This window comes from Bradyrhizobium cedriense, assembly GCF_054602315.1.
In genome coordinates this window covers 111,873-224,024 of sequence record NZ_JBTSWB010000004.1, presented here as the reverse complement: position 1 = coordinate 224,024, position 112,152 = coordinate 111,873, and the positions used below count along the sequence as shown (strand labels likewise).

Below are 112,152 nucleotides of genomic sequence, written 5' to 3'. Positions count from 1 at the left end.
GGGACGGACACGGCAAGGGCAGTGTCGAACAACCGGGTTAATGAGGCCTCAACGACCAGCCTTTGGGGACAGAGGCGGCCTGCGACGCCCCATGAGAGCAGGACATGTCGGTGAAGAAAAAGCCCCTCGTCGTGGTGACGCGCAAGCTGCCGGATTCGATCGAGACGCGAATGCGCGAGCTGTTCGATGCGCGGATCAATCTCGAGGACACGCCGATGTCGGCCGAGCAGATCGCGGAAGCCGCGCGCACCGCCGATGTGCTGGTTCCCACCGTGACCGATCACATCAGCGCCGACGTGGTGAACCAGCCCGACTGCAAGCTCCGCCTGATCGCCAATTTCGGTAACGGCGTCGACAATATCGACGTTGCGGCCGCCCATGCCCGCGGCATCACGGTCACCAATACGCCGAAGGTTCTGACCGAAGACACCGCGGACATGACCATGGCGCTGATCCTCGCTGTGCCCAGGCGGATGATCGAAGGCGCCTCGATCCTGACCGAAGGAAAGCCCTGGGCGGGCTGGTCGCCGACCTGGATGCTCGGCCACCGCATCGGCGGCAAGCGCCTCGGCATCATCGGCATGGGCCGCATCGGCCAGGCGGTGGCGCGCCGCGCCCGCGCCTTCGGCCTGCAGATCCACTATCACAACCGCCGCCCCGTCGCGCCTGTCATCGCCGAAGAGCTGGGCGCGACCTATTGGGAAAGCCTCGACCAGATGCTGGCGCGGATGGACATCATCTCGGTGAATTGTCCGCACACGCCGGCGACCTATCACCTGCTCTCGGCGCGGCGGCTGAAGCTGATCCGCAAGGACGCCTACATCGTCAACACCGCGCGCGGCGGGGTGACCGACGAGGACACGTTGATCAAGCTGATCGAAGGCGGCGAGATTGCCGGCGCCGGCCTCGACGTCTACGAGCACGAGCCCGCCGTCAACCCGAAACTCGTGCGGCTCGCCAAGGCCGGCAAGGTAACGCTGCTGCCGCATATGGGCTCGGCCACGATCGAGGGCCGCGTCGAGATGGGCGAGAAGGTAATCATCAACATCCGCACCTTCCTCGACGCCCACAAGCCGCCGGATCGCGTGCTGCCGAGCATGCTCTGAGGCTTACGTCCCGCGTCCTTCCCGCTTGCGCCAATCCGCGACGAAATCGATGAACGCACGAAGCGCAGGCGGGGTCTGGCGGCGGCTTGGATAGTACAGGAACGGTCCGGGAAACGGCTCGCACCAATCCTCCATGAGGCTGACCAGCGCGCCGGACTTCACGGCGTCATGCACGTAGCCATCGAGCGTTGCCCACACGCCGACGCCGTCGAGCGCAGCGCGCATGGCAAGGCTCATATTGGTCGAGATCAGCTTGGCCGGCGGGTCGACCTTCATGATCTGCCCGTTCTTCTCGAACTCCCAATCGTGCATGACGCCGCTCGAATAGCGGGCGCGGATGCAGTCATGGTCGAGAAGATCCTTCGGATGCTTCGGCTTGCCGCGGCGCGTGAGGTACGCAGGCGAGGCCACGATGCCGTAATGCTGCGGACCACTCAGGGGGACCGCAACCATGTCCTGCGCGAGGTGCTCGCCGTAACGGACGCCGGCATCAAAACCGGCGCTGATGATGTCGACGAACCCGCTCTCGGAAACGACGTCGAGATCGACCTGCGGATGTGCCGCCAGAAACGGCCCGACCATCGGCGCCAGCACCAGATCGACCGCCGGCGGGGGTGCGTTGATGCGGAGGCGGCCCGAGGCGACCTCGCGCAGCCCGCGCACCTGATCCAGGGCATCGCCGACATCGCGCAAGGCCGGGGCGACGCGCGACAGCAGCAATTCGCCCGCTTCGGTCAGCGCGACGCTGCGCGTGGTGCGGTTCATCAGGCGGACGCCGAGGCGCTCCTCCAGGTCCCGGAGCCGCTGGCTAAGACTTGATACCGACACCCGAATTTCGACCGCCGCACGCCGGAAATTGCGGGTGCGGGCGACCGCCATGAAGACGTCGAGATCGCGCAGGTCAGGCTCGGCCATTGTTCGCTAGTGTGAACAAGCCATTCCGGATTGTCCAGCTTATCGGCGCAATCGCTCGGGCGCATATCTGCCCTCGTCACGCGGCGCAATCAGCCGCCGCCTTTTCGAGGAGAGCCATCATGGAACAGCGAAAACTCGGTTCAACCGGCCCCACCGTCTCGAGCATCGGTCTCGGCTGCATGGCCATGTCGGACGCCTATGGTCCTTCCGATCGCGGCGAGAGCATCGCCACCATCCAAGCGGCGCTCGATGCGGGCATCACGCTGCTCGACACCGGCGACTTCTACGCCATGGGCCACAATGAGATGCTGATCCGTGAGGCGCTGAAGAACGTTTCACGCGAGAAGGTGCGGATCAGCGTCAAGTTCGGCGCGCTGCGCGGCCCCACCGGCGACTTCATCGACATGGACTGCCGGCCGGCCGCAACCAAGAACTTCCTCGCCTATTCGCTGCAGCGGCTCGGCACCGACCATGTCGACATCTATCGTCCGGCGCGGCTCGATCCAAACGTTCCCATCGAAGAGACCGTCGGCGGCCTCGCCGATCTCGTGAAGGCCGGCTACGTCAGGAATATCGGTCTGTCCGAGGTCGGCTCCGACACCATCCGCCGCGCGCATGCCGTGCATCCGATCGCCGATCTCCAGATCGAATATTCGCTGATCGAACGCGGCATCGAGCGCGACATCCTCAAGACCTGCCGCGAGCTCGGCATCGGTATCACCGCCTACGGCGTCTTGGCGCGCGGCCTGATCAGCGGTCACTGGTCGAAGGATTCGGGCAAGGCCGGCAAGGACTATCGGCTGATGACGCCGCGCTTCCAGGGCGCGAACCTCGATGCCAATCTCGCGCTGGTCGAATCGCTGCGCACGATAGCGAACGACGTCGGCGCGACGCCGGCGCAAGTCGCGATCGCCTGGACTGCGGCGCAGGGCCCGGACATCGTGCCGTTGGTCGGCGCCCGCACCCGCGACCGTCTGGTCGAAGCGATCGGCGCGACCGAGGTAACGCTGACGCAAGCTCACCTCGCCGCGTTGGAGAAAGCCTTCCCGCCGGATGTCGCCGCCGGCACGCGTTACACGGCGGAGCAGATGGCCCATCTCGACAGCGAGAAGCCGGCCACCAAGTAAGGGCGGCAATCAGGTGCGATGGGCGCTGAGATCGCGGATCACGGGCCCGTCGCCGTTGAGCGGATTGGCGGGATCGCGCCCGTAGCGCAGCGTCTCGAAACGCATCGCGCGCGCATCGATCATCAGGAGGCGGCCGACGAGGCCCTCGCCGAAGCCGACGATCTCGCGGATCGCCTCCAGCGCCATCATCGAGCCCAGCACACCCGCCAGAGCCCCCATGACGCCGGCCTCCGCGCAGGCTGGAACGGTGCCGGGCGGCGGTGCCTCGGGAAACAGGCAGCGATAGGTCGGGTTGAACTCGCCCTGCTCGTTCGTCTCATGCGCGCGGATGGTGGTGAGCGAGCCGTCGAAGGTGCCGAGCGCAGCCGTGATCAGCGGCCGCTTCGCGAAGAAGCAGGCGTCGGAGACGAGATAGCGCGTTGAGAAATTGTCGGAGCCGTCCAGCACGAGATCGTAATCACCGATCAGGCCGAGCGCATTGTCGGCGTTGAGCCAGGCGGCATGACCGACGAAGCGGACATGCGGATTGAGCGCGGCAATCCGCTCGGCCGCGCTCTCGATCTTGTGCCGGCCGATGTCGGGCGTGGTGTGGATGACTTGGCGCTGCAGGTTGGACAGCGACACCACGTCGTCGTCGACCACGCCGAGCGTGCCGATGCCGGCGGCGGCCAGATACATCAGGGCCGGGGCGCCGAGCCCGCCGGCGCCGATCACCAGCACGGAGGACCGCTTCAGCGCCGCCTGGCCGGGTCCGCCGACATCGCGGAGCACGATATGACGGGCATAGCGTTCGAGTTCGTCCGGGCTCAGCACCTTCTCTTACTCCTGAACCACCCCAACATTGTTCGCGACCAACGAGATGTGCTTCAATGGCATGCGTTCAATGGGCTGGCTGGATTTGTCATGAGATCGATGCTTGCGGCAACAGTGATGTTTGCGGCCGCCACGGGCGCTCACGCCCAGATGACGACGTCGCAAGTGGCCGGCGCGAAGCCAAAAACGGTCCAGACCGTACCGATCCAGCCTCCCGCGATGCAGACGCCGTCGGCGACGGCCGATGCCATGGCAAAAGCAGAGCGGCTGTCGCTGCAGTCCGACCTCGCCTGGGTCGGCCAATATAACGGCGCGATCACCGGCGACGTCAGCGAACGCATGGTCAACGCCATCAAGGAGTACCAGAAGGCCAAGGGCGGCAAGCCGACCGGCGTGCTCAATCCGCAAGAGCGCGCCGCGCTCGCCGAGGCGGCGCGAAAGAAACAGGAGAGCGTCGGCTGGAAGATCGTGACGGAGCCGACCAGCGGCGCACGGCTCGGCATCCCCGGCAAGCTGGTGCCGCAGCAGGCAAGCGACGCCAACGGCTCGAAATGGACCTCGCCGACCGGAACCGTCCAGGTGCTGCTCAGCCGCCGCAAGGAGGCGACCCCGACCTCGGCAAAGCTCGCCGATCTGGAAAAGGAGCCGTCCGGGCGTAAGGTCGACTATACCGTGGTGAAGCCCGACTTCTTCGTGCTGTCGGGATTGCAGGGCCTGAAGAAATTCTATGTCCGCGGCACCTTCAAGGGCGACGAGGTCCGCACCATGACGATCCTCTACGACCAGGCGACAGAGAACACGGTCGAGCCGGTGGTGATCGCGATGTCGAGCGCGTTCAATGCGTTTCCATCCGGACCGCAAGCGGGACCGCCGCCACGCAAGACCGTCGAATACGGCACCGGAATCGTCGTCAGCGACGACGGCGCGATCGTCACCGATCGCCTCGTCACCGACGGCTGCCTTGCAATCACGATCGGCGGTTACGGCAGCGCCGACCGCATCGCCGAGGACAAGGAGCGCGATCTCGCGCTGCTGCGCATCTACGGCGCCCGCGGCCTGAAGCCCCTCAGCCTCGCGGCCGGTGCCCGCAAAACGAATGTCGATGTCGTCGGTATCGCCGATCCGCAGAGCCAGGGCGGCGCGGCCGGGGTGTCGAGCCTCAAGGTTGCGCTGGCGCCGCTCACCCGCAGCGATTTCGCTCTGTCGCCGCCGCCGGTGGTCGGATTCTCCGGTAGCCCGGCCATCGATGCCGACGGCAAGTTCGCCGGGATCGCGCTGCTAAAGCCGGCAATGCTTGCTGGACCTACGACATCGATGCCGGCCTCGCAGGCCGTGATGGTCTCGGCGGAAACGGTGCGCGATTTCCTGAAGACGAACGGCGTCTCCGCAAACGGCACGTCGGCGGATGCGAAGGCCGCCGTCGTCCGCGTGATCTGCGTGAGGAAGTAAGCCGCGCGGCAATCCCAATTCGCTCGTGTCCCGGACGCGGTGCGGCACGAAGTGACGCGCTGCGTTGAGTACAGAGCACAGCCGTGAGCGTCATTATACGTACGACTACGGGGCCGGTAATGCTACGGATTCGCTGGCATTCCCTGTTCCGACATCATCATTACCTGATTCGGACCTCCGCGATCCCCTTTGGATCGGGCCGGCACGTCCTGAGCGAGAAGAGCTCAGCATCGAGATCGATGCACGTTCGCGTGGCGTATTCCTGACCGAAGCACCCCAAAGGATTGATCTTCAATGCACACGATCGTACTTGCCACCCAAAAGGGCGGCAGCGGCAAGAGCACGCTCGCCATCGGCCTCGCGCTGGCCGCCAAGCAGGCCGGCTTTACCGTCCGCCTGATCGAGACCGACCCGCAAGGCACCCTGTCCAACTGGCAGCGCCGACGCGCCACGGACGACCTCGTCGTCGAACCGATCTATCACGCCGCCAACATCGAGCCGCGCCTGAAGATGCTCGCCGACGGCGGACTCCAGCTCGCGATCGTCGACACCGCGGCCGGTCTCAGCGCCGCGACCACCGCCGCGATCCGCCATTCCGATCTCTGCCTGATCCCGGCCCGTCCGAGCGTCGCCGACATCGAAGCCACCGTCTCGACGCTGAGCGTCGCGCGCGCCTGGAAGCGTCCGTACAGCTTCGTGCTCAACCAGACGCCGATCCGTGGCCAGCGCATCGACCACGCCGCCAGCACCCTCTCCGAGGAAGCCGCGCTCGACCTCGCTGACGTGCTCGCACGTCCGCTGATCGCAATGCGCAACGACCATCAGGACGCGCTGGCGAATGGTCTTGCCGTGAGCGAATTCGCGCCGAACGGCAAGTCGGCGGCCGAGATCCGCGGCCTCTGGCGCTGGATCGAGACCCGGCTCGAGATCGAGGCCACGACCCATCTGCTGATCGATCAGGTCATGTCGGCTGCCGACAGCATGCTGCATGCGGCCACCGAGCTTTCAGGAGACGAAACCACGATCCTGGCGTCCTGAGCGGGGCCATCGCTCAGACGCCAGGCGGGCTCTCCGCTATCCGGAAGAGTCCGAGCGACGAGGCAATCCGGCCACCAGCCCGGCCGGATTGCCTCGCTTCGCGCTTTTCAAGTCCTCGATCCAATCGTCACTGCGAGCGCAGCGAAGCAAATCCAGAGTCCCTCCTTGGAGACAGTCTGGATTGCCTCGTCGCAAGAGCTCCTCGCAAAGACGATTGTGGCTTCACTTCTGACATCTCGGACACCAGAAGGTCGAGCGACCATTCTGGGTGAAACGCTTGATCGTGCCGCCGCAGCCCGGCGTCATGCATTTCTCGCCTTCGCGGTCGTAGACCTTGAACGAGTGCTGGAAGTAGCCGAGTTCGCCTGACGTCTGACGATGGTCGCGCAAGCTGGAGCCGCCGGCCTTGATCGCATCGTTCAATACGGTGTGAATCGCGCCGACCAATCGCTTGGCATGTTCCGTTGGCTCGCCCTTCTTCGTCGACAGTGTCGCAGCAATGCGCCGCGGCGACAGATGCGCGCGGTGCAGCGCTTCACAGACATAGATGTTGCCGAGGCCCGCGACCACGCGCTGGTCGAGCAGCGCCGCCTTCAGGCTGGTGGTCTTGCCGGCGCAGGAGCGCGCCAGCATCGCAGCGTCGAACTCGTTGCCGAGCGGCTCGGGTCCGAGTCCGCGCAGCAGCGGCTCGTCGTCGAGCGCATTGCGCGCGATCACTTTCATGTAACCGAAGCGGCGCGGGTCGTTGAAGACGATGTCGGCGCCCGAGGACATCCGGAACAGCACGTGGTCATGCGCGGAATCCTTGGCCCGTGGATAGTGAAACTCGCCGGGCGCGGCCTCGCTGTCCGGCTTGATGACACGGAACGAGCCCGACATGCCCAGATGCATCAGCAGCACGTCGCCGGAGGCGAGGTCGGCCATGAGATATTTTGCGCGGCGGCCGAGCCCGGTGACGACCTGCCCCTTCAGCCGCGCCACGAAGTCCGGCTGGAACGGAAAGCGCAAATCCGGCCGGCGGGCTTCCGCGGCAAGGATCTTCGCACCCTCCATGACGGGTTGAAGGCCGCGGCGGACGGTCTCGACTTCGGGCAATTCAGGCATGGTCAGGCATTCACCTTATGAGGGCGGTGTGATAGCGCCATTGCGGCGGGCACGCTATGGTCCGCCCAGTGGAGTAGAGTAATGGATCGGCCGGGCGAAACCACGCATTTTGGCTTCAGGGACGTTCCCCTGGGGGACAAGCAGACGCTGGTGAACGACGTGTTTCACAGCGTGGCGTCGCGCTATGATCTGATGAACGATCTGATGTCCGGCGGCCTGCACCGGGTCTGGAAGGACATCATGATCAACGCGCTCGACCCACCGAGGGGCGACCGGCCGTTCGCGCTGCTCGACGTTGCCGGCGGCACCGGCGACATCTCGTTCCGCGCCGCCAAGGCCGCCGGTGCGGGCTTCCATGCCACCGTCTGCGACATCAATTCCGACATGCTGGCGGTGGGCCGCGAGCGCGCCGCCAAGCGCCATCTCGACACCCAGGTCGATTTCGTCGAAGGCAATGCCGAAGCGCTTGCCTTTGCCGATCGCAGCTTCGACGCCTATACGATCGCCTTCGGCATTCGCAACGTGCCGCGCATCGACCTTGCGCTCCGCGAGGCCTATCGCGTGCTGAAGCCCGGCAGCCGCTTCCTCTGTCTGGAGTTCTCCACCGTGGAGATGCCCGGGCTCGACAAGCTCTACGATCTGTTCTCGTTCAAGGTGATCCCGCCGCTCGGCCGCATGGTCACGGGGGACGCCGAATCCTACCAATATCTCGTCGAATCGATCCGCAAGTTTCCGAAGCCCGCCGCCTTCGCCGACATGATCCGCGAGGCCGGCTTTTCCCGCGTCAGCTGGCAGGCACTCTCCGGCGGCATCGTCGCACTGCATTCGGGCTGGCGTTTGTGATCTCTGCCTTTACCCATACTGCGCGCCTGATCCGCGCCGCGCTCGTGTTCGCGCGCGAGGGCGTGTTCGGCTCGGTCGATCCGAGCCTCGTGCCGCCCCCGGGACAGCTCGCGTTGAAGCTGGCGCGCCTCGTCGAACGCCGCGGCACCAAGGACGGCCCCCGGATCTCGCGCGCGCTGACGCGGATGGGCCCGGCCTATCTCAAGCTCGGTCAATTCCTGGCCACGCGCCCCGACGTGGTCGGCGTCATCATGGCGCGCGACCTCGAAAGCCTGCAGGACCGCCTGCCGCCCTTCCCGCAAGCCGAAGCGGAAGCGGCGATCCAGACGTCACTGGAGCGGCAGCTGAAGGACGTGTTCGCGAGCTTCGGCCCGCCGGTTGCCGCGGCTTCGATCGCGCAGGTGCATCGTGCCGAAGTGTTGCGCGACGGCATCCGCAAGGCGGTCGCGGTGAAGGTGCTGCGGCCCAACGTCGCCGCGCGCTTCCGCCGGGACCTCTCCGATTTCTTCTTCGTCGCACACAAGGCCGAGGCGTATTCGGCCGAGGCCCGGCGCCTGCGCCTCGTCGAGGTCATCAACACCATGTCGCGCTCAGTCGCGATGGAGATGGATCTGCGACTGGAAGCCGCCGCGCTGTCCGAGATGGCGGAAAATACGCGCGACGATCCGGATTTTCGCGTTCCCGCCGTCGACTGGGACCGCACCACGCACAACGTGCTGACGATGGAGTGGATCGACGGCATCGCGCTGAACGACCACAAGCGCCTTGCCGAGTCGCAGGTCGACCTGCCCGATCTCGGCCGCAAGATCATCCAGAGCTTCCTGCGGCACGCGCTGCGCGACGGCTTCTTCCACGCCGACATGCATCCGGGCAATCTGTTCCTGGACGATGCCGGCCGGCTCGTCGCCGTCGATTTCGGCATCATGGGCCGGCTCGGCATGAAGGAGCGGCGCTTCCTCGCCGAGATCCTGCTCGGCTTCATCACCCGCGACTATCGCCGCGTCGCCGAGGTGCATTTCGAGGCGGGCTATGTGCCCGCGCACCATTCGGTCGAAAATTTCGCCCAGGCCATCCGGGCCATCGGCGAGCCGATCCACAACCGCACCGCCGAGGAGATCTCGATGGCGCGGCTGCTGACGCTGCTGCTCGAGGTCACCGGCCTGTTCGACATGACCACGCGGCCCGAGCTGATCCTGCTGCAGAAGACCATGGTGGTGGTCGAGGGCGTGGCGCGCGGCTTCGATCCCAAGCTCGACATCTGGAGGATCGCCGACCCCGTGGTGCGCGAATGGATCGAACGCAATCTCGGGCCGATCGGCCGGGTGCAGGGCGCGCTGGCCGGGACCGGCGACATCGCACGCGTGCTGATGCGCCTGCCCGAAATCGCCGAGCGCTCGGTAAAGGTCCTCGAGCAGCTCGAGACCATGACGCGGGACGGGATAAGGCTGTCGCCGGAAAGCATCGCGGCCATGGGGCGCAGCGAGGGCCGCAAGAACCGCGGGCGCACCGTGGCGCTCTGGATCATCGCCGCGACATTCATCGGCATCCTGATCGCCGTCCGGAATCTGTGATTGCATTGCAATCACATGATTGATATCATCGATATCATTTTGTGCCGGAGGGCGTCATGGCAAGCCTGACCATCCGCAAGCTCGACGATGGCGTCAAAACCTATCTGCGGCTGCGCTCGGCCAAGAACCGCAGATCGGTCGAGGAAGAGGTCCGGGTCATCCTGCGGGAGCTGATCGAGGGCCGCGAGGAACCGCTGACGCCGTTTGCGGTCCCGCCTGCATCATCATCAGCTCCGGCAGCTCAACGCACCGGAGCAGTTCCCGAGGCCAGCATCACCCTGATCATCGGCGGCGGGATTGCGGCCTACAAATCGCTCGACCTGATCCGAAGGCTCAAGGAGCGCCGCATCGAGGTCCGCTGCGTGCTGACCAAGGCGGCGCAGCAATTCGTCACGCCGCTGGCTGCGAGCGCGCTCTCGCATGAGCGCGTCTATACCGATCTGTTCGACCCGCAGAGCGAGTTCGACGCCGGCCATATTCGCCTCGCGCGCGACTGCGACCTGATCGTGGTGGCGCCGGCGACGGCCGACCTGTTGGCGAAGATGGCGAATGGCCATGCCGACGATCTCGCCAGCGCCATCCTGCTCGCCACCAACCGCAAGGTATTGCTCGCGCCGGCGATGAACCCGCTGATGTGGAACAATGCAGCGACGCGGCGCAACGTCGCGCAGCTCCAGCGCGACGGCGCGGTGCTGATCGGACCGAATTCCGGCGAAATGGCCGAAGCCGGCGAAGCCGGAACCGGGCGCATGTCGGAAGCGATCGAGATCGCCAATGCCGCCGAGCGGCTGCTGCGGCCACCGGTGCCGCGCCCGCTGGCCGGCAAGCGCGTGCTGATCACCGCAGGCCCCACCCACGAGCCGATCGACCCGGTGCGCTACATCGCCAACCGCTCCTCGGGCAAGCAGGGCTTTGCCATTGCCGCAGCCGCGCAGGCCGCCGGCGCCGAGGTGATCCTGGTCAGCGGCCCCGTCGACCTCGACGATCCCCCGGGCGTGACGGTGAAGCATGTGGAATCGGCACGGCAGATGCTGGAGCAGGTGCAGGCGGCGCTTCCCGCCGACATCGCGATCTTCGCCGCTGCCGTCGCCGACTGGCGCGTCGCCAATGAAGGCGAGCAGAAGCTGAAGAAGACCGCGGCCGGCATGCCGCCGCTTCAGCTCGTCGAAAACCCCGACATTCTCGCCACGATCTCGAAGCTCACCGAGAAGCGCCCGTCGCTGGTGATCGGCTTTGCCGCCGAGACCGAGCATCTCATCGAGAACGCCAAGGCAAAGCTCGCGCGCAAGGGCTGCGACTGGATCGTCGCCAACGACGTGTCGCCGGCGACCGGCGTAATGGGCGGCGATCGCAACACGGTCCACCTCCTCAGCCGCGAGGACGGCGAGATTACAGTTGATTCCTGGCCGGTGATGAACAAGGAACAGGTCGCCATCGAGCTGGTCGCGCATGTCGCAAAGAGCGTGGCCGACAAATCCCGGGAGCCGGCATCTTGAGCGTCACAATCACGGTCGAATTGCAACGCCTCGCCCATGCCGAAGGTCTGGCGCTGCCGGCCTATCAGACCAGCGAGGCCGCCGGTCTCGACCTGATGGCAGCCGTTCCGGAGCGCGAACCGCTGACGCTCGCCCCGGGCCAATATGCGCTGGTGCCGACGGGTCTTGCGATCGCATTGCCGCCCGGGCACGAGGCGCAGGTGCGGCCGCGCTCGGGGCTCGCCGCCAAGCACGGCGTCACCGTGCTGAACTCGCCGGGCACGATCGACGCGGACTATCGCGGCGAGATCAAGGTGATCCTGATCAACCACGGCGCGGCGCAATTCGTGATCAAGCGCGGCGAGCGCATCGCTCAGATGGTGATCGCGCCCGTGGTGCAGGCCGCGCTGGTTCCGGTGGTGACATTGTCCGCAACCGATCGCGGCGCCGGCGGCTTCGGCTCGACCGGCCGCTAACGCGCGACAGCTCCACGCGAATCACCCGAAGAACAGCGTGAGCTGGAACACCGCGCCCGGCATTTTTGCGGGCTCGCCTTCGCGTTCACGATCTGGACTCTTACCGCGGGAGTCGCGGTGAGGGTATTGTCTTTTGATTCGCGCGCGACGGGGGTCGCCGCGCGCAAATCCGTGCGATCTTGGGGCAACTATGTCAGGCGTGATCGTGTCGATGCGTCGGACGCTGCTGTCGTGCACATCCTTGGTGCGCAACGGCTTGGTGGGGAGCGCTCTCGCAGCGCTGCTGCCGGCTGCGCCGGCCGAGGCCTCCGATGTCATCGACACCCTCTCCGTCATGCTGGATTTCAACCGGCAGGAACTCGCGGTGCTCGCCACCGCGCTGGCCCTGCTCGGCTTTTCGGTGGTGGCCGCAATTCTCCTGATGCGCACGCGCGTGCGCACCGCAAAGAACGAGACGCGGCTGCGCGCCCGGATCGGGGAACTGCAACTCCAGGCCGACCGCTTCGGCGCGCTGCTGTTCGCCGAGCCGCAGATCCTGATCTCCTGGCCGGCCGGCGACAGCCGTGCGCAGATTGCCGGCGACATCTCGATGGTGCTGCCGCGCGATTCCTCGCCGCAGCGCGTGCTCGCATTCGGAACCTGGCTGCCGCCGGAACCCGCGCTCCAGATGGACCACGCCATCGATGCCTTGCGCGACCGCGGCGACGGGTTTCAGCTGACGCTGACCACCGCGCACGGCCATACGCTGGAAGCGATCGGCCGCGCCATCGGCGGCCAGGCCATTGTCCGCATTCGCGAACTCTCCGGACTGCGCCGCGATCTGGCCGAGACCAATCTGCGCTACAAGGCGCTCTCCGACGAGACCGAGATGCTGCGCGGCTTCGCCGCCGCCGCACCCTGGCCGATCTGGGCCAAGGGCGAGAACGGCGCCCTGACCTACGCCAATCCGGCCTATGTGCGCGCCACCGAGGCAAACAGCGCCACCGACGCGCAGGAGCGCAAGCTGGAACTGCTCGACAGTGCCGACCGCACCGCGATGGAGCGGGGGCTGAAGGATGCAGCCAGCTTCACTTCACGGTTGCCGATCGTGATCGGCGGCGAGCGGCGCATCTACGACGTGCGCGCGGTCAATGTCGGCAGCGGTAGCGTCGGCGTCGCCATCGATGCCAGCGAGGCGGTTGCGCTGAGCTCGGCGCTCCTGCGAATGGCGGAGGCGCATCGACGCACGCTCGACCAGCTCTCCTCCGGCGTTGCCGTCTTCGACGGCCAGCGCCGGCTCGCCTTCTACAACGATTCCTATCGGCGGCTGTGGGACCTCGACCGCGCCTTCCTCGACGCCAATCCCGATGATTCCAGCGTGCTCGACCAGCTCCGCGCTGCGCGCAAATTGCCGGAGCAGCCGGATTTCCGTGCCTGGAAAGCAAAACTGCACGAGGCCTATCGCGCGGTGGAGACCGCCAAGGACACCTGGTTCCTGCCCGACGGAAGGGCGCTTTCGGTCGTCACCACGCCGAATCCCGAGGGCGGCGTCACCTATCTGTTCGACGACGTCACCGAAAGCCTCGACCTCGCCCGCCGCTTCGACGGGCTGATCCGCGTTCAGCGCGAGACGCTGGACAGCCTCGCCGAGGGCGTCGCGGTGTTCGGCAGCAACGGCAAGGCGCAGCTGTTCAATCCGGCCTTCGTCCGGATGTGGAAGCTCTCGAGCGACGCCATGCGCGACGAGCCGCATATCCAGACGGTGGAAGGCTGGTGCCATCAGCTGTTCGACGATCCCGCGGTCTGGCGCCAGATCCGCGAGGCCATCACCTCGATCGAAAACCGCGCCGACGTGCCGCTGAAGCTGGAGCGCAAGGACGGCAGCGTGCTCGACGGCATGATCCGGCCGCTGCCCGACGGCGCCACCATGCTGACGTTCCAGGACATCACCGACACCGAGAATGTCGAGCGCGCGCTGCGCGAGCGCAACGAGGCGCTGGAGGCCGCCGACCAGATGAAGGTGGATTTCGTCCACCACGTCTCCTACGAGCTGCGCTCGCCGCTCACCACCATCATCGGCTTTGCGCATTTCCTCAGCGATCCCTCGACCGGGCCGCTGACGCCGAAGCAGGCCGAATATCTCGACTACGTCACCAAATCGACCAACGCGCTGCTCGCGCTCACCAACAACATCCTGGATCTTGCCACCATCGACGCCGGTGCGATGAAGCTGGAACTCGGACAGGTCGACGTCAGCAAGGCCATCGAGCTCGCCGCCGAGGGCATTCAGGACCGGCTCGCCACCGACCGAATCCGCCTCAAGGTCGAGATCGCGCCTGATATCGGCAGCTTCACCGGCGACGAGAAGCGCGTGGTGCAGGTGCTCTATAACCTCCTGGCCAACGCCGTCGGGTTTTCTCCACAGGATTCCACCGTCGGGATCAGCGCGCGGCGCACCGAGCGCAGCGTGGTCTTCACCGTGACAGATTCGGGACCTGGAATACCTGCCGACATGAAGGACAAGGTGTTCAACTGGTTCGAAAGCCGCTCGCAGGGCTCGCGTCACCGCGGTGCCGGGCTCGGCCTGTCGCTGGTGCGCTCCTTCGTCGAGCTGCATGGCGGCAAGGTGCGGGTGGATTCGATCGTCGGCCGGGGCACGGTCGTGATCTGCGATTTCCCGACCGACCAGGCGGCGCATCGCGACGCCGCCGAATGACTGAACCAACCACATTCTCGGTCGCGCTCCACAACGAGACGGCCACTGCGCAACTGATGGCCGATCTCGCGCTGCTGGTCGGTCCCGGTGATGTCATCACCCTCACCGGCGATCTCGGTGCCGGCAAGACCGCGGCGGCCCGCAGCCTGATCCGCTACCTCGCCGGCGACGACGCGCTGGAAGTGCCGAGCCCGACCTTCACGCTGGTGCAGGGCTACGAGCTGCCGCCCTTCCCGGTGATGCATGCCGATCTCTACCGCGTCGAGGACGAGGGCGAGCTCGAGGAGATCGGGCTGGCGCCGCTCCCGGATGCCACGCTCGTCCTGATCGAATGGCCCGAGCGCGCACCGTCGGCAATGCCTGAAGATCGCATCGACATCGCGCTGACGCACCGGCCGGCGCTGGGCTCGAGTGCGCGCGCCGCCGACATCACCGGCTACGGCAGAGCCGCCGCCATCGTTGCGCGGCTGCAGGCGCTGCGCGAATTCCTCGATGTATCCGGCTACATGGATGCGACGCGCAAGCGCATGGCCGGCGACGCCTCCACGCGCTCCTATGCACGCCTCCTGCGCGAGGACGAAATCGTCATCCTCATGAACTTCCCGCAGCGGCCCGACGGCGCGGCCCTCTACAACGGAAAGTCCTACAGCGCCGCGGTACATCTGGCCGAGAACGTCAAACCCTTCGTCGCCATCGCCGAAGGCCTGCGCGCGCAGGGCATCTCCGCGCCCGCGATCCATCATTCCAACCTCGGTCATGGCTTCCTGATCACCGAGGATTTTGGCAGCGACAGCGTGATCGAAGGCGATCCGCCGTGCCCGATCGCCGAGCGATACGAGGCCGCCGCCGATGTGCTGGCCGTGCTGCATGGCAAGACGCTGCCGGAAACACTGCCGCTGGCGGATCAGACCTACGCCATTCCTGTCTTCGACGCCGAAGCGCTGCTGATCGAAATCGGGTTGATGCCGGAATGGTATCTGCCTGATCGAAACTGGCCGCTGAGCGAGGCGGCGCGCGCGGAATTCTTCGCGATGTGGCGCGAGCTGCTCAAGAAGCCGCTGGCGGCACCGAAGACATGGGTCATCCGCGACTATCACTCGCCCAACCTGATCTGGCTCGGGAATCGCACCGGCATCGAGCGCGTCGGCGTGATCGATTTCCAGGATGCCGTGCTCGGACCGCAATCCTACGACGTGGTGTCGCTGCTCCAGGACGCGCGCATCGACGTGCCGGAGACGCTCGAGCTGACGCTGCTGTCGCGCTACATCAAGGCCCGGCGCGCTGCCGACGCCGGCTTCGATGCGGCCGGTTTTGCCGAGCTCTACGCCGTCATGTCGGCGCAGCGGAACACGCGCCTGCTCGGCACCTTCGCCCGCCTCAACCGCCGCGACGGCAAGCCGCATTATCTGCGCCACCAGCCGCGGATCTGGACCTATCTCCAGCGCTCGCTGGCGCATCCCGCGCTCGGCGCCTTGCGCGACTGGTATCTCGCCAACGTGCCGCCCCCTCGAGGCTGATTCAGGGCCCGATTTACCAGCCGTTAGCCAAGACGTCGCTATTCTGGCGATGAAGCTGCCGGATGATGACGGGGCTGGAGCAAGGGCAGATGGCGGCGAAGGCGGATCAGCGCGGCAACAACCGGGTTGTTTTCGAACGCGGGATTCCGGCCCAGATGATGGGCATCGACGGCACCTGGCGGCGCGATTGCACCATGGAGGACGTTTCCGAAACGGGCGCCAAGCTGACCATCGACGGCTCCGTCGAGGGCCTGCACCTGAAGGAGTTCTTTCTCCTGCTGTCGTCCACGGGGCTTGCGTACCGGCGTTGCGAGCTGGCCTGGGTCAACGGCGACCAGATCGGCGTCAATTTCCTCAAGGTCGGCGAGAAGAAGAAAAAGGCGCGCTCCACAGCCATTGGAGCGTGATGGCAACACCCGTCGTACAACCGTCACGGCGGCTGGCTAAGGCGGTCGAGATGCAGTGCGGCCGATCGAGGCCCGTGCTAGGATTGCGGCGAACGCGTAAGGTCCGAGAAAGCGAAGGATGCCCGTCAAACCGACCAAAGCCATGGTGCTCGCCGCAGGGTTCGGCCTGCGCATGCGTCCGTTGACGGACAAGATGCCTAAACCGATGGTGCCCGTGGCCGGCCAGCCGCTGCTCGACCATGTGCTCGACAAGCTCGGTCAGGCCGGCGTGACCGATGCGGTGGTCAACGTGCACTACCTGCCGGACCAGATCGTCAATCACACCGCGTCGCGCCGGCATCCGCACGTGACCATCTCCGACGAGCGCGACCAGGTGCTCGGCACCGGCGGTGGCGTCGTCAAGGCGCTGCCGTTGCTCGGCGACGCCCCGTTCTTCCACGTCAATTCCGACACGCTGTGGATCGACGGCGTGCGCTCCAACCTGACACGGCTTGCGGAAAACTTCGATCCCACGCGCATGGACATCCTGCTTCTGATGGCGCCGACGGCGACCAGCATCGGCTATAGCGGCCGTGGTGATTACGCCATGTTGCCCGACGGCGCCTTGCGCAAGCGCAAGGAGAAGGAGATCGTCCCCTTCGTCTATGCCGGCGCTGCGATCCTGTCGCCGACGATCTTCGCCGATGCGCCCAAGGGCGAGTTTTCCTTGACGAGGATGTTCGACCGCGCCGAGGAGGAGGAGCGCCTGTTCGGCCTGCGGCTCGACGGCGTCTGGATGCATGTCGGCACGCCTGATGCGGTGCGTGCGGCGGAAGAGGCGTTTCTGGAGAGCGTGGCATAGGCCATGCTGTCATGCCCCCGCGAAGGCGGGGCATCCGGTACGCCGCGGCCTCTCTCGCTCCAACCACGCTGCTTGTTGAGTACTGGATCATCCGCCTTCGCGGATGATGACACCTGTCAGCCTGGCGAACAGCGGGGAAGACCTCGCCCCAACGCATGACCATTTGAGTCCGCCTCCCTATATTGCCCAGATCTCGAATCAGGCAGCCCATGCGCGTTTTCAGCGTTCCAATCTCAGTTCCGTTCCTGCGCACGGTCGTCTCGAGCCTGCTCGACGGCCGGCTGGTGGACGGCTTCGAGGCGCGCAAGGATCCGGCGCGGCTTGCCGATGCCACGCTCTATCTGCCGACGAGGCGCGCGATGCGCGTCGTCCGCGAGATTTTCCTCGACGAGATGAAGGCGGATGCGGTCGTGCTGCCGCGCATCGTCGCGCTCGGCGATATCGACGAGGACGAGCTCGCTTTCGCCCACGAGAGCGAACAGTTCTCCGCGGCGCCGCTCGACATTCCGCCACGGCTGGGCGAGCTGGAACGGCGGCTCACGCTGGCGCAGCTCGTCGCCGCCTGGGCCAAGGGTCCGGTGCTCTCGCCGCTGGTGGTCGGCGGCCCGGCCTCGACACTTGCGCTAGCGGGCGACCTCGCGCGCCTGATCGACGACATGGTCACGCGCGGCGTCGACTGGAGCGCACTCGATGGTCTCGTGCCCGACCAGCTCGATCGCTATTGGCAGCACTCCCTCGAATTCCTGCGCATCGCACGCATTGCCTGGCCAGGTCATCTCGCCGAGATTAACCGGATCGAGCCGGCCGCACGGCGCGACCTTCTGATCGCGGCGGAAGCGAGGCGCCTGACCGCGCACCCGACCGGGCCCGTGATCGCAGCGGGCTCGACCGGTTCGATGCCGGCGACGGCAAAATTCCTGCATGCAGTCGCATCGCTGCCGCATGGCGCCGTGGTGCTGCCAGGCCTCGACATCGATCTCGACGATGACGCCTGGCGTAGCATCGGCGGCGTCCGCGATGCGCTCGGCAAGTTCGCGGAGCATCCGGCTTCGAACCATCCGCAATATGCGATGCATGCACTGCTGCAACGCTTCGGCATCAAGCGGAGCGATGTCGAGCTGCTGGCACCGTCGGCAGAAGGCGGCCGCGATCTCCTGGCGTCCGAGTCGATGCGGCCATCCGCCAAGACGGAAGTCTGGCATGACCGGCTGAAGCACCCTGACGTGGCCGCCAAGATCACTGCGGGCATGAAACACTTCGCGGTCGTCGAGGCCCCCAATCCTGAAATGGAAGCGCTCGCGATCGCCGTCGCGATGCGCGAGGCGCGGCATCTCGACAAATCGGCGGCGCTGGTGACACCCGATCGCGCGCTGGCGCGGCGGGTGATGGCGGCTCTGACCCGATGGAATCTCGCTTTCGACGATTCCGGCGGAGACGTCCTGATGGAAACATCCGCCGGCACTTTCACGCGTCTTGCGGCAGAGGCGGCGACAAAGGGGCTGGAGCCGCCGACATTGCTGGCGATGCTGAAGCATCCGTTATGCCGACTGGGCCGCGCGCCCGGCGCGTGGAGGATGGCAATCGAAGGTCTCGAGCTGGCGGTGCTGCGCGGCACGCGCCCACCGGCGGGCACCGCAGGCCTCCTGCGCGAATTCAACCGTTTCCGCGAGGAGCTCGCAAAACTGTGGCGCAGCGAGGTCTCTGCGCTGCACCGCGCCGAGCCACGAGCGCGTCTCAAGGCGGAGGATCTCGATCGCATCCAGGCACTGATCGACGCCCTGCAAAGGGCATTGGCGCCGATCGAGAGCCTGGCCTCTTCAAAACCGTATGACTTCGCCGAACTCGCGCGCCGTCACCGCGAGATCATGATCGAACTGTCGCGCGACGAGCACGGCACTCCGCTCGCCTTCGAGGATCGCGACGGTCTCGCGCTGGCCAGTGCCTTCGACGATCTCCTGCGCGGCGGCACGACCAGCGGACTGATGGTGTCGTTGCCTGACTATCCCGATGTCTTCCAGACCGCATTCAGCGATCGCGCGGTGCGGCGACGGGACAGGCCGGGCGCGCGCTTGCAGATCTACGGCCCGCTGGAATCGCGCCTGATGCAGGCCGACCGCATCATCATCGGCGGCCTGATCGAAGGCATCTGGCCGCCGGCGCCGCGCATCGATCCCTGGCTCAGCCGGCCGATGCGGCACGAGCTGGGTCTCGACCTGCCGGAGCGCCGCATCGGCCTCTCCGCCCATGACTTCGCGCAGCTGCTCGGTGGCGATGAAGTGATCCTCACTCATTCCGCCAAGGCCGGCGGCGCGCCGGCGGTCGCATCGCGCTTCCTGCATCGGCTGGAGGCGGTCGCGGGCGACGAACACTGGAAAGGGGCGGTCCGTGCCGGCGAGAAATATGTGCAGTTCGCGGCCGCGCTGGACCAGCCCGACGAGGTCAGACCGATCAAGCAGCCGGAGCCGCGGCCGCCGCGCGCAACGCGGCCGCTCAGGATGTCCGTCACCGAGATTGAAGACTGGCTGCGCGATCCCTACACGATCTACGCCAAACGCATCCTGCGGCTCGATGCGCTCGATCCGGTCGACATGCCGCTCTCGGCCGCCGACCGCGGCTCGGCGATTCATAATGCGCTCGGCGAGTTCACGGAAACCTATGCCGCGCGTCTGCCCGACGATCCGGCGCGGGTGCTTCGCGCGATCGGCGAGAAGCATTTTGCGCCGCTGATGGAGCGCCCCGAGGCGCGCGCGCTGTGGTGGCCGCGGTTCCAGCGCATCGCGCGCTGGTTCGGCGAATGGGAGACGGTGCGGCGCGACGCAATCGAGGCCATCACCGCCGAGACCCGGGGCGAGATCTCGATCACGCTCGACAACGCGCGCAGCTTCCGCCTCTCCGCACGCGCCGACCGCATCGAACGCCACCAGGGCGGCGGCTATGCCATTCTCGACTACAAGACCGGGCAGCCGCCGACCGGCAAGCAGGTCCGCATGGGCCTGTCACCGCAGCTCACGCTGGAGGCGGCGATCCTGCGCGAGGGCGGCTTCCCCGATATAGATGCCGGCTCCTCCGTGAGCCAGCTCGTCTATGTCCGCCTCAGCGGCAACAACCCGCCGGGCGAGGAGCGCATCCTCGAGCTCAAGTACAAGCAAGGCGACGAGCCGCAGCCGCCGGACACGGCGGCAGCCGAGGCGCGGGCCAAGCTGGAAGCGCTGATCCGCGCCTTCGAGGACGAGAATCAGCCCTACACCTCGCTGAATCTCCCGATGTGGACCAATCGCTACGGCACCTATGACGACCTCGCCCGGATCAAGGAATGGTCCGCCGCCGGAGGATTGGGGATCGAGGAATGGTGAAGGCGCCCCGCCCCATCCCGGATGAGGTGCGCGCGCGGCAGGCGCGTGCGTCCGATCCGACCGCCTCGGCCTTCGTGTCGGCCAATGCCGGCTCGGGCAAGACGCATGTGCTGGTGCAGCGCGTGATCCGCCTGCTGCTGTCGGGCGTGCCGCCGGAAAAGATCCTCTGCATCACCTTCACCAAGGCCGCCGCGGCCAACATGGCCGAGCGTGTGTTCACCACGCTCGGGCATTGGGTGACGCTGGACGATGATGCGCTCACGAAGGCTATTGTTGCGGTCGGCATCCCCCATCCCAACGCAAAGCTGCGCCGCGATGCGCGAAAGCTGTTTGCCTGCGCACTGGAAACCCCGGGCGGGCTGAAGGTACAGACCATCCACGCGCTGTGCACGCGCCTGCTCCAGCAGTTTCCATTCGAGGCCAACGTGCCGGCGCGCTTTGCCGTGATCGACGAGCGCGACCAGACCGACATGATGGAGCGCGCCAATCTGAAGGTGCTGCTGGAGGCAGCGCGCGCCCCCGAGAGCGTGACCGGACGCGCGCTCCTGACTGCGATGGCGAGCGCCGCCGACGTCACCTTCAAGGAGGTGGTGCGCGAAGCGTGCCTCAGCCGCGATCACTTCATGGCCTGGACCGACGAGGCCGGCAACGCGGAAGCCGCAGCGGCGCAGATGGCTGCGGTGCTGGGCGTCGACGTGAGCGACCGCATCGAGGACGTCGAGACGGAGATTCTCGACGGCCCGTTCCTGCCGCGCTCACGCTGGAACGACATCGCCTTCGCGCTGGCAGACGGCAGCAAATCGGACAATGACCAGGCGGGGCGCCTGCGCGCGGCAAAGGTGTTCTCCGGCGGCGATCAGGTCGATGCTTATCTGTCCGTCTTCCTCACCGACGAGAAGCTGCCGCGCAAGGCGGTGCTGACCAAGAAGTTCTGCGACCACAATCCGTCCGTTGCGCGCCTGTTCGAAGCCGAGGCGCAGCGCCTTGCAGGGCTGATCGAGAAGCGCCGCGCGGTCACGGTTCGCGACCGCACCGCCGCCCTGCTGCACATCGCGACCGCTGCCGCCGCGAATTACCGCCGCGAGAAGCAGGAGCGCGGGCTGCTCGACTACGACGACCTCATCGACAAGACGCTGGCGATGCTGGACCGCGTCGCATCGGGCTGGGTGCATTACAAGCTCGACCGCGGTGTCGATCACGTCCTGATCGACGAGGCCCAGGATACGAGCCCGCGGCAATGGGACATCGTTGCACACATCATCTCCGAGTTCACGGCCGGCGAAGGCGCGCGCGAGGGGCTGAACCGCACGGTGTTCGCCGTCGGCGACGAGAAGCAGTCGATCTTCTCCTTCCAGGGGGCGGCGCCCCACGAGTTCGATGCGCGCCGGCGCGAGCTGCACCGCAAGTTCACCGCGGCCGGGCTGAAGTTCGATCCGGTCGCCTTCACCTATTCGTTCCGCTCGGGCGCGACGATCCTGCACTCGGTCGACCACGTCTTCCGCGATCCCCAGATCTACAAAAGCATCCATTCGGTCGAGACCGGTCATCCCCTGCACAACGCGCTCGCCGACGCAGGCCCGAGCGTGATCGAGCTGTGGGACCTCGCCGAGGCTGACGACAGGCAGGACATCGAAGGCTGGCGCGCGCCGTTCGACGGCGTCGCCGTCACCAGCCCCGAGGTCAAGCTCGCCCGCCGCATCCAGGCCGAGATCAAGCGGCTGGTCGAGAGCGGCACGCTGACGGGGCACGAGGGCGAGCGGCGTCCGCTGCGTTACGGCGACATGCTGATCCTGGTGCGCCGGCGCGGCAACGCCTTCGACGCCGTGATCCAGGCGTTGAAGCACGCCAACATCCCCGTTGCCGGCGCCGACCGGCTCAAGCTGACCGAGCACATCGCGATCATCGACCTGATGAATCTTGCCGACGCGCTGCTGCTGCCGCAGGACGATCTCGCGCTCGCGGTGGCGCTGAAGAGCCCGCTGTTCGGGCTCGATGACGATGCCCTGTTTCAGCTGGCCCATGATCGCACGGGATCGCTTCGCCGCGCGCTCGGCGAACAGGCGGTTGGATGCGAAAAGTTCGCCACGGCGTTGCGACGCCTGGAGGCCTGCGAGATTCGTGCGCGCGAGGAGACGCCGTTCGCCTTCTATGCCTGGCTGCTCGGCGGCGACGGCGGACGCGCGCGCATCCTGCGCCGTCTCGGCCACGAGGCCAATGATGCGCTCGACGAATTCCTGGAGCTGGCGTTGAACTACGAGCGCAAGGCGCCGGCGTCGCTGCAGGGTCTCATGGCCTGGCTGCGTTCAGCCGACACCGAGGTGAAGCGCGACATGGAGATCTCGCGCGACGAGGTGCGGGTGATGACCGTGCATGGCGCCAAGGGCCTGGAGGCCTCGGTCGTGTTCATGGTCGACACGACATCGTCGCCTGCGGACTCGCAGCGGGTTCGGCTGATCCACGTGCCCCGCGGAAATGGCGGCGAGGTGGTGGTCTGGGCCGGCCGCAAGGCGGACGATCCCAAGCCGGTCGCCGAGGCGCGCAAGGCGATGTTGGAGGAGACGGAAGACGAGTACCGCCGCCTGCTCTACGTCGCGATGACGCGCGCGGCCGACCGGCTGATCGTCGGCGGCTGCATGCCCGGCAACATGAAGACCGTCCGCAAGCTGAGCTGGTACGACCTGGTCGACACCGGGCTCGCCGGCTCGAGCCTCGACAAGCAGGTGATCGAGACGCCGCTCGGCAAGGTGACCCGGTTCGCCCGGCCGGAGGATGTCGTGGCGCTCGGCACGCCGGCGGCGGCCCTGGATCAGGAGATCGTCCTGCCGGACTGGCTGCGGGTGCCGGCGCCGCACGAGGCCGCCGAGGAGGATCCCGTGCGACCGTCCGGCCAGTCTGCCGAGGAAGGCCGTAGCGTGCGATCAGGCGAATCGGTGCAATCCCGTGCTCTGGCGCTGCAGCGCGGCACGCTGGTGCACCGCCTCCTGCAATCCCTGCCCGACATCGCCCCCGACCGCCGGCGCGAGGCCGCGCTCGGCTTCATGACGCGAAATGCCTCGGACTGGGCGGAAGCCGACCGCACCGCACTCGCCGAAAAGGTGCTCGCCTTGATCGCCGAGCCGCGCTTTGCGCCGGTCTTCGCCGCCGGCAGCCGGGCGGAGGTCGCCATAGCCGGCAGGCTGGAACGGCCGGGCGGGCCGCCGGCGCTGGTGTCGGGACAGATCGACCGGCTGGTCGTTCGACCCGAGGAGGTCCTGATCGTCGATTTCAAGACCAACCAGGCGGCGCCCAAGAGCGCGGCCGCGGCGCCCGCCAGCTATATTCGGCAACTCGCGCTGTACCGGGCGGTGCTATCGCGGCTTTATCCCCAAAGACCTGTCAGGGCCGTCCTGCTCTGGACCGAGGCCCTTGAATATATGGAGATTTCAGCCCCCGCGCTGGACGCGGCGCTGGCATCCCTTCATCTCAGCGTGAGCGTCCTTGACCCGGCAAGGGGCCGTTCATAGGTTGACGCCATGATCCCGGGCGCGATTCCCGTCCGCGCCGATTCTTTCAACCGAGTGAGGTACTCCCATGGCCGTTGGCAAGGTTTCCGACACCGATTTCGAAGCCGAAGTGCTCAAGGCGAACGGCCCCGTCGTCGTCGATTTCTGGGCCGAGTGGTGCGGCCCCTGCCGCATGATCGCGCCCGCCCTCGACGAGATCGCCGGCGCGATGGGCGACAAGGTCAAGATCGTGAAGCTCAACGTCGATGAGAGCCCGAAGACCGCGTCCAAATATGGCGTGATGTCGATCCCGACCCTGATGATCTTCAAGGGCGGCGAGATGGCCTCGCGCCAGGTCGGCGCCGCGCCGAAGGCGAAGCTTCAGCAGTGGATCACGTCCGCGGTCTGAGCCGCCTCGCATCCGATTTATTTCGACAACGGCCGGCGAAATGCCGGCCGTTTGCGTTGATGGGACGTGTTCAGCGTAAGACGAGTCCCAGCCTTGCCTCCTCCCCGAAAGCGCGATCGCAAACCCACGTCTCTCGTCGCGATGGAGGCGCGATCAGTCGACGAGATCCCGCGCGGCAAGGAGTGGCAGTACGAGCCCAAATGGGATGGCTTCCGCTGCCTGTTGTCGCGCGACGGCAGCAGCGTTGATCTCCGTTCCAAGTCGGGCGAGGATCTCGCACGCTATTTCCCCGAGATCGTCGCCGCCGCGTTGACGCTGAAGGCGGATCGCTTCTCGCTCGATGGCGAGCTCGTCGTGCCGCAAGGCAAGGGCTTCTCCTTCGATGCACTCCTGCAACGCATTCACCCCGCGGCAAGCCGCGTGAAGAAACTCTCGCAGGAGACGCCGGCGCTTTACCTCGTCTTCGATCTGCTCGCGACGGCCAGGGAGAAGCAGCTCGCCGACAAGCCGCTCAGCGAGCGACGGCCGGCGCTGGAGGCTTTTGCGAAGGCCAATCTCAAAGGAGGCATTTTCCGCCTGTCACCGGCAACGCCGAGCGACGCCACGGCAAGGAAATGGCTGGCGCAGTCGGGCGGCGGCTCGGACGGCGTCATCGCCAAGCGCATCGACCTGCCCTACCAGGCGGGAAATCGCGACGGCATGCAGAAGATCAAGAAATTCCGCAGCGCCGATTGCGTGGTCGGCGGCTTCCGCTATGCCACCAACAAGATCGCAGGCCGGAATGTCGTCGGCTCGCTGCTGCTCGGGCTCTACGACGATGATGGCCTGCTGCACCATGTCGGCTTCACCTCGGCCATCAAGGCGGAGGAGAAGCCTGATATGACCGACCGGCTCGAAGCATTGATCGGCGAACCCGGCTTCACCGGCAACGCGCCGGGCGGGCCGAGCCGCTGGTCGACCGAACGCTCGGCGAAATGGTGTCCGCTCAAGCCGAAGCTGGTGATCGAGATCTGCTACGACCATTTCAGCGGCGAGCGTTTCCGCCATGGCACCTCGATCCTGCGCTGGCGGCCCGACAAGGCGCCGCGGCAATGCCGCTTCGAGCAGCTGAAGCAGAAGGTCGCCGATCCGATGAAGCTGTTGAGGTGAGCGCCCGGATAGCTATCCGATCCACCCCGTCGCCAGCGCATTCGCCAGTTCGGGCTGATCGTTGCGGCGTGCAAGCTCGGCCATGGCGTCGTGATCATATGCGACGTGACGGAACGTCACCTGCCAGCCGCCATCGGCGAGCTCGAGAACGGAATAACGCGCGTGCGGCGTTCCGGCTTCGACGACGTGCGGATAGGGATGCTTGTCGCGATAGCCCGGGCTACCGACACTGCCGGGATTGACGATGAGCCGGCCGTCGCGCAGGCGCACGGCGCGGGCGAGATGGGTGTGGGCGCAGAGGATCAGCGACTGCGTGATTCCAGTCGCAAACTGCTCGATGCGATCGAGCGGCGACAGCGCAACCGTGCCGTCCGGATGCACTGTGTCGAGCCAGTACACCTCGTCGTTGCCGGGTGTCGCGTGACAGAGAAAGACCTGGTCACGAAACACACGCGTCATCGGCTGCGCGCGCAGCCAGTCGAGTTGCACGGCATCGAGCTGTGCATGAGCGGGACGATCCCACGAACCCATCTTCTCCGGCGGACGGTCGAGCAGATAGCGATCGTGATTGCCGAGCACGTGCACGGCGTCGAGCGACATCAGGATCTCGATCGTCCGGCGCGCATCGAGCGGACCGCTCAGCATGTCGCCGAGATTGACGATGTCGGCGATACCCTGGGCGCGGATGTCGGCGAGCACCGCCTCAAGTGCGAGGTGATTTCCATGGACATCGGCAACCGCGGCAAATCGCATGATCATCCTCGCTGTCGTGCCCGGACGCGGCGCAGCGTGTCTTCCGCGGTGCGCTGCAGGGCCGGGGCCCATGTGGCCTCTGGGTCCCGGACCAGTGCGCCGCTTCGCTTATCCGGGACACGAAGATTATGCAGGAGGCGTGCCGTTGATGGCCAGCACATGGCCGGCCAGATACAGCGAGCCCGTGATCAGGATGCGCGGCGGCACCTCGTAGGCGAGCTTCGCCAATGCGCGGAGCGCGGCTTCGACGCCCGGCGCGGGCTCGACGCGCATGCCGAGGCTGCGCGCGGCGTCCGCGAGCCGGTCGATCGGCATCGCGTTCTCGACATCGGGGATCGGCACCGCGATGATGTGACGGGTCAGACCGGCAAAATTGGCGAGAAAGCCTGGTGCGTCCTTGTTGGCCATCATGCCCGCTATCACCACCAGCGGCCGCGACACCCGCTCTTCGAGGTCGCCGAGCGCGGCGGCCGCAACGCGGCCGCCTTCGGCATTGTGGCCGCCGTCGAGCCAGATCTCGGAGCCCTGCGGACCCCAGGACAGCAGCTCGCCCGAGGCGATGCGCTGCATCCGAGCCGGCCATTCGGCGCCGACGATGCCGGCCTCGAACGCGGCGTGATTGACCTTGAGGCTCGGAAGCGCGCGCAGCGTTGCGATCGCGAGCCCGGCGTTGGCGAATTGGTGGCGGCCGAACAGACGCGGCGCCGGCAGATCCATCAAGCCGCGTTCGTCGGAATAGACCAGGCGCCCGCGCTCGGCATTGACGTGCCAGCTCTCGTTTGCGGCAAACAGCGGCGCACGCATGCGTTTCGCCTGCGCTTCGATCACGGCCATCGCCTCCGGCATCTGCTCGGCGCAAATCACGGGCACGCCGCGCTTGATGATCGCGGCCTTCTCGCCGGCAATCGATGCCAGCGTATCGCCGAGAAAATCCATGTGATCCATGCTGACGGGCGTGATCACGCAGGCCGCAGGCGCATCGACCACATTGGTCGAATCGAGCCGGCCGCCGAGGCCGACCTCGAGCAGGACCACGTCGGCCGGATTCTGTGCGAACAGGTGGAAGGCCGCGGCGGTCTTCAGCTCGAACACGGTCGCCGGCTCCCCGGCATTGACACGCTCGACCTCTTCGAGCGCCGCGCGCAACTCGTCGTCGCCGACGAGCACGCCGCCACCGACGCGGCCGAGCCGGAAGCATTCATTGATGCGGACGAGATAGGGCGAGGTGTAGGCATGGACACGCAGCCCTGAAGCTTCCAGCGTCGCGCGCAGATAGGCAAGCGTCGAGCCCTTGCCGTTGGTGCCCGCGATGTGGATGACGGGCGGCAACTTGCGTTCGGGGTGGCCGAGCCGTTCGAGCAGGCGGTACATCCGCTCGAGCCCGAGATCGATGCGCTTCTGATGCAGGGCCGACAACCGCCCGATCAATTCGCCGAGCGGTGTCTTTGCACTGTCAGAGGGGGCGTTCACGCGTGGGGCGCAGCCGGCGCCGTCTCGGCGGCCGATACGATCTGCGCCGGGCTCTCGACCGGCTGCACTGATCTCGATGCACCTTCCAGCGCCGGCGCCTTGGTCAGCAGGCGGCAGAGCCGCGCCAGCGTCGGACGCAATTCGTGGCGATGCACGACCATGTCGACCATGCCGTGCTCCTTGAGGTACTCGGCACGCTGAAAGCCTTCAGGCAGCTTCTCGCGGATGGTCTGCTCGATCACCCGCGCACCCGCAAAGCCGATCAGTGCGCCCGGTTCGGCGATCTGCACGTCGCCTAGCATCGCATAGGACGCGGTGACGCCGCCGGTCGTCGGATTGGTCAGCACGACGATATAAGGCAGTTTTGCTTCGCGCAGCATCTGTACCGCCACGGTGGTGCGCGGCATCTGCATCAGCGACAAAATGCCTTCCTGCATGCGCGCGCCGCCCGAAGCGGCGAACACGATGAACGGCGACTTCTTCTCGACCGCGAGCTCCATCCCGCGCACGATGGCTTCGCCCGCGGCCATGCCGAGCGAGCCGCCCATGAAGTCGAAATCCTGCACGGCGACGACGACGGCGGCGCCTTCGAGCTTGCCGTAGCCGACCTTGATCGCGTCGTTCAGATTGGTGCGCGCGCGCGCATCCTTGATGCGGTCGACGTATTTCTTCTCGTCGCGGAACTTGAGCGGATCGGGCGTGACATCGGGCAACGCGACGTCGAACCAGGTCTCGTTGTCGAAGATCGACTTCAGCCGAGCCACCGCACCCATGCGCATGTGGTAGTTCGACCCGGGAATGACGAACTGGTTGGCCTCGACGTCCTTGTAGAACACGAGCTGCCCGGAATCCGGACACTTGATCCACAGATTCTCGGGCGTCTCCCGCCGCAGCATGTTGCGGATCTTCGGCCGGACCACATTGGTAAGCCAGTTCATGGTTTGCTCCGATGTGCGAACCGCCTCGCGGGGTCGCCTGAAGGGATATATGGCGGCCGGATCACTGCCCGGCAAGCCGCCGTGTCGTCCGCCTTGGCAGCGGAATTATGACCTATTCAGCCGCCTGTTGCGCACCCTTGACGCCCTGGGCCAGGGCCGCCGTCAACTCAGCCACGGCGTTAACGGTTTTGGCGGTGGCCCGCCCTTCGGCATCGAGGCTGTTCTTGAGCGCATCGACCAACGCGGTGCCGACGACCGCGCCATTGGCATGCGAGGCAATGGCCCGCGCCGTCTCCGGCGTGCGGATTCCGAAACCGACGCACACGGGCAGCTTGGTGTGCCGCTTGATGCGGGCAACCGCCTCGCTCACTGCCGAGGAGTCCGCCGCCGCCGCGCCGGTGATGCCGGTGATGGAGACGTAGTAGACGAAGCCCGACGTATTGGCGAGCACGGCCGGCAGGCGCTTGTCGTCGGTCGTCGGCGTCGCCAGGCGGATGAAATTGAGGCCGGCCTTCATGGCGGGCAGACAAAGCTCGCCGTCCTCTTCCGGCGGCAGGTCGACGATGATGAGACCGTCCACGCCCGCGCTCTTCGCGTCGGCCAGAAACTTGTCGACGCCATAGATGTAGATCGGGTTGTAGTAACCCATCAGCACGATCGGCGTCGCGTTGTCATCCTTGCGGAAACCGCGCACCAGCTCGAGCGTCTTCTTCAGCGTCATTCCGGCCTTGAGCGCGCGCAGGCCCGCAGCCTGGATCGACGGGCCGTCGGCCATCGGATCGGTGAAGGGCATGCCGATCTCGATCACGTCGGCGCCCGATTTCGGCAGCGCCTTGATGATCTCGAGCGAGGTCGAAGGATCGGGATCGCCGGCCATCAGGAAGGTCACGAAGGCCGAGCGGCCCTGCTTCGCAAGCTCGGCAAACCGGGTGTCGATACGCGTGGTCACTTGCTCTTGCCTCTCAGGATGTCGCCGACTTGCGGGACGTCCTTGTCGCCGCGGCCGGAGAGGTTGACGACCATCAGGTGATCCCTGGGCCGCTTCGGCGCGAACTCCATCACCTTGGCGATGGCGTGCGCGGGCTCGAGCGCGGGGATGATGCCCTCGAGCTTCGACAGCAGCTGGAAGGCGGCGAGCGCCTCGTCATCGGTCGCGGAGAGATAGTTCACGCGGCCGACTTCGTGCAGCCAGGAATGCTCGGGCCCGATGCCGGGATAATCGAGGCCGGCCGAGATCGAATGCGCGTCCTGGATCTGGCCGTCGGCATCCATCAAGAGATAAGTGCGATTGCCATGCAGCACGCCGGGACGGCCGCCCGCGATCGATGCCGCGTGCAGTTGCGTCAGCCCATGGCCCGCAGCCTCGACGCCGAAGATTTCGACGGAGGGATCGTCGAGGAAGGGATGGAACAGGCCCATCGCATTCGAGCCGCCGCCGATGCAGGCAACCAGCGAATCCGGCAGACGGCCTTCGATCTCCTGCATCTGCGCCTTGGTCTCGTTGCCGATGATCGACTGGAAGTCGCGCACCAGCGTCGGATAGGGATGGGGACCCGCCACCGTTCCGATGCAGTAGAACGTGTTGTGCACATTGGTGACCCAATCGCGCAGCGCCTCGTTCATGGCATCCTTCAGCGTGCGCGTGCCCGACTGCACCGGCATCACCTTGGCGCCCAGCATCTCCATCCGAATGACGTTGGGCTGCTGCCGCTCGACGTCGACGGCGCCCATATAGACGATGCATTCGAGGCCGAAGCGCGCGCACAGCGTCGCGGTGGCGACACCATGCTGGCCGGCGCCGGTCTCGGCGATGATGCGCTTCTTGCCCATGCGCCTGGCCAGCATGATCTGGCCGAGCACGTTGTTCACCTTGTGCGAACCGGTGTGGTTGAGCTCCTCGCGCTTGAGATAGATCTTGGCGCCGCCGAGATGCTCGGTCAGGCGCTCGGCGAAATAGAGCGGCGAGGGCCGGCCAACATAGTTCTTGAGGTAGCCGTTCATCTCGGACTGGAACGCCGGATCGTCCTTGGCCGCGGTGTAGGCCTTCTCCAGATCGAGGATCAGCGGCATCAGGGTCTCGGCGACGAAGCGCCCCCCGAAAATGCCGAAATGGCCGCGCTCGTCGGGGCCGCTGCGGTAGGAATTGGGTTTGGCGATGTTCATCGGACGCTCAACTCTCGGGTGGCGCGCGCGGCGCGAATGAAGGCCTTGATCATGTCAGGGTCCTTGACCCCGGGGGCACTCTCGACACCGGAGGACACGTCGACCCCGCCGGCGCGGGTGACGCGGAGGGCTTCAGCGAGGTTGTCGGCGTGCAGCCCGCCTGAGACCATGTAGGGCAATTTCAGATCGAGATTTTCCAGCAAGCGCCAGTCGAACGGCTCCCCCAGGCCGCCGGGCCGCGTCGCATCCTTCGGCGCACGCGCGTCGAACAGGATACGGTCGGCGACCGCGGCGTAGCCCGGCAGCACGGCGAGATCGGCTGATGTCGCGACCGGGACCGCCTTCATCACCGGACGGCCGAAGCGCTGCTTGATGTCGCGCAGCCGCGCGACGCTTTCCTTGCCGTGGAGCTGGAAAATGTCCGGCGACAGCGCATCCATGATGTTGTCGAGCGTGGCGTCGTCGGCATCGACGGTGAGCGCGACCTTGAGCGCACGCTGCCTCACCTGGCGGCCGAGATCGCGCCCAAGCTCCAGCGAGAGATGCCGCGGCGACGGCGGAAAGAACACGAACCCCACCATGTCGGCGCCCGCGTCGAGCGCCACTTGGAGCGTCTCGCGCGTAGACAGGCCGCAGATTTTGACGAGCAGGGACATGGTCTCGAAGCAAATGCAGGCCGCGGGTCCGCGGCCGGAAAACGGGGCTTTCGGTCGGGGCCGCTTCTACAACGTCGCGCGCTGCTTGTCTCGCCCGACGGGCCCGTAGAGCCCGACGCCGGAGGGAACGGGAAGTCGCTGGGACTCGGGCTTCGCTGCAGCCGTCTGGGCCCGCAGATCGGCCAGTTCGGCCCGGGCGGTCCGGGCCTCTGCGTCATTCCGGCGCGCCGCGCGCCGCCAGCGCCGCTGGCCGAACCAGACGGCAGAGCCGCCCGCGAAGACCCCAAGGGCGGCCACCAGGATCAGCAGCAGGAACAGCGGCAACGTCAGCGACAGTGACGGGTCGTCGGAAATGAAGGGGTCGAAGGATACCGTGACGAAATGCCGGTTTGCGACGGCAAAGGCCACCAGGATCAGGCCCAGCGGTATCACGATCAGCGCGGTCAGGAACTTTCGCATCTCGCTTCGCTCGCCTTGAATCAAGCTTGCGGCCGCATCGGGCGCGACCGCGAAAAACCCTGATGCCGGCTCAGTCTGCCGCGCCGGGATCCGGATGGTCGCGGTTCAGCCGCTCGCGCATCTCCTTGCCGGTCTTGAAGAACGGAACGCTCTTCTGATCGACGGGCACATGAGCGCCAGTGCGTGGATTGCGCCCGGCGCGTGCGGGGCGATGCTTGACCGAGAAGGCACCGAAGCCGCGCAGCTCGACGCGATCACCGCGTGCAAGCGCCGCTACGATCTCTTCGAGAATCGCATTCACAATGTTCTCGACATCCCGCTGGTACAGATGCGGGTTGTGCTCGGCGATACGCTGAACAAGTTCGGATTTGATCATCGAGAGATAGGACCCGGGAGCGTGCGGAAAACCATTTCCGTGAAAATACCGTGATCTGTCAAGACGCTAAATCAAGGTTGGGCGTCGTGAAAATGCGTGACAAATGCCGAAAAAGCGGGCTGGGCCGGCACGCGCCCGACGGGAAAATCTTGCGGAACTCGCCTGCTCAGGCTCAGTTTGACGCGGCCGGCTGCCACAAGGCCAGCATCCCGTCCATTCCGAACCGGTCGACCGCCTGTGCGACGCCGGTTTGCCCGATTTGATGCGCAATCGACCCCAAACCGAGCGCTTCCAGCGTCAAGGCGGCGGCGGTCTTGAGGAACGGCAGATCGCCGAAGCGCGGCTGGAGCTTGTAATCGCGAACGGGAAGCCCCTTCTTGACGCTCTTGTGCTCGACCAGCCAGTTCACGGCCGTCTTCTCGTCGCCGATCTGGTCGATCAGCTTGAGATCGATCGCCTGGCGTCCGGTGAAGACGCGGCCATCAGCGACTTTTTCGAGCTGCGTGTCATCCATGCCACGCCGCTCCTTCACCATTCCCCTGAACCAGGCATAGGAATCCTTGACCAGCGCGTCGAGCGCGGCCCGGGCCTCGGGACTGGTCGGCTCGAAACCGTTGGGTGCTGCCTTCAGGGGCGAGGATTTCACCTCTTCCACCTTGACACCGATGGTCTTCAGCAGCTCGGAGACGTTGGGGTACTGGAACAGCACGCCGATCGAGCCGACCAGCGAGCTCTGCTGGGCGATGATGTGGTCGCTCGCGATCGCCGTGATGTAGCCCCCGGAGGCAGCCAGACCCTCGACCACGACGACGAGCGGCTTCTTCGCCTTCAGCCGCACGAGCGAATCGTAGAGCTGCTCGGAGCCTGCGGTGGTGCCGCCTGGCGAGTTGATGTGGACGATGACGGCGGCGGCCTGCGAATTCTCAAGCCGCTCGAGCGCCTGGGTACGATCGGAATCGCTGCGGATGAGCCCCTCGATATGAACGCGCGCGATCGAGCCGGCCGATGCGAAGGTGCCGCGTGCCCCGGGCGTCGCAACCAGCGCGAAGCTCGCAATCGCCGCGATCGCGATCAGCGCGGCCATCACACGCCAGAACGTCAGCTTGCGGCGGATCCTGCGGCGATCGACGATGATGTCCGAATCGAGCGACATCGGAATATCTCCAAATGAAAGGCTGGGCGCGTTGTGCCGTCACAGCGTGACCATTGGCTTATCTGGATACATCAATTGCCGCCCAATTTGAAGAAATGAAGGCCTCGAGAGGGCAAGCAAGTCGCCACAGACGACCGCGGAGCTTGTGGAGATGGCAACAAAAAAGCCCCGGCTCGCGCCGGGGCCTTGATGTCAGCGAAATGGACGCTTCGCTTACTTGCTGTCGCGGTTCTTGAGCGCGGTGCCCAGAATGTCGCCGAGCGTCGCACCCGAATCCGAGGAGCCGTACTGCGCGATGGCTTCCTTCTCTTCGGCGACTTCGAGCGCCTTGATCGACACCTGGACCTTGCGGGCCTTCTTGTCGAACTGGATCACGCGGGCATCGACCTTCTCGCCGACGGCGAAGCGTTCGGCGCGCTGGTCGTTGCGGTCACGGGCGAGCTCCGAGCGCTTGATGAAGGTGGTGAAGTCGGTACCGGCGATCTTCACCTCGATACCGCTCTCCTTCACTTCGAGCACTTCGCAGGTCACGACCGCGCCCTTCTTGACATCGCCCGGCTCGGCGAAGGGGTCGCCTTCGAGCTGCTTGATGCCGAGCGAGATGCGCTCCTTCTCGACGTCCACGTCGAGCACCACGGCCTTCACCATGTCGCCCTTCTTGTAGTTGTCGATCACCTGCTCGCCCGGAAGCTTCCAGTCGAGATCGGAGAGGTGGACCATGCCGTCGACGTCGCCTTCGAGGCCCAGGAACAGACCGAACTCGGTCTTGTTCTTGACCTCGCCCTCGACCACCGAACCGGTCGGGTGACCTTCGACGAAGACCTCCCAGGGGTTGCGCATGGTCTGCTTGAGGCCGAGCGAGATGCGGCGCTTGACGGAATCGACTTCCAGCACCTGCACGTCGACTTCCTGCGAGGTCGACACGATCTTGCCGGGGTGCATGTTCTTCTTGGTCCACGACATCTCGGAGACGTGGATCAGGCCTTCGATGCCCGGCTCGAGCTCGACGAACGCACCGTAGTCGGTGATGTTGGTGACGCGGCCGGTGAAGCGGGCACCCAGCGGGTACTTGGCTTCGATGCCCTGCCACGGATCGTCCAGCAGCTGCTTCATGCCCAGCGAGATGCGGTGCGTCTCGTGGTTGATCTTGATGATCTTGACCTTCACGGTCTGGCCGATCGAGAGCACCTCGGTCGGATGGTTGACGCGGCGCCACGCGATGTCGGTGACGTGCAGCAGGCCGTCGATGCCGCCGAGATCAACGAACGCACCGTAATCGGTGATGTTCTTGACCACGCCGTCGATGACCTGACCCTCTTCGAGGTTCTGCACCAGCTCCTGACGCTGCTCGGCGCGGGTCTCTTCCAGCACCGTGCGGCGGGAGACGACGATGTTGCCGCGGCGGCGGTCCATCTTGAGGATCTGGAACGGCTGCGAGTTGTTCATCAGCGGCGCGACGTCGCGGATCGGACGGATGTCCACCTGCGAGCGCGGCAGGAACGCAACGGCACCGTCGAGGTCGACGGTGAAGCCGCCCTTGACCTGGTTGAAGATGACGCCGTTGACCTTCTCGTTGTTCTGGAACGCCTTCTCGAGCTTGCCCCAGCTCTCTTCGCGGCGCGCCTTGTCACGCGACAGCACGGCCTCACCGAGAGCGTTTTCGATGCGATCGAGGAACACTTCCACCTCGTCGCCGACCTTGAGGTCGCTTTCACGGCCGGGGCCCGAAAATTCGCGCAGCGCGACGCGGCCCTCGGTCTTCAGGCCGACGTCGATGACGGCCATGTCCTTTTCAATTGCAACAACCTTGCCCTTGATGACGGAGCTTTCCTGCAGGTTGCCGCCTGCAAAGGACTCGTCAAGCATCGCGGCGAAATCGTCGCGCGAGGGGCTATAGGTATCAGCAGAAGTCGAAGCCATTTGTTCTCCAGTTGCGGATGTCGTGCCGGCCGTTGGGTTCATGGGCGCATCGCACGCGCAGTGTCGGAAGGTCCGCAAGACCTTCGAGCGACCGCTCGCTGCCCGGCTTTGCGCCGGAACAGCGGAAGCGGGCCGGCTGAGGCCCGCGCGTTCGATACGTTGAAATGCTTGTCCGAAACCTGGATCGCACCGGTCCCGAAGCGAGGGGACCGAGAGTATCGACCTCAAAGAGCGGGAGCGGGCACTTCCTCCAATGACGGCGGCGGCTTAACCCCGCGACCGGCCCGCTCGGACGGCCTCGATAATGTCGATGGCGGCCCGGACGCCGCCTTCTATATCCAGTTGGGAGTTATCTAGCAAGTAAGCATCCGGGGCCGGTTTCAAAGGCGCAATCGGCCGGTTCTTGTCGCGTTCGTCGCGCTGGATGATGTCCGCGAGCACGGCGGCCTCATCGGCCTCTTCCCCCCGAGCCCTGGCCTCCATCGTCCGGCGATGGGCACGGACCTTCGGGTCCGCAACGACGAAGATTTTGACGTCGGCATGGGGGCAGATCACTGTTCCGATATCCCGGCCGTCGAGCACGGCGCCGGGCGGATCGACGGCGAATTGCCGCTGGAAGTTGACCAAAGCTTCGCGGACCCGCGGGATTGCCGAGACGATGGAGGCCCCCTCGCCGACCTTCTGGGTCTTCAGGACGGGATTGCCGAACTTTTCCGGATCGAGTTCCAGCGCCGCCGCCACCGCCGCCGACTCGTCCCGAAGATCGTGGCCCGACTGCATCAGCGCATAGGCCACCGCGCGATAGATCACGCCGGTATCAAGGTGGCGGTAGCCGTAATGGTGGGCCAGGCGCTTGCCGAGCGTCCCCTTGCCCGAGGCCGCTGGCCCGTCGATGGCGATGATCATGTCACTCAAACCTTGGCTGTCAGCAGCCCGCGCGCGCGTCGCAATGGCCGCTCTTCGGTGAAAATGTTGCGAGACGCGAATTCGGCGGGACTCGCAAAGGTGAGATATTCGCGCATCGCGTCGGACAGCGACGACGTGGTGAACCATGGTTCGGCAAGGCGCCGCGCCGGGTCGCAAACCCAGCCAGGTACCCGGCCGAGACAGCGTTGCTTTGCCAGATACTCGGCGATCGCGCCGACCAGGGCGTCGAGCCGATCGTTTCGCGTCAACGCGGGTTCGTCCTCGATCGTCTCGTATTGCGCCTGACTGGTCCCAGCCAAGTCGAACGTGTCGATGAATTCGGCCAGCGTAGCGTCCTGCGGCGCGCCGGTGCGAATGCGCTCGACGGCTTCAGCGAGGGTATTTGGGCGCATCGGCTCCTCCCCCGGGGTCCATGTGCTTCAGCAGGAAGCGTTGTTTTTCCGAGGATGCCGCGCTCACCGGAAAGTACCGCCCAAGCAGCGCGATGGCCTCCTCCGCGGTCGAGATTCCAACCACTTTCATCAAGTTCAAGATGTCCAGCCGCTCCGTCTGTCCGCGTACGGGATCCGCGATCCGGAACGCTTTCAACTTCAGCGCCAGAAGATATGCCGCGGAGGGCACGGAAACCTCAAGTCCAGGCGGCGTGCCGTCGCGCGGGAAAGTACCAAATTCGAGATGATCCGCGGCGCGATCGGCCAACGGGCTGAGGTGGAATGCGACTTGATCGTTGAACCAGTCGGCACTCCATCCGTTCTTGGCGGCAATTTCGGCCGTCACTCTATCGAGCCAGCCAGGCAGTGGGCGCTCGAGCTTCGATACGTCGACATCCTCGGTCGCAAAGCGAAAATTGCTGGCGAGCATGAGCGCGGAGCCCCCATAGACCGCGATCCGAAGCTTGGTCCCCGCATCGGCCGCAGCACGGCCGATCGCATCGAAAGCATCCAGCAGGGCGTCGCGGTCGAAGGCAGCACTCATGGCCGCGGCCTCATGAAAACTCCGCCCCCAGCGAACGCATCATCGGAATGAAATCCGGAAAACTGGTGGCGATGAAGGCGGTGTCGTCGACGGTCACCGGCTGGTCGGAGGCGCAGCCCATCACCAGTGCCGACATCGCGATGCGATGGTCCATATGGGTGGCAACGATGCCGCCGCCGGGAACGTGGCCGCGGCCCTCGACGATCAGATCGTCGCCGGAGACCTCGACCTTGACGCCGTTGACGCGAAGCATGACGGCGGTGGCCTCCAGCCGATCGGATTCCTTGACGCGCAGCTCTTGCAGGCCGCGCATGGTGGTGGTGCCTTCGGCGAAGGAGGCCGCGACCGCCAGCACCAGATATTCGTCGATCATCGAGGGCGCGCGCTCCGGGGGCACCTCGACGCCGCGCAGCTTCGACGCGCGCACGCGCAGCTGCGCCATCGGCTCGCCGGCATCACCGCGGACCTCGCTTTCCTCGATCGAGGCCCCCATCTCGCGCAGCGTGGTGAACAGGCCGGTGCGCAGCGGATTCGTCATGACATCCGCCAGGATGACGTCCGAGCCCTCGACAATCAGCGCCGCGACGACCGGAAAGGCCGCCGAAGAGGGATCGGCGGGCACGACGACATTGGCGCCATGCAGCTCGGGCTGGCCCATCAGCGTGATGCGGCGGCCGTGCTGACCTTCCTGAACTGACGTGATGTCGGCACCAAAATGCTTGAGCATCAGCTCGGTGTGGTCCCGGCTGGCCTCGGTCTCGATCACGGTCGTGGTGCCCGGCGCGGCCAGGCCTGCCAGCAATACGGCCGATTTGATCTGGGCCGAGGCGACCGGGGTCCTGTAGGTGATCGGCAGCGGATCGCGCGCTCCCTGGAGGGTCAGCGGCAGACGCCCGCCCTCGCTGCCGGAGACGACCTTGGCGCCCATTTTTTCGAGCGGATCGAGGATCCTGCGCATGGGACGGCTGCGCAGAGAGGCATCGCCGTCGAACACGGCCGATATCGGGCAGCCGGCGACGGCGCCCATGACCAGCCGGCAGCCCGTGCCGGAGTTGCCGAAATCGAGCGCCGCCTTGGGCTGAGCGAAACCTGCGACACCCACTCCCTGCACCTTCCAGGCAAAATCACCGATGCGTTCGACGCTGGCGCCGAGCGCCTGCATGGATTTGGCGGTGTTGAGGACGTCTTCGCCCTCGAGCAGGCCCGAAACCTTGGTCTCGCCGACGGCGAGCGCGCCCAGGATCAGGGCGCGGTGGGAGATCGACTTGTCCCCGGGCACCCGTACTTTCCCGGTCAGGGGACCGCTGGCGCGAGACTGGAGCGGTCTCGGTTGGTCGGAATGGGTCAAGATTGTGTCCTTGGATGCGCCCTCGCGGGGCTGCGGGGCAGGTATCACATGGTCCGCGCCCCGTCACGGGCATGTCGTTCTTCTGTAATGCGCTATTGACAGCGGGCCGCCAACTAGCCAAGTGAAGCACCGCTTTTCAGACATTTCCCAGGATTCCTGCCGTGGCCAAGTCCGAACTCGGAACCAAACGTATTTGCCCGACCACGGGCAAGAAGTTCTATGACCTCAACAAGAATCCAGTGATCTCGCCCTATACCGGCGATGTGGTGCCGATCGCCCCGGTGGCGCCCGCTCGCGTCCCGCGCGGTGCAGAAGCCCGGCACGCGGCGACAGCGGATGCCACGCCCGAGCCGGCAGAGGTCGAGGAGGTCTCGCTCGAGGAGGCCGATGCCGAGGAGAACACCGGCAAGGTCAAGGCCGTCGTGCCGGAATCGGAAGACGATATCGAGGTCGACGAGACTATCGAAGACGATGACGACGATGATTCGACCTTCATTGCCGACGACGAAGAGGGCGATGAGGACGTTACCGACATCATTGGTGATGTCGGAGGCGATGAAGAGACTTGAGATCAGCCCTGATCTGTGAAAAAGGGTGCACCGCGCGAGTCGCCTAGGACTCGCCGGTCGGGGGATCAACCAGGTTCACCCGGTCGAGGACTTAAGGGGCCATAGCTCAGCTGGGAGAGCGCTTGCATGGCATGCAAGAGGTCGGCGGTTCGATCCCGCCTGGCTCCACCAGCCTTCGCTCGCTTCGCGAGCTACGGCTGGGCAAGCCCGGGAAGTCCCTCGTAGTGAAGTGAGCGAAGGCTGTCCCGCCATAGCCCAAAGGGCGACGGCGGACCGCATCGGCGTGCGCTGACGCTCCCGTAAGGTTTTTCAAGCTGCTATCCTTGCTTTGCGGGGAGGAAGCACAATGAAATACGTCTATATTCTCGAAAGTTTGGATTCCGAGCATTTCTACGTCGGCATCACGGACGATCTGCGGGCGCGTCTGGCGAAGCATAACGCTGGCGAAGTTCCTCACACCTCGAAGTATGGGCCTTGGCGAATTCGAACCTACTTCGCGTTCGACGACGCCGCACGTGCTATCGCATTCGAACGGTATTTGAAGTCTGGCTCAGGCCGCGCGTTCGCAAAGAAACACTTCTGATCACCAGCGTCCCCCCTACTCCCCGATCACCGCATTCAGCCGATCCCGCAACGCGACGATCTCGTCCTTCATCGCGACCAGCTCCGACACCGAGCAATTGGACGCCGCCAGGATCGACTGCGGCACGCTGCGCGCCTTGTCCTTCAGCGCATGGCCCTGTGGCGTCAGGGCGATCAGCACCTGACGCTCGTCGTCGCGCGAGCGGGTGCGCTTGAGGAGATGGGCGGCCTCGAGCCGCTTCAGCAGCGGGGTCAGCGTGCCCGAATCCAGAAACAGCTTTTCGCCGATGTCCTTGACCGGTACGTCGTCGCGCTCCCACAGCACCAGCATCACCAGATATTGCGGATAGGTCAGGCCGAGCCGGTCGAGCAGCGGCTTGTAGACGCGGTTGAAGGCATGCGCGGCCGAATAGACCGCGAAGCAGATCTGGTTGTCGAGCCGCAGCGGAGCGTCCGCTGCCGATGGTTTCCGGGCCATGGGGAATCTCGCGAGGTTTGCGCCATTCTGGGGCCGCGCGGCCTGACATTCAATTGCGAACAATTAAATGTGATGCACTGCAATCTATATTGCGCACAATCTAATTGTCTGCAACATAGATCGCACCCCAACCGAGATCCAGGGAGACCACAATGTCCGTGAACGTCCTCTACAAGACCAGCGCGAAAGCAACCGGCGGCCGCGACGGCCATGCCGCAACTCTCGACGGCGCGCTCGACGTCAAGCTGACCACGCCGAAGGAGCTCGGCGGCGGTGGCGGCGCCGGCAACAACCCCGAACAGTTGTTCGCGGCCGGCTATGCCGCCTGCTTCATCGGTGCCATGAAGTTCGTAGCCTCCCAGGGCGGCCCGAAGGTTCCGGCCGACGCCTCCGTCACCTCGACCGTCGGCATCGGCCCGCGCTCCGAAGGCGGCTTCGGCCTCGACATCGATCTCGCAGTCTCGCTGCCGGGCCTTGCCCGCACTGAAGCCGAGGCGCTGGTGGAGAAGGCGCATCAGGTGTGCCCCTACTCCAATGCCACGCGCGGCAATGTCGACGTTCGCCTGACGGTCGTCTGATCGAAGTGCGGATTGGCTGGCCCTGGATCCCCCAAGGGCCGGCCGCCTCCGCTGATTTGCCATTCGGCGGGATTGCGCGCAGCGGCGCATACGCCCCTTACCCGGAGGGCCATTGCTGGCGTGCACGAACCTCGCTAGGCCTGTGATCAAACGTCGACACAGGAGAAGCGAAGGCATGAGTTCTGAAGCCGCCACGGGAGCCATGAGCGGACTGCGCGTCATCGATCTGACGCGCGTGCTCGGCGGTCCCTACTGCACCCAGATCCTCGCCGACCATGGCGCCGACGTGATCAAGGTCGAGCCGCCCGCGGGCGACGAGGTGCGCGAATGGGGTCCTCCCTTCCATGAGGAGGACGCGGCCTATTTCGTCGGCATCAACCGCAACAAGCGTTCCATCGGCCTCGACCTCGCTTCCGAGGGCGGCCGCGTGGTGCTGCTCAAGATGCTGGAGACGGCCGACGTCCTGATCGAGAATTTCAAGCCCGGCACGCTGGAGAAATGGGGCATCGGCAACGAAGCGCTGCGCGAGAAATTCCCGCGTCTCGTGCATTGCCGGATCTGCGGCTTCGGCGCCGACGGCCCGCGCGGCGGCAATCCCGGCTATGACGCCATCATCCAGGCCATGACCGGCATGATCGCGGCGACCGGCTCGCCCGAGAGCGGCCCGATGCGGATCGGCGTGCCGCTGGTCGACATCGGCACCGGCCTTTATGCGGCGATCGGCATCCTGATGGCGCTGTCGGAGCGGCAGCGCTCCGGCAAGGGTCAGTTCCTCGAGACGACGCTGTACGAGACCGGCCTTGCCATCATGCATCCGCACACCGCGAACTATTTCATGCATGGCAAGCCGCCGTCGCTCACCGGCAACGAGCACCCGAACCTTGTGCCTTACGCGATCTTCCCGACCAAGACCGACGACATCTTCATCGGCGTCGGCAATGACGGCACGTTCCGCAAGCTCGCCAAGGAGATCGGCAAGCCCGAGCTCGGCACCGATCCGCGCTTTGCCCGCAACAAGGACCGCATCGCCAATCGCGAGGCGCTGCGCTCCGAGCTCGCCGCAGTGTTCAGTCAGCACGAGGCCGAACCGCTGTGCAATCGCCTGCTTGCGGCAGGCCTGCCCGCAGGTCCGGTGCAGAAGATCGACCAGGCGTTGACCAACCCGCACACGATCGCGCGCGGCGATATCATCGAGAAGGACTGGTACAAGGGCGTGGCCTCGCCGATCCGGCTCGATCGCAGCAAGCCGAGCCTGCGGCGCCTGCCGCCGAAATTCAGCCAGCACGCGGCGGAGGTGCTCGGCGAGTTCGGATATTCCAAGGCCGAGATCGACGCCATGGTCAAGAACGGCACGGTCTGCGGCCCCGAGCGCAAGCGCTAGGGCTTCATGAAATAGGCTTCAGTGTTGCCGCGTCGGTAGTGCGCTCCCTCCCTCCCTCGCTTGCGGGGGAGGGCTGGGGAGAGGGTGTCTCCGAAGGGACAATCCTCCAGAGGATAAAGTCGCTCACCCGCGCTGCGCGCCGACCTCTCCCGCAAGCGGTAGAGGTTTGGAGCCCGCGGCCTGACCGTCAGCCTCGCACAACGATGCCGCACTGCGGCGCGGGCACTCACGTGCAGCGCGAACGGACGAGGCTGTCCCCGGCACGTTCGCCTAATTGATGGCTTCCCTCTTCCAGCGCTTGCCGCTTTCGTTTCGGCCGCTTACACAGTCATGTGAACGTCATATGGCGCTGCTAGCGCAAGCGATCATTTTTGACGGCCCAAGGGAGGTTTACTCGATGGCTCTTCGACATTTTGGCGCAGCTGCTGCTGTTGCCCTCGCGGTTGGTCTCGGCTCCTCGCCGGCCTTCGCCGTGACCGAAATCCAGTGGTGGCATGCGATGACCGGCGCCAACAACGACGTCATCGTCAAGCTCGCCAACGACTTCAACGGCGCGCAGAGCGACTACAAGGTGGTCCCGACCTACAAGGGCAACTACGCCGACACGATGAACGCCGGCATCGCCGCGTTCCGCGCCGGCAATGCGCCGCACATCATGCAGGTGTTCGAGGTCGGCACCGCCACCATGATGGCCGCGACCGGCGCCGTGAAGCCGGTCTACAAGCTGATGGCCGAGACCGGCGAGAAGTTCGATCCCAAGGCCTATCTGCCCGCGATCACCGGCTACTATTCGACCTCGAAGGGCGAGATGCTGTCCTTCCCCTTCAACTCGTCGTCGACCGTGATGTGGGTCAATCTCGACGAGCTGAAGAAGGCCAACGTCGCGATTCCGAAGACCTGGCCTGAGGTGTTCGACGCGGCCAAGAAGCTGAAGGCGGCCGGCCACGCCACCTGCGGCTTTTCCAACTCCTGGGTCACCTGGGTCAATCTCGAGCAGCTCTCCGCCTGGCACAACGTGCCGCTGGCGACGAAGGCCAATGGCCTCGACGGCTTCGACACCGTGCTGTCCTTCAACGGACCGCTGCAGGTCAAGCATCTCGAAAATCTGGTCGAGCTCCAGAAGGACAAGACCTACGACTATGCCGGCCGCACCAACACCGGCGAAGGCCGCTTCACGTCGGGCGAATGCCCGCTCTACCTGACCTCGTCTGCCTTCTTCGGCAACGTCAAGGCGCAGGCCAAGTTCGCCTTCACCGCGGTGCCGATGCCCTATTATCCCGACGTGAAGGGCGCGCCGCAGAACTCGATCATCGGCGGCGCTTCGCTCTGGATCATGGGCGGCAAGTCGGCCGACGAATACAAGGGCATCGCGAAATTCCTGACTTTCCTCTCCGATACGGATCGCCAGGTCTTCATCCACAAATCCTCGGGTTATCTGCCGATCACCAAGGCGGCCTATGAGAAGGCCAAGGCGGAAGGCTTCTACAAGGACCAGCCCTATCTCGAGACGCCGCTGCTCGAGCTGACCAACAAGGAGCCGACGGAGAACTCCCGCGGCCTGCGCCTCGGCAACATGGTGCAGCTCCGTGACGTCTGGGCAGAAGAAATCGAGCAGGCGCTGGCCGGCAAGAAGACCGCCAAGCAGGCGCTGGACGCGGCCGTCGAGCGCGGCAACACCATGCTGCGTCAGTTCGAAAAGACCGCAGTGAAGTAAGGCGACAAGCGGCAGGCCGGTCAACCGGCCTGCCGCTGCTGCGGACATCATGCAAAAGCAAGCCATCTTCCAGTCGAAGCTGTTGCCCTACGCGCTGGTTGCCCCGCAGCTCGCGATCGTGCTGATTTTCTTCTACTGGCCGGCCTTGCAGGCGGTGATCCAGTCCTTCCTGCTCCAGGACGCCTTCGGGCTCTCGACCAGCTTTGTCTGGTTCGAGAACTATGTCGATCTGTTCAAGGAGCCCGCCTATTTCGAGGCGATCCTCCGAACCTTCTTCTTCTCCTTCGCCATCGCAGTGTCGTCGCTGTCGTTCGCGCTGCTGCTCGCCGTGATGGCGGACAAGCCGCTGCGCGGCTCGATGCTCTACCGAACGCTGCTGATCTGGCCCTATGCGGTGGCGCCGCCCGTGGTTGGCGTGCTCTGGATCTTCATGCTGCATCCCTCGCTGGGCGTGCTCTCGCGCTATCTGCGGGCCCTGGGCATCGACTGGAATCCGCTGCTCGACGGCGACCAGGCCGCGGCGCTGATCATCCTCGCCGCCGCCTGGAAGCAGATCTCCTACAATTTTCTGTTCTTCCTCGCCGGCCTGCAGAGCATCCCCAGAAGCGTGCTCGAGGCCGCCGCGATCGACGGCGCGCGCCCGATGCGGCGGTTCTGGACCGTGACCTTCCCGCTGCTGTCGCCCACCATCTTCTTCCTCCTGGTCGTCAACATCGTCTACGCCTTCTTCGACACGTTCGGCATCATCGACACCATGACCCGCGGCGGTCCCGGCAAGTCGACCGAGACGCTGGTCTACAAGGTCTATACCGACGGCCTGCTCGGCGGAAATCTCGGAAGCTCGGCGGCACAGTCGGTGATCCTGATGATCATGGTCATCGTGCTGACGGGCATCCAGTTCCGCTTCGTCGAACGCAAGGTGACCTACTGATGGTGGAGGAAGAGGGCTTCCGGCGCTACGTCGCCCACATCATCCTGTGGATCGGGATCGCGATCGTCGCCTTCCCGGTCTATCTCGCGTTCGTCGCCTCCACCCAGGACAACGCGGTGATCGCCAACGGCCAGATGTCGCTGCTGCCGGGCGGCCATTTCTTCGAGACCTACTATCAGACGATCTTCGTCGGCACGAGCGGCTCGACCCGCGAGCCGGTCGGCAACATGATGCTGAACTCGCTGGTGATGGCGCTCCTGATCGCGGTCGGCAAGATCGCGATCTCGATCATCTCGGCCTATGCGATCGTCTATTTCCGCTTTCCGTTCCGGATGCCGATCTTCTGGCTCATCTTCATCACCCTGATGCTGCCGGTCGAAGTGCGCATCTATCCGACCTACAAGATCGTCGCCGATCTGCACATGCTCGACAGCTATGCTGGCCTGTCGCTGCCGCTGATCGCCTCGGCGACCGCGACGCTGCTGTTCCGCCAGTTCTTCATGACGGTGCCGGACGAGCTTCTGGAAGCCTCGCGCATCGACGGCGCAGGTCCCTTCCGATTCTTCTGGGATACGCTGCTGCCGCTGTCGCGCACCAACATGGCCGCGCTGTTCGTGATCCTGTTCATCCTCGGCTGGAATCAATATCTCTGGCCGCTGCTGATCACGACGCGCGACGACATGCAGACCATCCAGATCGGCATCCGCAAGATGATCACCACCACCGACGCGCTGACCGAATGGCCGATCGTGATGGCGACCGCCGTGCTGGCCATGCTGCCGCCGGTGTTCGTCGTCGTCGTCATGCAGAAGCTGTTCGTGCGCGGGCTGGTCGAGACGGAAAAGTGACGATGGCGAACAGTGAGTGGCGAGTAGCGAATGGGGTCGCTACGTCCGCCTTGCGTACTACCCAGTCCCCATTCGCCACTCCCTATTCGCTATTCGCCGGAAAATCCCATGGCTAACGTCACCCTGCGCAACGTCCGCAAGACCTATCCCGGCGGCTTCGAGGCCATCAAGGGCGTCGACGTCGATGTCGGCGACGGCCAGTTTTGCGTGCTGGTCGGGCCCAGCGGTTGCGGAAAGTCAACCTTGCTGCGCATGGTCGCGGGGCTGGAGACCGTCACCGGCGGCGAGATCGACATCGGCGGCCGCATCGTCAACCAAATCGAACCCGCCGACCGCGATATCGCGATGGTGTTTCAGAACTACGCGCTCTATCCGCATATGAGCGTCTACAACAACATGGCCTACGGCCTGCGCAACCGCGGCATGGCGGAGGCCGAGATCAGGACCCGCGTCGACGAAGCCGCGCGCATCCTCGAGCTCACGTCGATGCTGGAGCGCAAGCCGCGCCAGCTCTCCGGCGGCCAGCGCCAGCGCGTCGCCATGGGCCGCGCCATCGTGCGCCAGCCCAAGGTGTTCCTGTTCGACGAACCGCTGTCCAATCTCGACGCCAAGCTGCGCATCGCGATGCGGGTCGAGATCCGCAAATTGCAGCGCCGGCTGAACACGACGTCCATCTACGTCACCCACGACCAGCTCGAGGCGATGACGCTCGCCGACATTCTCGTTGTGATGAATGGCGGCCAGGTCGAGCAGGTCGGCAATCCCCTCGCGATCTACGAGAAGCCGGCGACGACCTTCGTCGCCTCCTTCATCGGCGCGCCGCCGATGAACCTGATGTCGACACGGCCGGAGGAAATCCGGTCGCAGCTCGCCGGCAGCACGGCCGCCGACGCCGACATCCTCGGCATCCGCCCGGAAGATTTCGTCATCACCGATCAGACCCCGGACGGCGGCGTCGCCTTGCCGCTCACCGTGGAAGCGATCGAGCGCGTCGGCGCCGAAACCTTCGTCTACGGCACCCGCGAGCAGGAAGACCAGCGCGTCGCCGCCACGCCCGGCGAGCTGCCGCCCGGCGAGATCATCGTCCGCATTCCCGGAACCGAAGCGCCACCTATCGGCGCGAGAATCCGCGTCGCCGCGGTGCGGGCGAAGTTGCATTTGTTCAGCGGCGACGGGCGGACGCGGTTGGAGGCCTGACCGGTTCCGCGGGCCGAGAGACGAAACTGCGAAAACAACCCCATGCACAGTAGAAGGGCGCTTGTTTTCATTGGGGAAATTCAGCGGCATTTTCGTCATGCGCGGGCCTGTCCCAGTCATCCAAGTTCTGCTGCGAGGAAGGTCGTGAATGGCCTGCGCAAGCCCGTCCATGACGATCGCTGAAGCATCAGCGCGATGTCCGGGCTCGGCGACGGACGGCCCTGGCCCATCCACAGCCCCTCCGCTACGTCCTTGAACCCACAAGGGAACATGCCCATATTGCTGATCAAGGGGTGCCGCTTCCGGGCCCCGACACACCAAAGTCGCTTCTGCGAGGACTTTGTAAACTATGTCTCGTGTTCCAACGCTCTCCAGTCCCTTCCTGCTGGGCTTCGACGAGATCGAGCGCGTGCTCGACCGCGTCGTCAAAGGCGCCGACGGCTACCCTCCCTACAATATCGAGAGGTGCGGCGGCGCGGACGGCCAGCCCGAGCGGTTGCGTATCACGCTGGCGGTTGCCGGATTTACGCGCGACCAACTCGATGTAACCATTGAGGAAAACCAGCTCGTGATCCGCGGGCGGCAGCAGGACGACAAGACCCGGCAGTACATCCATCGCGGCATCGCCGCGCGCCACTTCCAGCGCACCTTCGTGCTGGCGGAGGGGATGCTGGTGCTGGGTGCGGATCTGAAGAACGGGCTGTTGTCGATCGATCTGGCCCGGCCTGAGCCGGAGAGGATCGTTAAGACAATCGCTATCAATGAGCACGAATAATGGAACGAGTAGCGGACTCGACCGCTTAGTGTTCCAGAGGAGTCGAGACCATGAGTGAAGGTCACGTTGCGTTCGAATACGAAGCCAAGAACGTCTCTCCGGAGACGCTGGCAACTCTGGGCGAAGGCCATATCGCCTATGTGAAGCAGATCCGCTCGGAGGACGTGCCGGGCCTGTTTCCCGAGGCGCCGAAAATCGCGCCGGGCCTCAAGCTGTTCGCGCTCCACGCCGCCGACGGCACGCCGATCATGCTGACCGACAGCCGCGAAGCCGCGATCGCCAACGCCTGGAGCAACGAGCTGCAAGCCGTCAGCGTGCACTGAACGCACGCGCGTCGCACGAATAGAGTTTCAAGCGGGCATGCCTTCGCGCGAAGGCATGCCCGTTTTGCGATCGGCGCCACCTTGGTCAGGAGCGCAGCGACGCTGACGAGACGACGGCTTGCCTTTGCGGAGTTTCAAGTCGCGTAACGTTCCCGCTTCAGCGCACCGCCGGCATCAGCGCCCGCAGAATGTCCGGCTTCCAGGTTTGACGCGCGCTGTCGAAGGCAGCGAAATCGTGGTCGAACTGCCAGTAGGCCCATGCCCAGCCAAGCCGGTCCGCACTGCGCGCCACGAACGACAGATATCTCGTCCGGGCTTCGGCCGGAGCGCGCTCGTACACCCCGAACTCGCCGAGATAGATCGGGCGCTTCTGGCTTTCGGACCAGGCACGAATCTTCTCGAAATCGGCGAGAGCCTTCCGTTCGTCGTCGGGCGTGCCCCAGTCGAGCGGTCCAATGCGCGAGAACGTCTGGGACCACGGCGCGCCCTGATGCGTGAAGCGTATCGGCGCGTAATAGTGAAAGGTGACGATGAGATTTCTGTCATCCGCCGGCAGGACCAATTCCTCGACCGGCATGTCATCGACGTTGAGAACGGCAGCAATGACCGTTCGCCTGGGGTTGGTGGCGCGGATGATGCCGAGACACTCATTCAACAGGGCGTTCCAGCTTGCGGAGGTCATCTGCCCGCCCGGCTCGTTGAGGACCTCGAAGACGAGCTTCGGATATTTTCCGGCATAGCGCTCGGCGATCTGCGTCCAGAACGCTTTCAGCTTCCCGGCGCATTCGGACACGTCGCGCTGGCAAAGCTCGGTATCGTGCTCGTCGAGGACGGGAATGAGCTTCCGGGCGAGCACTTCCTCGATCACGGCATCGAGCCGCCTCAACACGGTTTCATCGAGCAGATTCCCCTCGCCCATGAACTTGAAGGCAAAGAAATTGATCCGAACGTGCGAGAACCCGGCCTTTCTGATCGCAGTGAGGTTGTCCAGGCGAAATGGGGCGTTCCGGCCTCCCTCCCAGATGCCGTCGTAGCCAAGGATGTTGATGCCGCGCCCCAATGCCATGGGAGCGGGCGCGTTGCCCTGCCCGGCCGCGTCGGCCCGGGAGCAGATTGCGAGGGCGGATATTGCCGAGGCGAGCCCGAAGATCACCCACCGGCGGGCGGCGCAGATGGTGCGCATCCTGTTTTCTCCATCATTGCCGCAGCTGCTGTTGAGGCACCGGCCTGCACACCGCGAAGAAGAATGCGACGAGAAGCACCGATGTGAACATCGTCGAGCGAAGGAACATCGTCTCCGTGAAGTTGGTCTGAAAGCTCAGGACGACGAAGCCGATGATGAGAGCGCAGTGACCGCGATCAATCGACCGGGTCGCGATCAGATACAGCACCTTGTCCGAGAACAGAAAGACGCTCGCGACGAACAGCACGTATCCCAGAAATCCCGTTTCGATCATCACCGCGATGTAGCCGCTATGATAATTGTCGAGCACCCAGCCATGGTTCTGGTTGAAATAGTCGTAGATCGCAGGACGCGTCCAGAATCCGTTGATGCCGAAGCCCAGGAGCGGCGCATCGTTGAAATGGCTGATGGCGTACTGCCAGATGAAGGTCCGCTCGGTCAGATTGATGGTCGATTCGCCGAGATGGATGGAATCGTACCCCGTCACATAGAAGTACAGGATCAGCAGGGCGGCCAGAATGCACATGATGAATGGCAGCACCGCATAGACTTTCATGCAGCGGATCGACCACATCGAGGTCAACAGCAGCGCGCCCGCGGCAACGGCCACGGCACCGGCGCCACGCGATTCCGAAGCGATGACGCAGGTCGATGCCAGAAGGAACATCGAGAGGAAGGCAATCCATCCCTGCCCCCTCATCTTCCGATAGCAGGCAAAGAACATCAGATATGCGCCGATGAAACCGAGCGTCTGCTTCGATTCATAGATTCCTTGCCACTGGCCATTGTGCATCCAGCTCTGGTCTACGCCGATCTCGGGCACGAAGACGGCACAGAATGCCGAGGCGGCGACCAGGATGAAGAGCCCCAGCGCCGTCGATCCGACGATCTCGTCGATGTCGATGCGCGTGATGAGGCAGTACGCACCGAAGGTCGTCACCACGAGTGCGGCGCTCTTCATGATCGCCGCGGCAGCGAGGCCGGTCCAGAGAACGGAGATGGCGGCGAGAGCGTAGAATGCGACCAGCGCGATCAGATCGGGATTGGGCTGCACCCGCACGCGCGGACGTACGAAGGCACTGGCGTAGATCAGGATGCTCCACATCAGCAGTGCAACGGCCTGTTGCACATAGCTCCACTCTGCACGCAGCAGCGCGGGGTTGAAGACACCCATCGACGCGACCACGTTGACGGTGATCGAGCTGCGGATCACGTTTCTGGCAAGCTTTTCCACGCCGACGCCGGGCGCTTTCCAGATCGCGCCGTCGTCTGCCGTGGAATCCGCCGCGGGGTGTAGGCTGGCCATGAGCCGACCTTCCCGAGGCACGGTTAATAATCGCTTACCGCGCGGCGCGACCGCCTTCGCGGTCGGCCTTTTCCCGGGGGCTCGGTTTCAACCGGCGCTGCGAACCATGTCCCGGAGCACGCCCTAAGCCGCAGTCGCAGGCGGCAGCGCCAGCACCGAATAGATCGCCTGGGCATCGCGCGAGGCGCGGAGCTTCTTGGCGATGTCCTGGTCGCGCAGGAGGCGCGCGATGCGGGCGAGCGCCTTGAGGTGATCGGCGCCGGCGCCTTCAGGGGCGAGCAGCAGGAAGACGAGATCGACAGGCTGGCCGTCCATCGCCTCGAAATCGATCGGACGATCGAGTCGCGCGAAGAGGCCGAAGATCTTTTCGAGCTTGGGCAGCTTGCCGTGGGGAATGGCGACGCCATAACCGACCGCGGTGGTGCCGAGCTTCTCCCGCTGCAACAGCACCTCGAAGACCGAGCGCTCGTTCTGCCCGGTCAGCTCGGCGGCCCTGGCCGCGAGCTCCTGCAGCGCCTGCTTCTTGCTGTTGACTTTCAATGCCGGGAGAATCGCCTCGGGTGCGACCAGATCGGTAATCGGCATGGAAGCTTTCCGAGGTGAATTAAACCGTCAGGTTCCGATTTGGCCGTCTTGGAAGCCAAGCCTGGCCGGTCTCAATAACACGAAGCAGGAGGGGGACTTAGCCCAAAGACCCTGCCAAGTCCTGATGTGGGGCGCTTCTACTCCAACGCAATCCCGGTGCCAACTCCCGCGTGCGGCTTTGCCGCGGTCATTGTTAAGGGCCGGGCTCGTAAGGCTTCCCGCCTGGGCCTAACCGTCCGCCTTGCCGTCGAGCTTGGCTCCCGGCGGGTCAATCCAGCCCACATTGCCGTCCGCCCGGCGGTAAATGATGTTCACCCGACCCGACGAACCATGCTGGAATACCAGGCAAGGTGCTCCGGTGAGGTCGAGTTCCATGACCGCCTCGCTGACCGAAAGCTGCTTCAGCGACGTGGTCTGCTCCGCGATGATCACGGGGCTGTACCCGGTCACGTCCTCCTCGCCCTCGCTGGGGGCCTCGAGCACATAGCTCGTCGCATCCAGCGCAGCCATCGCTTCGGAGGCGACATGGGCCTTGCGCGCGGAGCGATCCTTGAGCCTGTTCTTGTAGCGACGCAGCCGCTTCTCGATCATCACGAGCGCCTGGTCGGCACTGGCATAGGCATCCGGCGCGTTCGAATCGGCCTCCAGCGTGATGCCCGAATCCAGATGCAATGCGCAATCGGTCCGGAAGCCGAACCCGTCCTTGCTCAGCGTGATGTGACCGGAGTAGTTGCCGTCGAAATATTTGCGCAGCATCTCGTCGGTGCGGTCGGCGACGCGGCCGCGCAAGGCCTCGCCGACGCTGATGCTCTTTCCCGAGATTCGAAGAGTCATGTGATGCCTCGCCTGGTTTGACTGCCCAGCTTGGACCGGCCGCGAAGGGGGAAATGAGAGTAGCGCGATTTCGCGCCAGCGCAATCAGGCCGGCTCGGTGTTGCGGGAGCGATCGGACATGGCGGTGGCAAGGACGTTACCAAGAGCGCTCTGCTTGTCGCGGCGGCGTTGCACCGAGGAGGGAATGCGCATGGCTTCGCGGTATTTCGCGACCGTGCGGCGGGCAATATCAATGCCCGAGGCGCGCAAGCGTTCCACGATGGTGTCGTCCGACAGGATCGCCGTGGGCTCTTCCCCGTCGATCAGTTGCTTGATGTGGTGACGCACGGCTTCCGCCGAATGCGCCTCGCCGCCGTCGGCCGAAGCGATCGAGGCCGTGAAGAAATATTTCAGCTCGAACGTGCCCCGGTTGGTCGCCATGTACTTGTTGGCGGTGACCCGCGACACCGTGGATTCGTGCATCTGGATGGCGTCGGCGACGGCCTTCAGATTGAGCGGGCGCAGGTGCGCGACGCCATGGGTGAAGAAGCCGTCCTGCTGGCGCACGATCTCGGTCGCAACTTTCAGGATGGTACGGGCGCGCTGGTCGAGCGCGCGCACGAGCCAGGTCGCGTTCTGGAGCGCGTCGGTGAAATAGGACTTGTCGCCGTCCTTGCCGATCTTCTTCGACAGCTCGGAATAATAGGTCTGGTTGACCAGCACGCGCGGCAAGGTGTCGCTGTTGAGCTCGACATGCCAACCGCCGTCGGGGCCCGGACGGACATAGACATCGGGCACCATGGTCTGCAAACGCGCCGAGCCGAACTTCATGCCGGGCTTGGGATTGAGGCGGCGAATTTCGCCGATCATGTCGGCGATGTCCTCATCGTCGACGCCACAGACCTTGCGCAAGGAGGCGACGTCGCGCCTGGCCAGCAGATCGAGATGCTCGACCAGGGCCTGCATCGCCGGGTCGTAGCGATCGAGCTCGCGGAGCTGGATCGCCAGGCATTCGCTGAGAGAGCGTGCGCAGACGCCGGGCGGATCGAACTTCTGCAGGACGGCGAGGACGTTCTCGACCTCCTGCTGCGATGTGCCAAGACGCTCGGCGGCCTGGCCGAGATCGGGCGGCAGATAGCCGGCCTCGTCGACGAGGTCGATCAGGTACTGGCCGATCATGCGCTGCGCCGGCGCGGCGAAGGCCACCGAGAGCTGCTCGGCGAGATGGCCCGACAACGTTGTCTCGGCCGCGACAAAGGCTTCGAGATTGTAGTCTTCGTCACCAGAGGCGCCGCCGCCCCATTCGGTATAGGTGGTCGGCGCGGCGTCCTGGGCGTTGCGCGCCGCCGCTTCGGCCGGCTCCTCGGAGAAGACATTGTCCAGGCCGGTGTCCAAGGTCTGCTCGATCTCGGCGCGGGTGCCGAGATCCTTGCTCATCCACTCGTCCTGGCCCGGCTCGAAACCGTCGGCGCTTCCGCTGAAGCCGTCCTCGCCCTGACCGTCGCCTTGGCCGCCCTCGGAATCGCCGTAACTCCCGGCCTCGGCCGGAGCTTCTCCTGCGGGGGCCTCGTCACTGGCCCGCTCCAAGAGAGGATTACGCTCGAGTTCCTCCTCCACGAACGTCGTGAGATCGAGATTGGACAATTGCAGCAGCTTGATCGCCTGCATCAGCTGCGGCGTCATGACCAGCGACTGCGATTGCCGAAACTCTAGTCTCTGCGTGAGGGCCATGAAGCAAGAACCGTTCCCAAAAAAATTGGTCCGATTTTTGCTTATCCTAGTCCGAGCCCGATGTACACGACTTGACGAAACGCAAAAACGGGCTAGAGGCGGAATTCCTCGCCAAGGTAAAGGCGGCGAACGTCCGGATCGGCAACGATCTCATCCGGAGTTCCCTCGGTCAAGATTTCCCCGGCATAGACGATATAGGCACGATCGGTCAGGCCGAGCGTCTCGCGGACATTGTGGTCGGTGATGAGCACGCCGATGCCGCGGTTGGTGAGGTGGCGGACGAGATCCTGGATGTCGCCGACCGCGATCGGGTCGATGCCGGCGAAGGGCTCGTCGAGCAGCATGTAGTTCGGCCGCGTCGCCAGCGCGCGCGCGATCTCGACGCGGCGGCGCTCGCCGCCCGACAGCGCGATCGACGGCGATTTTCTGAGGCGCGTGATGTTGAACTCGTCGAGCAGCGAATCCAGCTGCTGCTCGCGCTTCTTGCGCGAAGGCTCGACCACTTCGAGCACGGCGCGGATGTTCTGCTCGACGGTGAGGCCGCGGAAGATCGAGGCTTCCTGCGGCAGATAGCCGATGCCGAGACGCGCGCGCTGATACATCGGGAGCTTGGTGACGTCGTGGCCGTCGAGCTCGATCGCGCCGCGATCGGCCTTGATCAGGCCGGTGATCATGTAGAACACGGTGGTCTTGCCGGCGCCGTTCGGGCCGAGCAGGCCGACCGCTTCGCCGCGGCGCACATAGATGCTGACGCCGCGCACCACCTGGCGGCTGCCGAAAGCCTTTTCCACGCTATGCACAGCCAGGAAGCCCGGGCGCTTCAGGAGCTGCGGCCCGCCGGTGCCGTTGGACCTGCCGGCCGCCCTGTGGAACTGGTCGGGCGCGCGCAGCGGCTGGTCGCGGGCGATCGGCGGGGCGTCCCTGACGGGGCTGGGCACGAGGCCACCGACGCTGTCGCCAAGCGAGGTGATGTCCTGACGCGCAAATCCTGGCCGGCCGCGTTTGGCGGGGCGCCGACGGAACATGCTGAAGAGATCGACCATCCCCGCCTTCTAGCCTTGCGCGTTTTCCTGCGCGTTTTCCTGCGCGCTCTCTTGCGAAGTTCGCGCGTTCGGCCGCGCCGGACTTGCGATTCGCCGGTGCAGCATGAGTGAAGGGATGTCTCATGCCCAGTGAAACACGCCCGAAAAGCGGCGAACCCCGCTTCGAAAGCCCTGCGCGCTAGATACAGTCTCGCCGGGCAAGCTTCAACCTCGGATCGGGAATATCCGATACAAGTGATTGAATTTACTTTTGTTTACTTGCGCCAGGCAATTGCATGGGCGGCGCCGCGCCGGGTTTTGCCCCTTGTCCGCCCTGGCCGCAATCGTTGCTGCCGCCCTGCGGCAGCAACGCCTGCACGCGGCCGTTGTCGGATTCCACGCGCGATACGCCGGTCGTCATGTCGACCATGAGGCGGTCGCCGCGCAGCACGTTCCTGCACTGCGTCAGGACCACCTGGCCGCCAGAGCCGCCGAGCATGGTGATGAGGTTGGTCCTGGTATCGAACACGGCAGTCTCGCCTGTTACCACCTGGTCCTTCTGGGTCACCACGACATTGCCGCGCGCCTCGAGCCGCTTGATCGAGGAGCTACCGCCCGGCCCCGGCGTCGCCGACTGCATTGGCGCCGATTTCGTGCCCTTCGCCGCAGGCTGCGGCGCGGCCGGCTTGTCGCCCGAGTCATAAAACACAACCAGCGACTTCGAGGTCATGGTGGTGTCGCCCTGCACGACCTTCACGTTGCCGGCGAAGGTCGCCTCCTTCTTCTTGTCGCGCATCTCGAGCGAGGCGGCTTCGATCTGGATCGGCTGGTCGCGATTCTGCGAAAAACCCTGCATCGCGTTGGGCACGCCTTGCATCGTGCTCTGTGCGACGGCCGCACCCGTGACGAGCAGCGCGAGGCCGACGGCAAGCGCGGCCTTGCTGGCAGCAGCGTCACGCGTAAAGCAGTTCATCATGGAAATCACTTTGAATTGGCAGATTTGTTCTGGGGCGTACGCGACTTGGCCGGCGGCGCGGGCTCGGTGGGCGCCGGCTGTGCGGCAGCGGGCTCATCCAGCTTGTCGAGGTGCATCACTACGTTGCCCTCGAAGCGGATGAGTTCGCCGCCTTCCGTGATCCGCAAGCGATCGGCGGTCAGCGTGCCGTTGGTCAGCTTGACGTCGACGCGTTCATCGGAGGTGACCATGCCCTTGTTCATGTCGACGAAGGCGGAGTTCAGCCGCGCCTCGTAGCCGGTCGAGGTGCGCAGGAAGACGTCCTTGTGCAGCTCGAGCTGCTGCTGCTTGTTGTCGAACCGGCCGTTGCGCGCATCGAGGAACAGGGTCGACTGATCCTCCATCAGCACCTTGGCCCGCAGGTCCGAGAGATCGACATGGTCGGGGTCGGTGATGTCCTGCGTTGCGGTCTTGGCCCAGAGCTCGTAGGGCCGCTGGTCCGGCGTGAAACCGGCGAGGTGCGGAGATTCCATCGTGATCTTGGTGCCCGAGACCACCAGGTTTCCGGAATCGAGCGGCAGCTTCGGCATCAGCATGCGGAAGGGATTGAAGACCGACACGCCGACGATGGCAGCCATGGACAACAGCACCGCGCCCGGCACCGCGACGCGCAGAATCCGCACCAGGCGGCTGTGGCGCGCCGCGCTGGCGAACTTCGCCGCGAGCGCGGCGTCGTAGGCGGGATTCTGGGCCGAATTCACCTGGGCTCCTGAAGTCCTGGGCTCCTGACGTATCGCTCGTCGGGTCGACGGGCACCCCCATTGTATCCGGCACCGCCCAAATATGCAGCCGGCGACAGGCCGTTACGAAAGTGTCCGAAACGGGGCGGCAATCTCAGGCTAACCGCCGCACCGGGCCTCAGGAATGCGCGAAAATGTCCTCTTCCGCCCAGCCCTGGAGGTCGAGCAAGCAACGGGTCGGCAGGAAGTCGAAACAGGCCTGTGCCAGCGCGGCGCGGCCTTCCCGGACCAGCATGGCATCGAGCCGCTCGCGCAAGCCGTGCAGATGCAGCACGTCGGAGGCGGCGTAGGCGAGCTGCGGCTCGGTCAGGCTGTCGGAACCCCAGTCGCTGGATTGCTGCTGCTTGGAGAGGTCGATGTTCAGCACCTCGCGCACGAGGTCCTTGAGGCCGTGGCGGTCGGTGTAGGTGCGGGTCAGGCGGGAGGCGATCTTGGTGCAGTAGATCGGCCCGGTCATGACACCGAAGGTCTGGTACAGCACCGCGACGTCGAACCGCGCGTAGTGGAAGATTTTCGTGACCGCGGGATTGGCCAGGAGCGCCTTCAGGTTCGGCGCGTCGGTATGCCCCTTGGGAATCTGCACCACGTCGGCGCTGCCGTCGCCGGGCGAGAGCTGGACCACGCAGAGCCGGTCGCGGTGCGGGTTCAGCCCCATGGTCTCGGTGTCGATCGCCACGGCTCCGGTGTAGCGGGCCAGGTCGGGCAGGTCGCCGCGGTGCAGGCGTACGGTCATGGCGTGTCAAAACCTCGGGTCGAATCGGTGCGTCGATATCATAGGCCAATCGGATGGGTCGCGATGTAGCCACTGGCGGCAGGTCACGCAAGCGGCGGCGTGACCTTGCGGGCGGTCAGATCGCGACGCGTGATGCAGCTGATCGGCGCGAGGGCGGCGGCGAGCGCGATGAAGGTGCCCGCGCCTCCGAGCCACTGCTCCTCCCGAGAAGCAGATTTTCGGCGCCCCATGGACATCGTGCCGGCCCGCCCTATGTTGCGTGCTTCCCCCTCCCGCCCTGAATCAGGTGTCATGACCGAACAGACGTCAGCCGCGCCCGCCGACGACCGACAGGAACGGCAACGCGGCTTCTCGCGCTATCAGGCGTTCCTCATCGCGCTGCTCGCGTTCACGCAGTTCACGATCATTCTCGACTTCATCATCATGTCGCCGCTCGGCGCCATCCTGATGCCTTCGCTCGGCATCACGGCCGGGCAGTTCGGCGTCGCGGTGTCGGCCTACGCATTCAGCGCGGGCATTTCGGGGATCCTCGCTGCCGGCTTCGCCGATCGGTTCGATCGCAAGCGCCTGCTGCTGTTCTTCTATGTCGGCTTCACGCTGGGCACTGCGCTGTGTGCGGCCGCGCAGAACTACCATTTGCTGCTGCTCGGCCGGATCGTGACCGGATTGTTCGGCGGCGTGATCGGCGCGGTGGTGCTCGCCATCGTCACCGACCTGTTTCCGCTGCACCTGCGCGGCCGCGTCATGGGCTTCCTCCAGACGGCGTTCGCCGCGAGCCAGGTGCTCGGCATTCCCGCCGGGCTATTTCTCGCCAATCACTGGAATTGGCATGTCTGCTTCGCGGCGATCGTCGTGGTGTCGATCGCAGCGATCGCCATCATCGCCCTCGTGATGGAGCCGGTCGATGCGCATCTGAAAGTGAAGCAGGACAAGAACGCGTTCCGCCATCTGATCGCGACGCTCGGAGAGCCGCGCTACACGCTCGCCTTCGCCGTCACGACGCTGCTGGCGACCGGCGGCTACATGCTGATGCCGTTCTCCAGCGCCTTCACCGTGCACAATCTCGGCATCGACATTGCGCATCTGCCGACGATCTATCTCGTCTCCGGCCTGTTCAGCATCGTCACGGGGCCGCTGGTCGGCCGCGCGAGCGACACGTTCGGCAAATATCCAACCTTCGTGTTCGGCTGCGCGATGACGGTGGTCATGGTGCTGATCTACACCCATCTCGGCCACGTCTCGCTCGCGACCGCGATCATCGTCAACGTCCTGATGTTCGTCGGCATCTTCTCGCGGATGATCCCGTCGCAGGCACTGATGTCGGCGATCCCCGACGCGGGCCAGCGCGGCTCGTTCAGCGCGGTCAGCGCCTCGCTCCAGCAGCTCTCCGGCGGGCTCGGCTCGGTGCTCGCCGGCGCGATCATCGCGCAAGCGCCCGACGGCACGTTGATCCATTTCGACCGGATCGGCTACGTCGTCGTCACGACGACGATCGTCACGCTGGTGATGATGTATTTCGTGCAGAAGGCGGTCGCGGAGCGGACGGGGAAACAGGTGGTGTGACGGCACCTTGCCGCAGCACCAGCGCGTAGATCAGCCGCCGCCGAACCTGGATGGATCGTTATAGGCGGGAGGGTCATCGTGATCGGTCCGCAGACCGCCGGGAACGGAGTCGTCGCGATAGATGCGCACACCATTCGGAGTGACGTAAACTGGAGCCGCGGCCTGCCCTGGCCGAACGATGACAGGTCGCAACTTGTGATGCCCTCGTGCGGCGGCGTTCGCAGAAGCACACAGACCGATCAAGAGGCACACGCTCAAAGCGCACCATCCCAAGACACAGCGCATTACACTTTCTCCGATGGATCAGCCGCGCGCCCGGCCGATGCACGGGGCTGCATCATCCAGCTAACAATAGCAGTGGCACAATTGCAAAACGGCACCGCCGTCGGCGCATGGCCAGATGCAGCACAACACTTTGAAAGAGCTAATCTATCCGGACCTGTCTGTGATCCAGAATTGTATGGTGCCCAGGAAAGGACTGGGTCGCCACCACCGAAATGGCCCTTTTTTCTCGGAGATTTGTGCCTACCGGCTGGGTCCTGTGTACCGGTGTTGTGTACCGGAAATAAGCAGTTCAGCCCGGACTGCCGACAGTCACCTCCACCTGGTAGCCGGCGGCGTTGCGCACCATCTGCCGTGCAATTCCTCATCGCGGCGCCGACGCTGATCCGCGACGGCTTTCCAGTGCGCCAGCTCCATCGGAACCATGGCAACGCTCGACATAAGCCGCTTGACGCCCAAGAAACGGCTCGACCTCATCGGTGAGCTTTGGGAGTCTTTCCGCTGCGGACGTGCGGTTAACCCAGACGCACGAGGCCAAACATACCGTCGGCTTGCGACTTTTGACGCGGACCGTCTCGAGGCAATCGCTTGGGAGGATATTGAGGCCAAGCTTGACCACCGGTCGCGATAAGTGGCCAAGATTCTTTTTACGCAGGCAGCTCGGGCCGACCTCGTCGATGCAGTCCGCCGGTACGACACCCACGCTCCGCATGTTGTGCCGCAAATTCGTGACCCCAAGTGCCTATGAGGTCTCAGTGCTCGTTGACCGCAGCGCTGAGCATGATCAGGCTCAGCGAGCGGTTCGCTGTCTCGCGCAGGCGGCAGTAGCTCGCGCTGCCCGGGTACATGCCGGGCTCGACTTTGTCGAAGACCGCGCAGAAACGATCACGCGACGCGGCGAAAGTTTTCTGGGATTCCTCGACCGCCTTGATCACGTCGGTGAACCCGCCGGCCCTAACCTTCTTTAGCGCCTCACTGGTTTTCTGCGTCCAAATGGCGAGTTCGCGCGCCGCGCAGGCTTTCCATTTGGCGACGTCGTCATTCGCGCCATTTGCCGCTTTGATGCAGGGGTCGGCGACGAGCCCGACGCACGCGCCGCCGAAACCGCTGGTTCTTTCCGCAGCCTTCAGGCAGGCATCGATCACTGCAAGGTCGGCTGGCGCGGTGCCTTGGGCGAAAGCCATCGATGCGAGCGGGAGGCTTGCGGCGAGCACCGCGGCGGCAAGTTTGAGCTTCATTGGAGAATCTCCATTCGGCGCATCGAAAGTTTGAAACGCAATACTACTGCGAGCAAATGACGCTCAGCGAGACGGTAGACCGGCGGGTGTGCGCAACTTTTGTCATCGGGGGCCCAGCGTTGGTTCAACTGAATGTAGAATAGGAGCTACGCTTACGAATAATGACGGCGGGACCGGTTAAGGCACACTGGCTATCTCCACGCTGCGCGGTCGCGGTTTCGCGGGTCTCCATTTGGATCGAATAGCATCCTGACGAACAGGTATGCTCCTCCCATCGTCTTTCGCCTTCGGACAGCGACCGGCGTTCCCGCACCCGGTGGCATGAGCCGCAATGTTTTGATCCCGGTGCTCCTACGCTGCGACCTCCGTTGCTCGAATGCCTGGTGAACTGCGAGAGCCACATTCACGGTCATCGCCGCGGCGTCGGGAGGAACTTGATGACCTATGACGTTAGGATTTTAAAGACCATTGCCGACGGCAAGCGGGTCATCGAGAGAGCCATTAGTGCAGGTGACAAGGATCTCGATATGCGGGTGCTGAGCAGGCTAGCCGAAATTGGCGGTGGCGGTCATTCCGATCCCTTGGTGACGGCGTTCTTCTCCACACTCGCGGTGTACGAGCAAACTCTTCCCAAGGGTCGCGCCAACTACGTGCCTCGGAAGCTCACCAAGCTCGGCGGGGGCGCCAAAGCGGTGGAGCAGATCTTGGCCGACTGGTGCCTCGACCAAGGAATGAGCACGGGGTTCCTTCACGGGTCGCCGAGGCAGATATCGTGATTGCGGCGGCCAACTGAAAGAGGCGGGATCAGGCGATCCTGGACCGAGGACTCACCAAATCTCAGATTTCGCCTCGAGAGGGATCGAAAGGCAAAGATGGTGCCCAGGAAAGGACTCGAACCTTCACGGCCGTTAAGCCACTGGCACCTGAAGCCAGCGCGTCTACCAATTCCACCACCTGGGCATGCCGTTTGGGGCACGGAGGCGGTTACTACGGTTCGGTGACGCCGTTGTCAATTCATGCGTGAAGCCCGGTCCGGGATGCCGATTGCGCATCGCAAACCGGGTCGATAAAAGCCTGACAAGACGCACTCTTTCCGCAGGAACGGACCCCTCATGGCATCGAATCTGGACACGCTCGTCACGGTTTTCGGCGGATCGGGGTTTTTGGGCCGGAACGTGGTCCGGGCCCTGTGCAAGCGCGATTACCGGGTCCGGGTTGCCGTGCGGCGGCCGGAACTCGCCGGATATCTCCAGCCCTCCGGCAAGGTCGGGCAGGTCCACACCGTGCAGGCGAACCTGCGCTATCCGGCCTCGGTCGAGGCGGCGCTGCGTGATTCGCATGTGGCGATCAACCTCGTGGGCGTCCTCACCGAGGGCGGCGCTCAGACCTTCGATGCCGTCCAGGCCAGGGGCGCCGAGACCGTCGCCAAGGCGGCGGCCGCGGCCGATGCGAGCCTGGTGCATGTCTCGGCGATCGGCGCCGATGCGCAGTCGCCCTCGCGCTACGCCAGGGCCAAAGCGGCCGGCGAAGCCGCGGTCCTGGCCGCAGTGCCCTCCGCCACGATCTTCCGCCCCTCCGTGATGTTCGGCCCCGAGGACCAGTTCACCAACCGCTTTGCCGCGCTCGCCCGGATGTCGCCGGTGCTGCCGCTGATCGGCGGCGACACCAAGATGCAGCCGGTCTATGTCGGCGACGTCGCCACCGCGATCGCCGAGGCCGTCGACGGCAAAACCAAAGCGGGCGCCACCTACGAGCTCGGCGGGCCTGAAGTGCTGAGCATGCGCGAGATCATCGAGACCATCTTGGAGATCACCGACCGCAAGCGGATGCTGATCCCGCTGTCGTTCGGCCTCGCCCGCTTCCAGGCCGCATTCCTGCAATTCGCGCCGGGCGCATTCAAGCTGACACCGGACCAGGTGACGCTGCTCGAGCGCGACAACGTCGTCTCGGAAGCGGCGAAGGCGGCCGGCCTGACGCTGGAAGGCCTCGGCATCACCCCCGATTCGCTGGAAGCGATCGCCCCGCAATATCTCTGGCGTTTCCGCTCCGCTGGTCAGTTCCAGCGCATGAGCGTGTGAGACCGGTTTACTTCTCCCGTTTGCGGGAAGCGTAGGCCGCCTCTGGCGGCAGTCGTCGCGAACGCCGACGCATGCTTTCGGCAATGGCTCGCGACGGTGAGGACTTTCGCCTCGTTGGAAGTCTCTCTGCGGAGACACCCCTCTTCCCAGCGCTTGTTCCACAAGCGGGCGAGGGAGCGCACCAACCGAGTTGCTACTCTACTGCCCGAGCGCCAGCGCGATCAGGCCGAGCGTGCCGACGATGACGCGCCACCAGGCGAACACCACGAAGCCGTGACGGGTGACGTAAGTCAAAAACGTCTTCACCACGATGATGGCGGTGATGAACGACACCACGAATCCGATCGCGACGATGTTCATGTGGTCCATCGTCATCTCGGCGCGGCTCTTGTAGAAGTCGTAGGCGAACGCGCCGATCATGGTGGGGATCGCAAGGAAGAACGAGAACTCCGCCGCGGAGCGCTTGTCGGCTCCCAGCAGCATCGCCGCGACGATGCTGGCGCCGGAGCGCGACACGCCGGGGATCATCGCCACGCACTGCGCGATGCCGATATAGAGATACATCAGCAGCGGAAATCTGGTGGCGTCATGCTCGCGCGGCTTGAGATCGAGCTTGTCGACCCAGAGCAGGATGGCGCCGCCGACGATCAGCGTGAAGCAGATGACCCAGGGATTGAACAGCAGGGTCTTGATGTACTTGCCGGCGACGAGGCCGACGATGACGGCTGGCAGGAACGCCACCAGCACGCCGATCACGAAGCGCCGCGCATCGGCATCGCCCGTGAAGAGGCCGATCACGACATCCCACAGCTTCCTGAAATACAGCCCGACGATCGCGAGAATCGCGCCCAACTGGATGAGAACCGTAAACGAATCCCAGAACGCGCCTTCGCCGAGATGGAAGAAGCGCTCCGCGAGCAGGAGGTGACCGGTCGAGGACACGGGAAGGAACTCGGTCACGCCCTCGATGATGCCGAGGATCACTGCCCGTATTGCGTCTGACATATTTACGATCCATTTCGGCTGGAAAAGCGGGGCCCTTCTCGCCTATTCGTTCCCATGCCGCAATCGCAAAAATGCGACATCACGACCTTGCTTCGCGGTTTTGACGGACTAGTGTGGCGCCGCACAAACATTGATGGATTCTTAAGCACCATCAAATAGTCAAAGGCTTCATGTTTACGCTGTTTCATCATCCGTTCTGTCCGCATTCGCGCTTCATCCGCCTGATCGCGGGCGAATACGGGCTCGACCTGAAGCTGGTCGAAGAGCGCAGCTGGGAACGGCGCGAGGCGTTTCTGCTGCTCAACGCCGCCGGCACCACGCCGGTGCTGGTGGACGAGGAGCAGCCGCCCGTACCGGGCGCGGCGATCATCGCCGAATATGTCGATGAGGCCTATGGTGCCGCGATGGGTCCCAAGCGGTTGATGCCGGAGACACTCGCCGAGCGCGTCGAGGTGCGCCGGCTGATGGCCTGGTTCAACGAGAAATTCTTCGAGGAGGTTTCGCACCCGCTCGTCACCGAGCGCATCTACAAGCGTTTCATGAGCGAGGAGAATGGCGGCGGCGCGCCCTCGGCGGACGTGATGCGCGCGGCAAAGGCCAATGTGCGCTATCATCTGGCCTATATCGGCTGGCTGGCGCAGACGCGTAACTTCCTCGCCGGCGACCGGCTCACTTACGCGGATCTCGCCGCCGCGGCGCATCTCTCGGCGATCGACTATCTGGGCGACGTGCCATGGAGCGAGGACGACGCGGCAAAGACGTGGTACGCGCGGGTGAAATCCCGCCCGTCGTTCCGTCCGCTGCTGAGCGAATGGCTGGCCGGCGTGCCGGCGTCGCGGACCTACGTGGACCTGGATTTCTGATGAGGATCGTCATGCCCGGGCTTGTCCCGGGCATCCACGTTCCTTCTCTCATTATGAGCGCGACGCAAAGGCGTGGATGGCCGGGACAGGCCCGGTCATGACGCGCGTGGATCCAACGGCGATCAAATCTGCCCCCGACATGGATGGGCTGCGTTCCGCACTCGATGAGCAGGCGCGCGCGCTCGGGTTCGACTGCATCGGCGTCACGGCACCCGGCACGATCGAGCGCGCCGGACAATACTTCCTCGACTTCATCGCCTCGGGCGGCCATGGCGACATGGACTGGCTCGCGACGCAGCCGGAGCGCCGCGTCGATCCGCGCGGACTATGGCAGGACGTACGCAGCGTGATCATGCTCGGCGTCAATTACGGCCCCGACTCCGATCCGCTCGCGATTCTCGAGCAACCCACGCGCGCGGCGATCTCGGTCTATGCGCAGGGCGACGACTATCACGATCTCATCAAGAAACGGCTGAAGGCCCTGGCACGCTGGCTGGTCGCAACTGCGCCGTCGGACGTGAAGGTGTTCGTCGACACCGCGGCGGTGATGGAGAAACCGCTGGCGCAAGCGGCGCATCTCGGCTGGCAGGGCAAGCACACCAATCTCGTCTCGCGCGAGTTCGGTTCATGGCTGTTCCTCGGCGCGATCTACACCACGCTCGATCTGCCGCGCGACGACGCCGAGATCGATCATTGCGGCTCGTGCCGGGCCTGTCTCGACATCTGCCCGACGTCGGCGTTTCCCGCGCCCTACAAGCTCGATGCGCGGCGCTGCATTTCGTATCTCACCATCGAGAACAAGGGGCCAATCCCGCACGAGTTTCGCAAGGCGATCGGCAACCGCGTCTATGGCTGCGATGATTGCCTCGCCGCCTGCCCCTGGAACAAGTTCGCACAGGAAGGGCGCGAGGCCAGGCTCGCGGCGCGCGACGAACTGCGCGCGCCGTCGCTGGCCGAACTCGCTCGGCTCGACGATGCAGCGTTCCGCGCGCTGTTCACGAAGTCGCCGGTGAAGCGCATCGGCCGCGACCGGTTCTTGCGCAACGTGCTGATTGCGATCGGCAACTCTGGCGAGGTGGCGCTGGCGGACGAGGCGCGCCGATTGCTGGGTGACGCGAGCCCGCTGGTGCGCGGCGCTGCGGTGTGGGCGTTGGGGCAGCTGGTGGTTCGGGAAGAGTTTGAGGCGATGAAGCTGCATGTTCTCGATCGCGAGCTCGACGAGAGCATTCGCGAAGAGTGGAAAGCCGCTCTCTGACCCTCATCCTGAGCCGCGCGAGCGGCGTCTCGAAGGATAGAGGCCGGGCTGCCGCAGCGCGGCCTCCATGGTTCGAGACGGCGCTTCGCGCCTCCTCACCATGAGGATTGAACATCTTGATTTCCCCGCGCGTTTCTTCAATCTCGCGCGTCATGACAAACATGCCCTTCTTCACCCGCGACGGTGAGACATTCCACCCGACGGAAGTCGCCAACGGACCGTGGGATCCGAAGTCGCTGCACGGGCGCGTCATCATCGGCCTGCTCGGCTTCGCCATCGAGGAACGCCATTCCGGACCCGAATTCGTGCCGGCACGGCTCACCGTCGACATGTTTCGGCTGCCGACCATCGACAAGCCGATCCAGGTGACGACGCGCCTGGTGCGCGACGGAATGCGCATCCGCGTGGTCGAGGCGGAGTTCGTCTCCGGCGGCGTCAGCATGGCGCGCGCCTCGTGCCAGTTGCTGCGGCGTACGCAAAACCCTGAAGGCAATGTCTGGTCGCCGCCGAACTGGGACGCGCCGAAGCCCGCCGACATTCCCAAGCCCACCGATCCCAGACTCGGCATGAACGGCAAATGGGCGACGCGGCCCATCGTTGGCCACATGGGTTCGCTCGGTCCGCGACGGCTGTGGATGAGCGAGGTGCGCGAGCTCGTCGCCGGCGTGCCGATGACGCCGTTCGTCCATGTCGCAACCGGCGCCGATTTCGCCAGCCCGTTTGCAAACGCGGGCGACAAGGGGCTCGGCTACATCAACAGCGACGTCACGATCTATCTGCACCGCCTGCCGGTGACGGAGTGGATCGGCTTCGAAGTCGTGAACCACCACGCCACCGACGGCGTCGCGATCGGCGAATGCTGGCTCTATGACGAGCAGGGCCCGATCGGCGCCGCCACGGTCGCCGCGCTGGCGCAGCGCAAGCCGATGGTGAATCCGTCGAAGCGATAGGAGCGGCGCCTCTCTCCGGTCGTCATTCCGGGATGCGCCGTCAGGCGCAGACCCGGAATCCATTGGACCGCAGGCCAAAAGGCGAATTGGATTCCGGGTTCGCGCTTCGCGCGCCCCGGAATGACGGTCAGGTGAGATGCCGCTGCATCTCCGGCCGCGCCTTCAGCTCGGCGCCCTGCCTGCCGGCGATCTTCGCAATTCTGTCAGGCGCGAACTTCAGATCGACGAACGCCGGCGCGGTGTTGGCGACCTCGTGATAGCTCGCAATCTTTCCGTCCTGGAGGGTCATGATCGCGACGCCCTCGAACATCGCCCGCGCGCCGTTCGCCTCCGGCAAGGTCGAGCGATAGCTGAAGGTGTAGCGCGCATAGAGCGTGGTGCCGTCGGTGACGGGATCGTGCATGTCCCAGCGGAAATCCGTCGCCGTGCGATAGAACCAGTCGTCGATCAACGCCGCGATCTTCTCGCGGCCGCCGAAGGCGCCATAGAAGACGTCGTGATAAACGCCGTCCTCGGTGAACAATGCGGCGAAGGCCTTGCCGTTGCGCTGCTCGACCGCGTCGCAGAAGGCGCGCAGCATGGCGGTGATGGTCATTGGCGTTGCCTCCCGGTGCTTCTTGTTGCGCCCTCTCCCCTTGTGGGAGAGGGCAGCTCCGCTCGTCGACGCGCATTCACTTGGGTGAGGGGTTGCTTCCGCAATCGAGCTCGTGGAGAGAACCCCTCATCCGGCGCCATAGCCGAAGCTTCGCTTCGGCGCTCTTCAAAACGGCGGCCAAAGGCCGCCTATGCCACCTTCTCCCACAAGGGGAGAAGGTGGAGAAAGCATCTCACCCGATCTCGGCGACCGCGGCAAGGATGCGCGCGATGTCCTGCGGGCGGGAGAGGCGGTGATCGCCGTCCTGGATCATGGTCAGCACGACGTCGTCGGCCGGCAGGCGATGGGTCAGCGCAAACGCGTGCTGCCACGGCACGTCGGGATCTTTCGCGCCTTGCAGGATGCGGACGGGACAGCCGAGATCGATCGCGCTGCCAAGCACCAGATGGTTACGGCCCTCCTCGATCAGGTTCCGCGTGATCGGATAGGGTGAGCCGTCGCCGTACTCCGACGGCCGCAGCCAGACGCCTTTGGACTCGATCTCTTTCTTCACTGCGGGCGGAAAATTCTTCCACATCAGCTCCTCGGTGAAGTCGGGCGCCGGCGCGATCAGCACGAGCCCGGCCAGCGAGCCCTTGCCGGGACGCTTCCTGATCTCGCGCGCGAGCAGGAGCGCCAGCCAGCCGCCCATGGAGGAGCCGATCAGGATCTGCGGGCCATCGCAAAACCGCTCGAACACCGCGACGCTCTCCTCCAGCCAGCGTCCGATGGTTCCGTCGGCGAAGTCACCGCCGGATTCGCCGTGGCCGGAGTAATCGAACCGGACCATTGCGCGGCCATGATCACGGGCCCAGGCGTCCAGTGCCAGGGCCTTGCTGCCCTGCATGTCCGAGTTGAATCCGCCCAGCCAGACCAGCCCGGGCCCTTGTCCACGCCGACTGCGTACCGCGATCTTGCGGGCGGACAGCCCCTCGCCCACATCGATGAAGTCGAGCGTGGCATCGGGATTTGCATCGGTCATGGAACGTTTACTCTGGCTATGCGGTTTGAGCTGTCCGGGCGCGGTCGCAGGATGCAACCCGATGCCGGCATTGGCCCTTTGGGACGCTTGCGGAACAGAAGCAAGCTGTCTATGTCCTCGGCGTGCCCAGGCGTGACCGAAATGCCTCGCATTTGACGGTTTTTCACGTTTGCACGAGCGACTTGCTTGCCGGCCAACGCATCTTCCTTCAGAATAGCCGCTTCCTTCACAACATTGGAGAACCACCCATTCGCCGTCCTAATAAAGCTCCGCCCGCTGCCAGCAAAGACGGGCCGCGCATCAATGATGATATCCGCAATGCGCAGATCCAGCTGATCGACCAGACCGGTGATAACAAGGGCACGGTCGAGACCGTCCTCGCGATCCGGATGGCTCAGGAAGCCGGCATGGATCTGGTCGAGATTTCGCCGAATGCCAGCCCTCCCGTCTGCAAGATCATGGACTACGGGAAGTACAAGTATTCCGCTCAGAAGAAAGCAGCGGAAGCCCGCAAGCGGCAGAAGACGGTCGAGATCAAGGAGATCAAGCTCCGCCCGATGATCGACGACCACGATTACGACGTGAAGATGCGCGCGATGCAGCGGTTCTTCGAAGAGGGCGACAAGGTCAAGATCACGCTGCGCTATCGTGGTCGCGAAATGGCGCATCAGGAGATCGGCACCAAGCTGCTGGACAAGATCAAGACCGACGTCGCCGAGCTCGCCAAGGTCGAGCAGGACGCAAGGTTCGAAGGTCGCCAGGTCGTCATGGTGCTGGCGCCGCGCTGACGCCGGCGCTTTGGTTTCGGAACTGAGTTTTCAACGGCCCGTCCGGATCTCCGGCGGGCCGTTTTGCTTTGGTCGAGGCGCAAGCCGCGAGCGCTGCTGCACCCCCGCAGGTGGGGGAGGGAGCGCGCCTTCCGGTTCGCAAACGGCTATGTCCGCGTCGCCTGCCAGGTGCCGCTGCACTGGTCGCCGGAGATGACGCCTCTCCACGAGCCGGCGCCGCGCATGCCGCCGAGCCGGCCGCCGCCGCTGGCGTGGGAGGCGCCGACCGAGACCTGGACAGCCACAGCGCCGGAGCGGTTGATCCGGCCCGAGACCCGGCCGCCGCCTGCGGACGAGACGCGGCTGCCTGTTACGGTGAAGGGCACGCTGTAGCCGGAGCTGCAATTGCCTCTGGTGGTGGCGAAAGTGACGTTCCAGACACCGTCATAGCCGCCGCGGGCCTCGGCGGTGGAGGGCAACGCGGCTGCGGCGAGCACGGTGAGGATCGCGAGGCGGCGCGGGCGAGCAAAGACGGACAAGAACGAGATCGATTGCGGGAAATGGGCCATTTTCGGTCCTGCTCCAGGCGGCACGGCTCGGACATGAGGCGGCGACACCGGATAGTCGCCGGGCCAGTTCCGCCGGTTCATCGTTGCCATTTGGCTTGTCCTCTGTCATAAGCCCAGCCTTCATCGCCCGGCTGATTAAGGGCTGCCGTGGCGGTGGCTGGTGCGGGTTTTGCGCTCGTTCGCAAAACTTGAGCACAATCAACGCTCTAACGAGCATTTTAGACGGCCAGCCGCCTTCACGGGCGGATTTCTGTTGTGGCCATAGGAGAGCCAAATGCCCAAGCTGAAGACCAAATCGGGCGCTAAAAAGCGCTTCAAGGTGACTGCCACCGGCAAAGTGATGCACGCCCAGCGCGGCAAGCGTCACGGCATGATCAAGCGGACGAAGAAGCAGATCCGTCAGCTCCGCGGCACCCGCGTGCTGTTCAAGACCGACGGCGACAACGTCAAGAAGTACTTCTTGCCGAACGCCTGATCGCGTCCAGATCACTGCCACCTCGCGCCGCATTCGCGCGGCGATCCGAAAACCAAAGTCATCCCTGAAGGATTTTTGTCATGTCTCGCGTCAAACGCGGTGTGACCGCCCACGCCAAGCACAAGAAAGTCTACAAGGCCGCCAAGGGCTTCTATGGCCGCCGCAAGAACACCATCCGCGCCGCCAAGCCGGCGGTCGAGAAGGCGATGCAATATGCCTTCCGTGACCGCAAGCGCAAGAAGCGGACGTTCCGCGCGCTCTGGATCCAGCGCATCAACGCGGCCGTCCGTCCGTTCGGCCTGACCTACAGCCGATTTATCGACGGCATGGCCAAGTCCGGGATCACCGTGGACCGCAAGGTGCTGTCGGATCTCGCGATCAGCGAGCCCGCCGCGTTCCAGGCGATCGCCGAGAAGGCCAAGGCTGCGCTGGCGGCGTAAGCCGTCTTCCACCGTGCTCTGCGCAGCATTCGGCTTGTGATGGCCCGGGCAGGGGCGCGTCTCGCGCTTTACTGCCCCGGCCCTCATCTGTCGCGCAAACACACTTCTCCGACGTGGATGCCCGGCGCAATGCCGGGCGTGACGGGCTAGGATCATCGGCTCAGCATCCTGGCCAAAAGGGATTGCCATGACCGATCTTGCCCAGCTCCAAGCCCAGATCATCGCCGACATCGCCGCCGCCGCCGACGAGGCTGCGTTGGAGGCCGTGCGTGTTGCAGCCCTCGGCAAGAAGGGCTCGATCTCGGCGCTCCTTGCCACGCTCGGCAAGATGTCGCCGGACGAGCGCAAGACGCAGGGCGCCGCGATCAACCAGGCCAAGGACGACGTCAGCCAGGCGCTCGCCGCGCGCCGCGACGTGCTGAAGTCGGCTGCGCTCGATGCGCGGCTGGCGTCCGAGACCATCGACGTCACGCTGCCGCTGCGCGACCCTCCGACCGAGGCCGGCCGCATCCATCCGCTGAGCCAGGTCTGGGACGAACTGACCACGATCTTCGCCGACATGGGATTCTCGGTGGCCGAAGGTCCCGACATCGAGACCGACGACTACAACTTCACCAAACTGAATTTCCCGGTCGGCCATCCCGCGCGCGAAATGCACGACACCTTCTTCTTCCAACCGAAGGAGGACGGCTCGCGCATGCTGCTGCGAACCCACACCTCGCCCGTGCAGGTGCGCACCATGCTGAGCCAGAAGCCGCCGATCCGCGTGATCTGCCCGGGCCGCACCTACCGCATCGATTCGGACGCGACCCATACGCCGCAATTCCACCAGGTCGAAGGCCTCGTCATCGACAAGACCTCGCATCTCGGTCATCTCAAATGGATCCTGCACGAGTTCTGCAAGGCGTTCTTCGAGGTCGACCACATCAACATGCGCTTCCGTCCCTCGTTCTTCCCGTTCACCGAGCCGTCGCTGGAAGTCGACATCCAGTGCCGCCGCGACAAGGGCGAGATCCGGTTCGGGGAAGGCGAGGATTGGCTCGAGATTCTCGGCTGCGGCATGGTGCACCCGAACGTGCTGCGCGCCTGCGGCATCGATCCCGACGAGTACCAGGGCTTCGCCTGGGGCATGGGCATCGACCGCATCGCCATGCTGAAATACGGGATCGCCGATCTGCGCCAGCTGTTCGACAGCGACGTCCGCTGGCTGTCCCATTACGGCTTCAAGCCGCTCGAAGTGCCGACGCTTGCCGGAGGGCTGAGCTCGTGAGGGTTGTGAGGAGCCGTTTAAAGACTCTCTCCGTTCCCTCCCCCCTTGTGGGGGAGGGTCAGGGAGGGGGGTAGCCGCGGATGCCGCACGCAGCTGTAAGCGAACGTCAGCGCAGCCGGGCGAAACAGCTTCGCCGGGCGATGACGCGCGCCGAAACACTGCTGTGGCGCCACCTGAAAGCTAACCGCATGGATGGTGTTGGCATCCGTTGCCAATCGCCAATCGGAAACTACATCGCCGACTTCGTGTGCTTCTCCTCAAAGCTCATCATCGAGCTCGATGGAGAATCCCACGATTTCGAGGAACGTCAGAAGAAAGATGGGCGTCGCGACGCTTTCTTCGCGGCCGAGGGTTTTCAGGTCCTGCGTTTCACCAACGATCAGGTGATGACGAACCTGGAAGGAGTTGTTGAGGCGATCCGGCAGGCCACTTCCGCCGGAGCCCGCGGCTCACCCCCCTCCCTGACCCTCCCCCACAAGGGGGGAGGGAACACTAGCACCGACCAAAGTAACTTCACCGACAAGAGCCGAGGCACACAGCCATGAAATTCACCCTCTCCTGGCTGAAGGATCATCTCGAGACCGACGAGCCGCTGGACAAGCTCGCCGACAAGCTCACCATGATCGGGCTCGAGGTCGAGAACATCGAGGACAAGGCGAAGGCGCTGAAGCCGTTCACCATTGCGAAGGTGATCTCGGCCGAGCAACATCCGAATGCGGATCGCCTGCGCGTCTGCATGGTCGACACCGGTGACGGCGGCGCGCCGGTGCAGGTGGTGTGCGGCGCGCCGAATGCGCGTGCGGGCCTCGTCAGCGTGTTCTCCCCGCCCGGCACCTACATTCCCGGCAAGGATATCACGCTCGGTGTCGGCACCATTCGCGGCGTCGAGAGCCGCGGCATGCTGTGCTCGGCGGCCGAGCTCCAGATCTCGAACGACCATGACGGCATCATGGAATTGCCGGCGGATGCGCCTGTTGGCGCTGCCTACGCCGAATGGGCAGGGCTCGGCGATCCCGTGGTCGAGATCAACCTGACGCCGAACCGGCAGGACTGCACCGGCGTGCACGGCATCGCGCGCGACCTTGCCGCCGCCGACATGGGCAAGTTCAAGGACCCGACCATCAAGCCGATCAGGGGCGAATTCCCGTGTCCGGTCAAGGTCACGGTCGAGGACGCCGCGCTGTGCCCGGGCTTCGCGCTCCGCCTCGTGCGCGGCGTCAAGAACGGACCGTCGCCGGAATGGCTGCAGAAGCGGCTGACCGCGATCGGTCTGCGCCCGATCAACGCGCTGGTCGACATCACCAACTTCATGACCTTCGATCGCGCGCGGCCGCTGCACGTCTTCGACGCGAAGAAGGTCAAGGGCAATCTCGTGGTGCGCCGCGCCCGCGACGGCGAGAGCCTGCTGGCACTCGACGGCCGCACCTACAAGCTCGATCCCGCGATTTGCGTCATCGCGGACGAACACGGCGTCGAATCGCTCGCAGGCATCATGGGCGGCGAGGCCTCGGGCTGCGATGAGAGCACTACCGACGTGCTGATCGAATCGGCGCTGTGGAACGAGATCAACATCGCCCAGACCGGCCGCAAGCTCGGCATCAATTCGGATGCGCGTTACCGCTTCGAGCGCGGCGTCGATCCCGCCTTCATGGTGCCGGGGCTGGAGCTCGCGACCAAGCTGGTGATGGAGATGTGCGGCGGCGCGCCGTCCGAGACCGTCGTGGTCGGCAAGGCCTTTGGCGACGACCGCTTGATCGAGTTCCCGGTCACCGAGGTCAAGCGGCTCTCCGGCATCGAGGTGCCGCAAGCCGAGATGAAGCGCATCCTGACCCATCTCGGCTTCATGATGGCGGGCCCGGGTCCGGTCGTGAAGGTGGCGGTGCCGTCCTGGCGCACGGACGTGCACGGGAAAGCCGACATCGTCGAGGAGATCGTCCGCATCTTCGGCGTCGACAAGGTGCCGGAGACACCGTTCGAACGCGGCGAGGACGCGCGCAAATCGGTGCTGACGCCGCTCCAGCTGCGCACCCGCCGCGCGCGGCGCGCGCTGGCGAGCCGCGGCATGGTCGAGGCCGTCACGTGGTCGTTCATCGCCAAGCCTGCGGCAGAATTGTTCGGCGGCGGGCAGCGCGAGCTCGAAGTGGCCAACCCGATCGCGTCGGACTTGTCCGACATGCGCCCGACCCTGCTCGCGGGCCTGACCGCGGCCGCGCAGGCCAATGCCGATCGCGGCTTCGGCGATGTCGCGCTGTTCGAGGTCGGTCAGATCTTCAGGGGTGATCGCCCGCAGGACCAATTCATGGCGGCGAGCGGCGTGCGCCGCGGCTTTGCGTCCTCTGAAGGTCTCGGACGTCACTGGACCGGCTCGACGCAGGCTGACGCCTTCGATGCCAAGGCCGACGCGCTGGCGGTGCTGGCAGCTGGCGGCGCGCCGATGCAGGCGCTGCAGATCGTCGCCGGCGGACCTGGATGGCTGCATCCAGGTCGCTCCGGCACGATCCAGATCGGTCCGCAGAACGTGCTCGGCTATTTCGGCGAGATGCATCCGCGCGCGCTCGAGGCGCTCGGCGCCGACGGTCCGCTGGTGGTGTTCGAGGTGATCCTCGACCGCATCCCGGAGGCGAAGAAGAAGCCGACCCGCGCCAAGCCGCTGATCGAGCTCTCGGCCTTCCAGCCGGTGTCGCGCGACTTCGCCTTCATCGTCGACCGCGCCGTGAAGGCCGGCGATATCGTCCGTGCCGCGCAAGGCGTCGACAAGAAGCTGATCACCGGCGTGAATGTTTTCGACGTCTACGAGGGCAAAGGCATCGACGACGGCAAGAAGTCGATCGCCATCGCGGTGACGATCCAGCCGCGCGAGAAGACGCTCACCGACCAGGAGATCGAGGCCGTCGGAGCCAAGATCGTGGCCGAAGTCACGAAGAAGACCGGCGGTACTCTGAGGGCATGAGGCTGAGAAGTGTGAAGCGGCTTTCGGACGACATCATGCTCCAGAATCGACAAGCATGAGCCTTGCGGACTTTCTCCCGAAGGATGTCAGCCTCACCATTGCGATGGCGCTCTGCGCCGTCGCTTTCGTTTCGGGCACCGCGCGCGGCTTCTCCGGCTTCGGCTCGGCGCTGATCTTCATGCCGCTGGCGAGCAGCATCGCAGCACCGAGGCTCGTTGCGGCCTTGCTGCTCATCATCGATTTCGTCGCGGCAGCCCCGATGCTGCCTGACGCATGGCGCAAGGCCGACCGCAAGGCTACCTCGGTGATCGTGCTTGGCGCGCTGATCGGCGTTCCCGTTGGCACCTATTTCCTCAGCGTACTCGAACCCGTCACCACGCGCTGGATCATTTCCTGCTTCGTCGCGGCGCTGCTGCTTCTGCTGCTGTCGGGCTGGCGCTATCGCGGCAAGGACCACGCCTGGCTCTCTGTCGGAATCGGCGGCGTGTCCGGCTTCTGCAGCGGCCTCGCGCAGACCGGCGGCCCGCCGATCGTGGGCTACTGGCTCGGCCGCCCGATTGCGCCGATCGTCGCGCGCGCCAACATCGTGCTGTTCTTCGGCGCCTCGGATTTGTTCTCGATGGTCAGCTACGCGTCGACCGGCCTGATCAGCCGCGAGTCGCTGGTGCTCTCGCTGATCGTCGGCCCGGTCTATGCCATCGGCGTTGCCTTCGGCGCGTCGCTGTTCGGCCGCGCCAGCGAGGAGGTGTTTCGCGGGATCTGCTATGCGCTGATTGCGATGGCGGTGATTGCCGGACTGCCGGTGCTGGACGGGATTTTGCGCTGACGCCACTCCCTGGGGTGACGGGTCCAGACCTGCGCTTCGCCTGTCCGGACGACAGCGGAGATTGTTACGCCTTAGTTCGCCTGCTGCCGCGGCGCGCGGCGCTTCTTGGTCGACTGTGTCGGCACGTCCGCTGAGTCATCCTTGAGCGCGCCGATCTTGCGCAGCGCCGCATCTGCCGCGCGTTCGCCGCTTTCCCAGGCGCCGTCGACGGTGCCCCACAATGTCTCGTGGGTGGCTTCGCCGGCGAGGAACACGTTGCCGATCGGCTCGCTCAGGATCTTGCGCGAGAGCTGGCCGCCGGGCGAAGACGCCGACATCGCGCCCAAGACATGGGGCGAGGCGTTCCAGCGCGTCGCGCTGGTCTTCTGCACGGCGGAAGCGGCTTCGCTGCCGAACAGTTTCGCGATCCACTCCTTCGCGAAGGCGGCCATGGCCTTCTCGCCCTGCTCGGACAGATCGCGGCCGAAAGAGCCGCCGACATCGATCGAGCACAGCGAGGAGCCGCCGATATTGGCGAACATGAGGGCCGTGCGCGTCGAATTGCTCTGTTCGATAAGGATATCGTCACGCGACAGGCCAAGCGGATTGCCGGGCAGTTGCAGAAAGATGTGGTCGTAGCTGCCGAGGCCGAGCTTCGATGCCGCGTCCAGGGTCCGCTTGGGCATGTCGGGTGTGAACTTGATCGCGCCCGATGTCAGCACGTTGGTCGAGACCGTGACGATGGCGGCGCGCGCGGCGATCCTGCCGGCTTGCGTCTCCACGCTGACGTCGCGGTTGCTCCAGGCGATGCGGCTCGCCGGCGTCGACAGCGCCACCGGGGTCTGCTCTGCCAGCTTGGTGATCAGCGTGCCGAGGCCCTGACGGCAGGCGATCGCCGCGTTGCGGTCCTGCGCACGCCCCTTGTCGATCGCGGACAGCTCCTTCAGGTCCTTGCCGGCGAAGCTCGGGCCCAGCAGGAACTCGGCCGCACCCGCCCAGTCGCCGAGATCTTTCGGCAGCACGGACGCGCAGGAGGTGTCCAGCTTGCCGCGCGCGGCCTCGTCGATGGCGCGGTTGGCGCGCACCAGCGCCGCCAGGAACTGTTCGGTCTCGCCCGCGCGCGCGTTGCGGCGCCCGATGCGCATCTTCTGGCCCGATGGAGCCGGCAGCACGTCCAGCCCGACGCTGCGCGCCAGCCGGATCATCGGGTTGGTGTCGGCATTGTGCATCCAGCGGGCGCCGCGGTCGAACGGCGTGTCGAAGCTGGTGCTATCCGTGATGCAGCGGCCACCGATCTGGCCCGCGGCTTCCACCACGACGACCTTGCGGCCCGTCGCCATGATGCGCCGCGCCGCGGCAATGCCCGCAGCTCCCGCCCCGATCACGACGATGTCCGCCTCGCGCGGCAGGGGCGCGGCGCTTGCGCCCAGGACCGGCATCGCCGCAAAGGCCGCCGACGCCGAAAGGAAACCGCGGCGCGTGATTGTCATGTCATGGTTTCCGGGGACTTGCGGCAAACGGGAACAGCCCGCGAACCTTGCCGCATCTGATGTTGCACGGCAACCATCATGGTGAATCAACCGTGCTTGATCTCACAGAGTGATGAACCGAATTGCAACACGTTCCGACCATGATACAGAAGGGAAAAAGGCGGCCGGAAAAGGCCGTGGGGGGAGTTCGACATGGGGACGGTCCTGGATTCAGTCGGCAAGCTGATTGCCGCGTACCTCTCGAAGGAGGTGCCGGGCTATGAGCCGTTCACGCCGAGCGATCCCGAGCATCTGCGCGGCGTCATCGAACCCGGCGACGTGCTGCTGGTCGAGGGCAACAACCGCATCTCAGGCATCATCAAGTATCTGACACAGTCGACCTGGTCGCATGCCGCGCTCTATGTCGGCCCGGTCGCGGGTGCGGAGGAGCCCGACGGCGAGCCGCATGTGCTGATCGAGGCCAATATCGGCGAAGGCGTCACCTCGGCGCCGCTGTCAAAATATTTCCCCTATCACACCCGCCTCTGCCGCCCGGTCGGGCTGTCCTATGAGGACCGCACCACGGTCTGCCGCTACGCCATCAACCGCATCGGCTTCGGCTACGACACCAAGAACATCGTCGACTTGATGCGTTATCTGTTCCCGATGCCGATTCCGCAACGCTGGCGCCGGCGCATGATCGCGATCGGCTCCGGCGACCCGACCAAGATCATCTGCTCGGCGCTGATCGCACAGGCCTTCGACGCCGTGCGCTATCCGATCCTGCCGAAGATCACCAAGGCCGGCAGCCGTGCCGCCCGCCGCGAGATCCTGCACATCCGCGATTCCTCGCTCTACATGCCCCGCGACTTCGACATCTCGCCCTATTTCGAAGTCGTCAAACCCACCATCGTGCACGGGTTCGACTACACTGCCCTGCACTGGGCCGACAAGCAGAAGCCGCTCGAGGAGGTAGCAGGCTCATTCAGTGTGTTTCCAGAAACGTTCGTGGCGCCGCCGCTCGTTCCTGAAGCGATTGACGAAGAGGCGACGGCTGAGCTTCCGGCTGAGGAAGTGAACGCGCAGGTCGCCGCGGCCATCGCTGCTTTCTCGGAGCATTTTGTGCTGCCAAGCGAACTCGCGATGTACCGCGCCCGGACGCGGGAGATGGCGGCGTAGCGCTGCTGTCGTCCCTGCAAAGCAGGGACTCATACCGCGTGATCCATCGCGCTTGAAAAGCAAAGTACCGAACAATCGGATTTCGCCAAGCTCTTCCCTTGGGGGTTATGGTCCTGGGGTTGCGGGGCGACACCGGAGGATGTGGCGCGATTTCGCCTGACCAACCGTCACTGCGACGACGACTCAATCCAGAATCCCTTCGCGGAGGCAGTCTGGATTGCTTCGCTTCGCTCGCAATGACGAGAATTACCGCTCCGCCCGGCCGATCACCGCCATCAGCTCCGCGATCTTTTCGCGCTGATCGGCCTTGTCGCCGCTCGCGATCGCATGCTCGACGCAATGGGCGACGTGATCCTTCAGAACCTCCTCCTCGACCCGGCGCAGTGCGGCACGCACGGCCGAGATCTGCGTTACGATGTCGATGCAGTAGCGGTCTTCCTCTACCATTTTCGACAGGCCGCGAACCTGGCCCTCGATCCGGCCCAGACGTTTTCCGACAGATGCCTTGATGTCCTTGCGCATGCGGTCTATATACCCCTACCGGGTATAGGTTTCAAGACCGGAGCATGGCCATGAACAACAGCGAGCACCGTCACGACGCGGAAACACACTCCGGATGCGGCTGTTCCGCGAAAGCTGCAGCGCCGGTGGCGAAGCCCGCGGCATCCTCGTGCTGTGGCGGCGATCATTCCAGCCATGCCCATCATCACGGCCATGACCACGGTGATTCCCCGGCCAGGGTGAAGGACCCGGTCTGCGGCATGACGGTCGATCCGGCGACGTCGAAGCATCACCTCGCGCATCACGGCGAGACCTTCCATTTCTGCTCGGCCGGCTGCCGCACCAAATTCGCCGCCGATCCCGCCAAATATCTTGCGAAGGAGAAGGCGCCCGAGCCGGAGATGCCTGCGGGCACGATCTACACCTGTCCGATGCACCCGGAGATCCGCCAAGTCGGACCGGGCACCTGCCCGATCTGCGGCATGGCGCTGGAGCCGGAGGTGGCGAGCCTCGAGACCGGACCCAACCCCGAACTCGCCGACATGACGCGGCGGTTCTGGATCGGCGGCGCGCTGGCGCTGCCGGCCGTGGTGCTGGAGATGGGCGGCCACCTCGCAGGCCCGCACAACTGGATCGATGCCACGCTGTCGAACTGGATCCAGCTCGTCTTCGCCACACCCGTGGTGCTGTGGGCCGGCTGGCCGTTCTTCGTCCGCGGCTGGCAATCGCTGCTGACGCGCAACCTCAACATGTTCACGCTGATCGCCATGGGCACGGGCGTCGCCTATGTCTACAGCATCATCGGCACCGTGGCGCCGCAGCTGTTCCCCGACACCTTCCGCGGTCATGAGGGTGCCGTCGCCGTCTATTTCGAGGCGGCTGCCGTCATCACCGTTCTCGTGCTGCTTGGCCAGGTGCTGGAGCTGCGCGCCCGCGACGCGACCTCGGGTGCAATCAAGGCGCTGCTGCAGCTTGCGCCGAAGACCGCGCGCCGCGTCGCGCCAGATGGCAGCGAGCATGAGGTCGAGATCGACACGCTCCATGCCGGCGATTCCTTGCGTGTTCGCCCTGGCGAGAAGGTGCCGGTCGACGGCATCATCCTGGAGGGGCGCTCCTCGCTCGATGAGTCCCTGGTCACCGGCGAATCCATGCCGGTCACCAAGGAGACCGGTGCGAAGGTCATTGCCGGCACGCTGAACCAGTCGGGCAGCTTCGTGATGCGCGCCGACAAGGTCGGGCGCGAGACGCTGCTGTCGCAGATCGTGCAGATGGTCGCGGACGCGCAGCGCTCGCGCGCGCCGATCCAGCGCCTGGCCGACCAGGTCTCCGGCTGGTTCGTGCCGATGGTGATCGTCGTCGCCCTCGCTGCCTTCGGTGCCTGGGCCTGGTTCGGACCGGAGCCGCGGCTCGCCTTCGGCCTCGTCGCAGCCGTCAGCGTGCTGATCATCGCCTGCCCCTGCGCGCTGGGACTTGCGACACCGATGTCGATCATGGTCGGCGTCGGCCGCGGCGCGCAGGGAGGCGTGCTGATCAAGAACGCCGAGGCGCTGGAGCGCATGGAGAAGATCGACACGCTCGTGGTCGACAAGACCGGCACGCTGACCGAGGGCAAGCCCAAGGTGGTCGCGATCGTGCCGGCAGCCGGCTTCGCGGAAGATGATATCCTCCGGCTTGCGGCCAGCGTCGAGCGGGCCAGCGAGCATCCCCTGGCCGACGCCGTCGTGCGCGCGGCCAAGGAGAAGCAGCTCGCCCTTGGCCAGGTCGAGCAATTCGATTCGCCGACGGGCAAGGGCGCAACGGGCAAGGTCGACGGCAAGACCATCGTGCTGGGCAATGCCAAATACCTCACGTCGATCGGCATCGAGACCAGGGCGCTCGACACCGAAGCCGAACGGCTGCGCGGCGACGGCGCGACCGTGATCAACATGGTCGTCGATGGCCGGCTTGCCGGCCTGTTCGCGATCGCCGATCCGGTCAAGGCCTCGACGCCGGAGGCGCTGAGGGCGCTCGCGGCAGAAGGCATCAAGGTCATCATGCTGACCGGCGACAACCGCACCACGGCTGAGGCCGTCGCGCGCCGCCTCGGAATCGCCGAGGTCGAGGCCGAGGTGCTTCCGGACCAGAAGAGCGCGGTGGTCACCAGGCTGCAAAAGGCCGGCCGCAGCGTTGCGATGGCCGGCGACGGCGTCAACGACGCGCCGGCGCTGGCCGCCGCGGAGGTCGGCATCGCCATGGGCACCGGCACCGACGTGGCGATGGAGAGTGCCGGCGTCACCCTGCTCAAGGGCGATCTCACCGGGATCGTGCGCGCGCGAAAACTGTCGCAGGCGACCATGAGCAACATCCGCCAGAACCTGTTCTTCGCCTTCATCTACAACGCCGCCGGCATTCCGATCGCCGCCGGGATCCTCTATCCGGCCTTCGGCGTGCTGCTGTCGCCGATCATCGCTGCGGCGGCAATGGCGCTGTCGTCGGTGAGCGTGGTCGGCAACGCGCTACGGCTTCGTGCGACGCGGCTGTGAGCGGCGCGGAATCCGTGTACAACGGGTCCCAACGGCGGCACGCACGGAGAGAACCTGATGCAGCGGATTACGATCACGATCGAGGACGATCTCCTGGCGGAGATCGATGCTGCAGCCGAGGCGCGTGGTTACCAGAACCGCTCCGAGATCATCCGCGATCTCGCCCGCGCCGGCCTGCAGCAGAGCACGGAAGACACGGCACAGGCCGGCCAATGCGTCGCCGGCCTCGTCTATGTCTACGACCACGCTGCGCGCGACCTCTCAAAGCGACTGGTGCAGGAATTCCACGGCCATCATGACCTTGCGCTGGCGACGCTGCACGTCCATCTCGACGACGACAATTGCATGGAGATGACGGCGCTGCGCGGCGATGCCTCTGAGGTCAGGCATTTCGCAGACCACATCATCGCCGAACGCGGCGTGCGCTACGGCCGCGTGGTGATGATCCCGACTGGGGAAGGGAAGCCGGCAAAGGCGCGGAAGCATGCGCATCGGCATGGCTAGCTGGGCGCTTGCGTGCCCCCGACCGGGACACGGTCGTGCCTGGGGCAGCCGGCCGCCCTTGCCGAAGCCGCATTGGGTGTCTACCTCTCGCGAAGTGTTTACCTGAGAGGATGCCCCATGCTGGATGCCGCCATCAAGGCGCTGTCGCAAATGATCTCGCCGCCGATGCGCTCGATCCTGTGGCGGTCGATCGGCCTTGCGCTGGTGCTGATCACCGTGCTGGCGATCGGCTTTCAGCGGCTGCTCAGCTGGTTTGCGACATCTGGTGAGGTCTGGCTGGAGGGCCTGCTCGGACCGGGCTGGCATTCATCGATCGAAGTCCTGTCGTGGATCGTCTCGATCGCGGCAGGCCTCGGCGTCGTGTTCGGCGGCATCTTCCTGATGCCCGCGATCACCTCGCTGGTGGCGAGCCTGTTCGTCGACGACGTCGCCGACATCGTCGAGCGCGAGCATTATCCGGCCGAGCGGCCGGGCGTGGCGCTGCCCGTGGGCCAGGCGATTCTCGAAGGCGTCAGGACCGCCCTGCTGACGATCGTGGTCTATCTGATCGCGTTGCCGCTGGTGCTTTTCGCCGGCGCCGGCTTCCTGGTCTTCTTCCTCGCCGCGGCCTGGCTGCTCGGCCGCGAATATTTCGAGCTCGCGGCGATGCGCTTCCGTCCGCCGGAGGAAGCCAAGGCGATGCGGCGCGACAACGCCGCCACCATCTTCACCGCCGGGCTCTTCATCGCCGCCTTCGTCTCGATCCCGATCGTCAACCTGGCGACGCCGATCTTCGCCATGGCCTTCATGGTCCACATGCACAAGCGCCTGTCCGGCCCGCGGCCCGAGCTGATCGAGCCGGCGCGGCAGGTGCGGTGACGCCGCTTACGTCCCCGTCACCCCGCATTTGCGCAAGAGCATCCTGGCGAAGCCGAACGGCGCGGGCGTGAATGGGCCCGTCGGCGCGCGGGTGACCAGCGCGACGATTGCGAGCGCGGCTATCGCCAGCCAGAAGCACAGCCAGAAGCCGTCGATATAGGCGAGCACATTGGCCTCGCGCTGGACGATGCCCGCCAGCGTGCCGACCGCGCGCGGCTGCGCCGATCCCGTGCCATGGGCGGCGAAGTGATCGGCGAGCTGCTTCAATCTCTGCACCACATCGGCATCGCCAACCGCAAGGTTCTGGCCGAGATAGAAGGAATGGACCTGCTCGCGCACGCGCAGCCAGGTGCCCATCAGCGCCACGCCGATCTCGGCGCCGCCGAGCCGCATGATCTGGATATAGGCGGCAAAGGAGGTGGCTCGGCTCGGGTCGGAGTTGGACAGCAGCGTGATGATCAGCGGCAGCAGGGTCAGCGACTGCCCGATCGCCTGGAGCAGCACGATGCCGGCGAAATCCTCGCGCGCCCAATCGTGGGTGAGCTGGGTGCCCCAGAGATTGGCCGCGGCGAAGCAGGCAAAGCCCACGACGACCACCGTCCGCGTATCGAAATGCCGCAGCAGCCAGATCGAGACCGGCACGAGCACGAACATCGGCAACGCGCCGTAGGTGAGCAGCAGCAGGCCGCTCTGCTCGGGCCTGAGCAGCGCGATGGTGGCGAGGAAGTTCGGCACCAGCGACGCATTGGACAGGCTCGTCAGCGTGTAGAGCAGGATCAGGACCAGCCCGAAGCCGATGTTGCGCGAGAACAGCACGTTCACATGCGCCCAGGGCTGCCTGACCAGCGATTCGTTGACGAGAAAGGCCAGAAACAGCACCGCGCCCGCTGCGAGCAGTGCCATGACCGTGCCGGAGCCGAGCCAGTCCAGCCGGTTGCCCTGGTCGAGCCCGGCATAGATCATCGACACCGAGGCGCCGAGCAGCAGCATGCCGCCCCAATCGGCCTCGCGGAGCAGCGCGCGGTTCACCGGCTCGTTCGGCGTTCCGAGATAGACCATCAGGCCCATCAAGGGCGCGATCACCACGCCCTGCCAGTACAGCCATTGCCAGCCGAGATGATCGACATAGAAGCCGACCAGCGAGGTCGAGGTATCCAGCGCGAAACCGACGCGGATCGCATAGATCGAGATCGCCGGCAGCCACCAGCGGATCGGCAGATTGCGGAACACGATCATCAGCGTCGCCGGCACGAAGGTGCCGAGCAGGAGGCCATGCACGACGCTGAGCGCGAGCAGCGTCGTGTAGTCGTGCACGAAGGGAATGATGAAGGAGACGGCGGCGTAGACGAGGCTGGGGATGCCGAGGACGCGGCGCAGGCCGAACACCGTGGCAAGCCAGGCCACCGCAGGCGCGATGAAGATCTGCGAGCCGATGCCGGCGGTGGAGAGCCAGGCGCCCTCGTCGAAGCCGAGAGAGAACGCGCCGCGAAGGTCGGGCAGGCCGACCGTGGTCAGCCGGCTGTCGAAATTGGCGAGAAACGAACCGAGCAGCACCGCCGCGACGGCGAACAGGGGCTGCGGCGCGACGCCGCCGCGCGAGAGCGGCTCGCGGCTGGCACTGTCATTTTCCGCCATTCGCAACCGCAGTGTTGATGCTGGTGACCACCGACATGCCCGGCACCAGCCGCGCCAGCAGCGGCTGCTCGTCGTCGAGCTGAATGCGCAGGGGAATGCGCTGCACGACTTTCGTGAAATTGCCCGTCGCGTTGTCGGGCGGCAGCAGCGCCACCTGTGCGCCCGTCGCCGGCGCGATGCGCGCGACCCTGCCGTGCAACCTCTCGCGCGGAAAGCTGTCGACGGTGATCTCGACCGGCTGGCCCGGTGCCACGTGCGTGAGCTGGGTCTCCTTGTAGTTCGCGATCACGTACACCTTGGGCAGCGGCACCACGTTGATGAGATTGGTGCCGATATTGACGTAGTCGCCTGGCTGCACCTGGCGCTCGCCGACGACGCCGTCGAACGGGGCAGTGATCTTCGTGTAACCAAGCTTCAGCTTCGCGCCCGCCAGCGTCGCCTTGGCCGCCGCGACGTCGGCGGCGCGCTGCTTCCTGGTGCCTTGCAGGACTTCGAGTTGGTGCTGCTGGGCCGCGATCACGGCGCGGCTCGCGCGCACGTCGGCCTGCGCCTTGGCGTAGGCGGCCACAGCCTGCTCGAGCCGCTGCCGCGTGCCGGATTCAGTCTGCGACAGGGATTGCTGGCGCTCTTGCTCCTGTCGCGCCTCCACTTCCATGGCTTCCGCGGAAAGGCGGGCGGCCTGGGCCTGGGCGATCGTCGCACATTGCAGCTCGATCTGGTTGGCGAGATTGTCGAGCGCGGCCTGCGCCGCGGCGACCGCGGCTTCGGCCTGCGCGACTTGCGCATCGTAATCGGCGGGATCGATCTGGATCAGGAGATCGCCGGCCTTGACGCGCTGGAAATCGGTGACCCCTACGGTGAGCACCTCACCCGAGACGCGGCTCGACAGCCGCGTCAGCTCGGCGCGCACATAGGCGTCATTGGTGGTCTGGATCACGGCATTACCGACCCATTCGTCGAAGCGCAACGTCGCCAGCGCGACGAAGGCGAGCGCAACGACGACTGCAAACAGCGGGATCGCGAGCCGGCTCCAGAGCGAGGTGGCGGGGCGCTGCGTCGGCTTCGGCGGTGGGGCAGGCGCTGCGGTGGGAGACGACGATGGAACTTGCTCTTGTTGACTCACGACATCACTCCAAAAGCGGCTGTGCTTGAACTCGAATCTCACCGCCGTCATTCCGGGATGGTCCGAAGGACCAGACCCGGAATCTCGAGATTCCGGGTTCGATGCTGCGCATCGCCCCGGAATGACTTTGAATCAGTTACTCACACCGTCTTCTCCGGCCACCGGCAGAGATCGTTGATCAGGCAGACCTCGCAGCGCGGCTTGCGCGCGAGGCAAGTATAGCGGCCGTGCAAAATCAGCCAATGATGGGCATGCAGCATGAACTCGGCCGGGATGACCTTCTCGAGACCGAGCTCGACCTCGAGCGGTGTCTTGCCGGGCGCAAGTCCGGTGCGGTTGCCGACCCGGAAGACATGCGTGTCGACCGCCATGGTGTGTTCGCCGAACGCCATGTTGAGCACGACGTTCGCCGTCTTGCGTCCGGCGCCGGGCAGCGATTCGATTTCGGCACGCGTGCGCGGCACCTCGCCGCCGAATTCGCTGAGCAGCTTTGCCGACAGCGCGATCACGTTCTTCGCCTTGGTGCGATAGAGGCCGATCGTCTTGATGTACTCGCGCAGGCGCTCCTCGCCGAGATCGAGCATCTTCTGCGGCGTGTCGGCGAGCTCGAACAAGGCGCGCGTCGCCTTGTTGACGCCGGCATCGGTCGCCTGCGCCGACAGCACCACGGCAACCAGCAGCGTGAACGGATTGACGTGCTCGAGCTCGCCCTTCGGCTCCGGATTGGCCTTGCGAAAACGGCTGAAGACCTCGCGGATCTCGGCCGGCGTCCAGGGCTTCGTGGCCTTGAGCGATTTCTTCGCAGGCGCTTTCGGTTTGGCCGCGACCGGCTTTGCCTTTTTATTCGGCACCGCCGCTTTGGGCGGGGCCGGCTTGCGGGTGATTTTCGCCATGATCGGGATATACTGAGGGACGATGAGCACAGGCAACGAAATAGAGCGCGAGAGATCTGAAGGCGAGGACGAGCCTCAGATCTTCTCGGCGCTGCTGAGGCCACATCGCTCGCTGAACCGCGCCGGCTTCCTCGCCGTGATGCTGTTCCTCAGCGTCGTCAGCTTCGTCACCGGCCTCGCCTTTTTGATGATGGGCGCCTGGCCGGTGTTCGGCTTTTTCGGGCTCGACGTGCTGGTGATCTGGTGGGCCTTCAAGGTCAATTTCCGCGCGGCGCGGGCCAGCGAGGAGTTCGTGGTGACGCCGTCGGAACTGCGCGTGCGGCGCGTCAGCCATCGTGGCCAGGTGGCCGAATGGACATTCAACCCGCTCTGGGTCCGGCTCGACCAGGAGATCGACGAGGAATACGGCATCGAGCACCTCTATCTGATCTCGCGCGGGCGCCGGCTGCTCATTGCCGGCTTTCTCGGGCCGGAAGAAAAGGCAAGTTTTTACAACGCCTTGGTTGCGGCCATCAACGCCGCACGGCGGGGGCCGACCTACAATCCCGTGACCTGAGCACAGTCGGGAATCGGGTGGTTTCGAGCCAGCCCTTCTCCTACATTTCCGGTCATGATGACCCTCGCGATACATGACCAGCGCCTGGCCAGGCCGGGCACCCAGAACGCCGCGTTGCGCGACTATGATTCGGTGCGCCGGGCGATCGCCTTCATCTCGGCGAACTGGCGCGCGCAGCCGACCATAGAGGCGATGGCGGATGCGGCCGGCGTCACGCCGGATGAGCTGCACCATCTGTTCCGCCGCTGGGCCTCGATCACGCCGAAGGCCTTCATGCAGGCACTCACCCTCGACCACGCCAAGAACCTGCTCAGGGATTCCGCCAGCATTCTTGACGCCGCGCTCGACTCCGGCCTGTCGGGGCCGGGCCGGCTGCACGATCTATTCGTCACGCACGAAGCGATGTCGCCGGGCGAATGGAAGAACGGCGGTGCCGGCCTCACCCTGCGCTACGGCTTCCATCCCTCGCCGTTCGGCACCGCGATCGTGATCGCCACCGATCGCGGCCTGTCGGGGCTCGCCTTCGCCGATCCCGGCGAAGAGAAGATCGCACTTGCCGACATGACGCGGCGCTGGCCGAACGCCGCTTATGTGGAAGATCACGAAGGCACTGCGCCGCTTGCGTCGCGTGTCTTCGACCCGAAGCTGTGGCGACCGGACCAGCCGCTGCGCGTGGTCCTGATCGGCACCGATTTCGAGGTGCGGGTGTGGGAGACGCTGCTGAAGATTCCCATGGGACGCGCGGTGTCCTATTCCGACATCGCCTGCAACATCAACAGTCCGAAGGCCTCACGCGCCGTCGGCGCGGCGGTCGGCAAGAACCCGGTCTCCTTCGTCGTGCCCTGCCACCGCGCACTCGGCAAGAGCGGCACGCTCACCGGCTACCACTGGGGCATCACCCGCAAGCAGGCGATGCTGGGCTGGGAAGCGGGGCAGCTCGGGGTGCAGTGACTCTCTGATGTCGTTCCGGGGCGATGCGAAGCATTGAACTACGGTGCGCAATTGCGCACCTGAGAATCTCGAGATTCCGGGCTCGCCCTTTGGGCGCCTCGGAATGACGGTGTTTATTAAAGCGCGATGAGATGAGGATGAATCGTCGCGCTTTAGGCTATTGTTTGAGCATGATCTTTTCGGAAAACCGCTGCGCACTTTTCCGGATCATGCTTTACCCCGCCAGATCCAGCTTCGAGGCCACGGTCGAATCCGCGTTGAGGCGGTAGATGATGGGCACGCCGGTGGCGAGCTCGCGCTTCAGGATGCCCTCGGGCGAGAGCTTCTCCAGCACCATGATCAGCGCGCGCAGTGAATTGCCGTGGGCGGCAACCAAAGTGCGCTTGCCGTTGAGCACGGCGGGCAGGATTTCCTGCACGTAATAGGGCAGCGCGCGCGCCAGCGTGTCCTTCAGGCTTTCGCCGCCGGGCGGCGGCACGTCGTAGGAGCGGCGCCAGACCAGCACCTGGTCCTCGCCCCACTTCTTGCGCGCGTCATCCTTGTTGAGACCGGAGAGATCACCGTAGTCGCGCTCGTTGAGCGCGAGGTTCTTCGTGGTCGGCAGACCGGTCTGGCCGAGCTCGCCGAGGATGAGATCGAGCGTGTGCTGTGCGCGCGTCAACACCGAGGTGAAGGCGACGTCGAACACGAGACCCTGTGCCTTCAGCTTGCGGCCTGCTTCCTTGGCTTCGTTCACGCCGAGCTCGGTGAGATCGGGGTCCTTCCAGCCCGTGAACAGGTTCTTCAGATTCCATTCGCTCTGGCCGTGGCGCACGAGCACGAGAAGACGTTCGCTCATTGACTGCTTTCCGTTTGGTTCGATCAGAAATCGGCGAGGCCGAGCACGTCGGCCATCGAGTAAAGCCCCGGCGTCTTGCCGTGCGCCCACAGCGCCGCCTTGAGCGCGCCATGGGCGAACAACATGCGGTCCTCCGCCTGATGCGACAGCGTCAGGCGCTCGAACGGGCCGAGGAACGTCACGCTGTGGTCGCCGGCGACGGTGCCGCCGCGCAAGGAGGCAAAACCGATATTGCCCGGCCGGCGGGCGCCGGTGATGCCGTCACGACCACGCTCGGAATGGTCATCGAGGGTTATGCCGCGGCCGGCGGCTGCGGCCTGGCCCAGCATCAGCGCCGTACCCGAGGGCGCATCGACCTTCATGCGGTGATGGGTTTCCACGATCTCGATGTCGAAACTCTGGTCAAGTGCCTTGGCAACGCGCTTGACCACGGCGGCGAGCAGGTTGACGCCCAGGCTCATGTTGCCGGACTGCACCACGACCGCGCGATTGGTGACGCTCTTGATCACGGAGTTGTCGGAGCCCGACAGCCCGGTCGTGCCTATCACGTGCACGATGCCGCGCTCGGCGGCGATCGCGACGTTGGCGATGGTCGCCGCCGGCACGGTGAAGTCGAGAATGCCGTCGGCATCCTTCGACATCGCCCAGAGATCGGCGGACAGCTTGACGCCATTGGCCGACAGGCCTGCGAGCACGCCGGCGTCCTTGCCGAGCAGCTCCGAACCGGGCGCCTCCAGCGCGCCCGCCAGCACCGCGCCCTTGCTCTCGGCAATCGCCCGCACCAGCGCCCGGCCCATCCGGCCGCCGGCTCCCGCAACAATCAAGCGCATGTCGGACATGGTGCGATCCTTTCAATGGCCCTATTACCGGTCGCGGGCCGTTTGGGCAACCGATGGGGAACCAGGGGGATGCGCGGACGAGGGGTTTCAACCATGGCCCGGCAATTGCGGGCTCTCGCAGACCCCAGGAAAACATCGGATCAATTCGGTCGAACCGGAAGTTCCCAGAGCTCTCTCAGCACGACTTGGCCGGCGTGCTCGACAGTGTACTCGGCCTTGTAGGTGCCCGGATCCCAGCCGTTGGCGGGGCGCTTCCGACCGGTGGATAGAAACGCTTGCGCTTTATTGTTATCGACGGGCGCAGTGTTGTTCTCGGCAATCATCCTGCCGGAGGGCCCGCTGACGACAAGTCGCTGAACGTCGCCCGATTTCAAACCGATGATACGCACAAAGGCGACAATTGCCGCCGAGGTCGCCGAAGGCAATTCGGCGTCCGTTCTTCCGTCCTCTATGAATTCCATCGTCACCGGGGTCGTCGCAAACCCCGTGTTCAGAACGACCCGTTCTTGATAGCGAAGCTGCGTCCGCAGTGCGGGATCCCAGAGCATCTCTCCTCCGCCGCAGGACTCCGGGCTCGAGCCATGGGCGAAAGGATCTATGATCGAACCGTTGTGCCGGACGGTGAAGTGGAGGTGAGGATACTCGGTCAAGCCCGATAGACCTACCCGGCCGAGCGGCTGCCCTCGTGTTACGGAGTCGCCGGGCTTCACCCGAAGACTGCCCGTCGCCAAATGACAATATTGCGTTTCCCAATGGTCGTCGTGTTGGACCAGAACGCCATTGCCGCATTCGACATCACGAACAGCCTCGCGCGCGGCTTTTTGAAACGCTCCGTCCGGCAGATTTGCCCGAGTTCGAAGGACGCGTCCGCTTGCGGACGCGAGAACGTCAACGCCAGCCCGTTGCGCCTGCAGCGAGGGGAGCCGAAAGTCAGTTCCGTTGTGCCCATTGTATGTCAGCGTGCCGCACTTGTAGTCCCTGGCCGCCGGCGACGAGTCCCGATCCGTATAATTTTGGATGTAGCAGGTCTTCCCGGGCTCGCAGGCGATCGGCATTCCCAGCTGGATGCCTTCGGCAAGGCCATTTCCGGGCGTTGCGAGCGCAAGGACCACAATCGCGGTCGAAAGAAGGAAGGAGCTCGTTGCGAGCGGACGGGTTGGTGTCATCATGAACGCTTCGAACATCGATTTTTGAGGTCTTCAGGCCTCTCCAAACATAGCATCACCTATCCGATCAACCGAGAGACGGAAGCAAACTGGCGGACCGACTTCTCGCGCAGGCCCGAGCCGAACGGCGATTGCGTGAGATGATGAAGCACAAAGAACTCGGATTGCCGGTTGATTCCCAGTTTGAGCATTATGCGCTTGGTGTAGGTCCTCACTGTGGCTTCGGTTAGCCGCAGTTCAGCACCGATCTTTCGTGGACACTTACCTTGAAGGATCCGAGTGACAATCCGCTCTTCCGCGAAATTCAAGCCGAAAGCCGCGGCAATGCGGTGCGCTCCCGACACCTCATCGAACTGCGGCACGATGACAAGCGCCTTTCCGGTATCGCAAGGCGGCGGCGCAGCTCCAATTCTGGCAAAGGCAAACCGCTCGCGCTCGGTTGAAAGAGGCACGGTTGTATCCAGCCACTCCCGATCGGCGCACGAACTCAATGATTCGCGAATCGCCTCCCTCAAGGCGGCCGTCACCGAACTGTTATGCCCGGCCAACTTGTCTCCATTCGCCTTGAGGAGTTCGCCCTTGGCCATCAGCGCTTGCGCGCTGCCGTTGATTTCGTGAATGCGAAGATCTTCGTCGACGATGAGGGCAGGAAACGCCAAAACCCCAAGCCAAGTCGCCGCATCTTCCTGGCGCTGCTGCAATCGCGCCAGATCGTGGGCGGTCTCCCAGATCGCACGCACCGCGCGCACCAGGCACGGAACCTCAGCACGCGTGAGTCCCGATTGACGCCATCCCGCAACAAAGACGACCGTTACGCCGTCGCAAGCGGCGAACCGTCCTATCACGGAATGACCTTTCAAATCGGGCTCGGGTCCGATCAGCTTTCGCACGAAAGTCGTGCGCAGATGGACCGGTTCGAGCAGCGTACAGCCTGTACTGGCGCCCTTGCGAGCAATTCGCGCCACCATGGCCGTGCATGAAGGATCGATGTTCGCCTGCCCGATCCGCGCCTGTAGCAGTTGTTGGCCGGAAGCTCGACGCATTGCCGCCGCAATATAGCAGCTGCGGCATTCAAGCAGCTCCGCAATCCCTCTCCCAAAATGCTCCATCGCCATCTGGCCGACGCTCTGGTCGGCAGGTCTCGCAAACTGTTCTACCAGACCCTCGGCATCGATCGTCGAGCGCGCGCTCTCCGTTGGGTAGAAACCGACTCCATTCTGCCAATGGGGCAGTACCTTGCCATTCTCGTGCAAGCGCTCCTCCCGCAATAACGATGCCGCCGGCTTTGCGCCAGCAGCCTAACTCTCCCTGAAAGCGCGGTGGATCCGCAGCACCATGGGCTGCAGTAAATACTCCGCAAAGGTTCTTTCTCCCGTCTCGACGAACACCTCGACGGGCATTCCGGGCAATAATGACGAAAGGTAATATGCTGTCTGCGTCGTGGTTCCTAGCTCGAGCTCCGCCATGTAGGAGGCGACGCCCGTCTTCGGGTCATTCAGCGCATCCGCGGCAACTGCGACGACCTTCGCATCCAGCATCGGTATTCGGCGGATGTTCAATGCGAGGACGCGCACGCGCGCCGTCTGTCCGACATAGACCTCTTGCCTATCCGTCGGCTTCAGCGTTGCCTCGATGATAAGCCGATCCTGAAGGGGGACGATTTCCAGAAGAGTTTCCCTGGGCGCAAGCACGGCACTGAGATCCCTGCTGTTGAGGCCGACGACCTTCCCACTTTCAGGTGCACGCAGTTCGGATCGAACAAGCTGATCACGCAACGCGGCAATTCGATGTCGAAGATCACCAATCTCCTGGCTGGTGGCGTGCAGCTGCTTTGCGATGTCCCGCTTCTGGTTCAGCTCCAGCTGTCGACGCCTATCGTCGAGTTCGGCGATCTTTGTTCGTGCCTGCGAGATTGATGCTGCATTGCGGGCGATCTGCCCTTCCGTTTCAGCCTGGCTCCGTTGCAGAGCCAGTAAACGCGGCTTCCGCGCGAGCCCCTTGGCGAGCAGGGAACTCGTATCCGCGATCTCTTCTTTCAGAAGGGCAATTTGCTGCTCTGCCCCCTTCGTGTCGCCCTCCAGGCCGCGAATGGTATCCTCCAGTTGCAGCATCTGCTGATCAATCTGCTTTCGCTCGCCGTCGATCGCCGTCAACCGCGCCGCAAACTCGGCCCGCTGGGTCAGTACGGCAACGCGCGCGGCCGCAGCAGAACTCGTCCGCAGCTCATCCGGAAACCGGATCTCCATTTCGCCAGCCTGTTCGGCGGCCAATCGCGTTTCCATCGCAAGGTCCGCAAACAATTTCGTCTCGAGCGAACCGAGCATCGCCTCGATCTGCGTGGTATCGAGCCGCGCAATCACTTGACCGGCCTGGACACGATCATTCTCTCTGACGAGGATCGACTTGATGATGCCTCCCTCGAGGTGCTGCACGGCTTTGCGCTTTGAATGCACTTTGATGAAGCCGGACGCCACGACAGCGCTGCGGAGCGGCACGGTGGTCGCCCAGACGCCGATGCAGCAGAACTGCAGAATGAGGAGCACACACCCCCACACCACGATGCGCCGCATGTCGGAGCGTGGTTCATTGAATGTTGCCCACCGCTCGTCGGTCACGACATGGCGGGGAATGACGATGTTGCGAGCATGGCCTTGTGACGTCATCGACCCCCTCCTCCGGTCCTGAGCACGCGGGTCTCTCCTTCGCGGTGGCCGTCGGTCGACTTCGAAATCGGTGTGACGTCAGATAGACGCAGGGGCAGAACCTTGCTGGGCGGGCCAAAGGCGAGCTGCATGCCATCTCTCAGCAGCAATACGGCATCCGCGATCGTCAGGAGGCGGGGCCTGTGCGTCACGATGACCAGCGTTGCGCCGCGCGCCTTGACTTGCAGAGCCGCAGAGCAGAGTGCTTCCTCGCCTTCCGGGTCGAGGTTGGCATTTGGTTCGTCCAGCAGCATCAACTTGCGGTCGCCGAAGAACGCTCGCGCAAGGCCGATCCGCTGGCGCTGACCACCAGAGAGCTTGCTGCCGTCGCGACCGATCTCCGTCTGATAGCCAGATTGCAGGGAAAGGATCATGTCATGCGCTTGCGCGAGCATCGCTGCCGCGGTGATGTCTTCGTCGCGCGCGCTTTCGTCGAATCCGGCGATCGCCTCCGCGACGGTGCCGCCCACAAGCTGCACGTCCTGGGGAAGATATCCGACGAACCTGCCGAGCTGATCGGCATCCCAATTATGGAGAGCGGCATGATCCAGCCGGATCGTGCCGCTACTCGGCAGCTCGAGGGCCGCCATCAGCCGCAGCAAGGTCGATTTCCCAGCTCCCGTCGGACCTATGACAACGACAATCTGTGAGGGTCGGCACTCGAAATTTATGCCCGCGAGAATGGGACGTTTGGCTCCAGCGGGTCGGTAAGCCACGCGGTCGACGACCAGCCTGCCGGACGGCATCGGAAGCAATGTCTTCCTCTTTCGCGCCAGCACCGGCGCAGCGGCGGCCTGGACCTGTATCCAGGCCTCCTGCGCGGATGTGAGCGCACGCCAGGCCGAGATCAGGCTTTCCATGGGCAGGAGCGTGCGCGCGATCAGCAGTGAACTCGCGATCAGGCTGCCCGACAGCACTTCATTTTGAAGAACCAGCCAAGCGCCCGCTCCGATCGCGGCAATCTGCAGGATCGTCCTTACCATGCGCGCGGCGGCGCCAATTGCATAGACACGTTCACTGGCTCGAACGACGGGCGACAATGCCTGATCGTTGAGCCGCATGAATTCCCGAACTGCGCCAAGGGTCCACCCCATCGCGCGCACGAGGCTGGCATGCCGAACGATCCCATCCAGAGCCGCCTGCGTCCGCAGGGCGGCACCCGATGCTTCGGCCGTTTCGGTGCGCGCGATCCGCCGGCTGATGATGCCCATCACCAGCAGAATTGCCGTCCCGACCAGGGCGATGGCACCATACCAAACGTGGAGGAAGAACAGGATGAGAATGAAGGCAGGGAGGAAAGGCGCATCGATGAGCGTCGTAACGGTGCCGCTCGACAGGAAGGTCCTCAGCTCGCGGACCTTGACGAGATCGTGCGTCCCTCCATCGCCGCGACTTGCCGCGTCCACGATGGTGCCTTCGAGCACAATTGGAGCGACGCAGCGCTCGAAGCCAACTGCGAACCGACTGAGGAGGCGGCTACGCAGGATATCGAAAGCGGCGCTAAAGACGAGAGCCGCTGCGGCGATCATGGTAAGACCGACGAGCGTTTCAACGCTACCGCTACTGATCACCCGGTCGAACACCTCGATCGAATAGAGTGGGACGACCAGAAGCAGCAGGTTCACCGAGATGCTGAAGGCCACGACCCACACGACTGCGGACCGCCCCGGAATCAATCCGAGCAGCGATCTCTTACCAGGCGCTGGGCCCTCAGGCGGACGCAAATACATGACCGGCAGGCAATGTTATCGACTGACTAGTACAGACTACAGAAATGTACGGCGGGGCGGACCGGTAGCCGCCCCGCCGAACGGGCCTCACACGACTTCAATGACCGTGGACCCCGCGAGCACATTGATGTCGTCGATCGTCGTGAATGGCGTTGCGCCACCGGTGACGCCGTCGAGTTGAATCGTTCCGAAGCCGAAGTCGAGCACAGTGTTCGTGCCATCATCGTCGACTACGATCGAGGTGGGGTCGAAGCCCGGTGCAGCATCGACGTGGATCAGATCACCATCGGTGAGACTGAAATCCGTTATCTGGTCATCACCGAAGTTGGTGGCGGTGTCGTCACCGAAGTTATAGGTATCGGCGCCCGCACCACCCGTCAGCACGTCGTCTCCCGTGCCGCCGTCGAGGACGTCGTTGCCGTTACCGCCATCCAGCTCGTCATCGCCTGCGCCGCCGGCGAGCGTATCGTTGCCATTTCCGCCCGCGAGCGTGTCGGCGCCGTCTCCGCCGTTCAGCGTATCGTCGTTGTCGCCGCCGGCAAGAGTATCATCGTCGGCATCGCCGTTCAGCGTATCATTGCCGGTGCCGCCACTGAGGTCGTCCGCGCCGTCACCGCCATTCATGGTGTCGTCTCCGGCGCCGCCCGACATGGTGTCGTCTCCGGCGTCGCCGAACATCGTATCGGTACCGGCGCCGCCATCCATGAGGTCGGCTCCGGCGTTTCCATTCATGGTGTCGTTGCCGTCGTCGCCGTTCAGCGTGTCATTGCCGGCGCCGCCATTCAGGACGTCATCGTCGGCACCGCCGTTCAGCGTGTCGTTTCCGAGACCGCCGTTCAGCGTGTCATTGCCCTCGTCGCCATTGATGACATCGTCGCCGAGGCCTCCGTTCAGCGTGTCGTCGCCGAGGCCGCCGTGCAGCGTGTCACTGCCGGCATCGCCACTCAGCGTATCATTGCCTGCGTCTCCCCAAAGGGTGTCGGCTCCGGCGCCGCCGTAGACGGCGTCATCGTCATCTCCACCGTGGATGGAGTCGGCGCCTGCGTCACCATAGAGCTGATCGCTTCCCAGGCCGCCGTCGATCGTGTCATTGCCGGCGTTGCCGTGGATCGTATCGAGGCCGGCATTACCCGAAAGATTGTCGTCTCCCGCACCACCGCTGATGGTGTCGTCGCCATCGCCACCGGCGATCGTATCGACACCGGCATTGCCATTCAGCGTATCGTCGCCGGCGCCGCCATCGATGTTGTCGTCGCCCGCGCCTCCGTTCACGAGGTCGGCGCCGTCCAACCCGGTGATCGTATCGTTGCCTGCCAACCCGTTGATCTGGTCGTCAGCTGCCGTTCCAGGAATGATATCGTCGCCTGCCGTTCCGTTGATGAGTGCCATGACTTCCGCTCCTTGATTCAAGGTTGTCGTGATGCGGGTAGGCTTGCCTCCGGTCAGGGACGTCTGCGTTGCTTGAGCTGACTTCTCATCGTCCCTGTTGTACAGTTCGAGCAAAGCAACCTTGAATGAGAATTGGGCAGCGTCGCAATCCCCATTTGGGGACAAAAGAATCCTTGGAATGAGGCTGAGTGAGCAGCGCTGCGGGAGCAGGTGGAGTGGCGAAAATCCCCTTCAGAAGAAGGACTGGAACCGCTCCACTGCGTCCGGCGGGCAGGTACCTGGGCGCCGATCTCGCCACAATTCGGCGAGCCGGCGGCTCAGGCGAAGGGCGCGCTGATTGGCGCCCTCGTTCACGTGAAGAACGACGGTACGCGCCGCCTTCTATGACGGCTGTGGACCGTCATAGCCTTCGATGATGATGAGGTCGGCGATCGAGTGCGGCTGGCGCACCTTGATGTTGGCTTGGTACTCCGGCGAGTTGTAGCAGGCGAGCGCGGTTTCGTAGTCGGGGAATTCGATCACGACGTTGCGGTTGCGGCTGGCACCTTCGACGGTGGTGAACTTGCCGGCGCGGACGACGAAACGGCCGCCCCATTTCTTGAAGATCGGACCGTTGGCGACCGCGTAGGGCTTGTAGCCCTCGTCATTGCTCACGTCGACACGCCCGATCCAGTAACCCTTTGCCATCGTCGTTCTCCCTTTCTGAATTAGCCGAGCGCTTGCGCGATCTCGGTCTGGATTGCGTCGGCCGCCGCCTTGGGGTCGACGGCCTCGAGGATCGGCCGTCCGACGACGAGATAGTCGGCGCCTGCAGCGATCGCGCGGCCCGGCGTCATGACGCGCTTCTGGTCGCCGGTCGGTGCGCCCGCCGGACGGATACCAGGCGTCACGAGGTTCATCTGATGTCCGACGATCTTGCGCAAGGCACCCACCTCTTCCGGCGAGCAGACGAGTCCATCGATGCCGAGCACCTGCGCCTGCTGCGCGCGCGCTTCGACCAGCTCGGAGACGCCGAGCCGATATCCGGCCGCGTGCAGATCGTCGTCATTGTAGGAGGTCAGCACCGTGACCGCGAGAATCTTCAAGCTCGATCCGCCTCGGCCTTCGACCGCCGCCTTCATGGTCTGCGGATAAGCGTGGACGGTGACGAAAGTCGCCCCCAGCTTGGCGACACTCTCGACACCGCGCATCACGGTGTTGCCGATGTCGTGCATCTTGAGATCGGCGAACACCTTCTTGCCCTTGCCGGCGAGCTTGCCGATCAACGGCAGGCCGCCGGCATAGGCGAGCTGATAGCCGATCTTGTAGAACGTGACGCTGTCGCCGAGCCTTGCGACCATCGCCTCGGCAGCCTCCGGGCTCGACACGTCGAGCGGAACGATCAGGCGGTCCTTGGGGGCGATCTCGGCTGGCGTCATGTCACCTCACATCATGCGTTGGGAAACGTCGATCAACTGCGCTACCAGCTCCTTCAACGCGGCGATATCGCCCTCGTTCTTCAGCCTGTCCATATCGTCATAGGCCTGGTCGGCAAAGGCGAGCGTGAGCTGGCTGGCAATCACATTGGCGTGGCAGGAGGAGAGGATCAGCCGCAAGGCCTGGAGCGCGCGGGCCGCGCCGAGCCGGCTCTGCGAGGCGCCCGCGAGCGCGAACACGCGGTTGCGGAACACCTCGCCGCGCGCTTCGTGCAACTCGTGCACGCGGCTGACCCAGTCGATCGCGTTCTTGAGAAGCGGTGGCACCGAGGCGTTGTATTCGGGCGAGACGATGAGGATGCCGTGATGGGCGCCGATCATGCGCTTGAGATTGATGGCGTGCTTGGGCACGCCGGATTTGGCCTGGAGATCGCCGTCGTAGATCGGCATCGGAAAATCCGCCAGCGAGATGCGGGTGACGTCGACGCCGGCCTGGGCGAATTCATACGCGGCGAGCGCTGCAAGCTTCGCATTGTGCGAGCCGGTGCGCAGCGAGCCGGGAATGATCAGGATTTTGGGAGCAGACATCCAATCCCATGCGTTCGGCGAAACGAGCCCGCCGCGCAAAAGCAGGAGCCGGCGGAATTAATCCTTGCGATACACCCAGACGCGGGCCGGCGGAAGGTTCATCCAGATCCGTTCCGAAGCCTCTGTGGACACGCCGGGAAGCGATTTCGGGATCGGCGGCACCACCGCATAGGTGAACTGGATGAAGGGCGCGCCGGGCGCGAGCGCGGCGAAGGCGTCACGGATGAGCCGCAGCCGCGTCAGCATCGGTTTTGTGACCAGCGGCAGGCCCGAGACGACGGCGCTGGCCGGTGCGCTCAGGACGTTCCAGAGCGTATCGCGGAGACGATAGGCATCGCCCTGCACCACCTTGGCTTGTGGGTAGCGGTCGCGCAGCAGCGCGCAGAAGCCGGGATTGTATTCGACGAGGACGAGGCGCTTCTGGTCGACGCCGCGCTCGATCAGGGCCGAGGTGATCGCACCGGTGCCGGGCCCGAGCTCGACCACGGGGGCGTCCGAATCGACATCGACATAGTGAGCCATGGTCCGGGCCAGGAGCTTGCCCGACGGCATGACCGCGCCCATGTGCAGTGGCTTTTCGATCCACGACCTGAGAAAGCGTACCTCGTCATCGAGACGAGGCTTCTTCAACGCACGCGCGGACGATGGCAATGGCATGTCGGGACCGGACGGGACCGCGGGACCGCGGCGTGTCAGAAAATGGTCATAAAGACGTATAGGCCGAAGGCGATACGGTCAAGACGAGTCAATTCGCCCGATTGCCGAAGAAATCCTTGACCTTGGCGAAGAAGCCCTCCGATTCCGGCTGAGTGTTGCCGGAGGAGAGCTTGTCGAACTCGGCCAGCAATTCCTGCTGCTTCTTGGTTAGGTTCTGCGGGGTCTCGACCACGACCTGGACGTACATGTCGCCCATCTGGCGCGAGCGCAGCACCGGCATGCCTTTTGATGCAATGCGAAAACGGCGACCGGACTGGGTTCCGGGCGGCACCTTCACCTTGGCCTTGCTCTTCTCGATCGTCGGCACCTCGAATTCGCCGCCGAGCGCTGCCGTCACCATCGAGATCGGCACGCGGCAATGCAGATCGGCGCCGTCGCGCTGGAAGAACTGGTGCTGGGCCAGCGAAAGGAAGATGTAGAGGTCGCCGGGCGGACCGCCGCGGACCCCGGCCTCACCCTCGCCGGCGAGCCTGATCCGTGTGCCATCCTCGACGCCTTGCGGAATATTGACCGAGAGGGTCCGCTCGCGTGTGACGCGCCCCTGACCCGAGCAGGACGGGCAGGCATCCTCGATCATCTGACCGCGACCCTGGCAGCCGGGACAGGTCCGCTCGAGCGTGAAGAAGCCCTGCGACTGCCGCACGCGGCCGGCGCCGCCGCAGGTCGAGCAGGTCTTCGGCTTGGTGCCGGCCTTGGCGCCAATGCCCGAACAGGCCTCGCAAGTGACCGAGACCGGTATCTCGATCTGCGCGGTCTTGCCGCCAAAGGCTTCCTCGAGGGTGATTTCCATGTTGTAGCGCAGGTCGGCCCCACGCTCGCGGCCACCGCGGCCGCGCTGTCCAGCCATGCCGAACAAGTCTTCGAAGATGTCGGAGAAGGAGGAGGCGAAGCCCGCGCCGAAACCGGCGCCCCCGCCGCCGAAGCCGCCGCCCTGCTCGAATGCGGCGTGGCCGTAGCGGTCGTAGGCAGCGCGCTTGTCCTTGTCCTTCAGGACCTCGTAGGCCTCGTTGATTTCCTTGAACTTGACTTCGCTGGTCTCATCCCCGGGATTGCGGTCGGGGTGGAATTTCATCGCCAGCTTGCGGAACGACGATTTCAGCTTGGACTCGTCGGCGTCGCGTTCGACTTCCAGGGTTTCGTAATAGCAGCGCTTGGTGGACGTGGACATGATGAGCTCGGTCTATCCAATCGCGATTCAAGTTGGGGCGAAACAACGCTGCCACGCAACGACATGAGCGCCCTTCCGCCTTGCGGCAGGGAGCGGCCTGGCAGCGCTGAGAATAACGGCTGGAAATTGATCGATCGTAGCGGAAGCGTACCCCCGCGATCTCGACACGACGGCCTCCCCCGCGAAGGAGGAGGCCGAAGAAGCGTGTGGGGTCCAGGCCGTCCGCATCATCACCCTCTCGGGGTTCAGGCGGACTTCTTGTTGTTCTTGTCGTCGTCGACTTCGGTGAATTCCGCGTCGACGACGTCGTCCTTGGCCGCATCCTTCTTGGCGTCGGCCTCGGCCTGCTGCTTGTACATGGCCTCGCCGAGCTTCATCGAAGCCTGCGCCAGCGTCTGGGTCTTGGCCTTGATCGCCTCGGCATCGTCGCCCTTCAGCGCTTCCTTGAGGTCGCTGACGGCATCCTCGATGGCGCGTCGCTCGCTCTCGGCGACCTTCGAACCGTGCTCGGCAAGCGCCTTCTCGGTCGAATGCACCAGGCCGTCGGCCTCGTTCTTGGCGGTCACGGCCTCGCGGCGCTTCTTGTCCGCCTCGGCATTGGCCTCGGCGTCCTTGACCATCTTCTCGATGTCGGCTTCCGACAGACCACCCGAGGCCTGGATGCGGATCTGCTGCTCCTTGCCCGTGGCCTTGTCCTTGGCCGAGACGTTGACGATACCGTTGGCGTCGATGTCGAAGGTCACCTCGATCTGCGGCATGCCACGCGGAGCCGGCGGGATGCCCATCAGGTCGAACTGGCCGAGCATCTTGTTGTCGGCCGCCATTTCACGCTCGCCCTGGAAGACGCGGATGGTGACGGCATTCTGATTGTCTTCGGCCGTCGAGAACACCTGGCTCTTCTTGGTCGGGATCGTGGTGTTGCGGTCGATGATGCGGGTGAACACGCCTCCCAGCGTCTCGATGCCCAGCGACAGCGGGGTCACGTCGAGCAGCAGCACGTCCTTGACGTCACCCTGGAGCACGCCGGCCTGGATCGCGGCGCCGATCGCCACGACTTCGTCCGGGTTGACGCCCTTGTGCGGCTCCTTGCCGAACAACTGCTTCACAACCTCCTGGACCTTCGGCATGCGCGACATGCCGCCGACTAGAACGACTTCGCCAATCTCACCGGCGGTGACGCCGGCATCCTTCAGCGCCTTGCGGCAGGGCTCGACGGTCTTCTGGATGAGGTCGTCGACCAGCGCCTCGAACTTGGCGCGGGTGAGCTTCATCGTCAGATGCTTCGGACCGGTCTGGTCCGCGGTGATGAAGGGCAGGTTGATCTCGGTCTGCGTCGTCGAGGACAGTTCGATCTTGGCCTTTTCGGCGGCTTCCTTCAGGCGCTGCAACGCGAGCTTGTCGTTGCGCAGGTTGATGCCCTGCTCCTTCTGGAACTCATCGGCCAGATAGCCCACGAGGCGCATGTCGAAATCTTCGCCGCCGAGGAAGGTGTCGCCGTTGGTCGACTTCACCTCGAACACGCCGTCGCCGATCTCGAGAATGGAGATATCGAAGGTGCCGCCGCCGAGGTCGTACACGGCGATCGTGCCGGTCTTGGTCTTGTCGAGGCCATAGGCCAGCGCGGCCGCGGTCGGCTCGTTGATGATGCGCAGCACTTCGAGGCCCGCGATCTTGCCGGCGTCCTTGGTCGCCTGGCGCTGGGCGTCGTTGAAGTAGGCGGGAACGGTGATGACGGCCTGATCGACCTTCTGGCCGAGATGGGCTTCCGCGGTCTCCTTCATCTTCTGCAAGATGAACGCCGAGACCTGCGAGGGCGAGTAGGTCTGGCCGTCGGCCTCGACCCAGGCGTCGCCGTTGGAAGCCTTCACGATCTTGTACGGGACGAGCTTCTTGTCCTTCTCGACCATCGGGTCGTCGTAGCGGCGGCCGATGAGGCGCTTCACTGCGAAGAAGGTGCGCTCGGGATTGGTAACGGCCTGACGCTTGGCCGGCTGGCCGACGAGGCGCTCGCCGTCATCCGTCACGGCGACGATCGAAGGCGTCGTGCGCATGCCTTCGGAATTCTCGATGACTTTGGCGTTCTTGCCATCCATCACGGCGACGCACGAATTCGTGGTGCCGAGGTCGATCCCAATGACCTTTCCCATGGTCCTGATACCCTTCTTTTTGCGGCAGGTTGGCTGGGCCCAGAAGGCACCCGAACCGAAACCCCCTAAGATCAAACATCCGCGATATTGCGATGATTGAGGCTCATATAGGAGGGGGGGAGGGGCCCGCAAGGACCGAAGCTACGTTTCTGCCGCGAAAACATTGGGTTTTGGAAGATGATGTCCGGCCTCCACCGCCCTTGCGGGTGAGGAATTATTAACAGGTCCGGGCCACGGCAAGCCCCCGCTACCGCAATCGGCCCCGCCCTGTTGCGGCAAGGCCAAACCCGCTAAAAGACGGACTGGCCGGACAGCCGGCGCCGCTGCTTCGCGCGACAAAGCGGCCCGGTCGCCGACCATCGAACGGCCTCAATGTGAACCAATCAGAGTGCCCATGAAGCTGATCCGCCCCCTCGCCGCGCTCGCCCTCCTCGCCGCAACAACGTTTCCGGCCCTCGCCGCCGACGCCGTCTTCCCACCTGGCTTGCGTCTCGGCATGGTGCCGTTGATCGGCCTCAGCACGGCAAAAACCTTCCCGGGCTTCGAGAGCGAGGACGGCAACGTCAAGGTGCTGATCACCGAGCTACCGCCGGCCGCCTATGGCGAGGTCGTGGGCGCCTTCAACTCCAATCCGGCCGGGACCAATGGCGTCAAGCAGGACAAGATCGAGACCCCCGCCGGTCTCGCCTATTTCACGACCGAAAGCGGCAAGGCCGGCGATACCCCGGTGAAACGCTATTCGATGATCGTGCCCGGTGCGGGCTTCTCCGGCTATGTCGCGGTGCAGATTCCGGAGAATGCTACGAAGATCTACACGGATGAAGCGGTGCGGCAGATGTTTGCGAGCGCCGTCACCCGCAAGCAGGTCTCGGCCGAAGAGCAGATCGCGCTGATGCCGTTCAAGATCACGGATCTCGCCGACTTCAAGGACGTCCGGACCCTGGCGCCGGGCAGCAGCATCATCCTGGCCGACGGCGACGAGAGCACGGGCTACGAGTCGAAGCCGTTCATGATCCTCGGTGTGATCGGCGCCACCCCGCAACAGGCTGACGACCGCGCTCGCTTCGCCCAGGAGGCGGCGCTCCAGATTCCCGGCGTGCGTGAGTCGCGCGTCACCATGTCGGAGCCGATCCGCATCAACGGACAGCAGGGATTCGAGACCCGGATCGATGGCGTCAGCGGCAAGGACAAGGTGCCCGTGACCGTGGTGCAGTGGATCCGCTTCTCGACTGGAGGCGCATCATTGCGCATCGTCGCCAGCGCCCCGCGCGACAAGTGGTCCGCCGCCTTCACCCGCTTCCGCGCCGTGCGCGACGGGATCCAGCCGAAGGGATAGCTGCATCCGCAAGCGAGATGCGCTCCCCCCTCGCGGGGCAGGGCCGGGGAGCGGGCTGTCTCAACAGCGAAGGCTCTCCCAAAGGAGAGAGCCCTCACCCGGCCGCGTTGCGCACGATGAGGATCGATCAGTTCGGCGCGCCGCTCGACTCATTGTTGTTGGCCGCCGGCGCAGCCTTCGCGCCACCCTTGGCGACGCCGACCAGCGCCGGGCGCAGCACGCGCTCACCGATGGTGTAGCCGGCCTGCATGATCTGCACGACGGTGCCCGACGGCACCGAGGCATCGGGCACTTCGAACATCGCCTGATGGAAGTTCGGATCGAACTTCTGCCCCTGGGGATCAAGTTTCTTGACACCGTGCTTCTCGAGCGCGCTGTGCAGCGAGCGCTCGGTGAGCTCGACGCCTTCGATCAGCCCCTTCAGGCCGGCATCGGCATTGGCGCGCGCCTCCGCCGGGACGGCATCGAGCGCGCGCTGGAGGTTGTCGGCGATGTCGAGCACGTCACGGGCAAAGCCGGTGATGCCGTAGAGACGCGCATCGGCGACTTCCTTGGCGGTGCGCTTGCGCAGATTTTCCATCTCGGCCAGCGTCCGGAGCATCCGGTCGCGCGCCTCGGCAGCTTCCTTCTGCAAGCTTTCGACCGAACCGGGCTCGGGATCATCAGGCATGATGTAGGGCTTCGAGACCACGGGCTCGCCGGTCGGCGCTGTCGTGTCTTCGGGTTGCCGTTCGTGATCAGTCATCGGCTCACTTCTCGAACTTGGCTAAAGGGATTTTTCTGGCCCGGATATCGTGCTTCAGACGGCGAAAATCAAGCGCCCGTGATCGGCAGCCTGGCCGATCAGCCGCCGAGGAGGCGGCTGACGATGCGGGCGGCGTAGTCCACGGTCGGGATCACGCGGGCATAATTCAGCCGCGTCGGGCCAATCACGCCCAATACGCCCACGATGTGCCCGGCGGCATCACGATAGGGCGAGATGATGGTGGAGGACCCCGACAGTGAGAACAGCTTGTTCTCGCTGCCGATGAAGATGCGCACACCCTCAGCGGTTTCGGCCCGGCCGAGCAGATCGATGACGCCGCGCTTGGTCTCGAGATCGTCGAACAGCAGACGCACCCGCTCCAGATCCTCCAGCGCGTGCAGATCTTCGAGCAAATTGGCATGGCCGCGGACGATGAGCTGGCGATCCTCGTTCTCGCCGCCGGACCAGCTGGCGATGCCGGCCGAGATCACTTTTTGCGTCAGCTGATCGAGTTCGGCGCGCGCCGCGCCGAGAGCAGTCTCGAGCTCGAGCCGCGCCTCGGCCAGCGTGCGGCCGCGGATGCGGGCATTGAGGAAATTGCCGGCCTCGGCGAGCGCCGAGGAAGGAACTCCGGGGGGCAGCGTCAGCACGCGGTTTTCGACCTGGCCGTCCTCGCCGACGAGGATCACCAGCGCCTTCTCCGGTTCCAGGCGGACGAACTCGATATGCTTCAACCGCGCATTGGATTTTGGCGTCAACACGACGGCTGCGGCACGGGTCAGGCCCGACAGCCGCATCAGGGCCTGGTCCAGCGCCGCCTCGACGGACTGCGCTTCGCCGACGGAGGAGAGCTGGCTCTGGATCGACTGCCGCTCGGCCTCGTTGAGATCGCCGACCTGCATCAATGCATCGACAAAGAAACGCAGGCCGAGTTCCGTCGGCAGCCGGCCGGCGGAGGTGTGGGGCGCATAGATCAGTCCGAGCTGCTCCAGATCGGACATGACATTGCGGACCGAGGCCGGCGACAGCGGCGTGGCGATCAGGCGCGAAATATTGCGCGAGCCGACCGGCTCACCGGTCGCGAGATAGCTTTCGACAATTTGACGAAAGATGTCGCGGGAACGCTCGTTGAGCTGGGCAAGGCCTGCGCGCGGCGCGATCAGATGGATCGGATCGTGATGGGCCACAGACGGTAACTCCTCTCAGATGCTCGTAATTTGTCGATCCCGGGCGCTTCTGACAAGCGTTGCGTTTGCGGCCTCCGTAACAGGGGTGAAAAAACCTTGCCGGCCACCCTCGCCCCACCTACAAGCACCGCGAACAGCCTTTTTCCGTGAGTTTTGGAGGAATCCCATGCGGCCAAGCCGCCGTGCGCCCGACGAATTGCGCCCCGTGACGCTAGAGCGCGGCGTGGTCAAATATGCGGAAGGCTCGTGCCTGGTGAAATTCGGCGATACCCACGTGCTGGTCACCGCCACGCTGGAGGACCGTCTGCCGCCGTGGCTGAAGGGCCAGGGCCGCGGCTGGGTCACCGCCGAATACGGCATGCTGCCGCGCGCAACCTCGGAACGGACCCGCCGCGAGGCTTCCGCCGGAAAGCAGAGCGGCCGCACTGTCGAGATCCAGCGCCTGATCGGCCGGTCGCTTCGCACCATCATCAATCTCGAAGCGCTCGGCGAGCGCCAGATCACGGTCGATTGCGACGTGCTCCAGGCCGACGGCGGCACGCGCACGGCCTCGATCACCGGCGCCTGGGTCGCGCTGGCCGACTGCATCAACTGGATGAAGGCGCGCAACATGGTCAAGGCCAACGTGATGCGCGACAACGTCGCCGCGATCTCCTGCGGCATCTACAACGGCACGCCGGTGCTCGATCTCGACTATGCCGAGGATTCGGAAGCCCAGACCGACGCCAATTTCGTCATGACCGGCGATGGCCGCATCATCGAGGTGCAGGGCACCGCGGAACGCGAGCCGTTCACCGAAGCCGAGCTCCTGGCGCTGATGACGCTGGCCCGCAAGGGCGTCGCGCGTCTGGTGGACTTGCAGAAACTGGCTGTGGCGTAGTCAATAGGCCATGCACCGCCGAATCACGGACAAGCTGGTCATCGCGACCCACAATCCCGGCAAGCTCGCCGAGATGCGGGAGCTGCTTGCGCCGTACGGCATCGAGGCGGTGTCGGCCGGCGAGCTCGGCCTGGGCGAGCCGGACGAGACCGGCACCGATTTCCGCAGCAACGCCGCGATCAAGGCGATTGCGGCGGCGCAGGCAGCGAAGCTTCCCGCCTTCGCCGACGATTCCGGCATCGTGGTCGACGCGCTCGACGGCGCGCCCGGCATCTACAGCGCGCGTTGGGCCGGCCCCGCCAAGGATTTCAATGCGGCGATGACGCGGATCGAGCGCCTGCTGCAGGAGCGCGGCGCGACGACTGCCGACAAGCGCAGAGCCCATTTCGTCTCGGCACTCTGCGTCGTCTGGCCCGACCATCATCTCGAAGAGGTCGAGGCGCGCGTCGACGGCACGCTGGTCTGGCCGCCGCGCGGCAATGCCGGCTTCGGCTACGATCCGATGTTCCTGCCCGACGGCCACGACCGCACCTTCGGCGAGATGACCAGCATCGAGAAGCACGGCCTGCCGCCGCTCGGCCTCGGCCTGTCGCACCGCGCCCGCGCCTTCGTGAAACTGGCGGAGATCTGCCTTGAGCCGCGCTAGAGCGTTTTCGAGCGAAGTGGATACCGGTTCGCGCCAGGAAAACGCGTCAAAACAAGAATCCGAAGCCTTCGGCGTCTACGTGCACTGGCCGTTCTGCCTGTCGAAGTGCCCCTATTGCGACTTCAACAGCCACGTCCGCCACGCCGCGATCGACGAGGCCCGCTTCGCCTCCGCCTTCGCGCGCGAGATCGCCGCGACCGCCGAGCGCGCGCCGGGCCGCGAGGTCACTTCGATCTTCCTCGGCGGCGGCACGCCGTCCCTGATGCAGCCCGCAACCGTCGGTGCCGTGCTCGATGCGATCGGCAAGCACTGGTCCGTCGCAAGCGACGTCGAAGTCACGCTGGAGGCGAACCCGACCAGCGTCGAAGCCACGCGCTTCGCCGGCTATCGCACCGCCGGCGTCAATCGCGTGTCGCTCGGCGTGCAGGCGCTCGACGATGCCTCGTTGAAGGCGCTGGGCCGGATGCACAGCGCCCGCGAGGCACTCGAGGCCGTCGCCATCGCGCGCCGCTCGTTCGACCGCTATTCGTTCGACCTGATCTACGCCCGCCCCGACCAGACGCCGGCGATGTGGGCCGACGAGCTGCGGCACGCGATCGATGAAGCGGCCGAGCATCTGTCGCTCTATCAATTGACGATCGAAGAGGGCACGCCGTTCTTCGGCCTGCACCAGGCCGGCAAATTGAAGACGCCGGACGAAGCCGTTGCGCGCGCGCTCTACGACGTCACGCAGGAGACCTGCGACAGACTGGGGCTGCCGGCCTACGAGATTTCAAATCACGCGCGACGCGGCGCCGAGTGCCGGCACAATCTGGTCTATTGGCGCGGCGATGAATATGCCGGGATCGGCCCCGGCGCCCACGGCCGCCTCGACATCGACGGTATCAGGCACGCCACCGCCACCGAGAAGCGTCCCGAAGCCTGGCTGATGCGCGTCGAAAGCACCGGCCACGGCATCGTCACGGACGATCTGCTCAACAGCGAGGAGCGCGCCGACGAATTCCTGCTGATGGGATTGCGCCTCGCCGAAGGTATCGACCCCGAGCGCTACAAGGCGCTCTCGGGCCGCCCACTCGATCGCAAACGCATCGCGCTGCTGCGCGAGGAGGGCGCGATCACGGTGGATGCAACGGGCCGCCTGCGCGTGACCAGCAGCGGATTCCCGGTGCTCGATGCTGTGGTCGCGGATCTCGCGGCTTAGGTTTTCGTTTTCGGAGTTGTGGCCCGAACGCCGATTTCTATTGGGCGAGAACAGGTCCCTTTTAGGGTCGAGCGAGGATCGCTTTGATCAAAAAAGTGATTCGCCATCAACGGGTTAGTAACCCATTGATTTTTTAAAGGATGCGGGCGGAAATGGCTTCCATAACGTATTTTTCCAGGTGCGCTTTCTTATCTATTGAAACAGTAAAGGCGGGGCCAGGTAGAGATCTGACAAGATCGGCAAACTGCCGATCGAATTCCGCGCGAAGTATTTCATTTTCCAATGCCGCAAATTTCCCCTTGCGAGCCATAATACCTCGGCGATGAAGCACGATGTCAGATCTTTGGAATATTCGCCGCTTTAGCGCAGATAGCCGGGTTGTGAATGTGAGGTCATGCACATCCTGACGGAAAACAAGTCCGGTGACACTCAGATAGCGCGCCACGGCCTACCCCGTCGCCAGGCTTTCGATCGTCAAATTCCGGTTGGTGTAGACGCAGATGTCGGCGGCGATGTCGAGGGAGCGACGGACGATGGTCTCGGCGTCCTTGTCGGTGTCGAGCAGGGCCCGTGCCGCCGCGAGGGCGTAGTTGCCGCCGGAGCCGATCGCCATCACGCCGGCTTCGGGCTCGAGCACGTCGCCGGTGCCTGTCAGCACCAGGGAGACGTCCTTGTCCGCGACGATCATCATGGCCTCCAGCCGCCGCAGATAGCGGTCGGTGCGCCAGTCCTTCGCGAGCTCCACGGCCGCCCGGGTGAGCTGCCCCGGATATTGCTCGAGCTTGGCTTCCAACCGCTCGAAGAGCGTGAAGGCGTCGGCAGTGGCGCCGGCAAAGCCGCCGATCACGTCGCCCTTGCCGAGCTTGCGGACCTTCTTGGCGTTGGACTTGATCACGGTCTGGCCGATCGAGACCTGGCCGTCGCCGCCGACCACCACCTTGCCGCCCTTGCGGACCGTCAAGATCGTGGTCCCGTGCCAGACCGGCGAGCTGTTCTGGGAAGCCTGCATGAATGATCCTCGTTGTCCGGCCTGATTTAGGCGGTCGTGGGCGGGGGCACAACGGGCCGTTCCGGCCCTAGATTTCGCTCACCATAGGCGGAAGTGCTGGCCTGCCGGAGCGTTCCCGCAGTAGCGAAGGTGTCATTTGGCTGTTAAAAGACCGCCGTTTTCGGCCCCCGAGCGTCATCCGGAAAAGTGGACACCGGTCTTCCGGAAGGATCATGCTCAAATAGAAGCGAAAGCCAGCCTTCAATGCGCACCGCGACGATCAAGCGCAAGACCAAGGAAACCGACATCGAGGTCACTGTGAACCTCGATGGCACCGGCGTGGCCAATATCGCGACCGGCATCGGCTTTTTCGACCATATGCTCGATCTCCTCGCCCGCCATTCCCGCATCGACCTCACGGTCAAGGCGGTGGGCGATCTGCACATTGATCATCACCATACCACCGAAGACACCGGCATCGCGCTCGGCCAGGCGGTCAAGCAGGCGCTCGGCAACATGGCGGGCATCACCCGCTATGCCGGCGTGCACATGCCCATGGATGAGACCCTGTCGCGCGTGGTCATCGACATTTCGGGCCGCCCGTTCCTGGTTTTCAAGGCCGACTTCCCCCGCGACAAGATCGGCGAGTTCGACACCGAGCTCGTGCGCGAGTGGTTCCAGGCCTTCGCCATGAACGCCGGTGTGACTCTCCACGTCGAGACCCTATATGGCGATAACAGCCACCATATCGCCGAGTCCTGCTTCAAGGGTCTGGCGCGGGCGCTGCGTGCGGCGGTTGCGATCGATCCGAAGGCGGCGGGCGAAATCCCGTCCACCAAGGGCTCGCTCGGCGGCTGACATTCCGTCTCGCGGCAAAGCGCGCTGCTTGCGGTATCATTGAATTCAGAGAACGGGGCATCACCATGCCTGTCTACACAGTCCACGCTCCCTTCCCTGGCGGAGCCGATCTGCGCGCGACCGACAAGTTCGTCTTCGTGCGCGACGGCTTCCATTTCTGGGCGATGATCTTCGGTCCGTTCTGGCTGCTGTGGAATCGGTTGTGGCTGGCGCTGATTGGCTGGCTGCTTTTCACGGCCGCGTTCAGCGCGGGGCTGTCCAGCCTCGGTGTCGGACGCAGCTCGATCGTCTATGCCAATCTCGTCGTTGCGCTGCTGATGGGTTTCGAGGCCTCTAGCCTGCGCCGCTGGACCTTGTCGCGTGGCAAGTGGCGGCAGCTCGACGTGGTCGTTGCCGACAACGGCGACACCGCCGAACGTCGCTTCTTCGAGCGCTGGAGCCAGAAGCAGCACGGCATCGTCAACGATCAATGGGCCATCGATCGCGGCGGCCCGCCGCCGACGCGCAACGCGCCGGGGCAGCAATTTTCGAATCCGCCGCCGCTTCCGGCCGGCGGCATCATTGGTTTGTTTCCAGAACCGGGAGGGTCAAGATGAGCGTCGCCATCATCGATTACGGTTCCGGCAACCTGCATTCCGCCGCCAAGGCGTTCGAGCGCGCCGCGCGCAGCCTGGAGACCCCGCAAAAGGTCTTCGTCACCAGCGATCCGGACCAGGCCTATGGCGCCGATCGGCTGGTGCTGCCGGGTGTCGGCGCCTTCGCCGACTGCCGGCGCGGGCTTGATGCCGTCAACGGCATGGTCGAGGCGATCACCGAGGCGGTGCGCGTCAAGGCGCGGCCCTTTTTCGGCATCTGCGTCGGCATGCAGCTGATGGCGAGCCGCGGCAAGGAACATGTCATCACCGAAGGCCTGAACTGGATCGGCGGCGACGTCGAGAAGATCACCCCGCGCGACGAGAGCCTGAAGATCCCGCACATGGGCTGGAATACGCTCGAGGTCCTCAGAGAGCATCCTGTGCTGACCAAGCTGCCGCTCGGCCCCAAGGGCCAGCACGCTTATTTCGTGCACTCCTATCACCTGAACGCCGCCAGTGAAGCGGACGTGCTTGCGCGCGCCGACTACGGCGGGCCCGTCACCGCGATCGTTGCGAAGGACACCGCAATCGGAACGCAATTCCACCCCGAGAAGAGTCAGCGCTTCGGGCTGGCCCTGATCTCGAACTTTTTGCGATGGAAGCCGTGATTCTCTTTCCTGCGATCGACCTGAAGAACGGCCAGTGCGTGCGCCTCGAGCAAGGCGACATGGCGCGCGCGACCGTTTTCAATCTCAATCCCGCAGCCCAGGCGCAGAGCTTTGCCGAGCAGGGCTTTGAGTATCTCCACGTCGTCGACCTCGACGGTGCCTTTGCCGGTAAGCCGGTCAATGCGCAAGCCGTCGAGGCGATGCTGAAGACGATCAAGATCCCGGTGCAGCTCGGCGGCGGCATTCGCGATCTCAAGACCGTCGAAGCCTGGCTCGACAAGGGGATCACCCGCGTCATCATCGGTACCGCCGCGGTGCGCGATCCGGAACTGGTGAAGTCTGCGGCGAAGAAATTCCCCGGTCGCGTCGCGGTCGGGCTCGACGCCCGCGACGGCAAAGTCGCGGTCGAAGGCTGGGCCGAGACCTCGCAGGTGACCGCACTCGAGATCGCGCAGCGTTTCGAGGATGCAGGCGTCGCCGCCATCATCTTCACCGACATCGCGCGCGACGGCCTGCTCAAGGGGCTGAACCTGGACGCGACCATCGCGCTGGGGGACAGCATCTCCATCCCCGTGATTGCTTCCGGCGGCCTCGCCTCGATCGAGGACGTCAAGGCGATGCTGACGCCGCGCGCCAGAAA

Annotated in this window: 109 protein-coding genes and 2 tRNA genes (1 of these 111 cut by a window edge); 55 read left to right on the top strand and 56 right to left on the bottom strand. The window is 64.8% G+C overall.

Translation table 11 applies throughout. The annotated features are described in order from the left end of the window. The first annotated feature begins 104 nt into the window (after positions 1-104). Positions 105-1,106 (top strand): 2-hydroxyacid dehydrogenase, encoded by a 1,002-nt coding sequence (locus tag ACYCVF_RS17770; RefSeq protein ID WP_459598406.1) that lies wholly within the window; start codon positions 105-107, stop codon positions 1,104-1,106. A 3-nt stretch (positions 1,107-1,109) separates the two neighbouring features. On the opposite strand, the gene ACYCVF_RS17765 is transcribed toward ACYCVF_RS17770, so the two are convergent. After that, complete coding sequence (locus ACYCVF_RS17765) at positions 1,110-2,021, bottom strand: LysR family transcriptional regulator (RefSeq protein WP_459598404.1); 912 nt, start codon at positions 2,019-2,021, stop codon at positions 1,110-1,112. Positions 2,022-2,140: 119 nt separating this feature from the next. Here ACYCVF_RS17765 and ACYCVF_RS17760 point away from each other — a divergent pair, with 119 nt between their 5' ends. After that, positions 2,141-3,148 carry an aldo/keto reductase gene (locus ACYCVF_RS17760; protein ID WP_459598402.1) on the top strand — a complete coding sequence of 336 codons (1,008 nt, stop codon included), beginning with the start codon at positions 2,141-2,143 and terminating at the stop codon, positions 3,146-3,148. Positions 3,149-3,157: 9 nt separating this feature from the next. On the opposite strand, the gene ACYCVF_RS17755 is transcribed toward ACYCVF_RS17760, so the two are convergent. After that, positions 3,158-3,961: a HesA/MoeB/ThiF family protein gene (locus ACYCVF_RS17755; protein ID WP_459598400.1), complete on the bottom strand. Its 804-nt coding sequence runs from the start codon at positions 3,959-3,961 to the stop codon at positions 3,158-3,160. Between the two features lie 90 nt (positions 3,962-4,051). On the opposite strand from ACYCVF_RS17755, the gene ACYCVF_RS17750 reads away from it, so the two are divergent. Together ACYCVF_RS17750 and ACYCVF_RS17745 are read left to right on the top strand one after the other, a co-directional pair. Continuing rightward, positions 4,052-5,410: a serine protease gene (locus tag ACYCVF_RS17750; RefSeq protein WP_459598398.1), complete on the top strand. Its 1,359-nt coding sequence runs from the start codon at positions 4,052-4,054 to the stop codon at positions 5,408-5,410. 294 nt (positions 5,411-5,704) lie between these two features. Then, the gene (locus ACYCVF_RS17745) at positions 5,705-6,448 is read left to right on the top strand and encodes a nucleotide-binding protein (protein ID WP_459598396.1); all 744 of its coding nucleotides are present in this window, start codon (positions 5,705-5,707) and stop codon (positions 6,446-6,448) included. 222 nt (positions 6,449-6,670) lie between these two features. Here ACYCVF_RS17745 and mutM read toward each other — a convergent pair whose 3' ends face one another. After that, the gene (gene mutM, locus ACYCVF_RS17740) at positions 6,671-7,552 is read right to left on the bottom strand and encodes a bifunctional DNA-formamidopyrimidine glycosylase/DNA-(apurinic or apyrimidinic site) lyase (protein ID WP_459598394.1); all 882 of its coding nucleotides are present in this window, start codon (positions 7,550-7,552) and stop codon (positions 6,671-6,673) included. Positions 7,553-7,633: 81 nt separating this feature from the next. Here mutM and ubiE point away from each other — a divergent pair, with 81 nt between their 5' ends. The 12 genes from ubiE to ACYCVF_RS17680 all read left to right on the top strand — a co-directional run bounded on the left by ubiE (position 7,634) and on the right by ACYCVF_RS17680 (position 25,770). Next, complete coding sequence (gene ubiE / locus ACYCVF_RS17735) at positions 7,634-8,395, top strand: bifunctional demethylmenaquinone methyltransferase/2-methoxy-6-polyprenyl-1,4-benzoquinol methylase UbiE (RefSeq protein ID WP_459598392.1); 762 nt, start codon at positions 7,634-7,636, stop codon at positions 8,393-8,395. Beyond that, positions 8,392-9,966, top strand: a complete 1,575-nt coding sequence (ubiB, locus tag ACYCVF_RS17730) for a 2-polyprenylphenol 6-hydroxylase (protein WP_459598390.1) — start codon at positions 8,392-8,394, stop codon at positions 9,964-9,966. Before ubiE ends, ubiB begins: the two co-directional genes overlap by 4 nt. A gap of 56 nt (positions 9,967-10,022) precedes the next feature. After that, on the top strand, positions 10,023-11,462 hold the full coding sequence (coaBC, locus tag ACYCVF_RS17725) for a bifunctional phosphopantothenoylcysteine decarboxylase/phosphopantothenate--cysteine ligase CoaBC (RefSeq protein WP_459598388.1): 1,440 nt from the start codon (positions 10,023-10,025) through the stop codon (positions 11,460-11,462). Further along, on the top strand, positions 11,459-11,917 hold the full coding sequence (dut, locus tag ACYCVF_RS17720) for a dUTP diphosphatase (RefSeq protein ID WP_459598386.1): 459 nt from the start codon (positions 11,459-11,461) through the stop codon (positions 11,915-11,917). Before coaBC ends, dut begins: the two co-directional genes overlap by 4 nt. 190 nt (positions 11,918-12,107) lie before the next feature. Next, complete coding sequence (locus ACYCVF_RS17715; protein ID WP_459598384.1) at positions 12,108-14,612, top strand: sensor histidine kinase; 2,505 nt, start codon at positions 12,108-12,110, stop codon at positions 14,610-14,612. Next, positions 14,609-16,129, top strand: coding sequence for a tRNA (adenosine(37)-N6)-threonylcarbamoyltransferase complex ATPase subunit type 1 TsaE (gene tsaE / locus ACYCVF_RS17710; protein WP_459598382.1), 1,521 nt, complete (start codon positions 14,609-14,611; stop codon positions 16,127-16,129). Before ACYCVF_RS17715 ends, tsaE begins: the two co-directional genes overlap by 4 nt. Before the next feature lie 89 nt (positions 16,130-16,218). Next, positions 16,219-16,536, top strand: coding sequence for a PilZ domain-containing protein (locus ACYCVF_RS17705; RefSeq protein WP_459599656.1), 318 nt, complete (start codon positions 16,219-16,221; stop codon positions 16,534-16,536). A 118-nt stretch (positions 16,537-16,654) separates the two neighbouring features. Continuing rightward, on the top strand, positions 16,655-17,377 hold the full coding sequence (locus tag ACYCVF_RS17700; RefSeq protein WP_459598380.1) for a nucleotidyltransferase family protein: 723 nt from the start codon (positions 16,655-16,657) through the stop codon (positions 17,375-17,377). Positions 17,378-17,586: 209 nt separating this feature from the next. Further along, positions 17,587-20,730, top strand: coding sequence for a double-strand break repair protein AddB (addB, locus tag ACYCVF_RS17695; protein WP_459598378.1), 3,144 nt, complete (start codon positions 17,587-17,589; stop codon positions 20,728-20,730). Beyond that, the gene (gene addA / locus ACYCVF_RS17690; RefSeq protein WP_459598376.1) at positions 20,724-24,233 is read left to right on the top strand and encodes a double-strand break repair helicase AddA; all 3,510 of its coding nucleotides are present in this window, start codon (positions 20,724-20,726) and stop codon (positions 24,231-24,233) included. The genes addB and addA overlap by 7 nt, the downstream gene beginning before the upstream one ends. 67 nt (positions 24,234-24,300) lie before the next feature. Next, positions 24,301-24,621 carry a thioredoxin gene (trxA, locus tag ACYCVF_RS17685; RefSeq protein ID WP_007598398.1) on the top strand — a complete coding sequence of 107 codons (321 nt, stop codon included), beginning with the start codon at positions 24,301-24,303 and terminating at the stop codon, positions 24,619-24,621. 141 nt (positions 24,622-24,762) lie between these two features. Then, positions 24,763-25,770 (top strand): ATP-dependent DNA ligase, encoded by a 1,008-nt coding sequence (locus tag ACYCVF_RS17680; RefSeq protein ID WP_459599654.1) that lies wholly within the window; start codon positions 24,763-24,765, stop codon positions 25,768-25,770. A gap of 12 nt (positions 25,771-25,782) precedes the next feature. On the opposite strand, the gene ACYCVF_RS17675 is transcribed toward ACYCVF_RS17680, so the two are convergent. The 14 genes from ACYCVF_RS17675 to aroA all read right to left on the bottom strand — a co-directional run bounded on the left by ACYCVF_RS17675 (position 25,783) and on the right by aroA (position 38,908). Then, the gene (locus ACYCVF_RS17675) at positions 25,783-26,523 is read right to left on the bottom strand and encodes a metallophosphoesterase family protein (protein WP_459598374.1); all 741 of its coding nucleotides are present in this window, start codon (positions 26,521-26,523) and stop codon (positions 25,783-25,785) included. Between the two features lie 126 nt (positions 26,524-26,649). Beyond that, on the bottom strand, positions 26,650-27,993 hold the full coding sequence (locus ACYCVF_RS17670; protein ID WP_459606569.1) for a bifunctional folylpolyglutamate synthase/dihydrofolate synthase: 1,344 nt from the start codon (positions 27,991-27,993) through the stop codon (positions 26,650-26,652). Further along, positions 27,990-28,931, bottom strand: coding sequence for an acetyl-CoA carboxylase, carboxyltransferase subunit beta (gene accD / locus ACYCVF_RS17665; RefSeq protein WP_459598370.1), 942 nt, complete (start codon positions 28,929-28,931; stop codon positions 27,990-27,992). The genes ACYCVF_RS17670 and accD overlap by 4 nt, the downstream gene beginning before the upstream one ends. 112 nt (positions 28,932-29,043) lie before the next feature. Further along, positions 29,044-29,880: a tryptophan synthase subunit alpha gene (gene trpA / locus ACYCVF_RS17660; protein WP_459598368.1), complete on the bottom strand. Its 837-nt coding sequence runs from the start codon at positions 29,878-29,880 to the stop codon at positions 29,044-29,046. Next, complete coding sequence (gene trpB, locus ACYCVF_RS17655; RefSeq protein ID WP_459598366.1) at positions 29,877-31,094, bottom strand: tryptophan synthase subunit beta; 1,218 nt, start codon at positions 31,092-31,094, stop codon at positions 29,877-29,879. The genes trpA and trpB overlap by 4 nt, the downstream gene beginning before the upstream one ends. Continuing rightward, positions 31,091-31,750 carry a phosphoribosylanthranilate isomerase gene (locus ACYCVF_RS17650; RefSeq protein ID WP_459598364.1) on the bottom strand — a complete coding sequence of 220 codons (660 nt, stop codon included), beginning with the start codon at positions 31,748-31,750 and terminating at the stop codon, positions 31,091-31,093. Before ACYCVF_RS17650 ends, trpB begins: the two co-directional genes overlap by 4 nt. A gap of 66 nt (positions 31,751-31,816) precedes the next feature. Next, a complete protein-coding gene (locus ACYCVF_RS17645) occupies positions 31,817-32,209 on the bottom strand; it encodes a lipopolysaccharide assembly protein LapA domain-containing protein (protein WP_459598362.1) in 393 nt (130 codons plus the stop codon). Positions 32,210-32,279: 70 nt separating this feature from the next. Continuing rightward, positions 32,280-32,585, bottom strand: a complete 306-nt coding sequence (locus ACYCVF_RS17640; RefSeq protein ID WP_008539997.1) for an integration host factor subunit beta — start codon at positions 32,583-32,585, stop codon at positions 32,280-32,282. Between the two features lie 172 nt (positions 32,586-32,757). After that, a complete protein-coding gene (gene sppA / locus ACYCVF_RS17635; RefSeq protein ID WP_459598360.1) occupies positions 32,758-33,738 on the bottom strand; it encodes a signal peptide peptidase SppA in 981 nt (326 codons plus the stop codon). A 213-nt stretch (positions 33,739-33,951) separates the two neighbouring features. Then, the gene (rpsA, locus tag ACYCVF_RS17630; protein WP_459598359.1) at positions 33,952-35,658 is read right to left on the bottom strand and encodes a 30S ribosomal protein S1; all 1,707 of its coding nucleotides are present in this window, start codon (positions 35,656-35,658) and stop codon (positions 33,952-33,954) included. A gap of 267 nt (positions 35,659-35,925) precedes the next feature. Next, entirely contained in the window at positions 35,926-36,564 is a 639-nt protein-coding gene (cmk, locus tag ACYCVF_RS17625; protein ID WP_459598358.1) for a (d)CMP kinase, read from the bottom strand. Between the two features lie 5 nt (positions 36,565-36,569). Continuing rightward, positions 36,570-36,977 carry a hypothetical protein gene (locus tag ACYCVF_RS17620; protein WP_459598356.1) on the bottom strand — a complete coding sequence of 136 codons (408 nt, stop codon included), beginning with the start codon at positions 36,975-36,977 and terminating at the stop codon, positions 36,570-36,572. After that, positions 36,955-37,560 (bottom strand): hypothetical protein, encoded by a 606-nt coding sequence (locus ACYCVF_RS17615; RefSeq protein ID WP_459606568.1) that lies wholly within the window; start codon positions 37,558-37,560, stop codon positions 36,955-36,957. The genes ACYCVF_RS17620 and ACYCVF_RS17615 overlap by 23 nt, the downstream gene beginning before the upstream one ends. 10 nt (positions 37,561-37,570) lie before the next feature. Beyond that, the gene (aroA, locus tag ACYCVF_RS17610; protein ID WP_459598352.1) at positions 37,571-38,908 is read right to left on the bottom strand and encodes a 3-phosphoshikimate 1-carboxyvinyltransferase; all 1,338 of its coding nucleotides are present in this window, start codon (positions 38,906-38,908) and stop codon (positions 37,571-37,573) included. A 161-nt stretch (positions 38,909-39,069) separates the two neighbouring features. Here aroA and ACYCVF_RS17605 point away from each other — a divergent pair, with 161 nt between their 5' ends. The 3 genes from ACYCVF_RS17605 (at position 39,070) to ACYCVF_RS17595 (ending at position 40,060) form a co-directional block, all read left to right on the top strand. Then, on the top strand, positions 39,070-39,477 hold the full coding sequence (locus ACYCVF_RS17605; protein ID WP_459598350.1) for a TIGR02300 family protein: 408 nt from the start codon (positions 39,070-39,072) through the stop codon (positions 39,475-39,477). A gap of 95 nt (positions 39,478-39,572) precedes the next feature. Continuing rightward, positions 39,573-39,648: transfer RNA gene (locus tag ACYCVF_RS17600), tRNA-Ala, on the top strand. A gap of 175 nt (positions 39,649-39,823) precedes the next feature. Next, the gene (locus ACYCVF_RS17595) at positions 39,824-40,060 is read left to right on the top strand and encodes a GIY-YIG nuclease family protein (protein ID WP_459598348.1); all 237 of its coding nucleotides are present in this window, start codon (positions 39,824-39,826) and stop codon (positions 40,058-40,060) included. Between the two features lie 15 nt (positions 40,061-40,075). Here the strand turns inward: ACYCVF_RS17595 and ACYCVF_RS17590 are convergent, their stop codons facing one another. Continuing rightward, positions 40,076-40,537: a MarR family winged helix-turn-helix transcriptional regulator gene (locus ACYCVF_RS17590; RefSeq protein WP_459598346.1), complete on the bottom strand. Its 462-nt coding sequence runs from the start codon at positions 40,535-40,537 to the stop codon at positions 40,076-40,078. Between the two features lie 152 nt (positions 40,538-40,689). On the opposite strand from ACYCVF_RS17590, the gene ACYCVF_RS17585 reads away from it, so the two are divergent. The 8 genes from ACYCVF_RS17585 to ACYCVF_RS17550 all read left to right on the top strand — a co-directional run bounded on the left by ACYCVF_RS17585 (position 40,690) and on the right by ACYCVF_RS17550 (position 48,284). Beyond that, a complete protein-coding gene (locus ACYCVF_RS17585) occupies positions 40,690-41,115 on the top strand; it encodes an organic hydroperoxide resistance protein (RefSeq protein WP_014438743.1) in 426 nt (141 codons plus the stop codon). 175 nt (positions 41,116-41,290) lie between these two features. After that, the gene (locus ACYCVF_RS17580; protein ID WP_459598343.1) at positions 41,291-42,496 is read left to right on the top strand and encodes a CaiB/BaiF CoA transferase family protein; all 1,206 of its coding nucleotides are present in this window, start codon (positions 41,291-41,293) and stop codon (positions 42,494-42,496) included. Between the two features lie 397 nt (positions 42,497-42,893). Continuing rightward, positions 42,894-44,210 carry a sn-glycerol-3-phosphate ABC transporter substrate-binding protein UgpB gene (gene ugpB / locus ACYCVF_RS17575; RefSeq protein WP_459598341.1) on the top strand — a complete coding sequence of 439 codons (1,317 nt, stop codon included), beginning with the start codon at positions 42,894-42,896 and terminating at the stop codon, positions 44,208-44,210. Between the two features lie 49 nt (positions 44,211-44,259). Beyond that, a complete protein-coding gene (gene ugpA, locus ACYCVF_RS17570) occupies positions 44,260-45,141 on the top strand; it encodes a sn-glycerol-3-phosphate ABC transporter permease UgpA (protein ID WP_459598339.1) in 882 nt (293 codons plus the stop codon). Further along, entirely contained in the window at positions 45,141-45,989 is an 849-nt protein-coding gene (gene ugpE, locus ACYCVF_RS17565; RefSeq protein ID WP_440636084.1) for a sn-glycerol-3-phosphate ABC transporter permease UgpE, read from the top strand. The genes ugpA and ugpE overlap by 1 nt, the downstream gene beginning before the upstream one ends. Before the next feature lie 108 nt (positions 45,990-46,097). After that, complete coding sequence (locus ACYCVF_RS17560; protein WP_459598337.1) at positions 46,098-47,186, top strand: sn-glycerol-3-phosphate import ATP-binding protein UgpC; 1,089 nt, start codon at positions 46,098-46,100, stop codon at positions 47,184-47,186. Positions 47,187-47,535: 349 nt separating this feature from the next. Then, on the top strand, positions 47,536-47,961 hold the full coding sequence (locus tag ACYCVF_RS17555; protein WP_028139463.1) for an Hsp20 family protein: 426 nt from the start codon (positions 47,536-47,538) through the stop codon (positions 47,959-47,961). 50 nt (positions 47,962-48,011) lie between these two features. Then, complete coding sequence (locus ACYCVF_RS17550) at positions 48,012-48,284, top strand: BQ00720 family protein (RefSeq protein ID WP_007598581.1); 273 nt, start codon at positions 48,012-48,014, stop codon at positions 48,282-48,284. 157 nt (positions 48,285-48,441) lie between these two features. Here the strand turns inward: ACYCVF_RS17550 and ACYCVF_RS17545 are convergent, their stop codons facing one another. From ACYCVF_RS17545 to ACYCVF_RS17500, 10 genes are all read right to left on the bottom strand, one after another. Continuing rightward, on the bottom strand, positions 48,442-49,467 hold the full coding sequence (locus ACYCVF_RS17545; RefSeq protein WP_459598334.1) for a glycoside hydrolase family 5 protein: 1,026 nt from the start codon (positions 49,465-49,467) through the stop codon (positions 48,442-48,444). Positions 49,468-49,480: 13 nt separating this feature from the next. After that, positions 49,481-50,773, bottom strand: coding sequence for an O-antigen ligase family protein (locus ACYCVF_RS17540; protein WP_459598332.1), 1,293 nt, complete (start codon positions 50,771-50,773; stop codon positions 49,481-49,483). A gap of 123 nt (positions 50,774-50,896) precedes the next feature. Then, positions 50,897-51,358 carry a PTS IIA-like nitrogen regulatory protein PtsN gene (gene ptsN / locus ACYCVF_RS17535; RefSeq protein WP_014438750.1) on the bottom strand — a complete coding sequence of 154 codons (462 nt, stop codon included), beginning with the start codon at positions 51,356-51,358 and terminating at the stop codon, positions 50,897-50,899. A 228-nt stretch (positions 51,359-51,586) separates the two neighbouring features. Next, on the bottom strand, positions 51,587-52,192 hold the full coding sequence (hpf, locus tag ACYCVF_RS17530; protein ID WP_459598329.1) for a ribosome hibernation-promoting factor, HPF/YfiA family: 606 nt from the start codon (positions 52,190-52,192) through the stop codon (positions 51,587-51,589). A gap of 84 nt (positions 52,193-52,276) precedes the next feature. Then, the gene (gene rpoN / locus ACYCVF_RS17525) at positions 52,277-53,902 is read right to left on the bottom strand and encodes an RNA polymerase factor sigma-54 (RefSeq protein WP_459598327.1); all 1,626 of its coding nucleotides are present in this window, start codon (positions 53,900-53,902) and stop codon (positions 52,277-52,279) included. Between the two features lie 92 nt (positions 53,903-53,994). Then, positions 53,995-54,945, bottom strand: coding sequence for an LPS export ABC transporter ATP-binding protein (gene lptB / locus ACYCVF_RS17520; protein ID WP_459598325.1), 951 nt, complete (start codon positions 54,943-54,945; stop codon positions 53,995-53,997). A 244-nt stretch (positions 54,946-55,189) separates the two neighbouring features. Further along, positions 55,190-55,900 carry an LptA/OstA family protein gene (locus ACYCVF_RS17515; protein ID WP_459598323.1) on the bottom strand — a complete coding sequence of 237 codons (711 nt, stop codon included), beginning with the start codon at positions 55,898-55,900 and terminating at the stop codon, positions 55,190-55,192. Between the two features lie 5 nt (positions 55,901-55,905). Continuing rightward, positions 55,906-56,640, bottom strand: a complete 735-nt coding sequence (lptC, locus tag ACYCVF_RS17510; protein ID WP_459598321.1) for an LPS export ABC transporter periplasmic protein LptC — start codon at positions 56,638-56,640, stop codon at positions 55,906-55,908. Positions 56,641-56,797: 157 nt separating this feature from the next. Further along, positions 56,798-57,412 carry a ribonuclease D gene (locus tag ACYCVF_RS17505; RefSeq protein WP_459598319.1) on the bottom strand — a complete coding sequence of 205 codons (615 nt, stop codon included), beginning with the start codon at positions 57,410-57,412 and terminating at the stop codon, positions 56,798-56,800. A gap of 83 nt (positions 57,413-57,495) precedes the next feature. Further along, on the bottom strand, positions 57,496-57,648 hold the full coding sequence (locus ACYCVF_RS17500; protein ID WP_459598317.1) for a hypothetical protein: 153 nt from the start codon (positions 57,646-57,648) through the stop codon (positions 57,496-57,498). Positions 57,649-57,703: 55 nt separating this feature from the next. Between ACYCVF_RS17500 and ACYCVF_RS17495 the strand changes: the two genes are divergently transcribed. Both ACYCVF_RS17495 and ACYCVF_RS17490 read left to right on the top strand, forming a co-directional pair. Beyond that, a complete protein-coding gene (locus tag ACYCVF_RS17495) occupies positions 57,704-58,975 on the top strand; it encodes an MFS transporter (RefSeq protein WP_459598315.1) in 1,272 nt (423 codons plus the stop codon). Between the two features lie 706 nt (positions 58,976-59,681). After that, positions 59,682-59,888: an addiction module protein gene (locus ACYCVF_RS17490; RefSeq protein WP_459598313.1), complete on the top strand. Its 207-nt coding sequence runs from the start codon at positions 59,682-59,684 to the stop codon at positions 59,886-59,888. A 121-nt stretch (positions 59,889-60,009) separates the two neighbouring features. On the opposite strand, the gene ACYCVF_RS17485 is transcribed toward ACYCVF_RS17490, so the two are convergent. Further along, positions 60,010-60,495, bottom strand: a complete 486-nt coding sequence (locus tag ACYCVF_RS17485) for a lysozyme inhibitor LprI family protein (RefSeq protein WP_459598311.1) — start codon at positions 60,493-60,495, stop codon at positions 60,010-60,012. Between the two features lie 437 nt (positions 60,496-60,932). Here ACYCVF_RS17485 and ACYCVF_RS17480 point away from each other — a divergent pair, with 437 nt between their 5' ends. Next, positions 60,933-61,271 (top strand): hypothetical protein, encoded by a 339-nt coding sequence (locus tag ACYCVF_RS17480; protein ID WP_459598309.1) that lies wholly within the window; start codon positions 60,933-60,935, stop codon positions 61,269-61,271. Positions 61,272-61,368: 97 nt separating this feature from the next. On the opposite strand, the gene ACYCVF_RS17475 is transcribed toward ACYCVF_RS17480, so the two are convergent. Beyond that, positions 61,369-61,455, bottom strand: a tRNA-Leu gene (locus ACYCVF_RS17475). 152 nt (positions 61,456-61,607) lie between these two features. Here ACYCVF_RS17475 and ACYCVF_RS17470 point away from each other — a divergent pair. Further along, positions 61,608-62,573: a complex I NDUFA9 subunit family protein gene (locus ACYCVF_RS17470; RefSeq protein WP_459598307.1), complete on the top strand. Its 966-nt coding sequence runs from the start codon at positions 61,608-61,610 to the stop codon at positions 62,571-62,573. Between the two features lie 198 nt (positions 62,574-62,771). Here the strand turns inward: ACYCVF_RS17470 and ACYCVF_RS17465 are convergent, their stop codons facing one another. Continuing rightward, a complete protein-coding gene (locus ACYCVF_RS17465) occupies positions 62,772-63,578 on the bottom strand; it encodes an undecaprenyl-diphosphate phosphatase (RefSeq protein ID WP_459598305.1) in 807 nt (268 codons plus the stop codon). Between the two features lie 170 nt (positions 63,579-63,748). Here ACYCVF_RS17465 and ACYCVF_RS17460 point away from each other — a divergent pair, with 170 nt between their 5' ends. The 3 genes from ACYCVF_RS17460 to ACYCVF_RS17450 all read left to right on the top strand — a co-directional run bounded on the left by ACYCVF_RS17460 (position 63,749) and on the right by ACYCVF_RS17450 (position 66,646). Continuing rightward, the gene (locus ACYCVF_RS17460) at positions 63,749-64,441 is read left to right on the top strand and encodes a glutathione S-transferase family protein (RefSeq protein ID WP_459598303.1); all 693 of its coding nucleotides are present in this window, start codon (positions 63,749-63,751) and stop codon (positions 64,439-64,441) included. 97 nt (positions 64,442-64,538) lie between these two features. Continuing rightward, positions 64,539-65,696: a tRNA epoxyqueuosine(34) reductase QueG gene (gene queG, locus ACYCVF_RS17455; RefSeq protein WP_459598301.1), complete on the top strand. Its 1,158-nt coding sequence runs from the start codon at positions 64,539-64,541 to the stop codon at positions 65,694-65,696. Between the two features lie 152 nt (positions 65,697-65,848). After that, positions 65,849-66,646: an acyl-CoA thioesterase domain-containing protein gene (locus ACYCVF_RS17450; protein ID WP_459598299.1), complete on the top strand. Its 798-nt coding sequence runs from the start codon at positions 65,849-65,851 to the stop codon at positions 66,644-66,646. 127 nt (positions 66,647-66,773) lie between these two features. On the opposite strand, the gene ACYCVF_RS17445 is transcribed toward ACYCVF_RS17450, so the two are convergent. Both ACYCVF_RS17445 and ACYCVF_RS17440 read right to left on the bottom strand, forming a co-directional pair. Then, entirely contained in the window at positions 66,774-67,241 is a 468-nt protein-coding gene (locus ACYCVF_RS17445; protein WP_459598297.1) for a nuclear transport factor 2 family protein, read from the bottom strand. A 232-nt stretch (positions 67,242-67,473) separates the two neighbouring features. Then, on the bottom strand, positions 67,474-68,262 hold the full coding sequence (locus ACYCVF_RS17440; protein WP_459598295.1) for an alpha/beta hydrolase: 789 nt from the start codon (positions 68,260-68,262) through the stop codon (positions 67,474-67,476). A 248-nt stretch (positions 68,263-68,510) separates the two neighbouring features. Between ACYCVF_RS17440 and infC the strand changes: the two genes are divergently transcribed. Further along, the gene (gene infC / locus ACYCVF_RS17435) at positions 68,511-69,050 is read left to right on the top strand and encodes a translation initiation factor IF-3 (RefSeq protein ID WP_448046174.1); all 540 of its coding nucleotides are present in this window, start codon (positions 68,511-68,513) and stop codon (positions 69,048-69,050) included. 146 nt (positions 69,051-69,196) lie between these two features. On the opposite strand, the gene ACYCVF_RS17430 is transcribed toward infC, so the two are convergent. Next, positions 69,197-69,598: a hypothetical protein gene (locus ACYCVF_RS17430; protein WP_459599652.1), complete on the bottom strand. Its 402-nt coding sequence runs from the start codon at positions 69,596-69,598 to the stop codon at positions 69,197-69,199. Positions 69,599-69,872: 274 nt separating this feature from the next. Between ACYCVF_RS17430 and rpmI the strand changes: the two genes are divergently transcribed. From rpmI to ACYCVF_RS17400, 6 genes are all read left to right on the top strand, one after another. Next, positions 69,873-70,073, top strand: a complete 201-nt coding sequence (gene rpmI, locus ACYCVF_RS17425; protein ID WP_008539890.1) for a 50S ribosomal protein L35 — start codon at positions 69,873-69,875, stop codon at positions 70,071-70,073. An 80-nt stretch (positions 70,074-70,153) separates the two neighbouring features. After that, a complete protein-coding gene (gene rplT / locus ACYCVF_RS17420; RefSeq protein WP_028179126.1) occupies positions 70,154-70,513 on the top strand; it encodes a 50S ribosomal protein L20 in 360 nt (119 codons plus the stop codon). A 187-nt stretch (positions 70,514-70,700) separates the two neighbouring features. Beyond that, a complete protein-coding gene (gene pheS, locus ACYCVF_RS17415; protein WP_459598292.1) occupies positions 70,701-71,783 on the top strand; it encodes a phenylalanine--tRNA ligase subunit alpha in 1,083 nt (360 codons plus the stop codon). A gap of 80 nt (positions 71,784-71,863) precedes the next feature. Beyond that, positions 71,864-72,328: an endonuclease domain-containing protein gene (locus tag ACYCVF_RS17410; protein WP_459598290.1), complete on the top strand. Its 465-nt coding sequence runs from the start codon at positions 71,864-71,866 to the stop codon at positions 72,326-72,328. Further along, positions 72,325-74,733 (top strand): phenylalanine--tRNA ligase subunit beta, encoded by a 2,409-nt coding sequence (gene pheT / locus ACYCVF_RS17405; protein ID WP_459598288.1) that lies wholly within the window; start codon positions 72,325-72,327, stop codon positions 74,731-74,733. The genes ACYCVF_RS17410 and pheT overlap by 4 nt, the downstream gene beginning before the upstream one ends. 55 nt (positions 74,734-74,788) lie before the next feature. Next, the gene (locus ACYCVF_RS17400; protein ID WP_459598286.1) at positions 74,789-75,559 is read left to right on the top strand and encodes a sulfite exporter TauE/SafE family protein; all 771 of its coding nucleotides are present in this window, start codon (positions 74,789-74,791) and stop codon (positions 75,557-75,559) included. Between the two features lie 71 nt (positions 75,560-75,630). Here the strand turns inward: ACYCVF_RS17400 and ACYCVF_RS17395 are convergent, their stop codons facing one another. Further along, complete coding sequence (locus ACYCVF_RS17395; protein WP_459598284.1) at positions 75,631-77,028, bottom strand: flavin monoamine oxidase family protein; 1,398 nt, start codon at positions 77,026-77,028, stop codon at positions 75,631-75,633. Positions 77,029-77,220: 192 nt separating this feature from the next. On the opposite strand from ACYCVF_RS17395, the gene ACYCVF_RS17390 reads away from it, so the two are divergent. Beyond that, positions 77,221-78,186 (top strand): YiiX/YebB-like N1pC/P60 family cysteine hydrolase, encoded by a 966-nt coding sequence (locus ACYCVF_RS17390; protein WP_459598282.1) that lies wholly within the window; start codon positions 77,221-77,223, stop codon positions 78,184-78,186. A gap of 246 nt (positions 78,187-78,432) precedes the next feature. Here the strand turns inward: ACYCVF_RS17390 and ACYCVF_RS17385 are convergent, their stop codons facing one another. Further along, entirely contained in the window at positions 78,433-78,708 is a 276-nt protein-coding gene (locus tag ACYCVF_RS17385; RefSeq protein WP_007598521.1) for a metal-sensitive transcriptional regulator, read from the bottom strand. A gap of 50 nt (positions 78,709-78,758) precedes the next feature. Here ACYCVF_RS17385 and ACYCVF_RS17380 point away from each other — a divergent pair, with 50 nt between their 5' ends. The 3 genes from ACYCVF_RS17380 (at position 78,759) to ACYCVF_RS17370 (ending at position 82,571) form a co-directional block, all read left to right on the top strand. Beyond that, complete coding sequence (locus ACYCVF_RS17380) at positions 78,759-81,209, top strand: heavy metal translocating P-type ATPase (RefSeq protein ID WP_459606567.1); 2,451 nt, start codon at positions 78,759-78,761, stop codon at positions 81,207-81,209. Positions 81,210-81,266: 57 nt separating this feature from the next. Beyond that, positions 81,267-81,713, top strand: a complete 447-nt coding sequence (gene nikR / locus ACYCVF_RS17375) for a nickel-responsive transcriptional regulator NikR (RefSeq protein WP_459598277.1) — start codon at positions 81,267-81,269, stop codon at positions 81,711-81,713. Between the two features lie 117 nt (positions 81,714-81,830). Beyond that, positions 81,831-82,571: a sulfate transporter family protein gene (locus tag ACYCVF_RS17370; protein ID WP_459598275.1), complete on the top strand. Its 741-nt coding sequence runs from the start codon at positions 81,831-81,833 to the stop codon at positions 82,569-82,571. 6 nt (positions 82,572-82,577) lie between these two features. Here the strand turns inward: ACYCVF_RS17370 and ACYCVF_RS17365 are convergent, their stop codons facing one another. The 3 genes from ACYCVF_RS17365 to nth all read right to left on the bottom strand — a co-directional run bounded on the left by ACYCVF_RS17365 (position 82,578) and on the right by nth (position 86,222). Further along, positions 82,578-84,206 (bottom strand): MFS transporter, encoded by a 1,629-nt coding sequence (locus ACYCVF_RS17365; protein WP_459598273.1) that lies wholly within the window; start codon positions 84,204-84,206, stop codon positions 82,578-82,580. Further along, positions 84,193-85,329 carry an HlyD family secretion protein gene (locus ACYCVF_RS17360; RefSeq protein WP_459598271.1) on the bottom strand — a complete coding sequence of 379 codons (1,137 nt, stop codon included), beginning with the start codon at positions 85,327-85,329 and terminating at the stop codon, positions 84,193-84,195. Before ACYCVF_RS17360 ends, ACYCVF_RS17365 begins: the two co-directional genes overlap by 14 nt. A 140-nt stretch (positions 85,330-85,469) precedes the next feature. Continuing rightward, entirely contained in the window at positions 85,470-86,222 is a 753-nt protein-coding gene (gene nth / locus ACYCVF_RS17355) for an endonuclease III (protein WP_459598269.1), read from the bottom strand. Positions 86,223-86,244: 22 nt separating this feature from the next. Here nth and ACYCVF_RS17350 point away from each other — a divergent pair, with 22 nt between their 5' ends. Beyond that, entirely contained in the window at positions 86,245-86,778 is a 534-nt protein-coding gene (locus ACYCVF_RS17350) for a DUF2244 domain-containing protein (protein WP_459598267.1), read from the top strand. A 54-nt stretch (positions 86,779-86,832) separates the two neighbouring features. Next, positions 86,833-87,729, top strand: coding sequence for a methylated-DNA--[protein]-cysteine S-methyltransferase (locus tag ACYCVF_RS17345; protein ID WP_459598265.1), 897 nt, complete (start codon positions 86,833-86,835; stop codon positions 87,727-87,729). Between the two features lie 214 nt (positions 87,730-87,943). On the opposite strand, the gene ACYCVF_RS17340 is transcribed toward ACYCVF_RS17345, so the two are convergent. The 13 genes from ACYCVF_RS17340 to dnaK form a co-directional block, all read right to left on the bottom strand. Then, entirely contained in the window at positions 87,944-88,567 is a 624-nt protein-coding gene (locus ACYCVF_RS17340) for a 2,3-bisphosphoglycerate-dependent phosphoglycerate mutase (RefSeq protein ID WP_459598263.1), read from the bottom strand. A 23-nt stretch (positions 88,568-88,590) separates the two neighbouring features. After that, positions 88,591-89,406, bottom strand: a complete 816-nt coding sequence (gene dapB, locus ACYCVF_RS17335) for a 4-hydroxy-tetrahydrodipicolinate reductase (protein WP_459598261.1) — start codon at positions 89,404-89,406, stop codon at positions 88,591-88,593. Between the two features lie 140 nt (positions 89,407-89,546). Then, entirely contained in the window at positions 89,547-90,590 is a 1,044-nt protein-coding gene (locus ACYCVF_RS17330; RefSeq protein WP_459606566.1) for a M23 family metallopeptidase, read from the bottom strand. 41 nt (positions 90,591-90,631) lie between these two features. After that, positions 90,632-91,825 (bottom strand): helix-turn-helix transcriptional regulator, encoded by a 1,194-nt coding sequence (locus ACYCVF_RS17325; RefSeq protein ID WP_459598257.1) that lies wholly within the window; start codon positions 91,823-91,825, stop codon positions 90,632-90,634. 45 nt (positions 91,826-91,870) lie between these two features. After that, positions 91,871-93,235 (bottom strand): HlyD family type I secretion periplasmic adaptor subunit, encoded by a 1,365-nt coding sequence (locus ACYCVF_RS17320; protein WP_459598255.1) that lies wholly within the window; start codon positions 93,233-93,235, stop codon positions 91,871-91,873. After that, entirely contained in the window at positions 93,232-94,917 is a 1,686-nt protein-coding gene (locus tag ACYCVF_RS17315) for a type I secretion system permease/ATPase (protein WP_459598253.1), read from the bottom strand. Before ACYCVF_RS17315 ends, ACYCVF_RS17320 begins: the two co-directional genes overlap by 4 nt. A 174-nt stretch (positions 94,918-95,091) precedes the next feature. Beyond that, positions 95,092-96,393 (bottom strand): calcium-binding protein, encoded by a 1,302-nt coding sequence (locus ACYCVF_RS17310; protein WP_459598251.1) that lies wholly within the window; start codon positions 96,391-96,393, stop codon positions 95,092-95,094. Between the two features lie 381 nt (positions 96,394-96,774). Next, positions 96,775-97,080 carry a DUF1330 domain-containing protein gene (locus ACYCVF_RS17305; protein WP_061023583.1) on the bottom strand — a complete coding sequence of 102 codons (306 nt, stop codon included), beginning with the start codon at positions 97,078-97,080 and terminating at the stop codon, positions 96,775-96,777. 20 nt (positions 97,081-97,100) lie between these two features. Beyond that, positions 97,101-97,811: an orotidine-5'-phosphate decarboxylase gene (pyrF, locus tag ACYCVF_RS17300; RefSeq protein WP_459598248.1), complete on the bottom strand. Its 711-nt coding sequence runs from the start codon at positions 97,809-97,811 to the stop codon at positions 97,101-97,103. A 6-nt stretch (positions 97,812-97,817) separates the two neighbouring features. Continuing rightward, positions 97,818-98,396, bottom strand: a complete 579-nt coding sequence (locus tag ACYCVF_RS17295) for an NADPH-dependent FMN reductase (RefSeq protein WP_459598246.1) — start codon at positions 98,394-98,396, stop codon at positions 97,818-97,820. Between the two features lie 57 nt (positions 98,397-98,453). Continuing rightward, positions 98,454-99,053, bottom strand: a complete 600-nt coding sequence (locus ACYCVF_RS17290) for a class I SAM-dependent methyltransferase (protein WP_459598244.1) — start codon at positions 99,051-99,053, stop codon at positions 98,454-98,456. Positions 99,054-99,141: 88 nt separating this feature from the next. Beyond that, the gene (gene dnaJ, locus ACYCVF_RS17285) at positions 99,142-100,281 is read right to left on the bottom strand and encodes a molecular chaperone DnaJ (RefSeq protein ID WP_061023591.1); all 1,140 of its coding nucleotides are present in this window, start codon (positions 100,279-100,281) and stop codon (positions 99,142-99,144) included. Between the two features lie 245 nt (positions 100,282-100,526). Continuing rightward, a complete protein-coding gene (dnaK, locus tag ACYCVF_RS17280) occupies positions 100,527-102,428 on the bottom strand; it encodes a molecular chaperone DnaK (RefSeq protein WP_459598242.1) in 1,902 nt (633 codons plus the stop codon). A 394-nt stretch (positions 102,429-102,822) separates the two neighbouring features. On the opposite strand from dnaK, the gene ACYCVF_RS17275 reads away from it, so the two are divergent. Further along, positions 102,823-103,764 carry a hypothetical protein gene (locus ACYCVF_RS17275; protein ID WP_459598240.1) on the top strand — a complete coding sequence of 314 codons (942 nt, stop codon included), beginning with the start codon at positions 102,823-102,825 and terminating at the stop codon, positions 103,762-103,764. A gap of 127 nt (positions 103,765-103,891) precedes the next feature. On the opposite strand, the gene grpE is transcribed toward ACYCVF_RS17275, so the two are convergent. Together grpE and hrcA are read right to left on the bottom strand one after the other, a co-directional pair. Continuing rightward, entirely contained in the window at positions 103,892-104,509 is a 618-nt protein-coding gene (gene grpE / locus ACYCVF_RS17270) for a nucleotide exchange factor GrpE (protein ID WP_459598238.1), read from the bottom strand. A gap of 98 nt (positions 104,510-104,607) precedes the next feature. Then, the gene (gene hrcA / locus ACYCVF_RS17265) at positions 104,608-105,696 is read right to left on the bottom strand and encodes a heat-inducible transcriptional repressor HrcA (RefSeq protein WP_459598236.1); all 1,089 of its coding nucleotides are present in this window, start codon (positions 105,694-105,696) and stop codon (positions 104,608-104,610) included. Positions 105,697-105,862: 166 nt separating this feature from the next. On the opposite strand from hrcA, the gene rph reads away from it, so the two are divergent. The 3 genes from rph to hemW are packed head-to-tail and all read left to right on the top strand — an operon-like array spanning position 105,863 to position 108,423. Beyond that, on the top strand, positions 105,863-106,576 hold the full coding sequence (gene rph, locus ACYCVF_RS17260) for a ribonuclease PH (protein ID WP_459598234.1): 714 nt from the start codon (positions 105,863-105,865) through the stop codon (positions 106,574-106,576). A 10-nt stretch (positions 106,577-106,586) separates the two neighbouring features. Continuing rightward, positions 106,587-107,222 carry an RdgB/HAM1 family non-canonical purine NTP pyrophosphatase gene (gene rdgB, locus ACYCVF_RS17255; protein WP_459598232.1) on the top strand — a complete coding sequence of 212 codons (636 nt, stop codon included), beginning with the start codon at positions 106,587-106,589 and terminating at the stop codon, positions 107,220-107,222. Positions 107,223-107,238: 16 nt separating this feature from the next. After that, positions 107,239-108,423, top strand: a complete 1,185-nt coding sequence (hemW, locus tag ACYCVF_RS17250) for a radical SAM family heme chaperone HemW (RefSeq protein ID WP_459599650.1) — start codon at positions 107,239-107,241, stop codon at positions 108,421-108,423. Positions 108,424-108,556: 133 nt separating this feature from the next. Here hemW and ACYCVF_RS17245 read toward each other — a convergent pair whose 3' ends face one another. Both ACYCVF_RS17245 and hslV read right to left on the bottom strand, forming a co-directional pair. Next, positions 108,557-108,868, bottom strand: a complete 312-nt coding sequence (locus ACYCVF_RS17245; protein ID WP_459598230.1) for a hypothetical protein — start codon at positions 108,866-108,868, stop codon at positions 108,557-108,559. 3 nt (positions 108,869-108,871) lie between these two features. Continuing rightward, positions 108,872-109,432 (bottom strand): ATP-dependent protease subunit HslV, encoded by a 561-nt coding sequence (gene hslV, locus ACYCVF_RS17240; RefSeq protein WP_124162013.1) that lies wholly within the window; start codon positions 109,430-109,432, stop codon positions 108,872-108,874. Positions 109,433-109,675: 243 nt separating this feature from the next. Here hslV and hisB point away from each other — a divergent pair, with 243 nt between their 5' ends. The 4 genes from hisB to hisA all read left to right on the top strand — a co-directional run. Continuing rightward, positions 109,676-110,269 (top strand): imidazoleglycerol-phosphate dehydratase HisB, encoded by a 594-nt coding sequence (hisB, locus tag ACYCVF_RS17235; protein ID WP_459598227.1) that lies wholly within the window; start codon positions 109,676-109,678, stop codon positions 110,267-110,269. 65 nt (positions 110,270-110,334) lie between these two features. Continuing rightward, positions 110,335-110,865, top strand: a complete 531-nt coding sequence (locus tag ACYCVF_RS17230; protein WP_459598225.1) for a DUF2628 domain-containing protein — start codon at positions 110,335-110,337, stop codon at positions 110,863-110,865. Then, on the top strand, positions 110,862-111,512 hold the full coding sequence (gene hisH, locus ACYCVF_RS17225) for an imidazole glycerol phosphate synthase subunit HisH (protein WP_459598223.1): 651 nt from the start codon (positions 110,862-110,864) through the stop codon (positions 111,510-111,512). Before ACYCVF_RS17230 ends, hisH begins: the two co-directional genes overlap by 4 nt. Further along, positions 111,509-112,152, top strand: the 5' portion of a protein-coding gene (gene hisA, locus ACYCVF_RS17220; RefSeq protein WP_459598221.1) for a 1-(5-phosphoribosyl)-5-[(5-phosphoribosylamino)methylideneamino]imidazole-4-carboxamide isomerase. Its footprint extends 91 nt past the window's final position; 644 of the gene's 735 nt are visible here — the first part of the coding sequence; its start codon is at positions 111,509-111,511; its stop codon lies off the right edge, out of view. Before hisH ends, hisA begins: the two co-directional genes overlap by 4 nt.

Excerpts from the sequence above, each read along its gene's own strand:
- ACYCVF_RS17770 (WP_459598406.1), top strand. The coding sequence starts at position 105 with ATGTCGGTGAAGAAAAAGCCCCTCGTCGTGGTGACGCGCAAGCTGCCG.
- ACYCVF_RS17765 (WP_459598404.1), bottom strand. The coding sequence starts at position 2,021 with ATGGCCGAGCCTGACCTGCGCGATCTCGACGTCTTCATGGCGGTCGCC.
- ACYCVF_RS17760 (WP_459598402.1), top strand. The coding sequence starts at position 2,141 with ATGGAACAGCGAAAACTCGGTTCAACCGGCCCCACCGTCTCGAGCATC.
- ACYCVF_RS17750 (WP_459598398.1), top strand. The coding sequence starts at position 4,052 with ATGAGATCGATGCTTGCGGCAACAGTGATGTTTGCGGCCGCCACGGGC.
- ACYCVF_RS17745 (WP_459598396.1), top strand. The coding sequence starts at position 5,705 with ATGCACACGATCGTACTTGCCACCCAAAAGGGCGGCAGCGGCAAGAGC.
- mutM (WP_459598394.1), bottom strand. The coding sequence starts at position 7,552 with ATGCCTGAATTGCCCGAAGTCGAGACCGTCCGCCGCGGCCTTCAACCC.
- ubiE (WP_459598392.1), top strand. The coding sequence starts at position 7,634 with ATGGATCGGCCGGGCGAAACCACGCATTTTGGCTTCAGGGACGTTCCC.
- coaBC (WP_459598388.1), top strand. The coding sequence starts at position 10,023 with ATGGCAAGCCTGACCATCCGCAAGCTCGACGATGGCGTCAAAACCTAT.
- ACYCVF_RS17715 (WP_459598384.1), top strand. The coding sequence starts at position 12,108 with ATGTCAGGCGTGATCGTGTCGATGCGTCGGACGCTGCTGTCGTGCACA.
- tsaE (WP_459598382.1), top strand. The coding sequence starts at position 14,609 with ATGACTGAACCAACCACATTCTCGGTCGCGCTCCACAACGAGACGGCC.
- ACYCVF_RS17705 (WP_459599656.1), top strand. The coding sequence starts at position 16,219 with ATGGCGGCGAAGGCGGATCAGCGCGGCAACAACCGGGTTGTTTTCGAA.
- ACYCVF_RS17700 (WP_459598380.1), top strand. The coding sequence starts at position 16,655 with ATGCCCGTCAAACCGACCAAAGCCATGGTGCTCGCCGCAGGGTTCGGC.
- addB (WP_459598378.1), top strand. The coding sequence starts at position 17,587 with ATGCGCGTTTTCAGCGTTCCAATCTCAGTTCCGTTCCTGCGCACGGTC.
- addA (WP_459598376.1), top strand. The coding sequence starts at position 20,724 with ATGGTGAAGGCGCCCCGCCCCATCCCGGATGAGGTGCGCGCGCGGCAG.
- trxA (WP_007598398.1), top strand. The coding sequence starts at position 24,301 with ATGGCCGTTGGCAAGGTTTCCGACACCGATTTCGAAGCCGAAGTGCTC.
- ACYCVF_RS17680 (WP_459599654.1), top strand. The coding sequence starts at position 24,763 with ATGGAGGCGCGATCAGTCGACGAGATCCCGCGCGGCAAGGAGTGGCAG.
- ACYCVF_RS17675 (WP_459598374.1), bottom strand. The coding sequence starts at position 26,523 with ATGCGATTTGCCGCGGTTGCCGATGTCCATGGAAATCACCTCGCACTT.
- accD (WP_459598370.1), bottom strand. The coding sequence starts at position 28,931 with ATGAACTGGCTTACCAATGTGGTCCGGCCGAAGATCCGCAACATGCTG.
- trpB (WP_459598366.1), bottom strand. The coding sequence starts at position 31,094 with ATGAACATCGCCAAACCCAATTCCTACCGCAGCGGCCCCGACGAGCGC.
- ACYCVF_RS17650 (WP_459598364.1), bottom strand. The coding sequence starts at position 31,750 with ATGTCCCTGCTCGTCAAAATCTGCGGCCTGTCTACGCGCGAGACGCTC.
- ACYCVF_RS17645 (WP_459598362.1), bottom strand. The coding sequence starts at position 32,209 with ATGCGAAAGTTCCTGACCGCGCTGATCGTGATACCGCTGGGCCTGATC.
- ACYCVF_RS17640 (WP_008539997.1), bottom strand. The coding sequence starts at position 32,585 with ATGATCAAATCCGAACTTGTTCAGCGTATCGCCGAGCACAACCCGCAT.
- sppA (WP_459598360.1), bottom strand. The coding sequence starts at position 33,738 with ATGTCGCTCGATTCGGACATCATCGTCGATCGCCGCAGGATCCGCCGC.
- rpsA (WP_459598359.1), bottom strand. The coding sequence starts at position 35,658 with ATGGCTTCGACTTCTGCTGATACCTATAGCCCCTCGCGCGACGATTTC.
- cmk (WP_459598358.1), bottom strand. The coding sequence starts at position 36,564 with ATGATCATCGCCATCGACGGGCCAGCGGCCTCGGGCAAGGGGACGCTC.
- ACYCVF_RS17620 (WP_459598356.1), bottom strand. The coding sequence starts at position 36,977 with ATGCGCCCAAATACCCTCGCTGAAGCCGTCGAGCGCATTCGCACCGGC.
- ACYCVF_RS17615 (WP_459606568.1), bottom strand. The coding sequence starts at position 37,560 with ATGAGTGCTGCCTTCGACCGCGACGCCCTGCTGGATGCTTTCGATGCG.
- ACYCVF_RS17595 (WP_459598348.1), top strand. The coding sequence starts at position 39,824 with ATGAAATACGTCTATATTCTCGAAAGTTTGGATTCCGAGCATTTCTAC.
- ACYCVF_RS17590 (WP_459598346.1), bottom strand. The coding sequence starts at position 40,537 with ATGGCCCGGAAACCATCGGCAGCGGACGCTCCGCTGCGGCTCGACAAC.
- ACYCVF_RS17585 (WP_014438743.1), top strand. The coding sequence starts at position 40,690 with ATGTCCGTGAACGTCCTCTACAAGACCAGCGCGAAAGCAACCGGCGGC.
- ACYCVF_RS17580 (WP_459598343.1), top strand. The coding sequence starts at position 41,291 with ATGAGTTCTGAAGCCGCCACGGGAGCCATGAGCGGACTGCGCGTCATC.
- ugpB (WP_459598341.1), top strand. The coding sequence starts at position 42,894 with ATGGCTCTTCGACATTTTGGCGCAGCTGCTGCTGTTGCCCTCGCGGTT.
- ugpA (WP_459598339.1), top strand. The coding sequence starts at position 44,260 with ATGCAAAAGCAAGCCATCTTCCAGTCGAAGCTGTTGCCCTACGCGCTG.
- ugpE (WP_440636084.1), top strand. The coding sequence starts at position 45,141 with ATGGTGGAGGAAGAGGGCTTCCGGCGCTACGTCGCCCACATCATCCTG.
- ACYCVF_RS17560 (WP_459598337.1), top strand. The coding sequence starts at position 46,098 with ATGGCTAACGTCACCCTGCGCAACGTCCGCAAGACCTATCCCGGCGGC.
- ACYCVF_RS17555 (WP_028139463.1), top strand. The coding sequence starts at position 47,536 with ATGTCTCGTGTTCCAACGCTCTCCAGTCCCTTCCTGCTGGGCTTCGAC.
- ACYCVF_RS17550 (WP_007598581.1), top strand. The coding sequence starts at position 48,012 with ATGAGTGAAGGTCACGTTGCGTTCGAATACGAAGCCAAGAACGTCTCT.
- ACYCVF_RS17545 (WP_459598334.1), bottom strand. The coding sequence starts at position 49,467 with ATGCGCACCATCTGCGCCGCCCGCCGGTGGGTGATCTTCGGGCTCGCC.
- ACYCVF_RS17540 (WP_459598332.1), bottom strand. The coding sequence starts at position 50,773 with ATGGCCAGCCTACACCCCGCGGCGGATTCCACGGCAGACGACGGCGCG.
- ptsN (WP_014438750.1), bottom strand. The coding sequence starts at position 51,358 with ATGCCGATTACCGATCTGGTCGCACCCGAGGCGATTCTCCCGGCATTG.
- hpf (WP_459598329.1), bottom strand. The coding sequence starts at position 52,192 with ATGACTCTTCGAATCTCGGGAAAGAGCATCAGCGTCGGCGAGGCCTTG.
- rpoN (WP_459598327.1), bottom strand. The coding sequence starts at position 53,902 with ATGGCCCTCACGCAGAGACTAGAGTTTCGGCAATCGCAGTCGCTGGTC.
- lptB (WP_459598325.1), bottom strand. The coding sequence starts at position 54,945 with ATGGTCGATCTCTTCAGCATGTTCCGTCGGCGCCCCGCCAAACGCGGC.
- ACYCVF_RS17515 (WP_459598323.1), bottom strand. The coding sequence starts at position 55,900 with ATGATGAACTGCTTTACGCGTGACGCTGCTGCCAGCAAGGCCGCGCTT.
- ACYCVF_RS17505 (WP_459598319.1), bottom strand. The coding sequence starts at position 57,412 with ATGACCGTACGCCTGCACCGCGGCGACCTGCCCGACCTGGCCCGCTAC.
- ACYCVF_RS17500 (WP_459598317.1), bottom strand. The coding sequence starts at position 57,648 with ATGTCCATGGGGCGCCGAAAATCTGCTTCTCGGGAGGAGCAGTGGCTC.
- ACYCVF_RS17495 (WP_459598315.1), top strand. The coding sequence starts at position 57,704 with ATGACCGAACAGACGTCAGCCGCGCCCGCCGACGACCGACAGGAACGG.
- ACYCVF_RS17490 (WP_459598313.1), top strand. The coding sequence starts at position 59,682 with ATGGCAACGCTCGACATAAGCCGCTTGACGCCCAAGAAACGGCTCGAC.
- ACYCVF_RS17485 (WP_459598311.1), bottom strand. The coding sequence starts at position 60,495 with ATGAAGCTCAAACTTGCCGCCGCGGTGCTCGCCGCAAGCCTCCCGCTC.
- ACYCVF_RS17480 (WP_459598309.1), top strand. The coding sequence starts at position 60,933 with ATGACCTATGACGTTAGGATTTTAAAGACCATTGCCGACGGCAAGCGG.
- ACYCVF_RS17470 (WP_459598307.1), top strand. The coding sequence starts at position 61,608 with ATGGCATCGAATCTGGACACGCTCGTCACGGTTTTCGGCGGATCGGGG.
- ACYCVF_RS17465 (WP_459598305.1), bottom strand. The coding sequence starts at position 63,578 with ATGTCAGACGCAATACGGGCAGTGATCCTCGGCATCATCGAGGGCGTG.
- ACYCVF_RS17460 (WP_459598303.1), top strand. The coding sequence starts at position 63,749 with ATGTTTACGCTGTTTCATCATCCGTTCTGTCCGCATTCGCGCTTCATC.
- queG (WP_459598301.1), top strand. The coding sequence starts at position 64,539 with ATGACGCGCGTGGATCCAACGGCGATCAAATCTGCCCCCGACATGGAT.
- ACYCVF_RS17450 (WP_459598299.1), top strand. The coding sequence starts at position 65,849 with ATGACAAACATGCCCTTCTTCACCCGCGACGGTGAGACATTCCACCCG.
- ACYCVF_RS17445 (WP_459598297.1), bottom strand. The coding sequence starts at position 67,241 with ATGACCATCACCGCCATGCTGCGCGCCTTCTGCGACGCGGTCGAGCAG.
- ACYCVF_RS17440 (WP_459598295.1), bottom strand. The coding sequence starts at position 68,262 with ATGACCGATGCAAATCCCGATGCCACGCTCGACTTCATCGATGTGGGC.
- ACYCVF_RS17430 (WP_459599652.1), bottom strand. The coding sequence starts at position 69,598 with ATGGCCCATTTCCCGCAATCGATCTCGTTCTTGTCCGTCTTTGCTCGC.
- rpmI (WP_008539890.1), top strand. The coding sequence starts at position 69,873 with ATGCCCAAGCTGAAGACCAAATCGGGCGCTAAAAAGCGCTTCAAGGTG.
- rplT (WP_028179126.1), top strand. The coding sequence starts at position 70,154 with ATGTCTCGCGTCAAACGCGGTGTGACCGCCCACGCCAAGCACAAGAAA.
- pheS (WP_459598292.1), top strand. The coding sequence starts at position 70,701 with ATGACCGATCTTGCCCAGCTCCAAGCCCAGATCATCGCCGACATCGCC.
- ACYCVF_RS17410 (WP_459598290.1), top strand. The coding sequence starts at position 71,864 with ATGCCGCACGCAGCTGTAAGCGAACGTCAGCGCAGCCGGGCGAAACAG.
- pheT (WP_459598288.1), top strand. The coding sequence starts at position 72,325 with ATGAAATTCACCCTCTCCTGGCTGAAGGATCATCTCGAGACCGACGAG.
- ACYCVF_RS17400 (WP_459598286.1), top strand. The coding sequence starts at position 74,789 with ATGAGCCTTGCGGACTTTCTCCCGAAGGATGTCAGCCTCACCATTGCG.
- ACYCVF_RS17395 (WP_459598284.1), bottom strand. The coding sequence starts at position 77,028 with ATGACAATCACGCGCCGCGGTTTCCTTTCGGCGTCGGCGGCCTTTGCG.
- ACYCVF_RS17390 (WP_459598282.1), top strand. The coding sequence starts at position 77,221 with ATGGGGACGGTCCTGGATTCAGTCGGCAAGCTGATTGCCGCGTACCTC.
- ACYCVF_RS17385 (WP_007598521.1), bottom strand. The coding sequence starts at position 78,708 with ATGCGCAAGGACATCAAGGCATCTGTCGGAAAACGTCTGGGCCGGATC.
- ACYCVF_RS17380 (WP_459606567.1), top strand. The coding sequence starts at position 78,759 with ATGAACAACAGCGAGCACCGTCACGACGCGGAAACACACTCCGGATGC.
- nikR (WP_459598277.1), top strand. The coding sequence starts at position 81,267 with ATGCAGCGGATTACGATCACGATCGAGGACGATCTCCTGGCGGAGATC.
- ACYCVF_RS17370 (WP_459598275.1), top strand. The coding sequence starts at position 81,831 with ATGCTGGATGCCGCCATCAAGGCGCTGTCGCAAATGATCTCGCCGCCG.
- ACYCVF_RS17365 (WP_459598273.1), bottom strand. The coding sequence starts at position 84,206 with ATGGCGGAAAATGACAGTGCCAGCCGCGAGCCGCTCTCGCGCGGCGGC.
- nth (WP_459598269.1), bottom strand. The coding sequence starts at position 86,222 with ATGGCGAAAATCACCCGCAAGCCGGCCCCGCCCAAAGCGGCGGTGCCG.
- ACYCVF_RS17350 (WP_459598267.1), top strand. The coding sequence starts at position 86,245 with ATGAGCACAGGCAACGAAATAGAGCGCGAGAGATCTGAAGGCGAGGAC.
- ACYCVF_RS17345 (WP_459598265.1), top strand. The coding sequence starts at position 86,833 with ATGATGACCCTCGCGATACATGACCAGCGCCTGGCCAGGCCGGGCACC.
- ACYCVF_RS17340 (WP_459598263.1), bottom strand. The coding sequence starts at position 88,567 with ATGAGCGAACGTCTTCTCGTGCTCGTGCGCCACGGCCAGAGCGAATGG.
- dapB (WP_459598261.1), bottom strand. The coding sequence starts at position 89,406 with ATGTCCGACATGCGCTTGATTGTTGCGGGAGCCGGCGGCCGGATGGGC.
- ACYCVF_RS17330 (WP_459606566.1), bottom strand. The coding sequence starts at position 90,590 with ATGTTCGAAGCGTTCATGATGACACCAACCCGTCCGCTCGCAACGAGC.
- ACYCVF_RS17320 (WP_459598255.1), bottom strand. The coding sequence starts at position 93,235 with ATGACGTCACAAGGCCATGCTCGCAACATCGTCATTCCCCGCCATGTC.
- ACYCVF_RS17310 (WP_459598251.1), bottom strand. The coding sequence starts at position 96,393 with ATGGCACTCATCAACGGAACGGCAGGCGACGATATCATTCCTGGAACG.
- ACYCVF_RS17305 (WP_061023583.1), bottom strand. The coding sequence starts at position 97,080 with ATGGCAAAGGGTTACTGGATCGGGCGTGTCGACGTGAGCAATGACGAG.
- pyrF (WP_459598248.1), bottom strand. The coding sequence starts at position 97,811 with ATGACGCCAGCCGAGATCGCCCCCAAGGACCGCCTGATCGTTCCGCTC.
- ACYCVF_RS17295 (WP_459598246.1), bottom strand. The coding sequence starts at position 98,396 with ATGTCTGCTCCCAAAATCCTGATCATTCCCGGCTCGCTGCGCACCGGC.
- ACYCVF_RS17290 (WP_459598244.1), bottom strand. The coding sequence starts at position 99,053 with ATGCCATTGCCATCGTCCGCGCGTGCGTTGAAGAAGCCTCGTCTCGAT.
- dnaJ (WP_061023591.1), bottom strand. The coding sequence starts at position 100,281 with ATGTCCACGTCCACCAAGCGCTGCTATTACGAAACCCTGGAAGTCGAA.
- dnaK (WP_459598242.1), bottom strand. The coding sequence starts at position 102,428 with ATGGGAAAGGTCATTGGGATCGACCTCGGCACCACGAATTCGTGCGTC.
- ACYCVF_RS17275 (WP_459598240.1), top strand. The coding sequence starts at position 102,823 with ATGAAGCTGATCCGCCCCCTCGCCGCGCTCGCCCTCCTCGCCGCAACA.
- grpE (WP_459598238.1), bottom strand. The coding sequence starts at position 104,509 with ATGACTGATCACGAACGGCAACCCGAAGACACGACAGCGCCGACCGGC.
- rph (WP_459598234.1), top strand. The coding sequence starts at position 105,863 with ATGCGGCCAAGCCGCCGTGCGCCCGACGAATTGCGCCCCGTGACGCTA.
- rdgB (WP_459598232.1), top strand. The coding sequence starts at position 106,587 with ATGCACCGCCGAATCACGGACAAGCTGGTCATCGCGACCCACAATCCC.
- hslV (WP_124162013.1), bottom strand. The coding sequence starts at position 109,432 with ATGCAGGCTTCCCAGAACAGCTCGCCGGTCTGGCACGGGACCACGATC.
- hisB (WP_459598227.1), top strand. The coding sequence starts at position 109,676 with ATGCGCACCGCGACGATCAAGCGCAAGACCAAGGAAACCGACATCGAG.
- ACYCVF_RS17230 (WP_459598225.1), top strand. The coding sequence starts at position 110,335 with ATGCCTGTCTACACAGTCCACGCTCCCTTCCCTGGCGGAGCCGATCTG.
- hisH (WP_459598223.1), top strand. The coding sequence starts at position 110,862 with ATGAGCGTCGCCATCATCGATTACGGTTCCGGCAACCTGCATTCCGCC.